The 115,343-nt window shown below is 59.4% G+C and carries 103 protein-coding genes and 2 tRNA genes (2 of these 105 cut by a window edge); 42 read left to right on the forward strand and 63 right to left on the reverse strand.

All coding sequences use genetic code 11. From position 1 onward, the window contains the following. From katG to NQF87_RS03735, 4 genes are all read left to right on the forward strand, one after another. On the forward strand, window positions 1-439 hold the end of the coding sequence (gene katG, locus NQF87_RS03720) for a catalase/peroxidase HPI (protein WP_266127088.1). Its footprint begins 1,802 nt before the window's first position; only the last 439 of its 2,241 coding nucleotides appear in the window; the start codon falls outside the window, past its left edge; its stop codon occupies window positions 437-439. A gap of 85 nt (window positions 440-524) precedes the next feature. Beyond that, window positions 525-968: a pseudoazurin gene (locus NQF87_RS03725; RefSeq protein ID WP_266127089.1), complete on the forward strand. Its 444-nt coding sequence runs from the start codon at window positions 525-527 to the stop codon at window positions 966-968. Between the two features lie 111 nt (window positions 969-1,079). After that, window positions 1,080-1,664: a cytochrome b gene (locus NQF87_RS03730; protein WP_266127090.1), complete on the forward strand. Its 585-nt coding sequence runs from the start codon at window positions 1,080-1,082 to the stop codon at window positions 1,662-1,664. Between the two features lie 259 nt (window positions 1,665-1,923). Continuing rightward, complete coding sequence (locus NQF87_RS03735) at window positions 1,924-3,207, forward strand: cystathionine gamma-synthase family protein (RefSeq protein ID WP_266127091.1); 1,284 nt, start codon at window positions 1,924-1,926, stop codon at window positions 3,205-3,207. A gap of 81 nt (window positions 3,208-3,288) precedes the next feature. Here NQF87_RS03735 and NQF87_RS03740 read toward each other — a convergent pair whose 3' ends face one another. The 6 genes from NQF87_RS03740 to NQF87_RS03765 form a co-directional block, all read right to left on the reverse strand. Beyond that, complete coding sequence (locus NQF87_RS03740) at window positions 3,289-3,939, reverse strand: methionine ABC transporter permease (RefSeq protein ID WP_266127092.1); 651 nt, start codon at window positions 3,937-3,939, stop codon at window positions 3,289-3,291. Continuing rightward, window positions 3,920-4,957, reverse strand: a complete 1,038-nt coding sequence (locus NQF87_RS03745) for a methionine ABC transporter ATP-binding protein (RefSeq protein ID WP_266127093.1) — start codon at window positions 4,955-4,957, stop codon at window positions 3,920-3,922. Before NQF87_RS03745 ends, NQF87_RS03740 begins: the two co-directional genes overlap by 20 nt. Further along, entirely contained in the window at window positions 4,954-5,784 is an 831-nt protein-coding gene (locus NQF87_RS03750) for a MetQ/NlpA family ABC transporter substrate-binding protein (protein ID WP_266127094.1), read from the reverse strand. Before NQF87_RS03750 ends, NQF87_RS03745 begins: the two co-directional genes overlap by 4 nt. Window positions 5,785-6,068: 284 nt before the next feature. Then, entirely contained in the window at window positions 6,069-6,956 is an 888-nt protein-coding gene (locus tag NQF87_RS03755; protein ID WP_266127095.1) for an SMP-30/gluconolactonase/LRE family protein, read from the reverse strand. Continuing rightward, window positions 6,953-7,825 carry a 3-hydroxyacyl-CoA dehydrogenase family protein gene (locus NQF87_RS03760; protein WP_266127096.1) on the reverse strand — a complete coding sequence of 291 codons (873 nt, stop codon included), beginning with the start codon at window positions 7,823-7,825 and terminating at the stop codon, window positions 6,953-6,955. The genes NQF87_RS03755 and NQF87_RS03760 overlap by 4 nt, the downstream gene beginning before the upstream one ends. A 349-nt stretch (window positions 7,826-8,174) precedes the next feature. Continuing rightward, a complete protein-coding gene (locus tag NQF87_RS03765; RefSeq protein ID WP_266127097.1) occupies window positions 8,175-8,576 on the reverse strand; it encodes a YciI family protein in 402 nt (133 codons plus the stop codon). A gap of 99 nt (window positions 8,577-8,675) precedes the next feature. Between NQF87_RS03765 and NQF87_RS03770 the strand changes: the two genes are divergently transcribed. Continuing rightward, entirely contained in the window at window positions 8,676-8,840 is a 165-nt protein-coding gene (locus NQF87_RS03770) for a YqaE/Pmp3 family membrane protein (protein WP_266127349.1), read from the forward strand. A 113-nt stretch (window positions 8,841-8,953) separates the two neighbouring features. On the opposite strand, the gene NQF87_RS03775 is transcribed toward NQF87_RS03770, so the two are convergent. From NQF87_RS03775 to NQF87_RS03810, 8 genes are all read right to left on the reverse strand, one after another. Then, entirely contained in the window at window positions 8,954-11,422 is a 2,469-nt protein-coding gene (locus tag NQF87_RS03775; RefSeq protein ID WP_266127098.1) for a mechanosensitive ion channel family protein, read from the reverse strand. Between the two features lie 219 nt (window positions 11,423-11,641). After that, a complete protein-coding gene (locus NQF87_RS03780; protein ID WP_266127099.1) occupies window positions 11,642-12,919 on the reverse strand; it encodes a hypothetical protein in 1,278 nt (425 codons plus the stop codon). A 3-nt stretch (window positions 12,920-12,922) separates the two neighbouring features. After that, window positions 12,923-13,363 (reverse strand): ExbD/TolR family protein, encoded by a 441-nt coding sequence (locus tag NQF87_RS03785; protein WP_266127100.1) that lies wholly within the window; start codon window positions 13,361-13,363, stop codon window positions 12,923-12,925. Window positions 13,364-13,471: 108 nt separating this feature from the next. Next, the gene (locus NQF87_RS03790) at window positions 13,472-13,894 is read right to left on the reverse strand and encodes an ExbD/TolR family protein (protein WP_266127101.1); all 423 of its coding nucleotides are present in this window, start codon (window positions 13,892-13,894) and stop codon (window positions 13,472-13,474) included. A gap of 4 nt (window positions 13,895-13,898) precedes the next feature. Beyond that, window positions 13,899-14,948: a MotA/TolQ/ExbB proton channel family protein gene (locus tag NQF87_RS03795; RefSeq protein ID WP_266127102.1), complete on the reverse strand. Its 1,050-nt coding sequence runs from the start codon at window positions 14,946-14,948 to the stop codon at window positions 13,899-13,901. Window positions 14,949-15,147: 199 nt separating this feature from the next. Further along, on the reverse strand, window positions 15,148-15,840 hold the full coding sequence (locus tag NQF87_RS03800; RefSeq protein WP_266127103.1) for an energy transducer TonB: 693 nt from the start codon (window positions 15,838-15,840) through the stop codon (window positions 15,148-15,150). 570 nt (window positions 15,841-16,410) lie between these two features. Further along, a protein-coding gene (prfB, locus tag NQF87_RS03805) for a peptide chain release factor 2 (RefSeq protein WP_266127104.1) occupies window positions 16,411-17,542 on the reverse strand; the annotation gives its coding sequence in 2 pieces (ribosomal slippage) (window positions 16,411-17,472 and window positions 17,474-17,542; 1,131 coding nt in all). Between the two features lie 39 nt (window positions 17,543-17,581). Beyond that, a complete protein-coding gene (locus NQF87_RS03810; protein ID WP_266127105.1) occupies window positions 17,582-20,107 on the reverse strand; it encodes a penicillin-binding protein 1A in 2,526 nt (841 codons plus the stop codon). A 173-nt stretch (window positions 20,108-20,280) separates the two neighbouring features. On the opposite strand from NQF87_RS03810, the gene rph reads away from it, so the two are divergent. The 9 genes from rph (at window position 20,281) to NQF87_RS03855 (ending at window position 31,675) form a co-directional block, all read left to right on the forward strand. Further along, on the forward strand, window positions 20,281-20,997 hold the full coding sequence (rph, locus tag NQF87_RS03815; RefSeq protein ID WP_266127106.1) for a ribonuclease PH: 717 nt from the start codon (window positions 20,281-20,283) through the stop codon (window positions 20,995-20,997). 31 nt (window positions 20,998-21,028) lie between these two features. Further along, entirely contained in the window at window positions 21,029-21,649 is a 621-nt protein-coding gene (rdgB, locus tag NQF87_RS03820) for an RdgB/HAM1 family non-canonical purine NTP pyrophosphatase (RefSeq protein WP_266127107.1), read from the forward strand. Window positions 21,650-21,837: 188 nt separating this feature from the next. Next, window positions 21,838-23,529, forward strand: a complete 1,692-nt coding sequence (locus tag NQF87_RS03825; protein WP_266127350.1) for an alginate export family protein — start codon at window positions 21,838-21,840, stop codon at window positions 23,527-23,529. A gap of 239 nt (window positions 23,530-23,768) precedes the next feature. Continuing rightward, on the forward strand, window positions 23,769-24,542 hold the full coding sequence (locus tag NQF87_RS03830; protein WP_266127108.1) for a phosphoadenylyl-sulfate reductase: 774 nt from the start codon (window positions 23,769-23,771) through the stop codon (window positions 24,540-24,542). 65 nt (window positions 24,543-24,607) lie between these two features. Beyond that, window positions 24,608-25,402: a sulfate adenylyltransferase subunit CysD gene (gene cysD, locus NQF87_RS03835; RefSeq protein ID WP_266127351.1), complete on the forward strand. Its 795-nt coding sequence runs from the start codon at window positions 24,608-24,610 to the stop codon at window positions 25,400-25,402. Window positions 25,403-25,415: 13 nt separating this feature from the next. Beyond that, window positions 25,416-27,287 carry an adenylyl-sulfate kinase gene (cysC, locus tag NQF87_RS03840; RefSeq protein WP_266127109.1) on the forward strand — a complete coding sequence of 624 codons (1,872 nt, stop codon included), beginning with the start codon at window positions 25,416-25,418 and terminating at the stop codon, window positions 27,285-27,287. 154 nt (window positions 27,288-27,441) lie between these two features. After that, window positions 27,442-28,206 carry a sulfite exporter TauE/SafE family protein gene (locus NQF87_RS03845; RefSeq protein WP_266127110.1) on the forward strand — a complete coding sequence of 255 codons (765 nt, stop codon included), beginning with the start codon at window positions 27,442-27,444 and terminating at the stop codon, window positions 28,204-28,206. A 124-nt stretch (window positions 28,207-28,330) separates the two neighbouring features. Next, window positions 28,331-30,574, forward strand: a complete 2,244-nt coding sequence (locus tag NQF87_RS03850; protein WP_266127111.1) for a TonB-dependent receptor — start codon at window positions 28,331-28,333, stop codon at window positions 30,572-30,574. Window positions 30,575-30,697: 123 nt separating this feature from the next. Beyond that, window positions 30,698-31,675, forward strand: coding sequence for a DMT family transporter (locus NQF87_RS03855; protein ID WP_266127112.1), 978 nt, complete (start codon window positions 30,698-30,700; stop codon window positions 31,673-31,675). Window positions 31,676-31,687: 12 nt separating this feature from the next. On the opposite strand, the gene NQF87_RS03860 is transcribed toward NQF87_RS03855, so the two are convergent. The 4 genes from NQF87_RS03860 to NQF87_RS03875 all read right to left on the reverse strand — a co-directional run bounded on the left by NQF87_RS03860 (window position 31,688) and on the right by NQF87_RS03875 (window position 36,445). Then, complete coding sequence (locus NQF87_RS03860) at window positions 31,688-33,319, reverse strand: replicative DNA helicase (RefSeq protein WP_266127113.1); 1,632 nt, start codon at window positions 33,317-33,319, stop codon at window positions 31,688-31,690. A 132-nt stretch (window positions 33,320-33,451) separates the two neighbouring features. After that, window positions 33,452-34,789 (reverse strand): bifunctional folylpolyglutamate synthase/dihydrofolate synthase, encoded by a 1,338-nt coding sequence (locus NQF87_RS03865; RefSeq protein WP_266127114.1) that lies wholly within the window; start codon window positions 34,787-34,789, stop codon window positions 33,452-33,454. Window positions 34,790-34,885: 96 nt separating this feature from the next. Next, window positions 34,886-35,773, reverse strand: a complete 888-nt coding sequence (gene accD / locus NQF87_RS03870; RefSeq protein WP_266127352.1) for an acetyl-CoA carboxylase, carboxyltransferase subunit beta — start codon at window positions 35,771-35,773, stop codon at window positions 34,886-34,888. A gap of 210 nt (window positions 35,774-35,983) precedes the next feature. Further along, window positions 35,984-36,445: an Lrp/AsnC family transcriptional regulator gene (locus NQF87_RS03875; protein WP_266127115.1), complete on the reverse strand. Its 462-nt coding sequence runs from the start codon at window positions 36,443-36,445 to the stop codon at window positions 35,984-35,986. A 189-nt stretch (window positions 36,446-36,634) separates the two neighbouring features. On the opposite strand from NQF87_RS03875, the gene NQF87_RS03880 reads away from it, so the two are divergent. Continuing rightward, window positions 36,635-38,332 carry an alpha-keto acid decarboxylase family protein gene (locus NQF87_RS03880; protein WP_266127116.1) on the forward strand — a complete coding sequence of 566 codons (1,698 nt, stop codon included), beginning with the start codon at window positions 36,635-36,637 and terminating at the stop codon, window positions 38,330-38,332. An 8-nt stretch (window positions 38,333-38,340) separates the two neighbouring features. Continuing rightward, on the forward strand, window positions 38,341-39,543 hold the full coding sequence (locus NQF87_RS03885; protein WP_266127117.1) for an amino acid aminotransferase: 1,203 nt from the start codon (window positions 38,341-38,343) through the stop codon (window positions 39,541-39,543). Window positions 39,544-39,595: 52 nt separating this feature from the next. Here the strand turns inward: NQF87_RS03885 and NQF87_RS03890 are convergent, their stop codons facing one another. Then, entirely contained in the window at window positions 39,596-42,070 is a 2,475-nt protein-coding gene (locus tag NQF87_RS03890) for a heavy metal translocating P-type ATPase (protein WP_266127118.1), read from the reverse strand. Between the two features lie 276 nt (window positions 42,071-42,346). On the opposite strand from NQF87_RS03890, the gene NQF87_RS03895 reads away from it, so the two are divergent. Then, on the forward strand, window positions 42,347-42,706 hold the full coding sequence (locus NQF87_RS03895) for a hypothetical protein (protein ID WP_182041572.1): 360 nt from the start codon (window positions 42,347-42,349) through the stop codon (window positions 42,704-42,706). Between the two features lie 99 nt (window positions 42,707-42,805). On the opposite strand, the gene NQF87_RS03900 is transcribed toward NQF87_RS03895, so the two are convergent. From NQF87_RS03900 to NQF87_RS03915, 4 genes are read right to left on the reverse strand one after another with little or no spacing between them, the layout of a single operon-like run. Next, window positions 42,806-45,025, reverse strand: a complete 2,220-nt coding sequence (locus tag NQF87_RS03900; RefSeq protein WP_266127119.1) for an AAA family ATPase — start codon at window positions 45,023-45,025, stop codon at window positions 42,806-42,808. Window positions 45,026-45,079: 54 nt separating this feature from the next. Beyond that, on the reverse strand, window positions 45,080-45,895 hold the full coding sequence (gene trpA / locus NQF87_RS03905) for a tryptophan synthase subunit alpha (protein ID WP_266127120.1): 816 nt from the start codon (window positions 45,893-45,895) through the stop codon (window positions 45,080-45,082). An 11-nt stretch (window positions 45,896-45,906) separates the two neighbouring features. Next, the gene (trpB, locus tag NQF87_RS03910; protein ID WP_266127121.1) at window positions 45,907-47,139 is read right to left on the reverse strand and encodes a tryptophan synthase subunit beta; all 1,233 of its coding nucleotides are present in this window, start codon (window positions 47,137-47,139) and stop codon (window positions 45,907-45,909) included. A gap of 30 nt (window positions 47,140-47,169) precedes the next feature. After that, window positions 47,170-49,872: a 2-oxoglutarate dehydrogenase E1 component gene (locus NQF87_RS03915; RefSeq protein ID WP_266127122.1), complete on the reverse strand. Its 2,703-nt coding sequence runs from the start codon at window positions 49,870-49,872 to the stop codon at window positions 47,170-47,172. A 143-nt stretch (window positions 49,873-50,015) separates the two neighbouring features. Between NQF87_RS03915 and NQF87_RS03920 the strand changes: the two genes are divergently transcribed. The 3 genes from NQF87_RS03920 to hemH all read left to right on the forward strand — a co-directional run bounded on the left by NQF87_RS03920 (window position 50,016) and on the right by hemH (window position 52,960). Then, a complete protein-coding gene (locus NQF87_RS03920) occupies window positions 50,016-50,654 on the forward strand; it encodes a 2OG-Fe(II) oxygenase (protein ID WP_266127353.1) in 639 nt (212 codons plus the stop codon). 82 nt (window positions 50,655-50,736) lie between these two features. Continuing rightward, window positions 50,737-51,801 carry an aspartate-semialdehyde dehydrogenase gene (locus tag NQF87_RS03925; protein ID WP_266127123.1) on the forward strand — a complete coding sequence of 355 codons (1,065 nt, stop codon included), beginning with the start codon at window positions 50,737-50,739 and terminating at the stop codon, window positions 51,799-51,801. A gap of 124 nt (window positions 51,802-51,925) precedes the next feature. Continuing rightward, on the forward strand, window positions 51,926-52,960 hold the full coding sequence (hemH, locus tag NQF87_RS03930; protein ID WP_266127124.1) for a ferrochelatase: 1,035 nt from the start codon (window positions 51,926-51,928) through the stop codon (window positions 52,958-52,960). An 81-nt stretch (window positions 52,961-53,041) separates the two neighbouring features. Here hemH and NQF87_RS03935 read toward each other — a convergent pair whose 3' ends face one another. The 10 genes from NQF87_RS03935 to dnaK all read right to left on the reverse strand — a co-directional run bounded on the left by NQF87_RS03935 (window position 53,042) and on the right by dnaK (window position 63,659). Beyond that, complete coding sequence (locus NQF87_RS03935; protein ID WP_266127125.1) at window positions 53,042-53,407, reverse strand: hypothetical protein; 366 nt, start codon at window positions 53,405-53,407, stop codon at window positions 53,042-53,044. A 328-nt stretch (window positions 53,408-53,735) separates the two neighbouring features. Then, window positions 53,736-53,812, reverse strand: a tRNA-Pro gene (locus tag NQF87_RS03940). A gap of 159 nt (window positions 53,813-53,971) precedes the next feature. Continuing rightward, window positions 53,972-54,886: an electron transfer flavoprotein subunit alpha/FixB family protein gene (locus NQF87_RS03945; protein WP_266127126.1), complete on the reverse strand. Its 915-nt coding sequence runs from the start codon at window positions 54,884-54,886 to the stop codon at window positions 53,972-53,974. Beyond that, entirely contained in the window at window positions 54,886-55,635 is a 750-nt protein-coding gene (locus NQF87_RS03950; RefSeq protein WP_266127127.1) for an electron transfer flavoprotein subunit beta/FixA family protein, read from the reverse strand. The genes NQF87_RS03945 and NQF87_RS03950 overlap by 1 nt, the downstream gene beginning before the upstream one ends. Window positions 55,636-55,704: 69 nt before the next feature. Continuing rightward, the gene (locus NQF87_RS03955; protein ID WP_266127128.1) at window positions 55,705-57,354 is read right to left on the reverse strand and encodes an electron transfer flavoprotein-ubiquinone oxidoreductase; all 1,650 of its coding nucleotides are present in this window, start codon (window positions 57,352-57,354) and stop codon (window positions 55,705-55,707) included. Between the two features lie 52 nt (window positions 57,355-57,406). Further along, complete coding sequence (gene trmB / locus NQF87_RS03960; RefSeq protein ID WP_266127129.1) at window positions 57,407-58,102, reverse strand: tRNA (guanine(46)-N(7))-methyltransferase TrmB; 696 nt, start codon at window positions 58,100-58,102, stop codon at window positions 57,407-57,409. 116 nt (window positions 58,103-58,218) lie between these two features. After that, window positions 58,219-59,403 (reverse strand): methionine adenosyltransferase, encoded by a 1,185-nt coding sequence (metK, locus tag NQF87_RS03965; protein WP_266127130.1) that lies wholly within the window; start codon window positions 59,401-59,403, stop codon window positions 58,219-58,221. 256 nt (window positions 59,404-59,659) lie between these two features. After that, a complete protein-coding gene (gene dapB, locus NQF87_RS03970; protein WP_266127131.1) occupies window positions 59,660-60,412 on the reverse strand; it encodes a 4-hydroxy-tetrahydrodipicolinate reductase in 753 nt (250 codons plus the stop codon). A gap of 12 nt (window positions 60,413-60,424) precedes the next feature. Next, complete coding sequence (dnaJ, locus tag NQF87_RS03975) at window positions 60,425-61,567, reverse strand: molecular chaperone DnaJ (RefSeq protein ID WP_266127132.1); 1,143 nt, start codon at window positions 61,565-61,567, stop codon at window positions 60,425-60,427. A gap of 190 nt (window positions 61,568-61,757) precedes the next feature. Then, window positions 61,758-63,659, reverse strand: coding sequence for a molecular chaperone DnaK (gene dnaK / locus NQF87_RS03980; RefSeq protein WP_266127133.1), 1,902 nt, complete (start codon window positions 63,657-63,659; stop codon window positions 61,758-61,760). 480 nt (window positions 63,660-64,139) lie between these two features. Here dnaK and NQF87_RS03985 point away from each other — a divergent pair, with 480 nt between their 5' ends. The 6 genes from NQF87_RS03985 to murA all read left to right on the forward strand — a co-directional run bounded on the left by NQF87_RS03985 (window position 64,140) and on the right by murA (window position 69,596). Continuing rightward, window positions 64,140-65,153 (forward strand): hypothetical protein, encoded by a 1,014-nt coding sequence (locus tag NQF87_RS03985; RefSeq protein ID WP_407652005.1) that lies wholly within the window; start codon window positions 64,140-64,142, stop codon window positions 65,151-65,153. Between the two features lie 40 nt (window positions 65,154-65,193). Continuing rightward, window positions 65,194-66,393: a glycosyltransferase family 4 protein gene (locus NQF87_RS03990; RefSeq protein WP_266127135.1), complete on the forward strand. Its 1,200-nt coding sequence runs from the start codon at window positions 65,194-65,196 to the stop codon at window positions 66,391-66,393. Continuing rightward, complete coding sequence (locus NQF87_RS03995) at window positions 66,390-66,566, forward strand: hypothetical protein (RefSeq protein WP_266127136.1); 177 nt, start codon at window positions 66,390-66,392, stop codon at window positions 66,564-66,566. The genes NQF87_RS03990 and NQF87_RS03995 overlap by 4 nt, the downstream gene beginning before the upstream one ends. Next, window positions 66,567-67,559 (forward strand): DMT family transporter, encoded by a 993-nt coding sequence (locus NQF87_RS04000; protein WP_266127137.1) that lies wholly within the window; start codon window positions 66,567-66,569, stop codon window positions 67,557-67,559. It abuts the gene before it with no gap. A gap of 140 nt (window positions 67,560-67,699) precedes the next feature. Beyond that, window positions 67,700-68,251: a dCTP deaminase gene (gene dcd, locus NQF87_RS04005; RefSeq protein WP_266127138.1), complete on the forward strand. Its 552-nt coding sequence runs from the start codon at window positions 67,700-67,702 to the stop codon at window positions 68,249-68,251. 70 nt (window positions 68,252-68,321) lie between these two features. After that, the gene (murA, locus tag NQF87_RS04010; protein WP_266127354.1) at window positions 68,322-69,596 is read left to right on the forward strand and encodes a UDP-N-acetylglucosamine 1-carboxyvinyltransferase; all 1,275 of its coding nucleotides are present in this window, start codon (window positions 68,322-68,324) and stop codon (window positions 69,594-69,596) included. On the opposite strand, the gene NQF87_RS04015 is transcribed toward murA, so the two are convergent. Beyond that, window positions 69,562-70,116, reverse strand: a complete 555-nt coding sequence (locus NQF87_RS04015) for an LOG family protein (RefSeq protein ID WP_266127139.1) — start codon at window positions 70,114-70,116, stop codon at window positions 69,562-69,564. The two genes, murA and NQF87_RS04015, sit on opposite strands and share 35 nt — an antisense overlap. 121 nt (window positions 70,117-70,237) lie before the next feature. Beyond that, window positions 70,238-71,479, reverse strand: coding sequence for an MFS transporter (locus NQF87_RS04020; protein WP_266127140.1), 1,242 nt, complete (start codon window positions 71,477-71,479; stop codon window positions 70,238-70,240). 276 nt (window positions 71,480-71,755) lie between these two features. Between NQF87_RS04020 and NQF87_RS04025 the strand changes: the two genes are divergently transcribed. The 5 genes from NQF87_RS04025 to hrpB all read left to right on the forward strand — a co-directional run bounded on the left by NQF87_RS04025 (window position 71,756) and on the right by hrpB (window position 77,422). Continuing rightward, a complete protein-coding gene (locus NQF87_RS04025; RefSeq protein ID WP_266127141.1) occupies window positions 71,756-72,331 on the forward strand; it encodes an NUDIX domain-containing protein in 576 nt (191 codons plus the stop codon). Window positions 72,332-72,483: 152 nt separating this feature from the next. Beyond that, window positions 72,484-73,032, forward strand: a complete 549-nt coding sequence (locus NQF87_RS04030; protein ID WP_266127142.1) for a TVP38/TMEM64 family protein — start codon at window positions 72,484-72,486, stop codon at window positions 73,030-73,032. Continuing rightward, on the forward strand, window positions 73,029-74,291 hold the full coding sequence (locus NQF87_RS04035) for a multidrug effflux MFS transporter (RefSeq protein WP_266127143.1): 1,263 nt from the start codon (window positions 73,029-73,031) through the stop codon (window positions 74,289-74,291). Before NQF87_RS04030 ends, NQF87_RS04035 begins: the two co-directional genes overlap by 4 nt. A gap of 76 nt (window positions 74,292-74,367) precedes the next feature. Then, on the forward strand, window positions 74,368-74,907 hold the full coding sequence (locus tag NQF87_RS04040) for an adenine phosphoribosyltransferase (RefSeq protein WP_266127144.1): 540 nt from the start codon (window positions 74,368-74,370) through the stop codon (window positions 74,905-74,907). Between the two features lie 25 nt (window positions 74,908-74,932). Continuing rightward, on the forward strand, window positions 74,933-77,422 hold the full coding sequence (hrpB, locus tag NQF87_RS04045; RefSeq protein WP_266127145.1) for an ATP-dependent helicase HrpB: 2,490 nt from the start codon (window positions 74,933-74,935) through the stop codon (window positions 77,420-77,422). 23 nt (window positions 77,423-77,445) lie between these two features. Here the strand turns inward: hrpB and NQF87_RS08780 are convergent, their stop codons facing one another. Beyond that, complete coding sequence (locus NQF87_RS08780; protein WP_323670709.1) at window positions 77,446-78,486, reverse strand: glycosyltransferase family 32 protein; 1,041 nt, start codon at window positions 78,484-78,486, stop codon at window positions 77,446-77,448. Window positions 78,487-78,852: 366 nt separating this feature from the next. Here NQF87_RS08780 and NQF87_RS04055 point away from each other — a divergent pair, with 366 nt between their 5' ends. Next, entirely contained in the window at window positions 78,853-80,151 is a 1,299-nt protein-coding gene (locus NQF87_RS04055; protein ID WP_266127146.1) for a S1C family serine protease, read from the forward strand. A gap of 3 nt (window positions 80,152-80,154) precedes the next feature. On the opposite strand, the gene NQF87_RS04060 is transcribed toward NQF87_RS04055, so the two are convergent. From NQF87_RS04060 to NQF87_RS04075, 4 genes are all read right to left on the reverse strand, one after another. Further along, window positions 80,155-80,949 carry an SIMPL domain-containing protein gene (locus NQF87_RS04060; protein WP_266127147.1) on the reverse strand — a complete coding sequence of 265 codons (795 nt, stop codon included), beginning with the start codon at window positions 80,947-80,949 and terminating at the stop codon, window positions 80,155-80,157. Continuing rightward, on the reverse strand, window positions 80,946-81,296 hold the full coding sequence (locus NQF87_RS04065) for a hypothetical protein (RefSeq protein WP_266127148.1): 351 nt from the start codon (window positions 81,294-81,296) through the stop codon (window positions 80,946-80,948). Before NQF87_RS04065 ends, NQF87_RS04060 begins: the two co-directional genes overlap by 4 nt. Window positions 81,297-81,374: 78 nt before the next feature. Next, window positions 81,375-82,889 (reverse strand): sensor histidine kinase, encoded by a 1,515-nt coding sequence (locus tag NQF87_RS04070; RefSeq protein WP_266127149.1) that lies wholly within the window; start codon window positions 82,887-82,889, stop codon window positions 81,375-81,377. A gap of 26 nt (window positions 82,890-82,915) precedes the next feature. Continuing rightward, complete coding sequence (locus tag NQF87_RS04075) at window positions 82,916-83,602, reverse strand: response regulator transcription factor (protein WP_266127150.1); 687 nt, start codon at window positions 83,600-83,602, stop codon at window positions 82,916-82,918. A 167-nt stretch (window positions 83,603-83,769) separates the two neighbouring features. Between NQF87_RS04075 and NQF87_RS04080 the strand changes: the two genes are divergently transcribed. Then, window positions 83,770-84,819, forward strand: coding sequence for an NADP(H)-dependent aldo-keto reductase (locus NQF87_RS04080; RefSeq protein WP_266127151.1), 1,050 nt, complete (start codon window positions 83,770-83,772; stop codon window positions 84,817-84,819). A gap of 64 nt (window positions 84,820-84,883) precedes the next feature. On the opposite strand, the gene NQF87_RS04085 is transcribed toward NQF87_RS04080, so the two are convergent. The 6 genes from NQF87_RS04085 to ybaK form a co-directional block, all read right to left on the reverse strand. After that, a complete protein-coding gene (locus NQF87_RS04085) occupies window positions 84,884-85,615 on the reverse strand; it encodes a cytochrome c1 (protein ID WP_266127152.1) in 732 nt (243 codons plus the stop codon). Further along, entirely contained in the window at window positions 85,612-86,805 is a 1,194-nt protein-coding gene (locus tag NQF87_RS04090) for a cytochrome b (RefSeq protein WP_266127153.1), read from the reverse strand. Before NQF87_RS04090 ends, NQF87_RS04085 begins: the two co-directional genes overlap by 4 nt. Before the next feature lie 15 nt (window positions 86,806-86,820). Next, on the reverse strand, window positions 86,821-87,495 hold the full coding sequence (gene petA / locus NQF87_RS04095; RefSeq protein ID WP_266127154.1) for a ubiquinol-cytochrome c reductase iron-sulfur subunit: 675 nt from the start codon (window positions 87,493-87,495) through the stop codon (window positions 86,821-86,823). A 113-nt stretch (window positions 87,496-87,608) separates the two neighbouring features. Next, window positions 87,609-90,923 carry an efflux RND transporter permease subunit gene (locus NQF87_RS04100; RefSeq protein ID WP_266127155.1) on the reverse strand — a complete coding sequence of 1,105 codons (3,315 nt, stop codon included), beginning with the start codon at window positions 90,921-90,923 and terminating at the stop codon, window positions 87,609-87,611. Between the two features lie 157 nt (window positions 90,924-91,080). After that, a complete protein-coding gene (locus tag NQF87_RS04105; RefSeq protein WP_266127156.1) occupies window positions 91,081-91,530 on the reverse strand; it encodes a hypothetical protein in 450 nt (149 codons plus the stop codon). A gap of 151 nt (window positions 91,531-91,681) precedes the next feature. Beyond that, window positions 91,682-92,164 carry a Cys-tRNA(Pro) deacylase gene (ybaK, locus tag NQF87_RS04110; RefSeq protein ID WP_266127157.1) on the reverse strand — a complete coding sequence of 161 codons (483 nt, stop codon included), beginning with the start codon at window positions 92,162-92,164 and terminating at the stop codon, window positions 91,682-91,684. Window positions 92,165-92,337: 173 nt separating this feature from the next. Here ybaK and NQF87_RS04115 point away from each other — a divergent pair, with 173 nt between their 5' ends. Continuing rightward, entirely contained in the window at window positions 92,338-92,643 is a 306-nt protein-coding gene (locus tag NQF87_RS04115; protein ID WP_266127158.1) for a putative quinol monooxygenase, read from the forward strand. A 12-nt stretch (window positions 92,644-92,655) separates the two neighbouring features. Beyond that, the gene (alkB, locus tag NQF87_RS04120) at window positions 92,656-93,294 is read left to right on the forward strand and encodes a DNA oxidative demethylase AlkB (RefSeq protein WP_266127159.1); all 639 of its coding nucleotides are present in this window, start codon (window positions 92,656-92,658) and stop codon (window positions 93,292-93,294) included. 10 nt (window positions 93,295-93,304) lie between these two features. On the opposite strand, the gene NQF87_RS04125 is transcribed toward alkB, so the two are convergent. The 7 genes from NQF87_RS04125 to phoU all read right to left on the reverse strand — a co-directional run bounded on the left by NQF87_RS04125 (window position 93,305) and on the right by phoU (window position 100,101). Then, window positions 93,305-93,985, reverse strand: coding sequence for a hypothetical protein (locus NQF87_RS04125; RefSeq protein WP_266127160.1), 681 nt, complete (start codon window positions 93,983-93,985; stop codon window positions 93,305-93,307). A 79-nt stretch (window positions 93,986-94,064) separates the two neighbouring features. Then, entirely contained in the window at window positions 94,065-95,441 is a 1,377-nt protein-coding gene (locus tag NQF87_RS04130) for an L-serine ammonia-lyase (protein ID WP_266127161.1), read from the reverse strand. 195 nt (window positions 95,442-95,636) lie between these two features. Next, entirely contained in the window at window positions 95,637-96,494 is an 858-nt protein-coding gene (locus NQF87_RS04135; protein WP_266127162.1) for a sugar phosphate isomerase/epimerase family protein, read from the reverse strand. Then, window positions 96,491-97,312 carry an alpha/beta fold hydrolase gene (locus tag NQF87_RS04140; protein ID WP_266127163.1) on the reverse strand — a complete coding sequence of 274 codons (822 nt, stop codon included), beginning with the start codon at window positions 97,310-97,312 and terminating at the stop codon, window positions 96,491-96,493. The genes NQF87_RS04135 and NQF87_RS04140 overlap by 4 nt, the downstream gene beginning before the upstream one ends. Window positions 97,313-97,403: 91 nt before the next feature. Continuing rightward, on the reverse strand, window positions 97,404-98,636 hold the full coding sequence (locus NQF87_RS04145; protein WP_266127164.1) for a sensor histidine kinase: 1,233 nt from the start codon (window positions 98,634-98,636) through the stop codon (window positions 97,404-97,406). A 29-nt stretch (window positions 98,637-98,665) separates the two neighbouring features. Continuing rightward, a complete protein-coding gene (locus tag NQF87_RS04150) occupies window positions 98,666-99,397 on the reverse strand; it encodes a response regulator (RefSeq protein WP_266127165.1) in 732 nt (243 codons plus the stop codon). After that, on the reverse strand, window positions 99,394-100,101 hold the full coding sequence (gene phoU / locus NQF87_RS04155; RefSeq protein ID WP_266127166.1) for a phosphate signaling complex protein PhoU: 708 nt from the start codon (window positions 100,099-100,101) through the stop codon (window positions 99,394-99,396). The genes NQF87_RS04150 and phoU overlap by 4 nt, the downstream gene beginning before the upstream one ends. Window positions 100,102-100,280: 179 nt before the next feature. Between phoU and NQF87_RS04160 the strand changes: the two genes are divergently transcribed. Further along, complete coding sequence (locus tag NQF87_RS04160; protein ID WP_266127167.1) at window positions 100,281-101,246, forward strand: alpha/beta hydrolase; 966 nt, start codon at window positions 100,281-100,283, stop codon at window positions 101,244-101,246. A 5-nt stretch (window positions 101,247-101,251) separates the two neighbouring features. On the opposite strand, the gene NQF87_RS04165 is transcribed toward NQF87_RS04160, so the two are convergent. Then, window positions 101,252-102,220, reverse strand: a complete 969-nt coding sequence (locus NQF87_RS04165) for a LysR family transcriptional regulator (protein ID WP_323670710.1) — start codon at window positions 102,218-102,220, stop codon at window positions 101,252-101,254. A gap of 71 nt (window positions 102,221-102,291) precedes the next feature. On the opposite strand from NQF87_RS04165, the gene NQF87_RS04170 reads away from it, so the two are divergent. Both NQF87_RS04170 and NQF87_RS04175 read left to right on the forward strand, forming a co-directional pair. Beyond that, window positions 102,292-103,419: a thiamine pyrophosphate-binding protein gene (locus NQF87_RS04170; protein ID WP_266127169.1), complete on the forward strand. Its 1,128-nt coding sequence runs from the start codon at window positions 102,292-102,294 to the stop codon at window positions 103,417-103,419. A 927-nt stretch (window positions 103,420-104,346) separates the two neighbouring features. Beyond that, window positions 104,347-104,937 (forward strand): cysteine hydrolase family protein, encoded by a 591-nt coding sequence (locus NQF87_RS04175; RefSeq protein WP_266127170.1) that lies wholly within the window; start codon window positions 104,347-104,349, stop codon window positions 104,935-104,937. Window positions 104,938-105,054: 117 nt separating this feature from the next. On the opposite strand, the gene NQF87_RS04180 is transcribed toward NQF87_RS04175, so the two are convergent. From NQF87_RS04180 to hisB, 7 genes are all read right to left on the reverse strand, one after another. Then, window positions 105,055-105,130, reverse strand: a tRNA-Glu gene (locus NQF87_RS04180). A gap of 137 nt (window positions 105,131-105,267) precedes the next feature. Then, window positions 105,268-105,648 carry an HIT domain-containing protein gene (locus NQF87_RS04185; protein WP_266127171.1) on the reverse strand — a complete coding sequence of 127 codons (381 nt, stop codon included), beginning with the start codon at window positions 105,646-105,648 and terminating at the stop codon, window positions 105,268-105,270. Between the two features lie 91 nt (window positions 105,649-105,739). Further along, a complete protein-coding gene (locus NQF87_RS04190; protein WP_266127172.1) occupies window positions 105,740-106,099 on the reverse strand; it encodes a phosphoribosyl-ATP diphosphatase in 360 nt (119 codons plus the stop codon). A gap of 29 nt (window positions 106,100-106,128) precedes the next feature. Beyond that, the gene (hisF, locus tag NQF87_RS04195; protein ID WP_266127173.1) at window positions 106,129-106,890 is read right to left on the reverse strand and encodes an imidazole glycerol phosphate synthase subunit HisF; all 762 of its coding nucleotides are present in this window, start codon (window positions 106,888-106,890) and stop codon (window positions 106,129-106,131) included. Continuing rightward, window positions 106,884-108,248, reverse strand: a complete 1,365-nt coding sequence (gene hisA / locus NQF87_RS04200; protein ID WP_266127174.1) for a 1-(5-phosphoribosyl)-5-[(5-phosphoribosylamino)methylideneamino]imidazole-4-carboxamide isomerase — start codon at window positions 108,246-108,248, stop codon at window positions 106,884-106,886. Before hisA ends, hisF begins: the two co-directional genes overlap by 7 nt. Window positions 108,249-108,261: 13 nt before the next feature. Beyond that, entirely contained in the window at window positions 108,262-108,906 is a 645-nt protein-coding gene (gene hisH / locus NQF87_RS04205) for an imidazole glycerol phosphate synthase subunit HisH (RefSeq protein ID WP_266127175.1), read from the reverse strand. A gap of 83 nt (window positions 108,907-108,989) precedes the next feature. Then, window positions 108,990-109,592: an imidazoleglycerol-phosphate dehydratase HisB gene (gene hisB / locus NQF87_RS04210; RefSeq protein WP_266127176.1), complete on the reverse strand. Its 603-nt coding sequence runs from the start codon at window positions 109,590-109,592 to the stop codon at window positions 108,990-108,992. Between the two features lie 112 nt (window positions 109,593-109,704). On the opposite strand from hisB, the gene NQF87_RS04215 reads away from it, so the two are divergent. From NQF87_RS04215 to NQF87_RS04230, 4 genes are all read left to right on the forward strand, one after another. Then, window positions 109,705-110,322, forward strand: coding sequence for a nitroreductase family protein (locus tag NQF87_RS04215; RefSeq protein WP_266127177.1), 618 nt, complete (start codon window positions 109,705-109,707; stop codon window positions 110,320-110,322). A gap of 78 nt (window positions 110,323-110,400) precedes the next feature. Continuing rightward, a complete protein-coding gene (gene ubiM / locus NQF87_RS04220; RefSeq protein ID WP_266127178.1) occupies window positions 110,401-111,663 on the forward strand; it encodes a 5-demethoxyubiquinol-8 5-hydroxylase UbiM in 1,263 nt (420 codons plus the stop codon). Between the two features lie 224 nt (window positions 111,664-111,887). Continuing rightward, window positions 111,888-112,160 (forward strand): hypothetical protein, encoded by a 273-nt coding sequence (locus NQF87_RS04225; RefSeq protein ID WP_266127179.1) that lies wholly within the window; start codon window positions 111,888-111,890, stop codon window positions 112,158-112,160. Window positions 112,161-112,356: 196 nt separating this feature from the next. Beyond that, window positions 112,357-113,505: an NAD(P)/FAD-dependent oxidoreductase gene (locus tag NQF87_RS04230; RefSeq protein WP_266127180.1), complete on the forward strand. Its 1,149-nt coding sequence runs from the start codon at window positions 112,357-112,359 to the stop codon at window positions 113,503-113,505. 6 nt (window positions 113,506-113,511) lie between these two features. Here the strand turns inward: NQF87_RS04230 and NQF87_RS04235 are convergent, their stop codons facing one another. Both NQF87_RS04235 and NQF87_RS04240 read right to left on the reverse strand, forming a co-directional pair. After that, window positions 113,512-114,261: an RluA family pseudouridine synthase gene (locus NQF87_RS04235; RefSeq protein ID WP_266127181.1), complete on the reverse strand. Its 750-nt coding sequence runs from the start codon at window positions 114,259-114,261 to the stop codon at window positions 113,512-113,514. Between the two features lie 3 nt (window positions 114,262-114,264). Continuing rightward, window positions 114,265-115,343: the 3' end of a DNA translocase FtsK gene (locus NQF87_RS04240; RefSeq protein WP_266127182.1), read on the reverse strand. Its footprint extends 1,948 nt past the window's final position; the window shows 1,079 of its 3,027 coding nt (coding positions 1,949-3,027); its start codon lies off the right edge, out of view; the stop codon is at window positions 114,265-114,267.

Below are 115,343 nucleotides of genomic sequence, written 5' to 3' on the forward strand. Positions count from 1 at the left end.
CCGTGCAGATGCGGACAATACACCGCCTTTGAACGCTCTGGTGGACAAGGCTGACACGCTGGGTCTGACCATCCCTGAGATGACAGTCCTGCTAGGCGGTTTGCGTACTCTGGATGTTAACAGCGGTCACTCTGCTGCTGGTGTGCTGACGAAGAACCCGGGCGTCCTGAGCACGGACTTCTTCACCAACGTTCTGACGATGGACACACGCTGGCAGAAGGTTGCCGGTCAGGAAGACCTCTATGAGGGTTATGACCGTGCCTCCGGCCAGAAGCTGTGGACAGCCACGGATGTGGACCTGGTCTTCGGTGCCAATCCGGAACTGCGTGCCGTTGCTGAGGTCTATGCCTCCGACGACTCCAAGGCGAAGTTCTACAGCGACTTCGTGAAGGCCTGGACGAAGGTGATGAACCTCGACCGTTTTGACCTGCAGCGTTAAGACTGTTTTTTCTTAACAGGAAAATCAGGAAAACACATTCCGCCGGGGTTTGTCCCCGGCGGTTTGGTAAGAAGTGGAGGATAGTATGTTGAAATTTGCTGGTGGTGCCCTCGCCCTGTTCATGGCAACAGCCCTGTCCGCCACGGCGGCCACGGTTGACGTGAAGATGCTGAGCCACGGTGCTCATGGCTATTCTTTCGAGCCGGCTGTCGTTTACATCCACTCCGGTGACAGCGTGCGTTTCGTGCCGACAGACCCGGGCCATAACGCCCAATCCATTCCGGGCATGACGCCTGATGGGGCCGCACCCATCAACGTGCCTTTCAGCCAGGAAAAGATTGTCCAGTTCACCAAGCCCGGCCTGTACGGGTACAAGTGCCTGCCGCATTTTGCTCTGGGCATGGTGGGTCTGGTTGTCGTCGATAACGCTAACAACGAGGCTCAGGCCCGTAAGGCTCCGCTTTATGGGGCTGCCAAGCGGCGTTTCAATGAGCTGTTCCAGGAAGTGGACAGCAAGAATGACAAGTAAGAGAGTTCTGGCCTGAGGGCCGGAGACTGCTTATTGTTGGGTCGGCCCTTTTTTCCGTTTCATAGTGGCAGGGGGCCGATTTTTTTATTCCATGATTCATGGAGATAAAGCGTGTCAGAAAAAGTGGAAATGATGACTGGCGAGCCATCACGCCATAATGCGGTAAGCATTTTCCTGCATTGGGTGATCGCTCTGCTGGTCTTCTTTATGATCGGCCTTGGCCTGTATATGGACCATGTTCCCGTCAGTAATTCAGGCTTCCTGCATCAGTTTCACAAGTCCGTTGGCATTGTGACCATGCTGTTGATCGTGGTGCGTGTCATCTGGCGTCTGACGCACAAGGCTCCGGCCCTGCCGAAGGACCTGTCGGCAGCACAGCGTGTGGTGGCTGGCGGGATGGAGGGGCTGCTCTATCTGTACCAGATTTTCGTACCGGCCACGGGCTGGCTGATGGTGTCCTCCATGGCCATGCCGATCGTGCTCTTTGGTTTGGTCTCATGGCCGCTGATTCCCCTGCCGCAGAGCGTGATGGATAGTGGTACTCTGGCTGAAGTCATGCCGGACATCCATAACTGGCTTGCCTGGACCTTCGGGGGCTTCATTGCCCTGCATGTGCTGGCCGCCCTCTATCATCGTTTCATCCGGAAGGATCAGGTGGTGAACCGCATTCTGCCCCGTCATGGGTCCGGACGCTGAAAGTTTGAGCAGGCTGTACCCTCATTGACTGGAATGGGGGGTGCCTTCCGGCAGTGGGGGTTGCCAGCGTATATTCCTTTATCCCTTCAGGGGGATGTGGTATCAATCAGCGGAAATGAGCAGGATATAAGGATGACGGCATATCCTCATCCTGCTTTCCAGACCGGTTGCTGCGGTGCTGGGTGGGACACCATCTGGCAGTCATGGAGCTGGGTGGTGGATCACATACAGGCTAGGTACCTGCTGAAGGAAACTCCCAATGGCGTCAGATCACAAGAAGACCCATATCGGCAGCCATAAGCTGCACCCCGAGACACAGATGCTCAATTACGGCTATGACCCCGCCCTTTCGGAAGGGGCCGTGAAGCCGCCTGTGTTCCTGACATCAACATTCGTCTTTCCGACAGCGGAAGATGGCCGGGATTTCTTCGATTATGTCTCGGGCCGGAAAGAGCCGCCGGAAGGCAAGGGGCAGGGACTTGTCTATTCCCGCTTCAACCATCCGAACAGCGAGATCGTGGAAGACCGTCTGGCCGTCTATGAAGAGACGGAGCGGGGTGTCCTGTTCTCATCCGGTATGTCTGCCATTGCGACCACACTGCTGGCCTATACCCGCCCCGGTGATGTGATCCTTCATTCTCAGCCGCTTTACGGTGGTACGGAAACCCTGCTGACCAAAACGATGGACTCTTTTGGCATCAGGTCCGTGGGGCTGGGAAGCTGCGGCGTGGATGAAGCCATCATGCGTGAGGCTGCGGAGCAGGCTGTGGCGGCAGGCCGTGTGGCCCTGATCCTGATTGAGACGCCTGCCAACCCGACCAACGGTCTGGTGGACCTGAAGCTGGTGCGTCGCATCGCCGAGGAAATCGAGGCGAAGCAGGGCAGCCGCCCCGTCATCGTCTGTGACAATACGCTGCTGGGGCCGCTCTATCAGCACCCGCTGAAACATGGGGCTGATCTCTCCCTGTACTCCCTGACCAAATATGTGGGAGGCCATTCGGACCTCGTGGCCGGGGCCGTGCTGGGCAGTGATGCCATGACCCGCCCGGTGCGTCAGCTCCGTGGGGCCATCGGCACCCATCTGGACCCGCATAGCTGCTGGATGCTGGGCCGGTCTTTGGAGACACTGGGGCTGCGTATGGAGCGTGCCACACTCAGTGCACAGCGTGTGGCAGAGTTGCTGCGGGACCATGCTAAGGTCAGCAAGGTGCATTTCCCACCTTTCTATGAGGCTGATTCAGCGGAAGGGAAAGTCTATGCCCGTCAGTGCAGCGGTGCTGGATCGACGTTCTCCTTTGACATTGAAGGGGGAGAGCCTGCTGCTTTCCGTTTCCTCAATGCCCTGAAGATCATGAAGCTGGCTGTCAGTCTGGGGGGTACGGAGTCTCTGGCTAGTCATCCCGCTACGATGACGCATTCCGGTGTACCGAAGGAGGTGCGGGAACGCTTTGGTGTCACGTCCTCTACTGTGCGTCTTTCCATTGGTGTGGAGCATGTTGATGACCTGCTGGTGGATGTGAAGCAGGCTCTGGATGCCGCCTGAAGATCAGTGACTTCTGACCGATGAAAAAAGCCCGTCTCCTTTCGGGAGGCGGGCTTTTTCAGTGTCTGACGGGTTGAAAGATCAGTGTTTCAGCCAACGGGCCAGACTGTTGCCAATGACCTGCATCAGGCTGACCATGATGATGAGGACGACCACGACCCCGAACATGACGGTCGTGTTGAAACGCTGGTACCCATAGCGGATGGCCAGATCACCCAGCCCACCAGCCCCGATGACGCCCGCCATAGCGGAGGCACCGACCATGGTGATGAGCGTGACCGTCACGCCGGTCACCAGCCCCGGCAGGGCCTCGGCAATCAGGACGGAGCGGATGATGGTCATGCGTGTGCCACCCATGGCCCGGACCGCATCCACAAGGCCGGAATCCACCTCCCGCAGGGCCATCTCGGCAATGCGGGCGAAATAGGGAATCCCGGCAATGGAAAGCGGTACGATGGCGGCTTCCGTCCCCAGGGAGGTTCCGGCGATGAAGCGTGTGACGGGGATGAGCAGCACCAGCAGGATGATGAATGGTACGGCACGGACGGCGTCCACCACCATGCCCATGAGACGGGCGGCGAAAGGCAGGCGGTACAGCCCCTGCGGGCCGGTGGCGATCATGAACAGGGCCAGCGGCAGCCCCAGAATGACGGACAGGGCCGTGGAGGCCACGACCATCTCCAGCGTCTGCCATGCGGAATGGAGAATCAGTTTAAGGATGAGAGGGGACATATCCCAGAATCTCCATGTTCTGCGCTGCCGTTTTCAGGTGATCCAGTGCCTGTTCCGTCCTGTCTCCCTCAAAACTGAGGATCATGTCGCCGCTCAGACGTTCGCTGATTGTGGTGACGCCACCCTGTAGCAGGGCAGTCTGCACACCGAACTTTTCATAGAGTGCACTGAAAAGTGGCTCACTGGCACCATTCCCGCTGAGGACAATCCGGATGATGGCCCGGTGGTGACCCTGCGGAGGCGTGGAGACCAGTGTTTCACCCAGAAAGGCTGGCAGGGAAGGCCGGATGTCTGCCAGAAGGGTCTGGAGTGTCCGGTTATTCTGCCCGTCACGGAGGAAGTCCAGCAGGGTTCCGTCTTCGACAAGACGGCCATGATCGAGCACCAGAATCCGCTGGGCAAAGCGGCGGACCACTTCCATCTCATGGGTGATGAGGACGATGGTCAATCCCAGCTTCCGGTTGATGTCTGCCAGAAGGTTCAGGATGGAGTTGGTGGATTCCGGGTCCAGTGCGGAGGTGGCTTCGTCACAGAGCAGCAGTGTCGGGTTGGCGGCCAGGGCACGGGCAATGCCGACACGCTGTTTCTGCCCGCCAGAAAGCTGGGAGGGGTACTTTTTTTCAAAACCCTTCAGTCCGACAAGTTCAAGCAGCTCGGCGATACGGCCTGCCTGTTCCCTGCGGGGGCATCCGGCGATCTGGAGGGGCAGGGCAATGTTGCCCGCTACGGTACGGGATGTCAGCAGGTTGAAGTGCTGGAAAACCAGACCGATCCTGCGGCGGATGCGGACAAGCTGACGCTCCGGCTGTGTCGTGAGGTCCACGCCATCAAGTAGGATATGGCCCTGCTGGGGGCGTTCCAGGGCACAAAGACACCGGAGCAGGGTGGACTTACCCGCTCCGGAGCGACCGATCAGCCCCACGACTTCCCCCTGTTTTACGGAGAAGGAAATGTCCTGAAGGGCTGTATGCTGACCAAAACTGTGCGTGACGTGCTGGATGTCGAGTATGGGGTTCATGACCACGCAGGTGTGACTGTACCGTGATAGATGTCCAGAATGACCTGACGGACATTCGGCTGGTGATAGCTCTCCACCAGTGGCTTGACCCAGTCAGCCTTGGCATCTCCTTCATTGACAGAGATGAAGTTGACATACGGGTTGTTTGCCAGCCCTTCGACGCCAATGCGTTCCTGCTCCGTGATGCCAGCCTTGCGTGCCCAGTCCATGTTGACGACGGCGGCATCCAGGTCAGGCAGGGAACGCCCGACCACACCGGCATCCAGCTCTTCGATGGCAATGTTACGGGGATTGTCGGTGATATCCAGCACCGTAGGAAAGAGGCCACAATCTAATGGCATACGGATCAGCCCTAGAGTTTCCATTACATGCAGGGCGCGGCCCTCGTTGCTGGGGTCATTGGGGATGCCGATGCGGGCATTCTGCGGAATGTCATTCATGGAATGCCACTTGCGGGAATAGAGGCCGATCGGCTGGAAATATGTGTCGCCAACCGGAACGATCCTGTAGCCGTGAGCCTTGATCTGGGCGTCAAGGAAGGGACGGTGCTGGAAGGCATTGGCGTCCACGTCATGCTCGGACAGGGCCTCATTGGGCGTGTTGTAGTCGGAGAAGGGGATGATCTTCAGTGTCAGGCCACGCTGCGCAGCGTTCTGGCTGACGACACGCCAGATGTCTTCATCCTCGCCGGACATGATGCCGATTTTCAGGGTACGGGGATCAGCATGGGCGATTCCGGGGCGGGTCAGACCAAAGGTAGCGGCACCGACCAGCCCTGTTGAAAGGCTCATGAAACGACGCCGGGAAAGGGAGAAAGACCGGGACATAGGAGTACCTTTCAACATTCAGGAGTGGATCAGTACGGTATCATAAACGCTTCTACAGCCGTAGGAAAGCGCCGCCGGGTGTGCATCATGTCATCCTGACGGGGGATGGCCGTGCGTGGGAAGTGTTTTTAGCGGGTCACCCTGTTCTGTCAAGGTAAAGAGATGATCACATGAACAGTTAATGATAAAGGAATATAACGCCTAATGAATATGGGAGATGTTCCTGATGGCCGTTCTATTGGAACAGTCCGGTAGTGAGCGGCCATGACCTCCGGGAGGGGTGGTTAGTCCCCGGATGTGAAAAGATAGAGGCCCGTTGTCGGGGCCTGTTTCGTGATGAGGCGTGCTTGTCCGGTTTCCAGAATGACCTCTCGGATGGAGCCGCCCAGATCACTGACAAAAGCCCGTGTTCCTCTGGTATCGATAGCCAGCCCGATGGCTTCATCCAGCCCACGCAGGACAACTTCGTGGCTGTGGAGGCCCTGACCGTCCACATGGGCCACGTTCAGGCTGTTGCCATCAGGCGGGGCACCACGGTCCGTCCACCAGAGCTTACCGAGAGCCGGGGATACATGCAGGTCGATCGGTTCCGGCAGGCGGTCGGCCAGCAGCTCTACGTCCGTGCGGCTGGCAGGGTTCATGCCTTCGGGCGGGTCCAGTGGCATACGGAAGATGCGCCCGACACCTCCTTTGGGCGGGCCTTTCTGTGTCCAGTAAAGATGGCCGTTCTGGGGGTCCAGAGTGATGCCCACGCACTGAAGGGACACATTCTTCAGGTCATCCGGATAGACGCCCGTCTGGAGAAGGACCTCGACCTCACTGCCATCACGGCGGCACCGCATGATGCGCATGCCCTCACGGTCGCACCAGTAGAGATGCTCGAGTCCGGGCGCGGATGTCAGCTGCTTCGGGGTGACGACCGCACCCTGCCCGACAAGGACCTTATGGTCGCTGCTATCCAGCAGGGCCGATTCTATGGTGCCATCGGCAGCATTTTCGTCCCTGCCCATGTTGGTCCAGTAGATGCGGCCTTCAACTCCATCAATCCATATCCCGTCCGGTATGCCCCAGCCGATGTCGATGTGGGAGAGGACACGGCCATCCCCGATGGAAAGGGCCGTGATCCGGGGGGGCTTGGTCTCAAGCGTATAGAGAACTGTCTTCTGGCTCATGATTTTTTTTCGTCATAAGTGTAGAAACCGCGGCCTGTCTTCACGCCCAGCCGGTTCTCGGCGATCATCTTGCGCAGCAGCGTACGGGGTGCTTCCGGGAGTTCCGGGAAGACCTGCGCATAATGCTCTTCAATCTGGAGAACGATGTCGAGGCCGACCTGATCCATGAGCCTGAACGGTCCCGCAGGCGTGCCCTGTGTCTCACAGTAGATGCGGTCAATCGTTTCCGGGTCCGAGACACCTTCGGCGGCAACGCAGAGCGATTCACGCTTGATCGCAGCCCAGATGCGGTTCTCGATGAAGCCCACGCTCTCTTTTTGGGCGACATAGGGGGACAGGCCCACTTCCTTGAAATACCGGGCCAGGTCCTCAATGAGGCCCTGATCCGTGGAGCCGCAGGACATGAGTTCCACGACCCGTTTTTCAGGCGGCATCATGAAGTGGGTATTAAGGACACGATTCCTGTGCTTCACCTTGCCGACGATCTGGCTGGACGGGAAGGATGAGGAGTTTGTTGCCAGAATGACATCCTCGGCTGTTAGCTGGTCCAGCTGGCCGAAAATGTCCGTCTTGAGTTCCAGCTTTTCGGGAAGGGCCTCAATGACGAGCCATGCGCCATCCACGGCTTTCTCAAGGGTGCTGGCAGCCTTCACGTGACCGGGAGTTCCGCCCTCAATGGAAGGGGCAACTTCCGGCAGGTGTTTCTCGACGAAGGCGAGGGCCTTGCGGGTCGCTTCTTCCTGCCTGTCGAATATGCGGACTTCGCCACCCCGTGTTGCCAGCATCAGGGCAATACGGGACCCCAGCGTGCCTGCGCCCAGGACTGCTGCGGGCTGTTTCGAGGCTTTTGTTTTCAGAAAATCTGTCATGATGCTTTCCTCATAACAGGGCTGGAAGACACCAGCCCCAAGGATTCTTCCTAATAAGAATAGAATAATAAAGTAATAATTCTATTTATTAGAAACTCTGCCATGAAATGTGGTATTGGCACTTATTATTGTCAACATTAATATTCTGTATTATCTGTTATATTCTGAGAGCTGGAAATCTGTCCGGTTCTATTCTGAAAACTGTGCCTCAGTCAGAATGAAGACAGCCAGCCGGAAGTTGTCCTGAAAAGAGAATACGATCCGTGTGTCCGGACACTGAATCAAGAATGGGTTACCAGCCCTGCCATCAGGGAGTGCCTGAACGGGGCTGGTCATGCCCGTTGGCGACTCAGCGTGACTCTGTCAGTTCCGGGGCGAGCTGGGCGGTTCTGAACTCGGTGAACTCATACTGGCCCACGCCGGACGTGATGAACGGGTCTGCGGCCAGAAGGGTTTCCAGCTCCTGCCGTGTGACGCCATCACGGGCAACCAGAACCCCGCCATCACCGGAAATTTTGGGACCGGAGGCCAGCAGGATGCGTTTCTCGAAGAGCGTGGCCAGGAAGGCCCTGTGGGCAGGACGCTGGGCCTGAACGTCTTCCGGGGAGGCAAGGTAGGAAACTTCGGCGATGATCATGTGGAAATGACTTTCTTCTGACGGGAGAGCCTCTTTCTTAGCAGCCCCCGTGACGGAAGAAACGGACAATCTGGCAGGGGCGGGTAGAAGCGGCGGGCAGAATAACGCTTTCATAATATTGGCATTTTTTTTAAGGATGTAGGGGTGCGTCCTTCCGGACTGGAGGGATGTCGTTTTGCAGTCATCTCCGATTGCATGGAGGAAATAGTCATGATCCGTATTCTGATCGCATTTTTTGTCCCCTGGCTGACCTTTTTCACCATCGGTCGTCCGATTGCGGGCATTATCTGCTTGCTGCTCCAGATCACCATTCTGGGCTGGGTTCCGGCTGCCATCTGGGCACTGTTCGCTCTGCGTGCCTATGATGAAGGTCGCTGACCCTTTCAGTCAGGCATGAAAAAACCCCCTGCCCGCAAGGACAGGGGGTTTTTTCATGTCCGGTCATCTCCCCGACCCTGTCGGGGAAACGGGATGAACCGGCAGGGAGAGGATCAGTCCCGGCCCTGTTCATCGGTGGTTCCGGCAGACGCCCTACCGCTGATGAACTTTTCAAGAGCAGGCCCCTGAATATCCACCACCTCGCGGGGATACTGGATGCCAGCCTTCTCGAACCGTTTCTTCATGCGGCGGTTGAACTCCCATTCCACCGTCCAGCGTCCGGCATTGGTCGTGGGATAGACCCCCTTCACGGAGACGGAAGATTCCCCGATGGCAGACACGCCCCAGAGGTCGAAGTCGGCAAGGATGAGGTCCTTATAGGCGGCCTCATTGCGCATTTCCTTGCCGATCTCCACCAGGATGGCGGCGACCTGGTCCGTGTCGCTGTCAATGTCCACCGTGGCGAGGATCATCGCACGGGAGAAGTCACGGTTATAGTTGGTGACCTGGGTCAGGGAGCTGAAGGAGAAGATGTTCATGGAGCCATCATTGGCCCGGACATGAACGGACCGCAGGGAGAGGCGTTCAATCACGCCATAGGTGCCGTTCAGTGTCACGCAGTCTCCGACGGTCAGGGCATTTTCCAGCAGCAGGAAAATGCCACTGATGAAGTCCTGAACCAACTTCTGCGACCCGAAACCGAGAGCCACGCCGAAGATGGAGGCACTGGCGATCAGCGGCCCGGTATCAATGCCCAGCTGGGAGAGGACTGTCAGCCCGATGATGATGGCTAGAACCAGCAGGAACAGGATGCGGAACATTGGTGTCAGCGTTTGGAGGCGGGCAATGCGGATCTGTACATCCCGGCCCTCCTGAAGACCAAGGCGGCGGATGTGATGCTCGATGGTCACATTGGCCACTTCCCAGGCCAGGACACCGATGAACAGGGCCACCAGAATGGTGACGGCTGCCTGGAGGACACGTGGCCCCAGCATGTCATGGCCGAACAGGAGATGGACCGGGGCACCCCATGCCAGCGCAAGGGCCAGAATGGTCAGCACGATGATGATGAGACGGATGACGGCTGTTGCCGCCGGGTAGTAGCGGCGGATGCGGAACAGCGTCTCTTCATTGAGGTTCCAGCCGTCCAGTGCCCGCATGAAGCGTTCCAGCCCGCCATAGGACAGGATGCTGATGATGCGGACGATGATCAGGGCTACCAGCGTGCGAACGAATATCTGGAGGATGAGCTGATATCCGCCATCAATGTCGGCCGCCCAGACCAGCCACAGGGCAAAGTCGAAGAAGAGGGCCACGATCCACCAGCTTCCGGAGACGAGAGCCATGATGGACTGAAGGCGGCGGCTGTTGGCACTGACGCGCTGGCAGGCATGCTGCACCCGTTTGCGGGAACGGATGATCATGACGGCAAGGAAGATGTGGACCACCAGCATGAGGAGCTTCTGCAGCCCGCTGGAGACCGGCAGGGGCAGCTGCATGGCCCGCAGTACGGCCAGGAAGGAGAAACCCCATGCCAGAATGACGCCAATCTGGCGGAAATAACTGAAAATGAAGGCTGAAGAGCTGTCCCGCAGGATGCTGAGCCGCAGCCACGGTGTCTGTGGAGCCAGGAAGATGCGCAGGAGCAGGGTCCATACGCCCAGACCAATGCCGATCAGCCAGGAAATGCTCCAGATGGCAAAGGAGGTCTCTGAAGAGGGAGCCGGGTCCAGCAGCCCCATGAGCAGGGCGACCAGCGGGAAGGTGCAGATGGTGATGAGTTCCAGCACGGCGCAGGCCAGCGTATAGGGCGCGCGGCGCAGGCAGAGCATGAGCTGTGTTAGGGCACCCTGATGGCGGAGGCTGTCCTCGATGCTGGCCTGTATGGCGGCGGCATCCTCCTTGGAGTTTGTCGTGTGGGCCGTCGTCGCATCCCGATCCCGGGCGGTGTTCTCGGTAGCTTCCGTTACTTCGGCACGGGCACGGCGCAGTTTCTTAGCTTCGTGCTGGAACACCTTGTGGTCATGTTTTTTGGCGAGATTGCTGATGCGCCGGTAGAGCGGCCGCAGGATGAAGCGTACCCCGAAGAACAGCAGGTAGCTGCACACCAGCATGATGATGACACGCAGGGTGATGCGGGCGATGCTGGTCTGCAGGGCCGGATCATGGACAATGGCGTGGACCCACGGGGCAATGGCACCGAAATTGATGATGTTCTGATGCAGAATGTGCATCTGCTGGAGGGCACGCTCACCGAAGGCGGCGAGGTTCTCACGGGCCAGATCAATGACGGAGGTATGGTGCGTGTTCTGCCGAGCCTGCGTCAGGTTTTTGAGCGTTGTCAGGAACTGCTGACGCTGGGCGTCATCACTCAGAACCGTGATGAGCTGGTGGGCCTGATCGGCAGACAGTCCCGTGCTGTTTGCTGCCGGAGCGGCAGGTGCCTCTGCATGGGCCGATGAAGGGCTGAACAGGGTCAGGCAGGCCAGAAGCAGGGCCGCCAGCAGGCGGCGCAGCAGCGGACCGGCAGGGGGCCGGTGCGGGGCAGTATCCTTTCCGGGATACGGGATGGTGCCAGTCATATGGATAAGTCTCTCCAAAGGGGATGGATATGAAATGTTCTGCCGCCCTTCTCTCAGAACATCAGTACGATTTTAAGACGGAGTTTCATGAAAAGGATTTTATTTTCTGCGGGGAGACGCCCGGTAGCCTTTCGGGGCAGGACTGCGTCTTCAGGCGGATGTAACGTACCGGCAGTCGTGATGAGATACACTGCCGGTACTGATCTTTAGGTACTGGAGTTAATGTGCCGGATGGGACGCAAGCCGCACGGCCCAGAGCTGGGCCAGATTGTTGGCGGTTCCGTCACCATCCATGCTGCTGAGCAGCTGCATGGCATCGGCAGGGCGGCCACCATCCATCAGGGCCATCCCAAGCGTGAGCTGGGCAAGCTCAGGCTGGTGAGGGTGCTTCGTCAGCCCCTGCTGCATCAGGGCGATGCCCTGATCGACCTGCCCGTTGAGAACGAGATTGTAACCAGCGGTCAGGGAAGGGCCTGCATCGGCTGATTTCCGGGCAGTGTCTACGGCGGCTGAAAGACTCGTGCGGGTTTCTGCGGCACGTTGGGCCACGAAGGCACGGAAATGGGCTTCGGCTCCCGCTCCCGTGCCGAGAAGATGGCGGGCATAGCCTTCATCCAGCAGATTCAGGGCAAGCTGGGGCAGGCCCATCTGCACGGCCCGTTCGGCCATGTCCTGAAACTCGGCCGGGCTGGTCAGCAGGCCGGTATCCAGGCGCAGGCGTTGCAGGTTGAAGACCATGCGGGGCGTGAGGGAGTGGTCAGCCGTCAGATCGTGAATCAGCATCTGCCAGTATTGCGGGCGGGCATGATACTTCACCAGCTTGACGTAGGTGCTGGTCTTGCCCGCACTGTCATGAAGCTGGTCGTAGGCCGTGGCAATCATCTGGAGCTGGTTTTCTGCCGGAACATGACGGGCCTTCTGATCTGCCGCAAGGATGGCACGACCGGCATTCACGACGCCTGCCCAGTCTTTCTGGAGATAGTGGCACTGGAGCAGAAGGGTCTGCATCTGCTCGCTGGGACCGGCTTCCTGAAGGTACCGGCTGGCGGCCTGTGCGGCGGCGGCATAGTCGTGCGCACCATAGGCCAGACTGGCCTGCGCCATGAGCATCTGCTGGCGGGCCGCCGGTGTGGTGCGGCTGTCCCGGATGAGCGTGTCATAGGCCTCCAAGGCCGCAGGAACATTGCCTGCCTGACTGGCCGCCGCCGCCCGCATCTGGGCGATGACATAGCGTTCATAGTCGCTCCTGCCCGGCACGGCATCCGCCGCATTGACGAATTCCAGAGCTTTTGCGGCATGGTGGCTGGCCAGTGCGGCCTGGGCCTGCTGGAGCTGCCTGCCGACATCAGGCCCCAGCTCGTCCTCCGCCTGTGCCGTGCTGACCAACAGCCGGACAGGGGAAAGGCCGGAGATGGCAGGAACACAGGCAAGGGCGGAAACGCCAAGCATTCCGGCCACGAGCCATTCGTGTGCGTGTTTCAGATGTGGCAGGCTCATGATTTACTGTCCTTCTACATACTGGTCCAGACCGACAATACCGAGTTTGGTCACGCCAAGACGCTGGGCATCGGCCATGACATGAGCAACGGTCTTGTAGGTGGCAAGACGGTCAGGACGGATATGTATTTCCGGCTGCTCGCCCGTCATGGGATGTACGGCCCCGTTCAGGCGGGACTGGAGATCATCCTCGGAGGTGACGGGCGTGTCGTTCCAGCTCAGCGTGTTGTCGTAATTGATGCTGATGGTGACGATCTGCGGCTGCACGGCGGAGGGTGGCGGGTCACCCTGTGGCAGGTCGATCGCCACGGAATGGGTCTGGAGTGGGATGGTGATGATGAGCATGATGAGCAGCACCAGCATCACGTCGATCAGCGGCGTGGTGTTGATGTCGACAATGGCTTCATCTTCGTGGGTGCTTTCCGCGCCAACATTCATGGCCATGAGGAAATCTCCAGAAATTGTCCGCCCCGGGCTGCAAGGCCGGACCGGGAGAAAGGAAGAGGAAATCCCCCTGCCACAGGTGGATGACCCGTGGCGGGGGAGGACAGGTCAGTCGTGCGGCTGCTCCGTGATGAAGTCCACATGCTGGATGCCTGCTTCCTGACAGGCCGCCACGATCTTGCCGATCGGCATGTACTGGGCCGAGCCGTCACCACGGATCTGAATCTGGGGCTGGGGCCGCTGGCGTGCGGTCTCCATCAGACGGTTGACCAGGTCCTTGTGGTCGCTGAGGGGAAGGGTGTTCCAGTAGGTCTGCCCATCCGCCGTCACGGCCAGCACGATATTGCCCGGTTTGGTCTGGGTCGGCTGGTTGCGGTCCACCGGCAGCTTGACCTTCACGGTATGCGTGGCCACCGGAATGGTGATGAGGAAGATGATGAGCAGCACCAGCATGACGTCGACGAGCGGTGTCGTGTTGATGGCTGATACCACCTCGCCATCATCACCCATGTCTCCGGTGTTGAATGCCATGATGTCAGATCCGCTCGCTGGTGGTTGTCGTGGTCGGGCTGTTGTCTCGGGTTCCCTCGCCGAAACCGGCCTCATGACGGTAACCGCCGATCAGGACGGAATGCAGGTCGGACCCGAAATTGCGGACACGGTCCATTGCCCCCTTGTTGCGGCGGACGAGCAGGTTGTAGCCCAGCACGGCCGGAACGGCGGTTGCCAGACCGATGGCCGTCATGATGAGGGATTCACCAACCGGACCGGCGACCTTGTCGATGGATGCCTGACCGGCAATGCCGATGGCTGTCAGGGCGTGATAGATGCCCCAGACCGTACCGAACAGACCGATGAAGGGTGAGGTGGACCCGACCGTTCCAAGGAAGGCCAGACCGCCCTGAAGGCGCGTGTTGATGGTCTCCAGGGCACGCTGGATGGACATGGCCGTCCATGAATGAAGGTCGATGGAATCCCGCATGGAGCCTTCATGATGGCGGGCGGCCACGATGCCCGTCTCGGCGATGTAGCGGAACGGGGAATCGGCCTTCAGTGTCTGTGCGCCATCCTGAATGGTCTTCTGGGTCCAGAAATTCTGGTTGACGGCTCTGGAGGCACGGAAGAGGCGGGCCTGTTCGATGAATTTGCTGATCATGATGATCCATGTCCCCAGGGACATGATGGCCATGATGAGCAGCACGCCACGGGCAATGATGTCGCCATTCTTCCACAGGGCACCCAGCCCGTAGGGGTTGCCCTTAGGGGCCTCATCGGCAGGCCTGTCGCTGACCGGTGTTGCCGTGACGGGTGTTCCGCCTTCAGCCCCGGCGGGGGGAGCCGCAGCGGCGGTGCCAGCCGGTGGAGCGGCAGGCGTCGTTCCGGCCGGGGGGGCAGCCGGTGTTGTCCCGGCGGGGGGCTGGGCTGACATCGTGGCCCCGGCAGGCGGAACAGCGGGTGCGGCATCCTGTGCGAATGCAGCGGAGGCCAGCGGCGTGGCCGCCAGAGTCAGGGCCAGGGCCGTGCCATAGACAGCGCGCGCCCTGGGCGCAGCGGCAGTTACGGGGAGGCGGAACAGTCTGGTCATGAATCCCATATCCTTGTCTAAAAAAGCACCCGTCTGAAGGTGCGCCGGCGGGAGGAGCCTCCCGTGGCTTGTTGTCCTGTCATCCCTGCCGCTCCTGGCAGGGTGGGACAATGTTGAAAAACGGTCTGCTGCCCCGTGTCCCTTCAGGTATGCCCAGGAGGAAGGCAGCATGATGCTGGTCTGTCAGGTCGGCGTGTCCTCACTCATCACCGAGGGTGAAGTCAACATGCAGGACGTGGTTGTGCTCCACGACCGGCTGCCCGCCCACCACGGCTGGCTGATACCGGACTGCCGAATGCTCGAGGAAGTCCAGCGCACTTTCGGCGAAGTCATGGCCGCCTTTAACATTCAGCAGCTTGCAATGCGCCGGCTTGCCATTGGTGAGAATGTCGCAGGAGGCTGTCACGGATCCTTCGCGGTTTTCCTCCTGTGCTTCCTCCGGATATTCCGGACGCACGTTGTTGATGGGCGAAGCCCCGGCGGAATGGTCATTCTCGGAAGAGCTGGCACTGGAGCTGGCTGCCGGTGCGGCCGCTGCTGAAGACTGGGCCGGAGCGGATGGCGCAGGCTGGGGCGCAGCGGCCTTCGGCTTGGGAGACCTCTGGTGGCTGTGCTGGATCGGTGGCTTGGGCGGCGGTGCCACCTTGATCTTTGGCGGAGGAATGTAGGGTGGTGGCGGCTGGACCATCACCGGCTGTGGCGGTGGAGGCGGCGGTGGTGGAGGTGGTGCCTCCGTGATGACCCGTGTCTGGATGGGCGGATGCACGGGCGCGGGCTTTTCCGTCCGTGTGAGTGTCAGGGCATAGACCACCAGACCGATGGCCAGGAAGGCTACGACAACGGCAACGATATAATCTGTCGGCTTGCGTTGCTGGGCGGCATAGCTTTTCATTCTGAAACCTTCTTACCCTTTTCCCTTGCCGTCTGGTCTGGCGTTTCTTTTCGGCAGGACAGTCCTGCCAACATGACTGTTTCCCCACACGGCAGGAGGAAAAACCCCTCGCCCGTCATGACGGTGTGGGTGCGGTGCCAGCCTGAGACTCACGGAGAGACATCTTCCGGGAGAGGGCCAGCAGACCCGTACGGGATGGCTCCCGTATCGGTTCCTTTACCAATGGCCCAAGCTGCCCCTGTGATGCAAGTGGTGTTATGCGACTCTTTCTCATATCACTCTGTGGATGGAATAGGGGAATGATGTGGATATTTCTGGAGGCATTTTCAGGGATGGCAGATTTCTCCCGTTTTTTATGAAGATCAGTCGATGGTGATGGGGGTGGGGCTGTGAATTCTTTTGGCTGGCCCTTCCTATGGAAAGAACAGATTTTTCTGGTCAAATGCCGGGATTGCGCTGCAAGTAACGTATTTCAGTAGTGGAAATTCCAGGAATCAGCCTCTGAAAACAGGAAGGGCATGATCCTTTTTCAGGACCATGCCCGTCTGTCATTCAACCGGACCGTGACCTTTACTGGGCCGTGGCACTGGCCTCCGAGCGTGTGGCACTCACACGCTGTGCCAGAGAGGCGGCCATGAACTCGTCCAGATCACCGTCGAGAACGGCATCAGGGTTGCCTTTCTCGATGTTGGTCCGCAGGTCCTTGACGAGCTGATAGGGAGCCAGAACGTAAGACCGTATCTGATGGCCCCAGCCGATGTCCGTTTTGGCAGCTTCGGCAGCGGAGGCTTCGGCTTCCCGCTTCTGAAGTTCGGCCTCATAGAGGCGGGCTTTCAGCATTTCCATGGCCGTGGCCCGGTTGCGATGCTGGGAGCGGTCCGTCTGGCAGGCCACGACGATGCCGGTCGGGATATGGGTGATGCGGATGGCGGAGTCCGTCTTGTTGACGTGCTGTCCACCCGCTCCGGAGGCCCGGAACGTGTCCACCCGCAGGTCGGAATCGATGATCTCGATTTCGATGGAATCATCCACGACAGGCGAGATGTAGATGGAGGCAAAGGATGTCTGCCGCCGTGCGGCAGAGTCGAAGGGGGAGATACGCACGAGGCGATGCACTCCGGCCTCCGTCTTCAGCCAGCCATAGGCGTTGGGACCGCTGACGAGGATCGTGGCGGATTTCAGTCCCGCCTGTTCCCCCTCGCTGCTTTCCATCATGGACACTTTGTAGCCATGTTTCTCGGACCAGCGCGTGTACATGCGCAGCAGCATTTCAGCCCAGTCCTGCGCTTCCGTTCCACCGGCACCGGCATTGACTTCAAGATAGCAGTCATTGCTGTCGGCCTCACCGGAGAGGAGGCTTTCCGTCTCCCGCTGCTGGGCCTGGGCGGCAAGGTTCCGCAGGGTGGTGAGACCTTCCTGAACGACGGCGTCGTCATTTTCCATCTCGGCCAGTTCGACGAGGTCCAGCGTGTCCTGCACGTCGGCTTCCAGAGCTTCGACCCCCTCAATCTGGTTGGCGAGCATGGTGCGCTCACGCATCAGCTTCTGGGCGGCATCCGGGTTGTTCCAGAGTTCCGGGTCTTCAGAGAGATGATTCAGTTCGGCGAGGCGTGTTTTGGCGACATCCCAGTCAAAGATGCCTCCTCAGCAGTGCCACCGACTGCTTGATCTGTTCGGAGAGGGCTTCGGTCTCAGCCGACATCAGGCGTTCTCCTGTTTCCTTCAGGTTAGTGTTGCTGCCTTAGTACAGACCACCAACGCCAATGTCACCTCCTTCTGCCGAGTTTGCCCTGTCCTGCGACGGGGAGCCAGAGGGTGCCGGGCTGCCGGTCTGGCCCGTCGTGCCGTCAGAGGAGCTGGGCATGTCCGTTTCGGAGTCAGGAATCATGTCCGCACCGGTATCGGCAGCGGTAAGGGCCTGCGTTCCAGCTCCGAAGCCATGCAGTGGCACGGAGGCACCCGGAATCTGGTCCGTCTTGAAGGCATCAGTGGCCCGGATGCGGCCAGTATCATACTCCGCCAGGGTGATGCCATCCGGTGCAGGGAACTCGAGCCGGGGGCGGGTGGCGAAAACGGCTTTCATGATGCCGTTCCAGATCGGTCCGGCCAGATGGCCACCCGTCTCGTTCTTGCCCAGGCTGCGGGGAGCATCATAGCCGATCCACACCACCGTGACAGTATCGGGGGAGAAGCCGGCGAACCAGGCGTCATGGTAATCCTGGCTGGTGCCGGTCTTCCCGGCGATGGGGCGGTCGATCCCGGTTCCGGCCCGGACACCCGTCCCACGGGCGATGACGTCCCGCATCATGGTGGTGATCTGGAAGGCACTCTGGGGCGAGGCCAGAACCGGGCGGCCATCATGGATGACGGGCAGGCCGTTCTCGGTCGTGACCGTGCGCTGGTTGGCCTGATTGCGCCAGATGATGGTGCCATCCGGGTTCTGGATGTAGTCGATCAGGCTGGGGGTGATGCTGTGGCCGCCGTTGGCAATGGCCGCATAGGCCCCGGCTTCCCGCAGGACGGTGGTTTCCACGGCACCGAGGGCGGCAGGAAGGTAGGGAGGCATGCTGTCGACCATGCCGGAGCGGACTGCCATGTCGCTGACAGCCTTCATGCCCAGATGGGCCGCCACACGGATGGTCACGAGGTTGCGGCTTTCCCGCAGGGCATCGTGCAGGGTGGTGGGCCCCCAGTTGTCATGCTCGTAATTCTGCGGCTTCCAGTCCCCGAAGCTGATGGGGGAATCATCGAAGGTCTCGGAAGGGGAAATGTCCCGTTCCATCGCTGCCAGATAGACCAGCGGCTTGAAGGAAGACCCCGGCTGACGCTGGGCCTGTGTGACACGGTTGAACTGGCTCTGCTGGAAGGACCAGCCGCCCACGAGGGCCAGGACACGCCCCGTGTGGGCATCCAGCGTGACGGTTGCCCCTTCCACCTGTGGTACCTGTTCCAGTGCTGCCGAGCCGTCATCCTGCGGCTCGATCATCACGAGGTCACCCTCCTGAAGTGGGTGGGTGGGGTGGCTCCAGGCAACATCCACCTTGCGGATCAGGGCCGTATGGGCCTCACGGGCTTTCACCCAGCCGACACGGGCAGCAGGTTCGGGAGACAGGACAACGGCCAGACGCCATGCGGGCAACATGCCCGCCGGACCTTTCTGCTGGGCCATGCTGGTCTGCCAGTCCATCAGGGCGGCACTGTCCAGATGACCGACCGTGCCGTGCCAGCCCTCATGGGTGCGGGCATAGGCCATCAGCCCTTCCCGCAGCAGTTTCGTGCTGACCTGCTGAAGATGCGGGTCCAGACTGGTATGGACATCCAGCCCGCCTTCGGTCGTTTGTTCCTCGCTATAGAGGGATGTCAGCTGGCGGCGGACTTCCGCAGCAAACCATTCGGAACTGGCAAGCGGGCCGAAGCGCACCTGCCCCTGCGGAACAAGCGGGTCCTGCTTGGCCTGCTGTGCCTCATCTGCCGGGATGGCATGGGTCTCGCCCATCCGGTCCAGCACCCAGTTGCGCCGCCACATGGCGGCCTTGGGGTGGAGGAATGGATTATAGTTGCTGGGTGATTTGGGCATGCTGGCAAGCATGGCCGCCTCGGCATCGTTCAGCTGGTCCAGCGTCTTGTTGAAGTAGGTCTGTGCCGCCGCCTCGACCCCGTAAGCCCCATTCCCCAGATAAATGCCGTTCAGGTAGATTTCCAGAATCCGGTCCTTGGAGAGCGTATGCTCGATCCGCATGGCGAGCAGGGCTTCCCGGACCTTCCGTTCGATGGTCAGGCTGTTGTTGTTCAGCAGCATGACCTTGGCCACCTGCTGGGTGATGGTCGAGGCTCCCAGTGGCCGTTTTCCCTGATGGGTGAGGATGCTGACGATGTCCGTCACGCCTGCCCGCAGCATGGCCAGCGGGTCCACGCCACCATGTGAATAGAAGTTCTGGTCCTCCGCAGCGATGAAGGCGTTGCGGACGAGTGGCGGAATGGCCCGGATGGGCACATAGATGCGCCGCTCGTGGGACAGTTCGGCCATGAGCTGGTCATCAGACGTGTAAAGGCGGCTGACCACGGGGGGCTTGTAATGCTGGAGGGCGTCCACGCTGGGCAGGTTGGCACTGAGATGGGCATACAGTCCCACTCCGGCGAGAAGCGTGCCGGAGACGGCCAGTGTGCCAAGGCCAAGGGCAGCCCCCATCAGAAACCGCCAGCGGCGGAAACGGGGTTTCTGGGATGGCGAGGGCGGGCTGTCTGGCAGCATGGAGGAACGCTTCATGCCCCTCTTATAACATGGCCTGCAAAAGAACGGGAAGAAGCAGCCTGTTGCCTATTTTTTGCGTGTGGGGATGGCCGGTGAGGTGGGGTGTGCCTATGGTAGGGGCCTGTCATGGGAGTCTGGTTCAGTCTGTCCCATGTGGATTTTCAATGAAGATTTAAGGACCATGTTTCATGTTTGAACGTCCCTCAGGCCGTACTGATGATGCCCTCCGCCCGGTCACGATCGAGACCGGTTTTTCCACTCATGCGGAAGGGTCTGCGCTGATTCGTGTCGGGGGGACGGAAGTGCTCTGCACGGCGTCTGTCGAGACACGGGTGCCGCCGTTCCTGCGGGGGCAGGGGCAGGGCTGGGTCACCGCAGAATATGGGATGCTGCCCCGTGCCACCCACACCCGTGGCTCCCGTGAGGCCGCCCGGGGCAAGCAGTCCGGCCGCACGCAGGAGATTCAGCGTCTCATTGGCCGTTCCCTGCGGGCCTGCGTGGACCTCAAGGCTCTGGGTGAGTGCATGATCACGCTGGACTGTGACGTGCTGAATGCGGATGGTGGCACACGCTGCGCCTCCATCACCGGGGCATGGGTGGCTCTGGCCATCGCTCTGGAAGGCATGGGCAAGTCGAAGGCCCTGACCGGACAGGTTGCTGCCGTGTCCTGCGGGCTGACGGATGCTGGCCCGGTACTGGACCTTGATTATGACGAAGACAGCAGCGCACAGGCTGACACCAACTTCGTTCTGACGGCTGATGGCGGTATCGTGGAGATTCAGGGCACGGCGGAAGAGCGTCCTTTCCGTCCTGAAGAATTCCAGATTCTGTTTGATCTGGCACAGAAGGGCACAAAGGAACTGTTCGCCGTACAGAAGGAAGCTCTGGCCCGCAGGAAGGGCTGAGCTTCAGCAAAATGGAAGAAGGAATGGCTGGATGAGTGGACAGGATTGCACCCGCCGTCTTGAGCATGGCAGCGAGATTGTTCTGGCGAGCCATAATAAAGGTAAATTGCGGGAATTTTCTCTCCTGCTGGCAGAGGGCGGCATCACGGTCCGCTCGGCTGCTGAACTGGACCTGCCGGAACCGGAAGAAACGGCAACCGACTTTGAGGGCAATGCGCTCATCAAGGCGGAAGCGGCAGCCAGGGCAACCGGCCTGCCTGCGCTGGCCGATGATTCCGGCTTCTGCGTGGCGGCACTGGATGGCAGTCCGGGTGTCTATTCCGCCCGCTGGGCAGGCCCGCAGCGGGACATGGCACTGGCGATGAACCGTGTTCATGAGGAAATGCAGGCCAGCGGGTCAGTCGACGGAACGGCGTCTTTTGTGGTGGTGCTGTGTCTGGCATGGCCGGATGGTATGCATCGTTTCGTGCGGGGTGAATGTCGGGGACAGGTTTCATGGCCTCCGAGAGGAGAGCATGGGCATGGCTATGACCCGATGTTCACTCCTGAAGGTGAAAGCCGTACCTTCGCTGAGATGGGCGAGATGGAGAAGAACCGTTTCAGCCATCGTGGACAGGCGATGGAGCAGTTTCTGAAGGATTGTGTGGGCTGAGGGAACAGGCAGGCACATGGTACCATGTGCCTGCCTCTCCGTCGGAGAGCCGGATGAAGTGTGACAGTTTTCTGACAAAAACAAATCACGCCTTCACAAGGGAATAGGAGAGTATTTAATAAAAAATACTATTCATAAAAGTGGTAATTGGATGCTTCATGCGGACAGGCGGGCAATTAGGGCGTGTGATGAAGCAGAAGGGACCGGTTCCGGTCCTTTCAGGTGGCGGCACTGTATCGCCTGAGAAAAAGCGGCGGATTCCGTGGGCTTCGATGGCCCTGATGGCATCAGCCTTCCTGATGGGGCAGAAGCGGGCGGAGGCCCAGGTCGCTGACAGGGTGCCGCCTGCCGTGGAAACCATGCCGGGGGCCGGGGTGGTCGGCCAGCCCCGCCGTGTCACGGCAGAACAGAACCGGTCCCGCAAGCGGCATCAGGGTGACTGGGGGGCTTTCAACTGGGGGAATGGTGAGTTCGCCGGGTTCGGCCCGGTCGGTGTCTATGGGGCAGCCCCGTGGGCCGAGGACTGGAGCAGCAAGAAAGACCCAAAGAATTACACGGATTTTCTCGACCCGCTGAAAGCCATCCGCCTGAATGAATCCGGTAGCATATGGCTTTCCCTGTCTGGTGAATCCCGCATCCGCAACTGGTATGAATCCAATCCGCAGCTGGGTACGGCGGGCAGGCGTCATTCCGGCCGTTTCACGGTGCGCAATCTTTTTGGGGCGGACCTTCATTTAGGTCAGCACTGGCGGATATTCGGTCAGCTGAATAATGGTGAGGCAGCAGGCTGGAACTATTACGGCTACAACGCCACATGGCGGCGCAGGCTGGGGGGGCAGCAGCTTTTTGTCGGTTATGAACGCAAGCTGCTTGGTGCCAAGACCGGCGTGATGGTCGGGCGGCAGCAGTTCCTCGATGCACCATCATGGCTGGTCTATATGCGGGAAACGTCCAACGTTCCGCTTTCATGGAATGGTGTCCGTGGCTATGCCATGTGGAACCGGGTGCGGCTGGACCTCTATGATTTTGTGGCTACGCAGGTGACGAGGGACACCATCATGGGGGGCGGCTTTGATGATGGGACCCGCCTTTACGGGGGGAATATCGGCATTGCCCTGCCACCTTTTTCCATTGGCAGGGAGCAGGTCCATTCCTTTCTCGACCTTTTCTGGATGGGCTTCCATTATGGCGGGAAGTCTGCCGCCGTTGCCCTGTATAAAGGGTCCCAGGCGGGGACGCAGACACGCCAGAATGGGGGATTCCGCTGGTATGGGTCGGCACCGTCCTTTGAGTATGAGCTGGGTGGTGTGTATCAGGGGGGACGCTTCCACCCCGGCAGTTCTTCCACTGCCAGCCGTCCCGTGAGTGCGTGGGCGGTACGGGGTGTTCTGGGCTGGCGTCATTCTTCGTCCTTCCTGCATCCCTTTCTGGGCGTGCAGGCCGAGGCCTATAGTGGCGGCGACAACCGCCGGAGTGGGGGTACGATCGGGACATTCTCGGCTCCTTTCTCACCCCGTAACGGGACGTTTGACCTGACCCGTACGATTACGCGGGCCAACATCATCAGTGCGGGGCCAGTCGTGAGCATTGCGCCCCGGCCTTTCATGAATATCCGCATCCGGGTGCCCTATCTCTGGCGGCAGAGCATGAATGACGGGGTGTATGGGTCATCCTCGCCTTTTTCGTTTCTTTCCGGGGCGAAGCTGCGGCAGGCGGGTCGGGCCGTGGGATTGCAGCCACAGGGGCAGGTTCAGTTCCAGCTTCAGCAGCATGTGAACTGGCAGATTGATGGGGGGGCGATTCTGCTGACACACCGCATGAGACGGGCAGGCGGGCAGAATGGGACCTACATGCTCTCGACCATAACGCTCCGTTTCTGAGATCACTGCTGAATTAATACCGTTTTTAATTCGTTAAATATGCGGGGTGTTCCCTGCGTGTGAGTCGTGTGTTTGTCCCTGTTTTCCGGGAATCATGGATTCGTGGGGATTGTCTGTTTATGGCATAAGGATATTCTTATATCTTCAAAAAGTGATTATTTTTCAAAAATCAACATTGAAGCCAGTTAAATATGTAATTAGTTTATGCTTCATCGTATTTTTCCGCGGGAGCAGATCACATGGCGATATCGGACGCTGAGTTCCAGGCCCTGCCCCAGCAGGGAGACGTGGCCGCCTCGGAAGAGGAAACGGGCCGGGTGCTGTCTTCGGTGCTGGCCCGGTTTCCGGGGCGTGTGGCCGTGATCTCCTCTTTCGGTGCAGAATCAGCCGTGCTGCTGGCGCAGGTCGCCGCACAGGACAGGGCCGTGCCTGTCTTTTTCCTCGATACGGAACGGCATTTCCCTGAAACATTGGCCTACCGGGATGAGCTGACCCGCCATCTGGGGCTGGAGGATGTCCGCACCCTGCGGCCTGCCCGTGCCGAGGTGGAATACCGGGACCCGGAGGGCCAGCTTGTGGCTTTCGATCCGGATGCCTGCTGTGCCCTGCGGAAGGTGGAGCCGCTGGAAGTGGTGCTGCCGGAGTTCGACATCTGGGTGACGGGGCGCAAGCGGATGCAGGCAGCCACCCGGGCGGCTCTGCCCGTGGCGGAACGGCAGGAGGATGGCAGCGTGAAGCTGAACCCTCTGGCAGGCTGGAGTGAAGCACAGATCACCCGTTTCATGAAGGACAAGGCCCTGCCACCCCATCCGCTGGTGGCAAAAGGGTATCGTTCCATTGGCTGTGAACCCTGCACGAGGCCGGTCGGTGCGGGAGAAGACAGTCGTGCCGGACGCTGGGCCGGGCTTTCCAAGACGGAATGTGGTCTGCACCGGCCCGTTACCGCACCGCCCGATGCCAATGTGGAAGAAGTTTCAGCCGCTGCCCTGATTGCAGAACGGCCCGCACGATGAGACCGGGCCGCATGGCCCATCAGGAAGGAAAGGGAGCAGTCATGGCTCTGGAAGACGCACGTACCATGGATGGTCTGGACCAGCTCGAGGCCCAGAGCATCTTTATCCTGCGGGAGGCCTATCGCAAGCTGAAGCCCATGGCCCTGCTCTGGTCACTGGGCAAGGACAGCAACGTGATGGTCTGGCTGGCCCGTAAGGCTTTCATGGGGCATGTGCCTTTTCCCGTCATGCATGTGGATACGGGCAAGAAATTCCCGGAGATGTATGATTTCCGGGATGAATACACGAAGAAGTGGAATCTGGACCTTGTCCTTGGGGAGTGTCCTCCGGTCGAGGAAATGGACCCCTCTTTGCCACCGGCGGCCCGCTCTGCAGCCCGCAAGACGGTCGGGCTGGCGAACCTGATCGATAAACACAAGTTTCGGGGTGTCGTGGCCGGTATCCGGCGTGACGAGCAGGCCACCCGTGCCAAGGAGCGTGTCTTCAGCCCCCGTGGAGCAAGCCACCAGTGGGATGTCCGCAACCAGCCACCGGAATTCTGGGACCAGTACGCCACACCTTACGAGGACGGGATGCATGTCCGTGTCCATCCGCTGCTGGCATGGCGGGAGCTGGATATCTGGCGGTATATCGAGCGTGAGAACATTCCGCTTGTGGACCTCTATTTTGCGAAGGATGGCAAACGGTATCGCTCGCTGGGCGATCAGGACATCACCAGCCCGATCGAGAGCAATGCTTCCACCGTGGCCGAAGTGATTGCCGAACTTGAGACGAGCCGCACCTCCGAGCGTGCAGGCCGTGCCATGGATCATGAATCAGAAGATGCATTCGAGCGTCTTCGTGTTGCCGGTTATCTGTGAGGGACCTATTTCGATGACACAGACTCATTCACCATCATCGCAGGTCCGTCACGGCGTCAGCACGCCAATCGTGATTGTCGGCCATGTGGACCACGGCAAATCCACCCTGATCGGCCGCCTTCTGTATGATACGGACAGCCTGCCGGATGGCCGCCTTGTCCAGATCGTGGAAAGCAGCCGCAAGCGTGGTCTGGCCGTGGAGTGGAGCTTCTTGCTTGATTCTCTCCAGATTGAGCGGGATCAGGGCGTGACGGTGGATTCCACCCGCATTCCCTTCCAGTTGAATGGTCGGGATTTCGTCATCGTGGATGCGCCGGGCCATCGGCAGTTCCTGCGTAACATGATCACCGGTGCGGCCGATGCTGAAGCCGCCGTGCTGGTGGTGGATGCTGCCGAGGGTGTGCGGGAGCAGACCCGTCGCCACGCCATGCTGCTGCGACTCATCGGCATCAATCATGTGATCGTCCTGCTGAACAAGGCCGACAGCATCGGGTTTGATGAAGCCAGACTGAAGCAGGTGGAAGGCGACATCCGCCAGCTGCTGGGGCGGCTGGAGATCAACGTCAATCAGGTCATTCCGGCTTCGGCACGGGATGGCGACAACATCGCCACACGCTCTGAAAAGGCTGACTGGTACAAGGGACCGACCCTGCTGGAAGCCCTGTCCCTCATCCAGCCACCGGCGTCCCGTCATGCCCTGCCGTTCCGTATGCCGGTGCAGGATGTGTATCGCTTTGAGGGTGTCCGTTATGTGGCGGGCCGCATCGAGCGTGGCACGGTGCGGGAAGGTGACCGGCTGGTGATCGGCGGGCAGGGGCAGGAAGCCACTGTGGCCGAAGTCTGCCGCTGGCACGCTCCGCATTATCCTGTGGCCGGAGCCGGTGAGTCCATCGCCCTGCGGCTGGAGCCTGATCTGGTGCCGGATCGTGGTGACCTGCTGTGCCCTGCGGGGGATGAAGCTGCTGCCCCGCAGAAAGCTGCCCGCCTGAAAACACGGCTGTTCTGGCTGCGTGGAGAGCCGCTGCGTGTGGGTGAGAGCTTCCGGCTTCGTCTCGCCACGGCAGAATATGATGTCACCGTGGCGGCCATTGATGCCGTGGTGGACCTTGATGATCTCAGCCTCAGCCCGGCGGATGAGGTGCCACCGGATGGCTTTGCCGAGATCACTCTTGCCGTGGCCCGTAACATTCTGTTCGATCCCTTTGCGCCGGGTATGCCGGACGGGCGTGGTGTGCTGGTGGACCGTCACCAGAAGATTGTTGGTGGTGCCCCGCTGATCGGCCCTGCGGCTCTGCCTGAAGGCAGTCATGCCATTCATCCGACAGCCAGCGGCGTGAGCGATGCCGTGCGGGCTGGTCTGCGGGGGCATGGCCGGGCCGTGTTCTGGATGACCGGCCTGCCCGGTGCTGGCAAAAGCACCATTGCCCGCCATGCCGAGGAGGCCCTCAGCCGTGAGGGGCTGCATGTCACCGTGCTGGATGGGGATACGGTCCGTTCCGGCCTGTGCAGCGACCTTGGTTTCTCTCCGGAAGACCGGCGTGAGAATATCCGCCGTGTGGCCCATGTGGCCCGTATTCTGGCGGATGCCGGGCAGATCGTGCTGGTGGCCCTGGTCTCTCCGCTCATCCGGGACCGTGCAATGGCCAGGGCGATCATTGGCGAGGACTGGCACGAGGTGTTCGTGGATACAGCCCCTGAACTGTGCCGCAGCCGTGACCCGAAAGGGCTGTACGCCCAGGCAGAGGATGGCCGCATAGCTGAATTCACGGGCGTGTCTTCTGCTTATGAAGTACCGGAAAAGCCGGATGTTGTCGTGCCCGGTGACGGTGACGTGGCCCGGAGCGTGCGGCACCTGACGGACGCCGTGCACAAGGCCGTACGCTGACAGTCTGCCTGCTGGCTTCCCATGAAGTGAGGCTGGCGGGCTTCGGTTTCTGAAAGAGAATGGAACAGGAACCCGGTTTTTCCAGCAGGAAAATGCCGGTGGGGAGAGTTCTGTCTGAAAAAGGCTCTTTCCGTTCCGGGAGAAGGATAGGGTGATGGGGCATCTGGCTTATGTCATCTCCGGCGCACTGGTCGGGTTTCTGGTAGGGATGACAGGCGTGGGCGGTGGGTCGCTCATGACGCCATTGCTTATCCTGCTCTGCGGCATTCACCCCAAGGCTGCCGTGGGGACGGACCTCGTCTATGCCGCCGTGACGAAGCTGTTCGGCACGGCTCTGCATCGCAGATATGGGCCGGTGCGCTGGTCCATCGTGCTGTGGATGATGGCGGGCAGTCTCCCCGGTGTGGCGGTGGCCCTGCTCTGGCTGCGGCATCTGGGGTCTCCGCAGGAGATGGCTCATGTCATCCGCCTGTCGCTGGGCATCTGCCTGCTGGTGACGGCTCCGGCCATCCTGTTCCGTCCGGCTCTCAAGGACTGGGTTCTGCGTCATCAGCTGGGTGGGCTGGTACGGTCACGGGTGCTGACGGTTGTGCTGGGGTTCGTGCTGGGCTGCATGGTCAGCCTGTCCTCCGTGGGGGCCGGGGCGATCGGCATGGCCGTGCTGGTGATGCTGTATCCGACCCTTCCTTTGCGGGAGCTGGTGGCCATCGACATCGCCCATGCCATCCCCCTGACCCTGATTGCCGGGGCAGGTCACTGGGTGGAAGGTGACGTCATGGTGCCAACCCTGCTGCTTCTGCTGAGTGGTTCCCTGCCGGGTATCTGGCTTGGCACCCACTGCGCTGGACGATGCCCGGAACGCTGGCAGCGGCTCATTCTGGGCAGTCTGCTGCTCTTGATTGGAGTGAAGATGATCTGAAAAAAGGCCGGGTTCTGACCCGGCTTTTTTGTGAGCCATTGATGAAAGCGGCTTCTCAAATGTTATATTATAACATAACATGTGTGAAACATCGGGACAGCACGCATAAGGGACAGGAATCAGCATGGCGGTGAAAGGGCGGGGCAGGGCCGTTTATGTATGTCTGGCACTGGCATCCGGGGGGCTGGTTCAGACGGCACGGGCTGATGACGCCGCAGGCGGGAACACGCCTGCCCTCTCCCCAGAGAATCAGGCCAGTGGTGATGAGGCCGTTCGTCATGAGAACCGCAGGGAAGAGCATATCCATGTTACGGCCCGGCGGCTGGATCAGGCCCGTGCGGCTCTACAGCCTGCCATCGGGGCTACGCAGACGAACTTTTCCCGCAAGGCCATTGAGGCCAATCCCGGTGCCGACAATGCCCCGCTGAACAGCATCCTGTTGCAGGCTCCCGGTGTGACGCAGGACAGTTACGGGCAGATTCACATCCGGGGGGACCATAATAACGTCCAGTTCCGGCTGGATGGTGTGGCCCTGCCGGAAGGGGTGAACGTGTTCGGGCAGGCCCTGATGACCCGCTTTGCCCATTCCATGAGCCTGACAACGGGTGTCCTGCCAGCAGAATATGGGTTCCGGCAGGCGGGTGTGATCGACATTCAGACCAAGAATGGCGTGTCGGATGAAGGGGGAACACTCTCCGGTTATGGGGGCGTGCGGGACTATGTGCAGCCTTCCATCCAGTATGGCGGGCATTGGGGGAAATGGGATGGGTTCATTACCGCTGATGCCGTTCATGACCGGGTGGGCATCGAGAACACCACATCCAGTTACAATGCCATTCATGACCTTTCCAACCAGTATCATGTGCTGGGGCATCTGCGGTACACGCTGAGGCCGGAGACACGCTTCAGCCTGACGGCGGGTCTTTCCAATGCGTGGTATCAGCTGCCCAACAATCCGGGCCAGCAGCATCAGTTCGCTACGCCGCTTTTCAGGGCGGATAACCGGCCCGTGCAGGAGGATGCGCCGGACAGTGCCCATCTGGATGAACACCAGCAGCAGATCACGGATTTTGCTATTCTCTCCTGGCAGGAAGATCATGAGAAAGTCAGTGCCCAGACGTCTGCCATTCTGCGTTACAGTTCCACGCGCTACTCGCCTGACTGGCTGGGCGACCTCGTCTATAACGGCATTGCCCAGCAGGCGGCCCGTTCGGTCTTTTCCAGTGGTGTACAGAGTGACGTGACATGGCGTGTCAGCCGGGCACATACCGTGCGGGGTGGCGTGCAGGCCTATGGTGAGCGGGCCGTGAGCAAGAGCAACTCACAGGTCTATCCGGTCGATGAAGAGGGGACCATCAGTTCCCGAACTGTGACGGTGCATGATTCATCCGGCAGGACGGGGGCCTTATACGGGGTCTATCTTCAGGATGAGTGGCGTCTGACCCGCTCTCTGGTTCTCAATGGCGGGGTGCGGTTTGATGGCGTGGAAGAATATGTCCATGCCCATCAGCTCAGCCCCCGTGTGTCGCTGGTCTGGACACCGTGGCATGGCGGGCGGTTTCATGTGGGCTATGCCCGTTATCTGACACCGCCGCCTTTCGAGACGATCGGCACGACATCGCTGAACCGTTTTGCAGATACCTCTGCTGCTCCGGCCAATTATCAGAATGACCGTGTGAAGGCGGAGCGGGACAATTATTATGATATCGGCTTCATACAGCAGATCACCCGGCACTGGCATGTCGGGCTGGATGCGTACTGGAAGCAGGCGAAGAATCTGATTGATGAAGGACAGTTCGGGGCACCTGTCATTCTGACGGCTTACAATTACCGCCGGGGCCGTGTCCGTGGCGTGGAGCTGACGACAGACTACAGCACGGGGCCGCTGACCCTCTATGGCAACCTGGCCGTTTCACGGGCGATGGGTAAGGACATCAACTCGGCCCAGTGGAATTTTGACACGGATGACCTCCAGTACATGCGCAACCACTGGGTGCATCTGGATCATGACCAGCTGATAACGGCTTCCGCCGGTGGGTCCTATGCGTTTTTTCACAGGACGGACCATCCCCTTCAGCTGTCAGGTACCATGATCTATGGCAGTGGCCTGAGGAAGGACAGGGAGACGGGGGATAAAACCATCCCCAACGGGACGCATGTGCCGCAATATGTCACCTTCAATCTGGGGCTGGTGCAGACCCTGAAGCATGAGGCGTGGCTGGGCGGGCACACCATGCAGCTGCGGCTGGATGTCATCAATCTGTTTGACCGGCGTTACATGCTGCGTGATGGCAGCGGCATTGGGGTCGGTGCGCCACAATATGGCCTGCGGCGCAGCGTGATGGGGGGGGTGGCCCTGTCCCTGTAACACCGGGACACCATCACGGGACTGTCATCCCGTAGAGACAGGATTGGACGGTTTCTTTTTGACAGGTTAACCCTTACCCTTGGCGCAGTGCAGTAGCGGCAATGTATCAGGGACAGGGATTGCATGAAGAAGATACTTTTTACGTCGGGCATCGTGCTGGCCCTCATAGGCTATGCGTTCTTTTCCATCAGTGATGCCTGCTCCAAGGGGCTGGCCGGGCGGCTGGACCCCTTTGAGGTCGCCTTTTTTGGTGGCGTGTTCGGGCTGCTGATCGTCCCGCTGCTGAAGCGTCCGAATGAATCCTACAAGGTTCTGGTCGTTTCCAGCCATCCGTGGCTCTGGCTCGTGCGGGCGGCGGCGGTGTTCGTGGCCACGGCGGGGAGTGTGGAAGCCTTCATGCTCCTGCCCATGCCGGAAGCCCTGTCCCTGATGTTCCTGATGCCGTTCTTTGTCACCATCGTGTCTGTCCTGTTCCTCAAGGAGCAGGTGACGGGCTGGGCTTGGCTGTCTGTCCTGCTGGGCTTTGCTGGTGTGATGATCGTTCTGCGCCCCGGCGTGAAGGCTCTCCAGTTTGGCCATGTCTGTGCCATCGTGGTGGCGATGGCCTCGGCTGTCAGCGTGATTGCCTACCGTTTTGCGGGCAAGGAGACATCCCGCCTGACCCTGTATGGCTCCAGCCTGTTCGGGCCTCTGGTGGGTGACGGCATCCTGATGGTGCAGCATTTTGTCCTTCCACATGGGGTGAGCGAATGGCTGCTGCTGTTCGGTTACGGGTTCCTGGCAGCGGCGGGGCAGCTCCTGCTCATGCTGGCAGCGTCCATTGCTCCGGCAAACCGTGTAGCCCTGCCGCAATACAGCCAGATGGTCTGGATCGTGGCTTTCAGCTATTTCGTCTTCAACCAGCCCGTGGACATGTGGGACGGCATCGGGATTGCGGTCGTCACCCTGTCCGGGATGCTCAACTGGCTGCGTCAGAAGATACGCTTCGAGAAGATGCTGCACCGTGGCTGGTGGTGGCGGCGCAAACCCACACCGGAGGTCATCGCCGCCACCCCTGCCGCCGTCATCACCCCACCTCTGGAGGATAAACCTCACGAGTGAGGGATGGGATAGCTACCTAGGAATTGTCTGGCGTTTTTGTGTTTTGATGGTGGCTGGTTGCGCAGAGGCACTTGGCTGATGTGAAAGTGCTTGTGGGCTGCTGCTTTGAGGGTGTTGGTAATCATCATGGTATAAATCCAGATCACCGAAGCGGGTGAATTCGCCTTCAAAATAGAGATGGACCGTGCCCGTTGGCCCGTGACGCTGTTTTTCCAGAATCAGTTCGGCCTTGTTATGGACGAGGCTCATCTTCCGCTGCCACTCTTCCAGAGCGATCTGGTATTTGTCCGGGCTGGGGAAGGAGGATTCCTTGGGTTTGCGCTGCTGGAGGTAATATTCGTCACGATAGACGAACATGACAGCATCGGCATCTTGCTCGATGGAGCCGGATTCACGCAGGTCGGAGAGCATCGGCCGTTTGTCGTCACGGGATTCCACCTGACGGGAGAGCTGCGACAGGGCGATGACGGGGACTTCCAGTTCCTTGGCGATGGCCTTGAGGCCCTGTGTGATCATGGAGATTTCCAGCACGCGGCTGTCCGGTCTTGTTCCCACGGCGGGGCGCATGAGCTGGAGATAGTCCACCACCACGAGGCTCAGCCCCTGTGTGCGGGACAGACGTCGGCAGCGTGTCCGCATGGCGGAAAGCGAGATGGCGGGTGTGTCATCAATGTGCAGGGGCAGGCGTTGCAGCTCCGTGGCGACACGGACGAAGCGGTCGAATTCCTTCGGTCCGACATCACCCCGGCGGATGCGTTCACCGGACACCTCAGCCTGTTCGGACAGGATACGGGTGGCGAGCTGTTCGGCGGACATTTCCAGTGAGAAAATGGCCACGCTGCCACGGGGCTTGCTGTCTCCCTTTTCTTCCGCTTCCCGCATGATGGACTGGGCGGCGGAGAAAGCGATCTTCGTGGCAAGGGCTGTCTTGCCCATGGCGGGGCGGCCGGCAAGGATCAGCAGGTCGGACGGGTGCAGGCCACCGGTTTTCTTGTCAAAATCCCGCAGGCCGGAGGTCAGGCCGACAATGTCCCCCGTGTTCTGGTAGGCCTGATCGGCAATGTCGAGAGCCTTTTTCAGGGCCTGGGAGAAGACGAGGAACCCGCCTTCCTGTCCCTTGTCCGTTGCCAGACTGAACAGGGCTTCTTCCGAGGCGGAAATCTGTTCTGGCCCGTCCAGATCAGGTCGGGCACCGTGGGCGTTGTTGACGATGTCCGTGCCAATGCCGATCAGCTGGCGACGGACCCAGCAGTCATGGATGACTTTGCCATAATCACGGGCATTGACGATCCCCACCATGGCATTGAGCAGCCTGGCGACATACTCCGTGCCTCCGGCGGCAGCCAGTATGGGGCTGGCCTCAAATTCGCCCCGCATGGTGATGATGTCGATGGTGCCCTTGCCGCCGTTCCGTTCGACACGGTTGGTGATCATCTCATAGATGTGGGCATTGACGGCATCGGCAAAATGGGACGCATGGAGGAAGTCCGAGACGCTCTCAAAGGCCTTGTCGTTGGTCAGGATGGCACCCAGAAGGGCCTGTTCGGCCTGCAGGTTGGCCGGGGGCGTACGCTGGAGAAGGTCCTGAAGCGGGCCGCTTTCCGGTTTCGGGGATGGCTGGGGGGATGCTGTCTGGTCGCTCATGATGGTCTGTCTTACTCCTCCGTCAAGGGGTGTCATGCCAGCACGGGAACAGGGTGCAGGCGGGCATCAGCCGGATATGGCCATCCGGCTCTCATGGTCATCATGCAGCTGACCGGGGGGACAGTCAGCAGGTCAGCAGGGCGTGGCACCATCCAGGGCCAGGGCGCAGCCTGCCAGATAGAGACTGCCGCAGATGAGGATTCGGGCCGGAGCGGGATGGGTCCCGGCTTCATCACGCAGGTGTTTCAGGGCGGTACGGATGTCCGGGCCGGGGCGGGCTGTGCCCCCTGCGGCCTGAGCAGCGTCCAGAATGGTCTGGACAGGCATGGCTAGATGCTGCCCTTCCTCTGCCACGGCCTGTATGGTGGTGGCGTAGGGGATCAGCGGGCGGAGGAAACCCTGCACGTCCTTGCTGTCCTTCAGCCCGACAATGAGATGCAGTGGCTGGTCCTGCCATGTTCTGAGTACCTCGGCCAGAGCGGTGCCCGCACCGGGATTGTGGCCACCATCAAGAATCAGCTCCCAGCCTGAAGGCAGATCATGGGTCAGGGTGCCGTGCAGAGGCTGGAGGCGGGCAGGCCAGCATGTTCTGGCAATGCCTGCAAAGGCGGTGTCTGGCAGGTCCAGTCCGGCATGGCGGAGGGCCGCTATGGCAAGGGCGGAGTTCTGTGCCTGATGGGGGCCATGCAGGGCCGGGGCTGGCAGGGTCAGGGTGCCGGTCTCATCCTGATAGAGCAGGCCATCGCCCTGTGGGGCAATGGTGAATTCATGGCCCAGCCGGTAGAGGGGAGCTTCATGGGCATTGGCACAGTCCCTGATGGCGGTCATGACATCATCAGTCTGGGGCGCAACGAAAACTGGTACGTTCTGTTTGATGATGCCTGCTTTCTCTCTGGCGATGCCCGCCAGATCATCGCCCAGAAAGCCCTGATGATCCAGACTGATGGAGGTGATGACGCAGGCCCGTGCGGTGGGAATCACATTGGTGGCATCAAACCGGCCCCCAAGCCCGACCTCCAGAATCAGCAGATCAGCCGGAACACGGGAAAAGAGCAGGAATCCGGCGGCTGTCAGGACTTCAAAAACGGTGATGGGGGCACCGTCATTAATCTGCTCGATCTCTTCCAGAGTGGCAACAAGCTGGCCCTCGCTGACGAGGTGACCGGCCAGACGGAAACGTTCCGTCACGCTCAGCAGATGCGGGCTGGTCATGACATGGACCTTCAGCCCCGCCGCCTCGCCAATGGCCCGCAGATTGGCGCAGGTGCTGCCCTTGCCGTTGGTCCCGGCCACATGAATGGTCGGGGGGAGGGAGCGTTCCGGGTGGCCAAGGCGGGCCAGCAGGACCTTCAGCCGGTCCAGCGAGAGGTCGATCAGTTTGGGATGAAGTTCCTGCAGGCGGCGCACGACTTCACCCGTCCGCCCGTGGAACTCACCCTGCGGGGTACTGGTCTGCTGGCCTGTTGCCATGATTGCGTAATCCGGTTGTTTCAGAGGGGGAAACAGGAGGGGCTGTCCCACCATCCTGCCCGCCGCCGGAGGGGCGGAGGCAGGATGGAGACAGGCTCAGGATGCGGGGCTTTCTTCCGGGGTGGCATCCTTGTTGCCGGCTGCGGGAGTAAGCATTCCGATGAGCCGACCCAGCAGGGAGGGAAGTTCATCACGGGTGGCGATGAGGTCCACCATGCCGTGTTCCTTCAGATACTCGGACCGCTGGAAGCCTTCCGGCAGCTCCTCACGTACGGTATCCCGGATGACACGGGGACCGGCGAAAGCGATCAGGGCATTAGGCTCGGCGATATGGATGTCACCCAGCATGGCGAAGGAGGCGGACACACCACCCGTCGTCGGGTTGGTGAGGACGACCAGATAGGGCAGGCCTGCTTCACGCAGCATTTCCACGCCGATGGTCGTGCGGGGCATCTGCATCAGGCTGACGACGCCTTCCTGCATGCGGGCACCGCCGGAGGCCGTGAAGATGACGAGCGGAGCCTTCTGGCGGATGGCTTCCTGACATGCGGCCAGAAAAGCCTCACCAAGGGCACCGCCCATCGTCCCGGCCATGAACTCGAAGGCCATGACGGCAACGACGGCGTTCTGCCCGCCAATCCGGCCGTGAGCGACAAGGAGGGAATCATCAAGGCTGGACTTGGAGCGGGCTGCCTTCAGCCGGTCCGTGTAGCGTTTGGAATCCCGGAAATGCAGCGGGTCGGCCGGGGCGGTGGGCAGCTCGATGGTGGTGTACTGGCCGTCATCGAAGGTCCACTGCATACGTTCATGGGCCGAGGCCCGCATGTGATGGCCGCAATGGGGGCAGACCTTCTTCTTGCGGGTCAGCTCCTTGGTGAGCATCATCTGCGAGCAGGATTCACAGTTGGTCCAGAGGTTATCCGGCACGTCCCTCTGTAGCAGGCTCCGCAATTTGGGACGGACATGTTTTGTCAGCCAGCTCATGGTGTTCTGTTTACTCTCCAGCAGTGGTGCATCATCGGTGGGCGTCCCATGCCTGCCGGTCCACCAGAAGGAATGGGCCTCCGCAGGCGGGGGGCACCGTGGCATGGGACCGGAAGGGTATCACAGGTTGGGGGGACTTTATCCGGGCTTGCCTGAAGATGCCAGCTTTCTCTTCGGCTGAAGGTGAGTTCATGCCGGGCAGGCCGGTTTTCAGGGCATGAAAGGTGGCAGGGGGCTGTCCGTCTTCAGTGGCCGGAGGGCGATGTAGGACTTGACGTGGCTGACCATGTCGCTTGCCAGCAGCTGGTCCGTGACGAAGGCGGAAAGGCCGGGCAGGTCTTCCGTCACGACTTTGAGGATGTAATCCGCATCTCCGCTGACGGCATGGGCCTCCTGGATGATGGGAATGCTGTTTATGAGGGTCTGGAACCGCTCGAAGGCTCCGGCAGCATGATCTTTGATGATGACCTGAACGAAGGCCATCACGTTCAGCCCCACGGCCTGTGGAGCCAGCGTGACCCCATAGCCCTGGATGACACCCTTTTTCTCCAGCATGAGGCGGCGACGGGAACATTGGGAGGGGGAGAGGCCGATGGCATCGCCCAGCTCCCGGTTGGTCAGCCGCCCATTGCGGTACAGGGCGGAAAGAATTTTCCAGTCAAAATGATCCATGATGGGCCTGTTTCTGCATGATCCGTGCACAGTCGGTCATGATTCATAGTCCATTTGCACACAGAGCGCATGAAAAACACGATATGGTCACATGTGTTAAAAGGACATTAAGGCGGTATGGGGTTCTGTCTGTCCTGCCCCGAACCGGAAAAGGCTGGTTCGTACTGCCCTGTCGGAGAATTTCAGATCATGTCCAGGCGCATGCAGATCGGGGCCTATCTGGTCCGCCGTCTTGCCGAGGCGGGAATCAGCCATCTTTTTGGTGTTCCGGGGGATTTCAACCTGTCGTTTCTGGAGCAGGTGGAAGCTGATCCGTCCCTGACATTCGTGGGGAACTGTAACGAGCTGAATGCCGCCTATGCGGCGGACGGGTATGCCCGTACCTCCGGCCTGTGCGGCCTGCTGACAACTTTTGGCGTGGGTGACCTCGGGGCCATCAGCGGCATTGCCGGGGCCTATGCCGAGCGTGTTCCTTTCGTCCACATTACCGGGATTCCGCCGCTTCATGCGGTTGAGGGGCGTGCCCTGCTGCATCACACGCTGGGTGATGGTGGCTATGGCAATATCGGGCGGTGCATGGCGGAATATACGGTCGCCCAGTCCCGCCTGACGCCGGAGAATGCCGTGGAAGAGATTGACCGGGTACTCCGGACCTGCTGGCGGGAGCGGCGTCCCGTCCATCTCCAGCTGCCTTCCGACATTACCCATCTGAGCATTGACGTACCTGATGAACCGTTTGTCTTTGCAGAGCCGCAGGGTGATGCCGAGCAGGCGGCTCTGGCGGCCAGCCATATTGCCACACGTCTGGCAGCGGCCCGGTCGCCGGTCATGATTCTCGATTCTGATGCGGACCGCTTCGGTGTGGCCGGAAAGATTGCCGCACTGGCAGAGCGTTGTGCCATTCCCTGTCTGGCAACGGCCCCAGCCAAGGCCGTGCTGGATGAGACGGCTCCTTATTATCTGGGTGGCTATGTCGGGGGTGCCAGCCGCCCGGACATACGGGAGCTGGTCAGCCAGTCCGATTGCGTGATTGGCGTCGGCCTGCGTTTTACGGAGATCAATACGGGATTCTTCACGCATGATATCCGGTCCGATTCGTTCATCAATCTGCTGGCCCATGAGGTCAATCTTGCGGGCCGCTCCATTCCGGCAGCCCCGCTCGGGGCGGTGCTGGAGGCCCTGCTTGAACGGGTGAAGCCGTCGTCCCGCACGCTGCCTGCCCGTCCGGCAGCATCCGGCACGGTCCTGCCCGGTGGTGCGGAAGAGCGGCTGACCCATGACATGTTCTGGCCCCGTGTGGCCCGGTTCCTGAAGGAAGGAGATGTCGTGATCGGCGAGGCCGGGACCAGCAACACGGCCCTGCTGGGCACGCCTTTCCCCAAAGGGACGCATTACATCTCCCAGCCGATCTGGGGGGCGATCGGCTATACCCTGCCGGCCCTTTTCGGGTCCCAGCTTGGCAGCCCGGACAGGCGTCACCTGCTTTTCATCGGGGATGGGTCTTTCCAGCTCACGGTGCAGGAACTTTCCACCATTCTGCGGCATGACCAGAAACCTGTCATCTTTCTGCTCAATAACAGGGGCTATACGATTGAACGTCTGATTCTGGGCGAGCGGTCGCAGTATAATGACATTGCCAACTGGCGTTATGCTGATCTGCCCCGTGTGTTTGACCGTGACGACAGGGCACTCTCCCTTGTGGTGGAGACCGTCAGTGAACTGGAAGATGCGCTGAAGCAGGCGGAAAAGGCGGATCGTGCCGTGTTCATCGAGGTTCGTCTGCCCGAGATGGATGCTCCGGAGGCCCTGAAGGTGTTCGGCATGGTCGTGGCGGATTATGACTATGGCCCGCAGGGGCCACGCAATGGCAGCGTGAAGAAAGGATGAAGGGGCTTATGTTCCAGTCTGTTGAACTGTCTCCCGGAGACCCGATTCTTTCCCTGGTGGAAGATTTCAGGCGGGATGACCGGGCCAGCAAGGTCAATCTCAGCATCGGGCTGTATTATGACGGGGCAGGCCATGTGCCCCAGCTGGCCTGCATCCGCCGGGCCTATGAAAAACTGGCAGGCCAGCAGGACAGGCCGGACCTGTACCTGCCGATGGAAGGGCTGGCGTCCTACCGGCAGGCTGTCCAGCATCTGCTGTTCGGGCGTGGGAGCGAGCCGGTGCAGGCTGCCCGCATCGCCACGGTCCAGACTCTTGGCGGGTCCGGTGCGCTGAAGGTCGGGGCGGATTTCCTTCACCGTTATTTTCCGCGGGCCGAACTGTGGGTCAGCAACCCGACATGGGAAAATCATATTTCCATTTTTGAAGGGGCCGGTTTCAGAACGCACGCTTATCCCTATTTCGACCCGGCGACGGGCGGTGTGGATTTTGAGGCCATGATGGCCTGCATCCGCCAGATTCCGGAAGGGCATGTCGTGCTGCTGCACCCTTGCTGCCACAACCCGACGGGGGCAGACCTGACGGATGAGCAGTGGGATGCGCTGGTGCCTGTCCTGAAGGAGCGGAAGCTGATTCCGTTTCTGGACCTTGCCTATCAGGGGCTGGGGAATGGGCTGGAAGAGGACATTCATGCCGTCCGGGCGATGGTTGAGGCGGGGCTGGAATTTCTGCTCAGCAATTCATTCTCCAAGATATTCTCCCTGTATGGGGACCGTATCGGGGCACTGTCGGTCGTCTGTCGGGATGAGAACACGGCGGAACGGGTGCTGAGCCAGCTCAAGGTCACGGTACGACGGAACTATTCCAGCCCGCCGGTCCGTGGGGCGCAGCTCGTGGATGCCGTGCTGGGGGATGAAACCTTGGCGCAGCTCTGGCGGGAAGAGGTGGCAGGCATGGGGGCACGCATCCGGGAGATGCGTCAGAAGCTGCATGAGCAGCTTTCCGCCCGCCTGCCGGGTCAGGATTTTCGCTATCTGCTGAAGCAGCGTGGCATGTTCAGCATGATGAAGCTCTCTCCTGCTCAGGTGGACCGCCTGCGGGAGGAACATGGCGTCTATGTCCTGCGGAGTGGCCGTGTCTGCATGGCGGGACTGAATGACCGGAACCTGCCTCCTGTCGTGGAGGCTCTGGCGGCAGTTCTGGCCAGTTCCTGATGGAAGCCTGCGTCGGCCGGGGGCGGCACCAGACCTGTCCCCGGCCGTGAGGTCATGACGCCGGGGCGGTTTCTGCCCTTATGACGGTACGGAGACGCCGCAGCCTGAGCGTGTTGCTCAGGACGAAGACGCTGGAAAGGGCCATGGCCCCTGCTGCGAAGGAGGGGGACAGCAGCGTTCCGGTGAACGGATAGAGCGCACCGGCAGCAATCGGGATGAGGACGATGTTATAGGCGAAGGCCCAGAAGAGGTTCTGCCGGATGATGGTCATGGTCGCATGGGAGAGGGCGATGGCGTGAGGCACACCCATCAGGTTCTCTCCTGTCAGGACGAGGTCGGCGGCTTCTATGGCAATGTCGGTCCCGTGGCTGATGGCCAGCCCCGTGTCAGCCTGTACCAGGGCGGGAGCGTCATTGATGCCATCCCCTACGAAGGCCACGGAACCATGTGTCTCCTGCAGTCTCTGTACGGCCTGACTCTTCTCATGAGGCAGGACATGGGCGATGACCTCCTCGATTCCTGCCAGATTGGCAACATGCCGTGCCGTGGCGTCGATGTCGCCGGTAATCATGGCCGTGCGGATGTTCTGCGCCCTCAGGGCTGCCACGGCTTTCACGGCAGAGGGGCGGATGGGGTCGGCAACGCCCATGAGGGCCACGAGCCGTCCCCTGTGGGCCATGAAGAGGGGCGACGTTCCCTTCTGGCTGAAGGAGGCGGCAAGCCGTTTGGCAGCTGCATCATACAGGCCCAGTGTTTTCATGTAGGCGTTGTTGCCGATATGGATGTCATGTCCCGCCTCGTCCTGCGCCTCGATGCCCAGCCCTGCAACGATGCGGGCATGGCTTGTTCTGGCTGCGGGCAGGTTCCGGTCTTCGGCTGCCTTGATGACGGCACGGGAAATGGGATGGTCTGACTGCCGTTCGACGGCGGCAGCAAGGGCCAGAAGATGCTCTTCAGCCATCTCCGGGTCGGGAACGGTTGTGTCGGCCAGCAGGTAGAATTCTGTCAGGCGGGGCTGCCCGCATGTCAGGGTGCCGGTCTTGTCGAAAGCGACAAGGCGGGTTTTTTCCAGAGTCTGAAGCACCTCGCCCCTGCGGAAGAGGAGGCCCATTTCTGCCGCCGTGCCCGTGCCGACCATGATGGCGGTCGGTGTCGCCAGCCCCATGGCGCAGGGGCAGGCGGCGATCAGTACGGCAATGGCGTTGACGGTGGCATAGCCCAGTGTGGGCACAGGCCCCAGCCAGAACCAGAGGATGAATGTCAGCACGGCCAGCACGATGATGGCGGGAACGAACCAGAGCGTCACCCTGTTGACGAGGGACTGGATGGGCAGCCTGCTCCCCTGGGCCTGTGCCACCATGCTGACGATGCGGGCCAGCATGGTGTCGGCCCCGGTGGCCGTGGCCCGGATGGTCAGCGCACCTTCCTGATTGATCGTGCCACCCATGACCGTATCGCCTGTCATGCGCCGGACGGGCAGGGGTTCGCCTGTCAGCAGGGATTCATCCAGATGGCTTTCCCCTTCCAGGATCAGGCCATCCAGAGGAACCCGCTCGCCGGGGCGGACGAGCAGGGTGTCCCCCGGCTTCACGTCAGAAACCGGCACGATCCGGTCTCCGTCTCCGGTGAGGAGATGCGCCTTCTGGGGCTGTAGATGGACCAGCTTTTCCAGTGCCGTGGAGGTCCGTCCCTTCGCCCGGGCTTCCATGAGGCGGCCCAGCAGGACCAGCGTGAGGATGCCCAGGACCGTGTCGAAATAGAGGTTCCGTGTGCCTTCAGGCAGCAGGGAGGGGAAAAAGACGGCGAGGCTGGAATAGAGATAGGCCGCCCCGGTACCGAGGGCGACGAGGGAATTCATGTTGGGGGCACCACGCAGCAGGGCCGGAATCCCGTTCCGGAAGAAGCGGCGTCCCGGCCCCAGGAGGGCCACGCTGGCGCAGCCCCACTGGATGAAGGGCTGTAGCCGGGGAGGAACAAGGCCAAGCCCGTGCCCCATCGTCATGAGCATGATGATGAACCAGAGCAGGGCGGCGATTTTCAGGTCACGCCATTGAAGACTCATGCTCTGCCTGAGACGCTCCTGACGGTCCCGCATGGCCTCCGGCCCGTTTTCCTGCTCCAGCAGGGTTGCTGCAAAGCCGATCCGTTCAATGGCCTCGATGAGGGTCTGATGGGCGGCCGTGCCCGTGACGTGGGCCGTGCCGGTTGCCAGATTGACGCTGGCGGTCCTGACGCCCATGACGTCCTGAAGGGTCTTTTCCACCCGGGTGGAGCAGGAGGCGCAGCTCATCCCGTCAATGCGGAGCTGGACGGGAGACGGGGGAACGGTGAAGCCTGTCTGCTCCACGGCGGTGATGAGGGCGGCATGAGATGCCGTTCCTGTGACATGGGCCGTGCCGGTGGTCAGACTGACGCTGGCCGTCTCCACTCCCGGGACGGCCAGCAGGGCTTTTTCCACCCGGGCGGAGCAGGAGGCGCAGCTCATCCCGTCAATGGGGAAGGTCTGGGATGATGGCGTGGCAGGCATGGTCGTCTTTCCATGGTGGTGTCTGTAACGTGATGCAGGAAGAAAATAGCATCCCGCCGAGGTTACGGAGACAGAAAACTGTGCTCCGGGACTATAAAAAGGGCCGACATATGCAGAGAAAGGGACTCTCCCATGAAGGAAATTTGCTGATCGGCCAAATAATCAGTGTTATGTTTACCGTCAGTCAGTATTTTTCTGATGGAAACACAAGATTCGGCCTGCCGGACTGACTGTCTTATTGAAATGACGGCGGCGGGCAGGTCCAGGGAGGATATCATGGCGGACGCTGTCAACATTGATAAGCTCAAGTCCAAGGCTGAAGAGGCCATCAACCCGGATGAGCTGAAAGCAAAGGCCGAGAAGTTCGTCGATACCGACGGGCTGAAAGCCAAGGCTGAGAGTGTCCTCAACACGGATGAACTGAAGGCCAAGGCTGAGAAGTACGTCAACACGGACGAGCTGAAGGAGAAGGCTGGTCAGTGCGCCAAGCACGCTCAGTCCGCCGTCGATTCCATCGGCAAGGGGCTGAACTCCAAGAGCCGCTGCCAGTGTGTCGGCCAGACCCTGCTGTGGGGCGGCGTCATCGTGGCTGCCCTTGCTGGTCTCTGCGCTATCGGCCGCTGGCTGAAGAAGTAAGCCTTCATCGGCACGGTCCCCGTAGGGGGATAGGTAATCGGGTGAGAACCCCCGGCCGCAGGGTCGGGGGTTCTCTTTTGGATGCAAAAGCAGGGAGATTTAGTCTTCCATCATCTTATCGTAATGTTTTTTGTGATCCATTTTTATGAAAATTTGTTCGAATATGTTTAAATATGACTCAACATTGTTGTTACTAATGTCAGTGATAATACTATCTTGAATATTGTGTGAGCCATCATGTGCCCAGTTTATTAATGATAGGCATATTAATCTGTCATCATCTTGGAATTTGTTAGGAAGGTCTTTAAGATCAATGTCTCCTACAAAATAGAAATAATTTTCTAGTATTCTTCTGCATATGTTTTGTATGCCGATAGAGTGTTCGTTAGGATGCTTTTTTGCACTGCGAATTTCATCCCAGAGTAAATCATAGGATTTTTTGACAGGGTTTTTTTTACAGCGTCTTATAGATGAAATATTTTCTTTTTTTGTTATGAGCCAGAAAGATGTGCCCTTGGTATGTTTCTGGTATGTAACTTCGTTAAAGAAATAAGCATTATGAGATAAAAGGAAAATCTGCCTTATTTTTTGTGGATTGTTTCCGGTTTTATCGTGGGTTTTTTCAATAATTTCCTTTATAAGTGCGCTGATAATGAATAATGTATTAAAATCCATGCTTGAGACAGGATCATCTATTACGATGACTTTTTCTTGGTTTATATCATTTTCACTGATTCCACCATGTATTAAGAAATAAAAGTATAAAAATGATATAAATGATTTTTCACCTTCACTCAGGGTGTTGATGGCGTCATTTCCATTAGGGCGAACAATGGTATACTGGTCTGTTTTGTTAATATTTTTTATGTAAAAATTTTTAAATCCATATGTTTTTAGGAGGTTATTTATTCTTTCGATGGTTGGTTGTACACTGACTAGAGATTTTTCTAAATCATTTATTTTTCTATTTTTAGATTCTATTATCCTGTTTATTTCTGAATGTTTATTATTTTTTTCTTTTATAAGTTCTTGATTTTTTCTTCTCTCGGAGAGATGATCTTTTATGTCTTTCATATTTTTATTGATGAATAATGACCATATTTTTTTGTCTAATTCACTTTCAAGAGAGTCTTTTTTTGTTACTAGTGCATTATGTTTTATTATTAGAGCGTTGATATCAGAGACATCTCTTTCAATTAAACGTAAAATTTCAGCTGTGTGTTTTATCTCGTTTTCATTTATTACAATGCTCGGGTTGTTCATCTTTTTTTCGAAGACATGAGAATTTTCATTGAATTTTTCTGATATTTTTGGCTTTATGTTCTTTATTCTTTCGTATTTATCTTGAATTCCCTCTACGTCCAATGAAGATTGGATTTTATTTATTATGCTGTCTATGAAGGAAATTACATATCTTTGAGCCTTCATGTATTTTGTATTTATATCTTTAATTTCCTCAAGTGATTTCTCGTATGTTGTATCAAAAAATTTTTCTAACTGAGATTTTATATTATCATTGATGGTTTGTTGACAAAAAGGGCACTTGCTTGCCCCTTCGTCGAGAAAGTTAAGTCCTTGGTGTACCCAATCGGAATTGCCCATTGCGTTGATAAATTGGGATACGATTGTATCATTTCGTCCTACAATACTTCTCCCTAAAAGGGGGGAGTTTTCACATGTGAACAAAATTTCTTTATTGTAAACTGTTGTGTCAAATCTTATTTCAGTATAAGTTTTCGTTTCTTTTGAAAAAACTATATTATAATTTTTTCTAAATTCTTCTTCATCAATATTTTCTATATTTTTATTATTGTATTCTTCTATGACTTTTTTGGCAAACTTCTCTTTACTTCCATTGTATCCTTTGAATGATTTTTCGTATTTATTGAAATTTTTCTTTTCATCCCACATCTTTTCATGGAATTTTTTATTATTATTCTCTAATTCACGGGATATTTCCTTTATATAGTCTTTTATGCATGTAGAATCACGTTCTAGGCAATCTATTTTTTCTTTTATGGAATCTATATTATTTTTAGCATCTATATTGTTTTCTCCGATAGTAAATATTCCTGCGATCCTTTCAGAAATATTTTTGTTTATGAAGTCTGCATTATACACAAGAGTTTGTAATTTTTTATTATTTGTCCATTTTATTTTGCATGCACCATACGGGTCTATGTTTTCTATGATGCGTGATATGGTTGTTTTTCCACATCCATTATATCCAAAAAAGTAATTCACTGTTTCCAAATTATCTATATTTATTCTTTCTTTAGGATATGTTGCTACGTCTGCGATTGTTATGTTTCTAATCATGACAAGGTTCCTTGTGCATTTAGCAGCTCGATATGGAAAAAATAGACTAGAAGATTATTCTCGCACCGCCTTGGCAAGGGAGCGGATTTTCTCCAGTGCCGTGGGGATGCTTCTGGCCGTGGCGTGGCCGTGTTCATCATAGGTGGCGGCCATCTCCTTGATGATGGCGGATGCCACGACGGCCCCGTCACTGATGCGGGAGGCCGTGCGGGCCTGCTCCGGCGTGCTGATGCCAAAACCGGCCACGACGGGAAGGTCCGTGGCGGTCCGCAGGCGGGTCATGGCGGCTTTCAGCTGCTCTTCCGTGGCACTGCGTGTGCCCGTGATGCCCGTGATGCTCACATGATAGACGAATCCGCTGGCCTTCCTGAGGATGGTCTTCAGCCGGTCATCCGGTGTGGTGGGGGCGGTCAGGGTGATCATGTCCAGCCCTTCCGCTCTGGCGTGGGGGGCCAGCTCCTCGGATTCCTCAGGCGGCAGGTCCACCACGATCAGTCCATCCACACCGGCGGAGCGGGCATCCTTGCAGAATCGCTCCGCACCGTAGCTGTCGATCGGATTGTAATAGCCCATCAGGATGATTGGCGTATGGTCATTTTCCTTGCGGAAGTCCTGGATGAGTTCCAGCGTTCCCTTCAGGGTGGCTCCGGCTTTCAGGCCACGCCGGGCGGCAAGCTGGATGGTCGGGCCATCGGCGGAGGGGTCGGAGAAGGGCACGCCGACCTCGATGAGATCGGCCCCGGCTTCGGGCATCTGGCGCAGCAGGGCCAGAGAGGTCTCCCGGTCCGGGTCGAAGGCTTCCAGATAGGGGAGCAGGGCACCACGGCCCTCTTCTTTCAGGCGGTCAAAATAGGCTTTGATGCGGCTCATGATGGCTCTCCTTACAGTTTCACGCCCAGATGGGCCGCAACGGTGGGAACATCCTTGTCCCCCCGGCCGGACAGATTGACGATGATGGTCTGGTCTTTTGTCATGGTCGGGGCCAGCACGATGGCATGGGCCACGGCATGGGCACTTTCCAGTGCCGGGATGATGCCTTCCAGTCTCGTGAGGGTCTGGAAGGCTTCAAGGGCCTGATCGTCCGTGGCACTGACGTAGTTCACCCGGCCAATGTCCTTGAGCCATGAATGTTCCGGCCCGATGCCGGGATAGTCCAGCCCGGCACTGATGGAATGGGCTTCCGTGATCTGCCCGTGTTCATCCTGAAGCAGATAGGTGCGGTTGCCATGCAGGACACCGGGCCTGCCACGGGCGATGGAGGCCGCCGTCTTGCCACTGTCCAGGCCCAGACCGGCGGCTTCCACGCCGTAAAGCGGGACATCGGCATCATCAAGGAAGGGGTGGAAAATCCCCATGGCGTTGGACCCGCCCCCGATGGCTGCCACAACGGCATCCGGCAGGCGGCCTGTCTGTTCCTGTATCTGCTCACGGGCTTCCGTCCCGATGATGGACTGGAAGTCCCTCACCATGGCCGGGTAAGGATGTGGCCCCGCCACCGTGCCGACGAGGAAGTAGGTGTTCTCCACATTGGCCACCCAGTCCCGCATGGCTTCATTCATGGCATCTTTCAGCGTGCCGGCCCCCGCCGTGACAGGATGGACCTTGGCTCCCAGAAGGTGCATGCGGAAGACGTTGGGCTTCTGCCGCTCCACATCGGTGGCCCCCATGTAGATTTCACAGTCCAGCCCGAAGAGAGCGCAGACGGTGGCGGTGGCCACGCCATGCTGTCCGGCTCCGGTTTCGGCCACGATGCGGGTCTTGCCCATGCGGCGGGCCAGAAGAATCTGGCCCATCACGTTATTGAGCTTATGGGACCCCGTATGGTTCAGCTCTTCCCGCTTGAGGTAAATCTGTGCTCCGCCGAGCGTTTCGCTCAGCCGTCTGGCGTGCCAGAGCGGGCTGGGGCGGCCCACATAGTGGCGGAGGTAATAATCCAGCTCTTCCTGAAACTGCGGGTCTGTCCTGGTCTCGTTATAGGCCTGTTCCAGCTCCAGCATCAGGGGCATGAGGGTCTCGGCTACGAAGCGGCCCCCGTGAACCCCGAAATGCCCTCGTTCATCCGGCCCGGTGCGGAGGGAATTGAGTTGGCTGGTGATGGATGTATCTGCTGGCATGATGTGTGTCTTTACGTCTTGAATGAAGGATCAGTCGATGGGTTTGGGTGTAACGTCCAGCCCCAGAGCCTGCCGGACGAGGGTGTTCTGTTCGGCCTGATGGATGCCGGGCAGCCCGGTAGCGGGGGAGGCGGAGGCTTTGCGTCCGGCATAATGCGGGCGGGTGCAGGCATGGCCTGTTTCACGCAGGCAGGCTTCAATGCGCCGGTCCACGAACTGCCAGGCTCCGCCATTTTCCGGCTCTTCCTGGCACCAGATGATGTCTTCTGCCTGCGGGTGATGGCCCAGCTCTTCGGCAAGGGCGTGATGGGGGAAGGGGTAGAGCTGCTCCAGCCGGATGAGGGCGCAGTGTTTCAGTCCGGCTTCATCCCGCTGCTGGAGGAGGTCGTAATAGACCTTTCCGCTGCACAGCACGATCCGTTTTGCTCCACCGGCACAGGTGGCATCGGCAATGACGGGGACGAAGCGTGTCTGTGGTCCCATCTCGCCCAGCAGGGAGACGGCCTGCTTGTGCCGCAGGAGTGATTTGGGACTGAAGACGATGAGCGGCTTGCGGCAGCGGCGGGCAATCTGCCGCCGGAGCAGATGGAAGAAGCTCGCCGGGCTGGAAGGCATGCAGACCCGCATGTTGTTCTCGGCGCAGAGCTGGAGGAAGCGTTCCGGCCGGGCAGAGGAATGTTCCGGTCCGGCTCCTTCGTAACCGTGGGGCAGGAGCAGGGTCAGGCCGGATGTCCGCAGCCATTTTGTTTCCCCGGCAGCGAGGAACTGGTCAATGATGATCTGTGCCCCATTGGCGAAATCACCAAACTGCCCTTCCCACAGCACCAGCGCATCCGGATTGCCCAGTGAGTAGCCATACTCGAACCCCATCACGCCATATTCGGAGAGGGGAGAATTCCACACATTCACGGGGGCCTGACGGGGGGCGATATGGGCCAGCGGCGTATAATGATGGCCTGTATGCTGGTCCGTCAGCACGGCATGACGCTGGCTGAAGGTTCCCCGGCCACAGTCCTGCCCGGAGAGGCGGATGGCGTGGCCATCAAGGGCCAGCGTGCCGAAGGCGAGGGCTTCTGCCGTGGCCCAGTCCACAGGGCCACCGGCGGCCAGTGTGGCCTGTTTCGCCTTGAGCAGCCGTGCCAGACGGGGATGGACCGTGAAATCTGCCGGAATGGCCGTCATGGCCTCGCCAACCTGCTGGAGCCGGGGCAGGGGCACGCCCGTCATGGGCTGGATGCGCTCTGGCGTGTCCAGCAGACGGGTGGGGTCCTGCGGGCTGTAATCCAGCCAGTCGGTCGGGTCGGGCTGGTAGGTGCTGGCGTCCTCGAAGGCACGGTGGAGCTGGGACTGGACGTCATCCCACAGCGCATCGACTTCGGCAGGATGGATGTCGGTCTCGGCCAGAATCTTCTCTGCGTAGAGGTGCCGCAGTGTCGGATGCTGGCTGATGGTCTGCACCATTGCAGGCTGCGTGAAGGCGGGGTCGTCCGTCTCATTATGGCCGTGGCGGCGATAGCTGATGATGTCCACCACGATGTCGCTGGCGAAGGTCTTCCGCCATTCATGGGCCAGAGCGGCACAGCGGGCCACGGCTTCCGGGTTGTCACCATTCACATGCAGGATGGGGGCCTGCACCGTTTTGGCAACATCGGTGTTCCAGATGCCGGAATGGGCAGCGTCCGGGCTGGTGGTGAAGCCGACCTGATTGTTGATGATGAGATGTACCGTTCCGCCCGTGCGGTAGCCTTCAAGTCTGGAAAGCTGGAGCGTCTCATACACCACGCCCTGACCGGCAAAGGCGGCATCGCCATGAACGAGAATCCCCAGATGGTTCTGGCGGTCTTCTTCCCTGTCCTTGTCCTGATCGGCCCGGACACGGCCCAGCACGACCGGGTCCACGGCCTCCAGATGGGAGGGGTTGGGCAGGAGGGAGATGCGGATTTCGTGGCGGCCCTGCCGGATGGTGGTCGTGGTGCCGAGGTGATATTTCACGTCACCGGAAACCCGGATGCCCTCCGGGTAGAACGCCTTGCCTGCAAATTCGCTGAAGATGGCCGCGTAGGGCTTGCGCAGGATGTTGGCCATGACATTCAGCCGCCCCCGATGGGGCATACCGAGCGAGATGGAGCGTACGCCATCCCGTGCCGCTTCGTTCAGCAGGGCCTGAAGGGCAACGATGAGGCTTTCCCCCCCTTCAAGGCCGAAACGGCGCATCCCGGTGAAACGCTGCTGGCAGAAGGTCTCGAAGCCTTCCGCACGGGTCAGCAGGCTCAGGATGCGTTCCTGTGAGAGGGGCAGGGCCGTTGTAGGTGCTTCTTCCAGCCGGTCGATCCACCACTGCCGCTGCTGGCTGTCCTGAAGATGCATGAATTCCGCCCCGATTGGCCCGCAATAGGCCCGTTTCAGGCGGGCCAGCAGGGCGGGGTCTGTCCGGCTGTCGGGGGTGAGAGTATCAATCTGGCGGGCAGGGCGCAGGCCCAGCGGGTCCAGTTCCGCCTGGAGGTGGCCGCAGAGGCGGAAGGCTTCTTTCAGCCGTTCATCCCGCAGGTCCGCTTCTGAAGCAGGGGCGTGTGAGCCAGTTTCATGCCCGGCGAGGTCGCCCAAGGTGGCAAAGAGGGTGTCATATTCAGGAAGGACAGAAGCAGGGTCTTCCAGCCACCGGGTGTACAGCTCACCGAGATAGGCAGTGTTCTCGCCATTGATCGCATTCTGATGGTTCGGTGAGACCGTCATGCTGGCTTCTTTCCTTCTTGCCTCGTTGGGGCCGCATTTTTAACCGATCGGGCCGTGAAGGCAAAATCTTCTCTCATTATGTCTTCTGGCTGTATCAGGGTGGCTTGCCTGCCCTGCTGGGGAGCGGTAGCGTGTTGGCCATCATGAGTGCAATTTCTCTCAATCATGGGGCGGTCAGGCAGGCTGCGGTCAGGCAGGAACCATGCCCCCATATCGTGGTGCCGGATTTTCTCTCGGGGCCGTCCCTTGATCGGGTGGTGTCGCTGCTGCCGGAGATACGGGCGGGCGGGTCTTTTCCCCTCGGGGCACTGAAGCTGCATCCGGAGCTGAAGGCCATGATGGAGGAATTCGCCGGACCGCAGCTGAAAGAGATCGTCTCGGAGAAATTCGGGCTGGATGTCCGCTCTGCGCCCAGCATGGTGACCATGCGGGGGCAGACACGGGCTAAAGATGGCCGCATCCACAGGGACAGTGCCTCCAAGCGTGTGACCATCCTGCTCTATCTGAATGATCCGGCAAAGGACTGGGATCATAAGGGGGGGTGTCTGCGCTTTCTCAACGGGCCGGATGATGTGGAGGACTATGCCAGCGAGATTCCGCCTGTCGGGGGGACGCTGGTCATTTTCCCGAACGGGCCGGATACATGGCATGGGCATCGCCCCTATGTGGGGCCACGTCATACCGTCCAGCTCAATTACATGGCGCAGGATGGCCGTGCCCGCCGTGAGCTGCTGCGTCACCGTTTTTCCGCCTTTTGCAAGCGGCTGCCCTTCATCGGGTGAAGACAGTCCTTATAATGAGACCCGGATGGGTTTCTGAATGTAACAGGGCGGGGATGGACCCTGCCTGAGGGAGAATGAGAGAATGGGTTACAGGGTTGCCGTTGTTGGTGCGACAGGGGCTGTCGGGCGTGAAATTCTGAAGACGCTGGCGGAGCGTCAGTTCCCGGTGGATGAGATCGTGGCACTGGCCTCTGCCCGGTCTGCCGGGCGGGAAGTGTCCTTCGGGGAAAAGAAGGTCCTGAAAGTCCAGAATCTGGAGACGTTCGACTTCACGGGCTGGGATATTGCCCTGTTCTCTCCCGGCGGGGCCGTGTCTGCCAAGTATGCCCCCAAGGCTGCGGCAGCGAAATGTCTGGTGGTGGACAATACCTCCCATTTCCGCATGGAGCCGGGCATCCCGCTCGTGGTGCCGGAGGTGAATGCCGCTGCCCTGAAGAAGGCCCGCAAGGGCATCATTGCCAACCCCAACTGTTCCACCGCCCAGATGATGGTGGCCCTGAAGCCGCTGCATGATCTGTTCACGATCCGGCGTGTGGTGGTGTCCACCTATCAGGCGGTTTCCGGGGCCGGGAAGTCCGGCATGGACGAGCTGTTCAGCCAGACGAAGGGCAGCTTCGTGAATGATCCGCCGACTGTTGCCCAGTTCACCAAGCAGATCGCTTTCAACCTGATTCCGCATATCGACCGGTTCATGGAGGATGGCTCCACCAAGGAAGAATGGAAGATGGCGGTCGAGACCCGCAAGATTCTGGACCCGGACATCAAGGTTCTGGCCACCTGCGTGCGTGTGCCGGTCTTTATCGGTCATTCCGAGGCCATCAGCATTGAGTGTGAGAAACCGGTTGATCTGGAGAAGGCCCGTGCGGCCCTGCGGAAGGCTCCGGGTGTCGTGCTGCGGGACGAGCGGGAAGATGGCGGTTACGTCACCCCGATCGAGTGCGTGGGAGAGGATGACACCTATGTATCCCGTCTGCGTATTGACCCGACCGTGGAGAATGGTCTGGCCTTCTGGTGCGTGTCGGACAATCTCCGCAAGGGGGCTGCTCTCAATGCCGTGCAGATTGCCGAGAGTCTTGATGAACAGCATCTGATTGGTAAGGACTCACCGCTCTGGCAGCCAGTACCCCGTGCGGAAGAACCGTCATAAGCAGCGTTACGTTATGTAAAGGTTCTACCTTCCTGGTGGAGCCTTTTCATAAATGATGCCTGTAAAAGAGTGTAAGTGAAATCCTCTTCCCAAAAGGCGGGGTTGTCTCCATAGTGGATGAGCTATGTCTTATTTCACTTACACGCCTCCTCGCACGCCTGTTCCCTCCGGGGGGCGGGTTGGTGTTCTGCTCGTCAATCTTGGTACACCAGATGACACGGGCTATTTTTCCGTTCGCCGCTATCTGAAGGAATTTCTTTCAGACCGCCGGGTGATTGAGTCCCATCCGCTCATCTGGCAGCCGATCCTCAACACGCTGGTGCTGGCCCGCAGGCCCGCTGCCAGCGGGGCCAATTATGCCCGCATCTGGGACAAGGAAGAGAATGCCTCCCCTCTGCGTGTCTTTACCCGCAGGCAGGCAGAAGGGCTGGCGGAACGTCTGGCCCCGGACGAGGTTCCGGTGGCCTGGGGGATGCGCTATGGCAGGCCCTCCATAAAGCAGGCCCTGATGGAGCTGATGGATCAGGGCTGTGACCGCATCATCCATATTCCGCTCTATCCGCAATATTCGGCCACGACGACAGCGACAGCCAATGACCAGCTGTTCCGTGCGCTGATGCGCCTGCGGCGTCAGCCTTCCGTGCTGACGGTACCGTCATTCCCGGATCATCCGCAGTTCATCGAGGCTCTGGCGGTGTCTGTCCGTCGGGCCTATGAAGAGCTGCCCTTCAGGCCGCAGCGGCTTGTGACGTCCTATCATGGCCTGCCGAAGGAATTCGTGGAGAAGGGCGATTCCTATCAGGATGAGTGTGTCCGCACGACCAAGGCACTGGCGGCGGCTCTGGGGATGAAAGAAGAGGAGGTTCCTCTGACCTTCCAGTCCCGCTTTGGGCCGATGGAATGGCTGCAGCCCTATACGGCCCCCTATATTGCGTCTCTGCCGAAGCAGGGAGTCACGAAGATTGCTGTCATCATGCCCGGTTTCATGGCGGACTGCATTGAGACGCTGGATGAAATCGGCCGTGAAGTCCGTGAGGAATTCATGGAAGCGGGTGGTGAGGAGTTCGCCTTCATACCCTGCCTGAATGATGCGCCGGAGGCGGTCACGCTTCTGGAGACCCTGTCCCGGCAGGCGATGAAGGGGTTTCAGTTCGGTTAAAGGGATGGTTCCTGTCCGTGCATGAAAAAACCCGGCCAGACCTGGCCGGGTTTTCTGCATCCAGCGGAGGCTGGTCAGTTCTCAGCGGGGAGCCTGGGCCGTGCCGTTTGCCGGATGCTCGGCATCATACCACTGGGCCTTCTGGCTGTTGGCGACGGGGGAGCGGTTGTTCCACCAGCCGGAACCAGCATTCTGCTTGCCCTGCATGGGGTGTTCCTTGTCCCACAGGGCGGCCTTCTCGGCGATGCTCTTGCGGTACTTGTGACGCTGATACATGCCAACGGCACAGCCACCAATGGCACCGATCACGCCGTGTTTGGCGGCAACATGGCCAGCAACAGCACCGGCAGCACCATATTTCAGGCAGCCACCCGGCTCGGCGATGGCGGGAGCGGCTGTACCGACCAGCATGGCAGCGGCGATGAGGGAGTAAATCTTGCGGGTCATGATATGATCCTTGCAGAAGAGAGACTGGAAACAGGTTCTGGCTCTGTGAAGCGCACATGACACGGACATCATGGCGGAAGACATGGCCTGTCGTTCCCTATGACGGAGAGAACGGTCACCGTCTCTCATGCTATAGGGTATGGGACGCCGGGTGACAGCCGGCAGAAGCGTGACAGCTATTCTGTCGATGGGGTCACGTCATGTATGAGAAGGCTGCAATCTTCATGAAAGATCAGGTCCATTGGCGTCGGCCTGACTGCGAGACATGATTTTCTGTCAGAATTCAGAAGGGTAATCCTTGAATGGTGACGGATTTCCTAGGGAACAATGGTCGGAGTGAGAGGATTCGAACCTCCGGCCCCTGCGTCCCGAACACAGTGCTCTACCAGGCTGAGCTACACTCCGACTTTCCAGGGTTCTTCCTACCCCTCCTGAAGGAAAGGTGCAAGGGGCAAATGGACTGTTTTATAGAAAAATGAAGCCTTCTTTACGGGCCGGGTCTGCCAGATACGGAAAGCCCGCCCCCGAAAAGAGGGACGGGCTTCCGGAAGAACCAGAAAGACGTCAGAGAGCCTTGGCCAGAGCGGGGAGAATCTCGAAGAGATCACCCACCATGCCATAATCAGCCACCTTGAAGATCGGGGCTTCAGGGTCAAGATTGATGGCCACGATCACACGGCTGTCCTTCATCCCGGCGAGATGCTGGATGGCCCCGGACAGACCGGTGGCAATGTAGAGTTCAGGAGCCACGACCTTGCCGGTCTGTCCGACCTGCATTTCGTTCGGCGCAAAACCGGAATCAACGGCGGCACGGGAGGCCCCGATGGCGGCCCCCAGCTTGTCGGCAACTGGCTCCAGCAGGGTGTGGAAGTTGCTGGCATCCTTGAGGCCCTTGCCACCGGAGATGACCACACGGGCGACTTCCAGTTCCGGGCGGTCGGACTGGCTCTGGTCCAGCTTCACGAAGCTGCTTTTCCCTTCATTAGCCGGAGCGTCCAGAACCTCGACGGAGGCACTGCCGCCGTCTTCAGCCACAGGGTCGAAGCTGGAAGAACGGATGGTCATGATCCTGACGCTGTCGCTGGACTGCACGGTGGCCAGAGCGTTCCCGGCATAGATGGGCCGCACGAAAGTGGATTCATCCTGGATGGTCACGACATCGGAGATCGGCTGGGCATCCAGAAGACCGGCCAGACGGGGCAGGATGTTCTTGCCGGTGGACGATGCCGCAGACAGGATGTGGCTGTAGGAGCCAGCCAGACCAGCCAGCAGGGCGGCGGCTGGTTCGGCCAGAGCGTGCTTCAGGGCCGGGACATGCAGCACTTTGCGGATGCCGGACAGCCTGGCAGCGACTTCGGCACCGGCCTCACCCAGCAGCAGGGCATCGACTTCACCAAAGCGGGATGCCGCAGCAATGGCGGAACGGGAAGCCTGACGGACCCTGCCATTTTCAATTTCGATCAGAACAAGTGCGGTCATCAGATCACCTTCGCTTCCGTCTTGAGCTTCTCGACCAGCTCTTCCACCGTTTCCACAATGACACCGGCCTTGCGTTCCGGCGGTTCGGCCACGCTGACGATCTTCAGGCGGGGCGTCAGGTCCACGCCGAGGGAGTCGGCTGCGATCGTCTCCAGTGGCTTCTTGCGGGCCTTCATGATGTTGGGCAGGGACGCATAGCGTGGTTCATTGAGACGCAGGTCCGCCGTGATGACGGCTGGCAGGGTGAGGGAAACGGTTTCCGTCCCGCCATCGACCTCACGGGCGACCTCAACCCTGCCATTAGCGATCTCCACCCTGCTGGCGAAGGTTCCCTGCGGCCAGCCCAGACGGGCAGCCAGCATCTGGCCGGTGGCGTTCATGTCATCATCAATGGCCTGTTTGCCCATGGAGACAAGACCCGGCTGCTCCTTCTCCACAACGGCCTTGAGAAGGCTGGAGACGACACGGGGTTCAATCTCGGCATCCGTGTGGATGAGGATGGCCCGGTCTGCCCCCATGGCCATGGCCGTGCGCAGAACATCCTGAGCCACCTGCGGACCGATGGAGACGGCCACGACCTCGTCCGCCTGACCTTTTTCACGAAGGCGCAGAGCTTCTTCCAGTGCAATTTCGTCGAACGGATTCATGGACATTTTCACGCCCTGCGTTTCGACACCATTACCATCAGCCGCGACACGCGGCTTGATGTTGTAATCAACAACCCGTTTGACGGGGACAAGAACCTTCATGGTCATCCTTTGTTGCTGGCGCGGCTCAACGTAAAACTGGAGTCAGACTATCCGCTTTTATTCCAAAAGTCACATCCCGGAAGGATAGTTCGGCCCGCTGCTGCCCTCCGGTGTACACCAGTTGATGTTCTGTTCCGGGTCCTTGATGTCGCAGCTTTTGCAATGCACGCAGTTCTGGGCATTGATGACCAGCTCATCCGTCTCGCTGGTCTCATAGACCCCGGCGGGGCAGTAGCGGCTCTCCGGCGCAGCAAAGCGGTCAAGGTTGATACTTTTCCATGCTGCCATGTCCTGCACCTTCAGGTGGACAGGCTGGTCTTCATCATGGCTGAGATTGCTGAGGAAGACGGACTCGGCCCGGTTGAAGGTCAGTTTTCCATCCGCCTTGGGGTAGCTGATCTTCGGTGCCCTGTCGGCGGGGAGCAGGGTCTGGTTGTCGGCATGGCGATGGCGCAGTGTCCACGGGGCCTGCCCACGGAAGATCATGCTGTCGATCCCGCTATAGAGGGCACCTCCCAGCATCCCCCAGTGCGAGAAAGCCGGACGGATGTTGCGGGCAGCGTGCAGTTCCTTCCAGAGCCAGGAGCTTCTGAGCCGTTCCATGTAGGACGCGGCTTCATCCTGCCCGTTCTGGAGGGCATCCATCACGGCCTCGGCAGCGATGATGCCGGATTTCATGGAGGTATGGATGCCCTTGATCTTGGGCATGTTGAGGAAGCCGGCACAGTCGCCCGTCAGCACCCCGCCGGGGAAGACCGGATGGGGCAGGGACTGTACGCCGCCTTCGGAGATGGCCCGTGCCCCGTAAATGATGCGCCGTCCCCCTTCAAAATGCTCCCGGAAGGCCGGATGCTGCTTGGTGCGCTGCATTTCCTCGAAAGGAGAGAGCCACGGATTGCGGTAATCCAGAGCAGTGATGAAACCGTAAGAAACGAGATTCTTCCCGAAATGGTAGAGGAAGGCCCCGCCATAAGTGTGCGTATCCAGCGGCCAACCGAAGCTGTGTTGTACGAAACCGGGGCGGTGTTTCTCTGCCGGAATTTCCCAGACTTCCTTGATGCCGAGGCCGAAGGTCTGCGGGTCTGCATCCTTGCGGAGATCAAAGGCGGTCATGGCCTTCTTGCTGAGGGAACCTCGTGCGCCTTCGGCAAGAATGGTCTGCCTGGCCCGCAGGATCATGCCCGGCATGTAGTCCGGTTTTTCCTCGCCCTTGCGGTTCACGCCCATGTCACCCGTGATGACACCGCAGACTTTGCCATCTTCCATGAAGAGGTCAGCCCCGGCAAAACCGGGATAGATTTCCACGCCCAGAGCTTCGGCCTGCTCACCCAGCCAGCGGCAGAAGGCCCCGAGGGAAATGACATAATTGCCCCGGTTGTCCATCTGCGGCATGAGCAGATGCAGGGCCGGGACGGGAAGAGCGGATTTTTCAGTCAGGAAAAGCAGTTTCTCACTGCTGACGGGCGTATCCAGCGGGGCACCCCGTGCTTTCCAGTCCGGGAAGAGTTCGGCCAGTGTCGTGGGTTCCAGCACGGCTCCGGAGACGATATGGGCACCGACCTCACTGCCCTTCTCCAGAAGACAGACGGAGAGTTCCGGGTTTTTCTGGCGCAGCCGGATGGCAGCGGTCAGACCCGCAGGCCCCCCACCCACGATGACAACATCAAAGGCCATTTCTTCCCGTTCAATGGCGGTGTTATCGCTCTGTGGCTGTGTCATGGCGTACTCCTGCGGGCTACCTGAAACATGAAGCTGTACGGGGGGACGTATCTCACCCTTTCCGTGTGAAGGTCCAGTAAAAAGGCTGCCGCCCTTCGCGGAAGGCCTTGGCCTCGTAACGGGTGGAAGACCAGCCTTCGGGCCGCTCCAGTGCAGGGGCCGGGGCCTCGAAGAGGTCCTGCTGGCCCATCACCTCCGTGACCCATTCCTGATAGACAGGATGATCGCTGGCGACACGCCAGTGGGCACCGGGTTTCAGGAGTCGGGCCATCTGCCGGATGTTTTCAGGATGGATGAAACGCCGCTTGGCATGGCGGGCCTTCGGCCACGGGTCCGGGAACATGAGATAGGCCCTGTCCAGACAGCCATCAGGAAGGCCTTTCAGCAGCTGGCGGCCATCTTCTGCCCAGAGGCGGAGGTTGTCCGGACCGGTGGCGGTGGCTTCCTCACCTTCCGGAATGATGCGGGAGAGCAGGGAACAGACGCCGTTATCGAACACTTCCGAGGCGATATAGCCGGTATCCGGGTTCCGGGCGGCCTGATCGAAGGCATGTTCACCACCGCCGAAGCCGATTTCTAGAAAGAGCCGGGAAATGGGTCTGCCAAAGCCTTTCAGCGGTTCGGCCATGCCGCGGAAATGCACGCGGGGCAGGGCTTCATCCAGAAGACGCTGCTGGCGGGGGCGGAGCGGGTGGCCACGCTGGCGGCCATAGAGACGTTCGGGCTGGGGTTTGATGTCGTCAGGCAATGGTCGGTACACAGTCTGAAGATGGCAAAAAGCCCCGCCTTTCACGCATGGTCATGCGCACAGGGAAGGGGCTTGCAGGCTGGAGGGGATCAGGACTCCCCTCCACGGAGAGACTCTCAGCGGTTGAGCGCGCTTTTCAGCTGCTCGGCCAGATCGGTGTTCTCCCATGTGAAGTTGTCCAGAGCCGGGTCCGGGATACGGCCGAAATGCCCGTAAGCGGCCGTCTTGGCATAGATGGGACGGTTCAGGCGCAGACGCTGACGGATGCCACGGGGGGAGAGGTCCACTAGTTCGTTCAGCAGGGAGCCGAGGCGCACTTCATCCACATCCTTGCCGGAACCATCCAGATCAACATAGACGGACAGCGGACGGGACACGCCGATAGCGTAGCTGAGCTGGATGGTGCAGCGGTCGGCCAGACCGGCAGCCACCACGTTCTTGGCGAGGTAGCGGGCTGCATAGGCGGCGGAACGGTCCACCTTGGTCGGGTCCTTGCCGGAGAAGGCCCCGCCACCATGAGGGGCGGCACCGCCGTAAGTGTCCACGATGATCTTGCGGCCTGTCAGGCCGGCGTCACCATCCGGCCCGCCAATGACGAAGTTGCCCGTCGGGTTGACGTAGAATTCATGCTCCGGGCACATCCAGCCTTCCGGCAGGACTTCACGCACGGTCTCACGCACCATTTCACGGATGGTGTTCTGGCGCATTCCTTCGGCGTGCTGCGTGGAGACGACGACAGAGGTGGCTCCCACCGGCTTGCCATCCACATAGCGCAGGGTCACCTGGCTCTTGGCATCCGGCAGCAGGCCAACGCCACGGGCATCGCCCTGCTTGCGGTAGTCACGGATGCGTTCAAGAATGTTCTGGGCATAGAACAGGGGAGCCGGCATCAGCTCTTCTGTTTCACGTGTAGCGAAACCGAACATGATGCCCTGGTCGCCGGCACCTTCGTCCTTGTCCCCTGCGCTGTCCACGCCGACGGCAATGTCGGCGGACTGGGCGTGCAGGAAGGAGGTGATTTCGGCCTTTTTCCAGGAGAAGCCTTCCTGGTCGTAACCGATGTCCTTGATGGCCTGACGGGCACGGTCAATCAGGGTGTCTTCCACAGCCTTGGGGCCACGGACCTCACCGGCAAGAATGACCCGATTGGTGGTAACCAGCGTTTCACAGGCTACACGGGCTTCTGGGTCAGCTTCGAGATAGGCGTCGAGAACGGTATCGGAGATACGGTCCGCCACCTTGTCGGGATGACCTTCGGAAACGGATTCAGAAGTAAAAAGAAAGTCGCCGTGATTGCGCACTCAGGGACCTCGCAGGGAATGAGTGGTGAAAAGAGGCTGCCCCTGCCCCCCGAAAGGCACAAGTGACAGGAATGAGAATATTATCGCTTGGCTGAAAATGCCTCTGAGGTCAAGAGCAAGCTGGTGACGGGCAGGGTCCAGACAGGTGCCGGAGAGGCAGGAGATCAGGCCGGTACCGGACAGCAGAAAAGGGGAGGCACGGCCGGTACTGCCGTGTCTTCCCTTTCCGGAATTACCGTCCGCTGGATACGTGCCGTCAGGGCGTGTTCAGGACATCCTGCATACCGTAAAGGCCGGGTGTGCGGTGGGCATCTGTCAGCCACAGGGCAGCCTTCAGGGCACCACGGGCGAAGACCCGGCGGTCCAGTGCCCGGTGGGAGAGGGAGATTTCTTCATCGGCAGCGAAGAAACGCAGGTCATGTTCCCCGACGACCTGACCACCCCGCAGGGAGGCGAAGCCGATGGCACCATTGGGCCGTTTCCCGTTCTGGTCCAGCCGTCTGATAGCGTCGAACTCATCCTCCCGTCCTGCGGCAACGGCCCGGCCGATGGCCAGGGCAGTGCCGGAAGGAGCGTCCAGTTTCTGGCGGTGATGAACCTCCAGAATCTCGGCATCATAATCCGGCAGGGCAGCACCAAGCTGACGGGCCAGGGAGAGCAGCATCGTCAGGGCTGGAGAGAAGTTGGCTGCCTGCAGCACGGCGATCCGGCTGGCGGCTTCGTTCACGGCCTGCTGTGCGGCTTTGTCCAGTCCTGTCGTGCCCAGAACCCATGCACAGCCTGCTTCTGCAAAGGCTCTGGCATGGGCCGGAACGAGGCTGGCATGGCTGACATCAATGATGACATCGCATGTTCCGGCCAGTTCAGTGGCCTCCGTGACGATGTTGCGGGCCGGGTCTGCCGTGCGGGACAGGCCACCGGCCAGAAGAGGTCCGGCCTCTTCGGCACAGAGATGGCCGAGGCGGCCCGTGATGCCCGCAATGCCGATGCGGGGAGAGGTGCGGCTCATGTCTGGTATCCTTTACCGATCAAGGAACTTCTTGACGCGGGCAAAGAAGCCGTCATGCTCCGGGCTGCCCTTGCTGTGGTCACCACTTTCCGCCTCGAACTCTTCCAGAAGTTCACGCTGGCGTTTGGTCAGATGGCTGGGGGTTTCCACGGTGATGCGGATATACATGTCGCCCCGTGCCTTGGAATGCAGGACGGAGAAGCCCTTGCCACGCAGGCGGAAATTGTCGCCTGTCTGTGTTCCGGCAGGGATTTTCACCATCGTCCGGCCACCATCGATGAGCGGCACCTCAATTTCATCTCCCAGGGCGGCCTGCGTCATGCGGAGGGGGACACGGCAGTGGATGTTGGCCCCTTCACGCTCGAAGATGCTGTGGCTGTCCACCGTGACCAGAACATACAGGTCACCCGGCTGGACACCTTCGCCACCAGCCTCGCCTTTGCCCGGCACACGGATGCGGGTGCCATCGTCAATACCGGCCGGAATGTCGATTTTGACGGTCTCTCGGGCGGCTTCGGTACCGCTGCCGTGGCAGCTGCGGCATGGGTTGCTGACAGTCTGGCCAGCACCATTACAGGTCGGGCAGGGGCGTTCCACCACGAAGAAGCCCTGCTGGACCCGGACGGCCCCCTGGCCATGACAGGTCTGGCAGGTCTGTCTGCTGCCATTGGGGTCAGCCGAGCCGGATCCCTGACAGCTGGAACAGCTCTTGCGGGTGGCGACCTCGACTTCCTTGCTGACACCGGAGAAGGCTTCCGTCAGGCTGATGTCGACCTGGACCTGCACGTCTTCGGCCTGCCGCCGCTGGCGGCCACGACGTCCTCCCATGTTGAACATCTGTTCGAAAATGTCGCCCAGGCCACCGGCATCGAATCCGCCAAAGCCGCCACCGAACCCACCGGCTCCACCGCCGCCGCCCATGCCGTTCTGGAAGGCTTCGTGACCGAAGCGGTCATAGGCGGCCCGTTTCTGGTCGTCTTTCAGCACTTCATAGGCGGCATTGACTTCCTTGAACTTCAGTTCAGCCTCTTCATCACCCGGGTTGCGGTCGGGGTGATAGCGCATGGCCAGTTTGCGGTAGGCCTTCTTGATCTCTTCACCGCTCGCCGAGCGGGAGACACTCAGTGTCTCGTAATAATCCATCTGTGTAGCCATAGTGATCCTCAGTCACGCGAGAGAGCGGACACCCGGACGAGGCGGGCGGCGTGTATGGCCTGCCACGGGAGCAGGCGTAAGGCCCTCAATGTAAAAAGGGCGTCTGTTTCCCCGCAGGAAGGGAAACAAGACGCCGGTCGCAGGGGGGAATCCGGCCATGCAGATGCCGGATTCCATCCCGTTTCAGCGATTATTTCTTTTTCTTGTCGTCAACGTCTTCAAACTCGGCATCAACGACGTCTTCGTCAGCCTTGCTGCCAGCGTGATGCTCCTCACCAGCAGTGGCACCACCACTCTGGTGGACAGCCTGACCGACCTTCATGGCCACCTGTGTCAGATGCTCGCTGGCACTCTTGATGGTTTCGGCATTGTCGCCTTCCAGAGCTTCACGGGCCTTCTTGATGGCGTCTTCGGCTTCGGTCTTGTCGGCGGCCGGGACCTTGTCACCATTCTCGGAGAGGGTCTTCTCCGTCTGATGAATCATGGCTTCCGTGCTGTTGCGCAGGTCGACCAGTTCACGGCGAGCCTTGTCGGCAGAGGCGTTTTCTTCAGCTTCCTTGACCATGCGGTCGATGTCGGCATCGGAGAGACCACCATCGCTCTTGATGGAGATGTTCTGTTCCTTGCCGGTGGCCTTGTCCTTGGCGGAGACGTTCACGATGCCGTTGGCGTCAATGTCGAAGGTCACCTCAATCTGCGGTACGCCACGGGGAGCCGGAGCAATGCCTGTCAGGTCGAAGTTGCCGAGCAGCTTGTTGTCCGCAGCCATCTCACGCTCACCCTGGAAGACCTTGATGGTCACGGCAGGCTGGTTGTCTTCGGCTGTGGAGAAGGTCTGGCTCTTCTTGGTCGGGATCGTCGTGTTGCGGTCGATCAGACGTGTGAAGACGCCCCCCAGTGTTTCGATGCCGAGGGACAGCGGGGTCACGTCCAGCAGCAGGACGTCCTTCACGTCACCCTGAAGTACGCCACCCTGCACGGCGGCACCGATAGCGACCACTTCGTCCGGGTTCACGTTGCGGGCGGGTTCCTTGCCAAAGAACTCCTTCACGCTTTCCACGACCTTCGGCATGCGGGTCTGACCACCGACAAGGATGACCTCCTTGATGTCGGCCGGTGTCAGGTCAGCATCCTTGAGGGCCTTGCGGCAGGGTTCCAGGGACCGTTTGATGAGGTCTTCAACGAGGCTTTCCAGCTTCGCACGGGTCACCTTGACGACCAGATGCTTCGGACCGGAGGCATCCGCCGTGATAAAGGGCAGGTTGACTTCCGTCTCCTTGGCGGAGGACAGCTCGATCTTGGCCTTCTCGGCAGCTTCCTTCAGACGCTGGAGAGCCATCTTGTCGGTGCGCAGGTCCAGACCCTGCTCACGCTTGAACTCGTCAGCCAGATAGTTGATCAGCTTGTTGTCGAAGTCCTCACCACCGAGGAAGGTGTCACCGTTGGTGGATTTCACTTCGATCACGCCATCGGAGATTTCCAGAATGGAGATGTCGAACGTACCGCCACCAAGGTCATACACGGCCACATTGCCGGAATCACTTTTTTCAAGCCCGTAGGCGAGGGCGGCGGCGGTCGGCTCGTTGATGATGCGCTTGACGTCCAGACCGGCGATGCGGCCAGCATCACGTGTTGCCTGACGCTGTGCGTCATTGAAGTAGGCTGGAACGGTGATGACGGCTTCGGTCACCTTCTCGCCCAGATAGGCCTCGGCCGTTTCCTTCATCTTGCCTAGCACGAAGGCGGAAATCTGGGAGGGGGCGTAGTTTTCGCCACGGGCACGCACCCATGCGTCGCCATTGTCACCCTTCACGATCTCGTAAGGGACGGTCTTCTGGTCCTTGGCGACGGTCGGGTCGTCAAAACGGCGGCCGATCAGACGCTTGACGGCATAGAGCGTGTTGGTGGGGTTGGTGACGGCCTGACGCTTGGCGGCCTGACCGACCAGACGCTCACCACTGTCGGTGAAGGCAACGACGGACGGCGTGGTGCGGGCACCTTCGCTGTTCTCGATGACCTTGTTTTCGTTACCCTCGCGGACTGCAACGCAGGAGTTGGTCGTCCCGAGGTCAATACCAATAATCTTTCCCATGGATATCTGTCCTTCTCAGCGGCGTCCCCCGACCCCTCAAGGCATCAGGAGGAAACCCTATTGTGACGTTATCAGGTCTGGGGCAGGCAAGGCCTGCGGTACCCTCGCCCCCCGATCTGGGGAGAGAGAATTATGGTTTCAAGAGGGCCGGGACGGAAAAGATTTAGGATGCTCCATCGAGGACGGATGGAGTTTCCCTTTGGAGAAGCCTCCCGTTTAAGGTAAGATTTCCAGAACGTTCTGCAACTGGCTGTTTCCATGGGAGTCCATCTTCTGTCCTGCCTGTTCTGCAAGCTGGGCCATTTTCTGCTGCTTGTTCCTGAACCGGGGCGGGTGGGGGACAGGCTCCGGCTTCTGGTGCCTGCCCTGTTTCCTGTCATGTCCTTGTTTCTTGGTGGATGCCAGCCGATCGGTCCAGCGCATCTGCAGCATGACCAGCTGGCCTATTCCCGTGCGCTGGGTGAGGTGCAGAAGCGGGAAATGCTGCTGAACATCGTGAGGCTGCGCTATGGGGAGCCACCGGCCTTTCTGGACACGACACAGGTGATTGCGGGCTATAATTTCTCCCGCAGTTTCTCCGGTGGCTATTACGGTTATCCGGCATCCGCTGTGAGCAACTATCTGTTTGGCAGCGGCACGCTGTCTCAGGCCGAAACCCCGACCATCACCTACCAGCCCCTGACGGGGGAGCAGTATGCCGAGAATGTGGTCCGGCCCATTTCGCCCACGGCCATCATGCCCCTCAGTCTTGGCGGCATGGCGATTGATACCCTGCTGCGGCTGACGGCGCAGTCCATTGACGGCCTTTCCAACGTGCGGGGTGTCGGGCCTTTCGGGGGGGGGTCCGTGCGGTTCTACCTTTTGCTGCATGATCTCCGTCAGCTCCAGCTGGCTGGGGCGATGACGGTGCGTATTTCCACGGATGACCCGGCCTCTTCCACTCCAGGGAAAGGCAGTAAACAGGGTGGTGGTATTGGCCAAGGGAATGGTGGAAACAGTGGTGACAGTGGTTCAGCCGGGTCTGGCGAGCATATCTATCTGGTGCTGACCACCACGGCGGACAGCAACCTTCAGGCCATCCAGGGTGAGGTGCGCCGTCTGCTGCATCTGGAGCCGAACACGGCCGAGGCGGAGATCGTCTATGGGCCGTACCCCAAGAAGCAGGGGCAGGTTGCCGTCCTGACCCGGTCCATGCTCGCCATGCTGACCCAGCTTTCTTATGAAATGGAAGTGCCGGAGCAGGATGTCCGTTCCGGCAGGACGCTGCCGACAATCGGGCAGGTCGGGATTGAGAGCCGCCCTGAAGTTGCCATCCATTCCGGCAAGAATCCGCCGTCAGAAAGTTATGTCTCCGTTTTTTACAAGAAATGCTGGTACTGGATTTCTGACACGGATTTCCGCAGTAAGGAGGCGTTTACCATGGTACAGGTTCTAAGCACCCTTGCGGCGACCAGTCACAGTGGTGGGGCTGTCGTAACAATTCCGGCGGGATGACCGGGAGCTGAGTGGGTATGGGCATAACGGAAAAATGGTGATGAAGCAGAAACCGGTCATTCTTCAGGTTCTACCGGCTCTTGGTATCGGCGGTCTGGAACGTGGGGCGATTGATATGGCCGAGGCCATCAGTCAGGCTGGAGGGCGTGCCCTCGTGGCGGCAGGGAGTGGTGCCCTTGTGGCCCGTCTGCGTTATGTCGGGGGCGAGTTTGTGGAGATGGAATTCCGCAAGCGGGCGTCCCTCCTGTACTTTTTCAGCCGGGTGAGAGCCTTGCGGGAGCTGATCCGGCGGGAAGGGGTCAGCCTTGTCCATGCCCGGTCCCGCTATCCGGCTCTTGTCGCTGCCGTGGCCTGCCGCAAGGAGCGCGTGCCGCTGGTGACGACATGGCATGGCGACCATCAGGCCCGGTTCTGGTTCAAGAAGTTCTATAATTCCGGTCTGGTGCGGGGGCAGCGTGTCATTGCCGTTTCCGAACATATCGGGGAGCGGCTGCGCCGGGAGTACAGGATCGGGGATGACCGGCTGCGCATCATTCCCCGTGGCAGTGACCCGGAGGTGTTTTCTCCGGATGCCGTGCGGGGCATCCAGATGCAGGGCCTTCTGGAACGCTGGCGCATCAGTGAGGAAAGCCGCATCATTCTCATGCCAGGACGGATGACCCGCTGGAAAGGACAGGAATGCCTGATCGAAGCTCTGGGCTATCTGGCAACCCATCATCCGGAGCAGGACTGGGTCTGTGTGATGGTCGGCCCGGGCGAGGATAACAGCTATACCCAGATGCTGAACAAGATGGCGGAAGAACGTGGCATAGCGAATCGTCTGCGTTTTGCCGGTCCCTGCAACGACATGGCGGCGGCCTACCGGCTGGCCCATGTCGTGACGGTACCGTCCCTGAGGCCGGAGCCTTTCGGGCGTGTGCCGGTGGAAGCACAGATGATGGGCTGCTGGGTCATCGGGTCGGCACGGGGCGGGCTGAAAGAGACCATCCAGCACGGCGAGAGCGGCACGCTCGTTCCGGCAGGGGATTATCGGGCACTGGCCGGTGCCCTGAGGGAAGTGCTGGACGTGCCACCGGAACTTATGGCAGAGCGGCAGGATGAAATCCGTGCCCATGCTCTGGCCCGTTATACCAAGCAGCATATGCAGAAGGCGACACTGGGCGTGTATGACGAGCTGCTTTCCGTCGGGCTGCGGGATGCGTTCACACGCTTTCATGAGGAAAAGGACGCAGGTTCATGAAACCTGACCAGAACGGGACACCCGGCGGAACAGCCATGACAGCACGGCAGGAACGCCAGATGCGGGAAGCACAGGCGTTGCGGGCCAATCTCCTGCGGCGCAAGCAGCAACAGAGGAACCGTCCGGCACAGTCTGACCGCTCCATGTCGTCCACACGCCAAGAGGAACGTTGAGTGAGCGAGACACGTCTGCCTTTGCCATCACGGCAGGAGATCGCCCTGGGCATCATCACGGTGCTGTGGGGTGGGACCTATTACATCATCCAGATGGCACTGAAGACCAGTGGGCCGCTCTTCTTCATCGGGGTCCGTTTTCTCATAGCCGCCCTTTTCGTGATCTGCTTTGTCGGGCGCAGACATATCATGAAGGGGATTCCCCGTTCGGAGATATGGCGTGGCGGGCTGATCGGTGTGGTGCTGGCCTTTGGCTATATCTGCCAGACGGTTGGTCTTATGACCATCACCAGCAGCCGTTCCGCCTTTCTGACAGCTCTTTATGTGCCTCTGGTGCCTCTGCTCCAGTGGATCATCCTGCGCAAGGCTCCCAGTAAGAGCGGCATTGCGGGTATTTTCCTTGCCTTTGTCGGGCTTGTCCTTCTGGCGGAGCCGTGGAAGACCGGCCTGACCATGAGTACGGGCGATGGCCTGACCCTGCTGGGAACATTCTCCTACGCTTTCGAGATCATCTGCGTGGGGCTGTTCGCCCTTCAGACGGACAGCCGCCGCATGGCCTTCGTGCAGCTTGTGGCGGGGGGCCTCTTTGCCTTCTGTGCCATGCCGGTCATGGGGGAACATGTTCCTCCGTTCAGCTGGGGCTGGCTTGGCTGTGCACTGGTGATGGGTGTCGTGAGTGCTGCCACCCAGCTGGTGCTCAACTGGGCACAGAAGACGGTTTCGCCCACCAAGGCGACCATCATCTATTCCAGTGAACCCATATGGGGCGGGCTTGTTGGCTGGTTCACGGGTGATGTCCTGACGATGACGACCCTAGTCGGTGCCGGTTTCATCGTGGCGGGTGTGCTGGCCAGTGAGGTGAAGCCACGCTGGCCCCGTTTCCGCCGGACACTGCGTGGTGGTGCGGTGCGTGAACCGCTGCCGGAGCAGAAACGTCGCCGCCGTCGGCCCAGCATGTCCGATCTGGTGATCCATAGCGCAGCGGATGACTGATGCCTTCCGGCTGGGGCGGACAGATGATATGACGGGGGCAGGTCCGGCGGGTCGGGCCTCCCCTGTAGGCGGGTGAGCCTGTCCGCAGCGGGTCTGTTGTGAGGTCGGAGCGACCACATCATCCATGAGGGAGAACGGCCATGTCCATCATGCCCGATCACTGGATACGCCGCATGGCGCAGGAACACGGCATGATCGAGCCGTTTGTTGAAGCGCAGAAGCGTGAAAAGGTCATTTCTTACGGGCTGTCTTCCTACGGATATGATGCCCGTGTGGCTGATGAGTTCCATATCTTCACGGATGTGGACAGTGCGGTGGTGGACCCCAAGAATTTCTCTGCCGACAGTTTCGTGACCCGCCGTGGGGACATCATCATCCCGCCCAACAGCTTTGCGCTGGCCCATACGGTGGAATATTTCCGCATTCCCCGTGACACGCTGGTCGTGTGCCTTGGTAAGTCCACCTATGCCCGCTGTGGAATCATCGTCAATGTCACGCCGCTGGAACCGGAATGGGAAGGGCAGGTGACCATCGAGATCAGCAACACCACGCCGCTGCCTGCCCGCATCTATGCCAATGAAGGTATCTGCCAGTTTCTGTTCTTCAGGGGGGACAGCCCCTGTGAGGTCAGCTATGCCGACCGTGCCGGGAAATATATGCGCCAGTCTGGCGTGACCCCTCCACGGCTGTAACCGCCAGAACGTAAAAGGGTCTCCGGGCCATGTCATGGCTGGAGGAGAGGATGAAGAGGAAGGGAGGCAGATGGATTATTTCCTGATTGAGGGTGGTCGCCGTCTTGAAGGGCGCATCCCCGTTGGCGGGGCCAAGAATTCCGGCCTGAAACTGATGGTGGCAGCCCTGCTTTCTGAAGGGCCTCTCATTCTCTCCAATGTTCCGGACATTGCCGACATCCGCACCATGCGGAGCCTTCTGGGGCAGCTGGGTTATGATGTCACGGAGATTGATGGTCCCCGGAAGCTCAGCCTTGGTGGATGCATCCAGTCCGTGGAGGCTCCCTATGACATCGTGTCCCGGATGCGGGCCTCCATCCTGGTTCTGGGGCCGCTGCTGGCCCGCATGGGCGAGGCCTGTGTTTCTCTGCCGGGCGGCTGTGCCATCGGCACCCGCCCGGTGGACCTTCACCTCAAGGGGCTGGAAGCCCTCGGGGCGGAGATCAGGCTGGAGGGGGGCTATATCAATGCCCGTGCGCCCGGTGGCCTGAAGGGTGGCCGTGTGGTTCTGCCGTTCCCCAGCGTGGGTGCGACGGAGAATGTTCTCATGGCTGCCACGCTGGCCCGTGGGACGACGGAGATCGTCAATGCAGCACGGGAGCCGGAGATTCTGGACCTCGCCAACTGCCTCAACGCCATGGGGGCACGGATTACCGGTGCCCATTCCGGCACCATCATGGTGAAAGGTGTGGAGCAGCTTCATGGTGCCCATTATGCCGTCATGCCGGACCGGATCGAATGTGGCACCTATGCCTGTGCCGTGGGCATGGCCGGTGGGGATGTCCTGCTGGAAGGTGGTCGCATGGCCGATCAGGAGGCCGTCATCTATGCCCTTCAGCAGGCGGGTGTTGCGGTCACGGAGGAGGCAGGCGGCCTGCGGGTACGGAGTGAAGGCAGGCTGCGTGGGCTGGACCTGACGACCGAGCCTTACCCCGGTTTCCCGACGGACATGCAGGCGCAGTTCATGGCCATGCTCTCCGTTGCGGATGGAGCGTCCATGATTACGGAAACGATCTTTGAGAACCGTTTCATGCATGTGCCGGAACTGAATCGCATGGGAGCCAACATCACCATTCAGGGACGGTCCGCCGTGATCCGTGGTGTGAGGCAGCTTTCCGGTGCCAAGGTGATGGCGACAGACCTGAGAGCGTCTTTCTCCCTCATTCTGGCCGGGCTTGTGGCCGAAGGTGAGACAGAACTCAGCCGTGTCTACCATCTCGACCGCGGCTATGAACATGTGGAGAAGAAGCTCTCCGCCTGCGGGGCAAAGATCAGGCGTGTGAAGGTGCCTTCAAACGCCGGATGACCCCGGAGACGTCACCCACGACGTCATAGAGCCTCTGTGCCCCTTCATCGGCGAAGCCCTGCTCCACTGTGGCGTTCAGCATGGCGATGAGGGGGTTGGCCCAGCCGCCGATATTGAGAATGATGATGGGCCGCTGGCTCAGTGCGAGCTGGCGGTTCACGAGAACTTCCGAAAATTCATCGAACGTGCCGAAGCCCCCGGGCAGGATGACGTAAGCATCGGCGGCTTCAAAGAGTCTGGCCTTGCGGCTCGGCATGTCCTCGGTGACTTCAAGGTCCGTGACGCCTTCATGCAGGATTTCCCGTGCTTCCAGAAAGCGGGGAATGATGCCTTTCACGGTACCCCCGGCCTGTAATGTGGCGTCAGCCACGGCTCCCATCAGCCCTGCCCTGCCTCCGCCATAAATCAGCGTGATGCCGGCATGTCCCAGTGCCATTCCCAGTGTACGGGCTGCCTCCATGTAGGCAGGGTCATGTCCCGGTCGGGAGCCACAGAAAACGGAACAGTAACGGATGGTCACGGCAGGAGGTCTCCTTATGAACAAAAAAATGCCGGGCAGAAAGAATGCCCGGCATTTCAGAGAGATGATAGTCCCGCAATGGGGAACCTGTGTAGTTGGTTCCCCATCGTCGAGGATGCTGTCAGGCGGTGCTTTTCGGCACGCCGCAGCCCGGAATGCGGGAGAAGGCGGCACTGAAGGCAATCCCGCTGACGCAGAGGACACCGGCAACGGCAAACATGGTACCCCAGCCCATATGGTCACGCAGGCCACCCATGAACCAGCTGGACACCACAATGGTCAGGTCCGTGAAGATGGAATAGGCTGCAATCAGGATGCCATTATATTCCGGCCCATCGGTCTTGACGGCCATGGTGCCCATAGCGGGGAAGAGCAGGGAGAAGCCGGCACCTGTCAGGGCTGCACCAATGAGACCACCCATGTTGTTATGCACCAGGCAGAAGACGAGCATGGCCACGGCTTCCGTCACCAGGGACATGTAGGCGATCGGCACACCGCCGTGCTTGTCGATCTGGCCGGAAACGAAGATACGCATGAAGATGAAGCAGGCAGCGAAGACACCGAAAGCAATGCCCAGACCCGTCCAGTGATTTTCCGTGTAGTACAGGGCAAGGAAGCTGTTCACCGTACCGAAGCCGACCGAACCGGCAGCCAGAGCGGCACCGTAGGGCAGCACTTTCTTGACGGCGAGACCGAAGGACATCGGCTTGCCTTTGCCAGCCAGCGGCTTGATGGCTTTATAGAAGGTCAGCAGGATGAAGCCGCCGACACCCAGAGCCACCTCCACAAAACCGACAGGCAGAAGCGGGATGGTCGGCAGGAGCGTGCTGAGGAACTGACCGACGGTCACGCCAACGGCGATGCCACCGTAGGATGTGACACCATTCCAGGAAATGGCCACGGAGGAGTGCGCCTGACCGACACGACGCAGGTTCCATGCCGTCACGGACGTGGAGGTGCAGCTCTCCGACCAGCCGATGAAGAGACGGCTGATGAGGGCGATGCCCAGGGCAATATAGCGGGACGTGTCATTCAGGCCCATGAAGGTGGGAATCAGGGCGGCAAGACACACGAGCAGGCCGGAAATGGCGCAGAAAATGAGGCCGTAACGCAGCACGGCCTTGGGGCCAAAGACGTCAATGCGGTGACCGACGATCATGCGCCCCATGGCCGTGCCGATATACTGCAGGGAGATGGTGCTGGCGGCGATGGCCGTCGTGAAGCCCAGGGTATTATGGACAAACTGGGCCCCGATGACAGCATTGGGCAGCCCGATGACGAAATAGACGAGAAGATTGAATAGGACCACAGGCATGACCCGCATGGTCGGCGAGCATGTGTAGGTTGCGTCTTCATCAGACATGGAGCGTCCCCTTGTGCAGTTTTCCGCAGCCGTGCCTGCTTGTTTCTGTAACTGGCACAGCCTGTTATGACTCCTGACCATAGGTGAGAAAAACTGTTCCGTCACGGGGCAATGGTTTGCCCAGCTTCTATAGTTGTGTATGGCTGCCATGCAGCAGTTTATTATGATGACATGAAGTAGGCGGGGGCAAAGCATTTCCCTTCTGTCCGGCCTTCATGATAGAGGGCGGAATGACCATCATGACTGACCCAGCCGACAATTATGGGGGCCTGTGCGATGACTGACGACGAGATCAGAAAAGCCTGTGAAGAGGCGGGCTATCAGATTCTTTCTTCCGAGACGGTGTACCGCAATCCGTGGACGGCCGTGCGGGAGGACAGGATCATCCATCCCGGTGGTCGGAAAGGGCTGTATGGTGTGGTGGAGCGTGGGACATTCGCCGTCATCATGCCCATGCATGAGGATGGGCGCATCACTCTGGTCCAGCAGTTCCGTTATCCGGTGGGCAGGCGGCTCTGGGAGTTCCCGATGGGCATGTGGGAGACACGGCCTGATGCTGATGCCAGAGAGCTGGCCATGGGCGAGCTGCGGGAAGAAACGGGCTTGCGGGCTGGTGAGCTGATTCATGCAGGGACTCTCTATCAGGGGGCCGGTTATTCCACCCAGATGGGCCATGTCTTCCTTGCCCGGAATCTCGTCCGTGGTGAGGCCGAGCGGGAAGCCACGGAGGCTGACATGACGGTGAAAGACATGTCACTGGCCGAGTTTGACCGCATGATCGTGGAGGGTGAGATGACCTGCATGGTCACCTTGGCCGCCTATGCCCAGATACGGGCACGGGGTCTGCTCTGACCTGTCCTTCGCCGCTCGGGGACTCTGATGGGGCAGGAGGGCCGTCTTTTCTGCGCCGTTTTTCGTGGCGTCCGGCTGTCCTGATCCTGCTGCTGGCGGGGGGGCCGCTGCTGCTCTGGCAGGTTCCGGCTGTCCAGTATGGGCTGGGGCAGGTGAAACAGTGGGCGGGGCAGCCTCATGCGGCCCTGCATGTATTGCCGCTGGCCGTGCTGTACTGCGCTTTCGGTCTGCCACGGCAGGCTCTCTGTTTTGTTCTGGGGGCCGGGTTTGGTGTCGGCATGGGGCTTGTGGAGGTCAGTCTGGCCTATGGGGCCGGTGCCCTTCTCGGATATGGCTGGGGCCGTTTCTGGCAGCGGCGGAAACCGGTGGAAAGGGAGCCTCTGCGGTGGCTCGTTCGGGTGGGACGGCAGGCCCCGTTCCGCACGGTTCTGTGTGTCAGGCTGCTGCCTGTCGGTTCCGCCCTGCTGGTGTCCGTGGCATCGGGAATGGCGGGCCTGGCGGCAGGGCGGTTCGTGCTGGCCACCATGCTGGGTGGACTGCCCCAGAATCTGATTTTTCTTCTGGCAGGCAGCGGTGTAGAACTGCGCCACGGATGGGCACTGGTGGCAGCAGCCGTGCTGGTGCTTGTTTCCGCAGGGCTGGGAGGCTGGGTATTGCGTGGTTTTCGTAAAGAGATGAGGAAGCGGGATAGCAGAGCATGAAAACGTCACAGCGTGGTTTTTTTGAACATGCCCTGATTGGCAGGCCTCTGATCAAGGGTGGGAAGATGCCTTTCTGGCTGCCGCTCCTTCTGGGGACGCTGACGGCCGTTGGCCCTGTTTCGACGGATATTTACCTGCCTGCCCTGCCGGAGATGGAACATCAGCTTGGTTCGGCACCGGGGACGGGCAGCCTGACAATGGCGGCATGGGTCGCCGGTCTGGCCATCGGGCAGATCATTGTCGGGCCACTGACGGACCGTTTCGGCCGCCGTCGCCCCCTGCTTGTGGGAACACTGTTTTATGCGCTGGCGGCAGCGGGCTGTGCGCTGTCCACCTCCATGCCCATGCTCTGCTTCTTCCGTGCTTTTGCAGCCCTGATGGGGGCTGCCAGCCTCGTGGTGCCCAATGCGTGCGTCAGGGATGTGACGGTTGGTGATGCGACGGCGAAGATGATGTCCCGGCTCATCCTGATCCAGGGGGTGGTGCCCATTCTGGCTCCGGCTCTGGGAGGATTTGCTCTTCAGTTCATCACATGGCGGGACATTTTCTGGGCAACGTCCCTCTATGGTGCGATCGGCCTGTTGGCTGTCTTTCTCTTTCTGCCGGAAACGCTGGATGGTGAAGACCGTCACCCCATGCGACTCTGGGCTATCATGACCCGCTATGGGCAGACACTGAAGGACAGGAATTACCGCTTCAATGCGCTGATCTGGATGGTGCAGGGCTTTGCCGTGTTCACCTATCTGACGGCGGCCCCGTTCCTGTTCGAGAGTGTCTATGCCTTCACGCCCTTCCAGTATGGCGTGTTGTTCGGGGTGATGGCGGTGTGCATGATCGGGTCTTCCCAGATCAATGCGTGGCTGCTGAATTACTACCGCAGCCGGACCCTGCTGCGGGTCGGGCTGGGGATCAGCTGTGTCGGGGCGGCCATTCTTCTGGGGCTGGCTGTCTGGTCTGCGCTGGATGTTGATGCAGCAGGGCATCTGAAGTATCTCTATCTCTGGCCACTCTTCGGGGCGATGCTCTGTGCGCTGGGGCCGGGGGGCTGTATCGGCCCGAACGCCATGGCTGGTGCCTTGCTGACGCAGGGGCGCAATGCCGGCGTGGCAACGGCTCTGGCCGGGACGGGGCAGTATGTGTTCGGCATTCTGGCCAGTGTCATGTTCTCATGGCTGCCGGTTGGTACGGCCATCCCGATGGGGGGAATGCTGCTGGCGGCTTTCCTTGTCATGGCGGTTTTTGCCCGTATGGCTCCGTGAGGCTCCCTTTTAAAACAGGCGCATAAGGGCCTATAAGGGGCCTTGGTGTGACTTATGACCCGAATGAAGGCTTGCCATGTCCTTTAAAGACCCTGCCCCGCTGGATCTGAAACAGTATATCCGTGAGGTTCCCGATTTCCCGAAGCCGGGTATTCTGTTTTACGATATTTCCACCCTGATCCGGAATCCGGAGGCGTGGCAGGTGGCGACGGGGCGTCTGGCACAGGATGTGGCCCGTTTTCAGCCGGACATTCTGGCAGGGATCGAGAGCCGTGGCTTCCTGACGGCTGCACCGCTGGCAACCCGTCTGGGCTGTGGTTTCACCATGCTGCGCAAGCCGGGCAAGCTGCCGGGCAAGACCATCGCCCATAAATACAGCCTCGAATATGGCGAGGACGAACTGCATATTCAGGCCGATGCCGTCCGCCCCGGGCAGCGTGTGGTGGTGCTGGATGATCTTCTGGCAACGGGCGGCACGCTGGCAGCGTCCATTGATCTTCTGCGCAAGGCGGGGGCCGAGGTTGTCGGGGCCTCCGTGATGATTGAGCTTCTGGCTCTGGGTGGCCGCAAGAAGGTTGATGTTCCCGTCACGTCTCTGTTGACCTACGAAGACTGAAGCCGATAGAGCGCATGGGGGCGGCATGACGGTGGAATCCCTTCCTGTAACGGTGGTTCTGCCTGTCCTTCATGAGGCTCTGGCCACGGGGCCGAATGCCGTTCTTGTGGCTCCGCCGGGTGCAGGTAAGACGACGGCTGTTCCGCTATCGCTTCTGGAGGCCGCTCCGGACTGGCTGGGGAATGGCCGCATCCTGCTTGTGGAGCCGCGGCGTGTGGCCGTGCGGGCTGCGGCCCAGCGCATGGCGGCCCTGAGAGGTGAAAAACCCGGCGGGGTGATCGGCTATCGCACCCGCATTGACAGTGCCGTTTCAGCCCGGACACGCATTGAGGTCGTGACGGAAGGGTTGCTTGTCCGCCGTCTGCTCGCTGATCCGCTGCTGGAGGGCGTGTCAGCCGTCCTGTTTGATGAAGTGCATGAGCGGTCCCTTGATGGGGATACGGCTCTGGGGTTCTGCCGTGACGTACAGCAGAGCCTGCGGCCTGAGCTGCGGCTCGTTGCCATGTCTGCCACGCTGGATGCCGGGATTTTCACGACCGCCCTGAAGGCTCCATTGATCGAGAGTGATGGCCGTCAGTATCCGGTGGAGGTCCGTTACAGGCGGGATATTGCCCATCTGCGTGATCTGCCGGAAAGCTGTGCTCAGGCCCTGGCGCAGGCATGGCGGGAGGAAAACGGGTCCATTCTGGCATTTCTGCCCGGTGTGGGGGAAATCCGCAGGGCGCAGGCCAGTCTCCAGGCCCTGCTTGGTGAGCAGGCCCCCATCTATCCGCTTTATGGCGAACAGTCGGTTGAGGATCAGGCCCGTGCGCTGGACCATGCCTCCGGGCGGCGTATCGTGCTGGCGACCTCCATTGCCGAGACATCCGTGACGGTGCCCGGTGTGCGGGTTGTGGTGGATGGTGGCTGGCGGCGTCTGCCCCAGCGTGATGCCAGCACGGGTCTGCCCCGCCTGCATACACGGCGTATTTCCCGGGCTACGGCGGAACAGCGCGCAGGCCGTGCGGGGCGTCAGATGCCCGGTATTGCCATCCGTCTCTGGTCGGAGATGACCCAGCGCAGTCTGATCGTGCAGGAGGTCCCGGCCATCCGGGAGGCGGATCTGTGCGATTTTGCCCTTGTCACGGCGGCATGGAAGCAGGCGATGGGAACGGCCCCTGCGGCACTTCCCCTGATTGAACCCGCTCCAGAGGGCGGGCTGGCGGCGGCGCAGGCCCTTCTTCAGCTTCTCGGGGCACTGGACAGCCAGCAGGGTCTGACGGCTCTGGGGCGGAGAATGGTGGGTTTTGGCACGCACCCCCGGCTGGCAGCGATGCTCTGTGCGGCCCGGATAGAGGAAGAACTGGCCGTGGCGGCCTGTCTGGCGGCCCTCCTGGAAGAGCGTGACCCGCTGGGCGGGCGTGGCGGCAAAGGTGGGGAGGCATCGGCTGATCTCCGGCTGCGCCTGAAGCTCTTCATGCAGGATGATGCCCGTGTGCCCCGTCATGTAGTGCGGCAGCTCCGTCGGGCAGCAGTGCGGTTTCTTCGCCGGGCCGGGCAGGCTGTGCAGCAGGATGATCTGGCTGACCTCATGAGTGAAGGACTGGCAGGGTACAGTGCCGGGATGCTGGTTGCGGCAGGTTTCCCTGATCGTCTGGCGCAGCGGACCAGTGCGGATGGGCGTTACCGTCTGGCGGGTGGTGGCAGTGCCCGCATAGGGGCGACGGACCCGCTGGTGCAGGAAGGGCTTCTGGCAGGGGCAGCCTTTCACATCCGCAAGGGCACGGACATGACCCTTGCGGCTCCGGTCACGCTGGAGACTCTGCCGGATTCCGTGCAGGCCAGCCTGACGGAGCAGCGGGAACCAGCTCTTGATGGCACATCAGGCAAGGTGATTGTCCGGCAGAGACTGCGGCTGGGCAATCTGGTGCTGAAGGACCGGAATGTACCGGCGGAGCCGGAAGATGTTACGGCGGCCCTGCTGGCAAAGGTGCAGTCTGATCTGCCCCGGCATCTGGACTGGTCCGTGCCGGCCCGGCAGCTTCAGGCCCGTGTGGCACTGGCCCGGACGCATTATGCGCTCCATCTGCCAGACATGTCTGACGAGGCACTGGCCCGGAACATGGACTGGCTGGAACCGTGGCTGGCTGGGCTGGACAGGCTGGCCCAGCTCAGGGAGCTGGATGTGGCAGCCATTCTGGCCAGTCTTCTGTCTTATGAGGACCGGCAGGAGCTGGACCGGCAGCTGCCAACCCATGTCACGCTGAAGGTGGGGCGCAGGCGCATTGATTACACGACTGTCGTACCGTCACTTTCCGCTCGGGCGCAGGATTTTTACGGGACGACGGCCCTGCCGAAACTGGCGGGTGGCAGGGTGCCGCTCCATGCGACCCTGCTATCTCCAGCCGGACGGCCGCAGGCAGTGACGGCGGACCTGGAACAGTTCTGGACATCCGGCTGGCTGGACATGCGGCGGGACATGCGGGGCCGGTACCCCAGGCACAAATGGCCTGAAAATCCCGCCAGTGAGGCATGAAGCGGGGCCTGTCCTTCAGAAGGTTATTCCGTATCGCCGATGCGGGAGGACTGTATGACAAGGGGCAGGACCTGTTCATGGTACTGCACCTCGCGGAGGACGTTCTTCACCATGTGGGGATTGAGGCCTTTTTCCAGAATGTTCTTCTTCCTGATGTCGTACTTGCTCAGATTGTTGAAGACGACTCTCGTGAACACGATGGGACCGGTCACTTTCAGCGTTGCCACACTGCCGATGCCATGAAGGTCAGGTGTGTAGAAGAAGATGTTGGCAATCATCTGGTTGATGACCTTGGCCATCAGAGGGTGACCCGGTGCACAGATGAGGCACCATATGGGGTATTCCCCACCTTCAATATGGGAGATTTCAGCCTTTTTGCCCCATTCAAAATATTCGGGGATGCTCCAGTCCCATTGTGAAATGACGAAGTGGTCATCATCCTGCAGGACAGATGAGAGTGGCTCAGTGCTTCCTGATTTCATGTCCAGATAGACGCCGCCATGCTGATACAGGCAGAGATAGCGGAAAAAATCAGCCTGTGCGGCACCATACAGGCGGTTCAGTCTCAGATAGGCACTCAGGGCATCCCAGCCAAAATAGGCATAAATGAAATCGAGACGGTCCTTCTCGGAATAATATTTGTATTCCCAGTCTTTATTCAGGGTCTGTAGTGACTTGATGTTCTCAAGATAGCATTCCTGCGGGCGGAGTGCATTGTCGGTCTGGTGGATGATATGGGGGATGCGTGGCGAATAGGTTTTTTCCTGAATGAATTTGAACGGGACGGTCGAGATTCGCCTGAACTCTTCCCACCAGTTGGCTTTCGTGGCCAGCTCGAACGTGCCGTCAGGCCGGGCAGACAGGAACCTGTCATGCTGTAGCAGAAGAAAGGTGTCATCACGTGGGTTCAGGACGGTAATGCCATGCTTGCTCAGCTGTTCGTACGTGGGAAGACAGGCTCCGTATTCCTTGATGTCACAGAAATCGACATGCCTGATCCTGTCATCCTGGATTATGAGAACCGTAAAAAAATATGTCAGAAAAATCGGGTGATCCAGATCAATGTATTATTTTCGCCGTAATGATGCATCATGATACCTTTTTGAATGTGATAGACGTATTGATCCTGTGGATTCACTATAAAAATTCAGGAATTGACTTCATTATGATGCACCCCATTCATTAAATTAAGTAATATTACTGTTTCTTATCTCTTCATGACAGCTACAGGCGGACAGACTGCTACGGTGGATGAATTTGTGCAAGTATCCTGCCTAATGGAAGCAAGGGTGTGTCTTGCCGGACAGGGTAGATATGAGTCATATTATGGAGATCAGGAAGGTGCTTTCAAACGGGATGGAGTGTGGTAGGGGAGGACAGAGGTCAAAACATTGCGACATGCCTGTCGTAATGAAGGGAGCGCACTATTCATGCAGCCGGTTGTGAGGCATCTGATCTGGTCTGTCCTTTTACCGGCAGCCGTGGGGGGAACGATGGCCGCAGGCATCTGCCTGTGGTGGGTGCCCGGTGGTGAGAAGCTGCCCGAGCCGATAAGGAATACCAGCCTGTACAGGGCGGTGCATCGTCCGTCCGTTCCGGTATCGTCTCCGCTCGTGCTGCCGCCTGTGCCAACCCCCGTGACATCCAGCCCGCCAGCGGGGCAGTCCCATGAGGTGGTGGCGGTGCGTGATACGCTGAATCTGCCCAGTTTTGCGCCACTGGTGCATCAAGTCATTCCGGCGGTGGTCAATATTTCGATCTCTCACGGTTCCGCAGCAGCGGACAGTGATGACGACGATGATGACGCCACGAACCCGTCCAGCAGGGAGCCGTCATCAGCTTCGGCGCAGTCCAGACGGAAGAAGCATGTCCGGCGTCATACCAGTAACGGGGGCAAGCCACATCATGTCCTGCATCCGGCGGATGATGAGCTGACGGGAGCTGGGTCCGGTTTTGTGGTGGATGCATCGGGAATCATCGTGACCAACCGGCATGTCATCGGTCATGCCACGAGGATCATGGTGTCACTGTCAGATGGCCGGTCGCTGCCAGCTCACAGTCTGGGAGATGACCCGATGACGGATATTGCCGTCATCAAGGTGGACAGTGCGACACCACTGCCCTGTGTGGCATGGGGGGACAGCCGGCAGGTGGAAATCGGTGACTGGATTCTTGTGGCCGGGAATCCTTTCGGTTTCGGGTCATCCGTTACGGCCGGTATTGTCTCTGCCGTGGGGCGTGATCTGGGCAGTGGCGCACTGGATGACTTCATGCAGCTGGATGCGCCCATCAATCCGGGAAATTCCGGCGGGCCGGCCTTCAATCTTCAGGGGCAGGTCGTGGCGATGAATGCTGCCATTGCCTCACCCAGTGATGGTTCTGTTGGGATCGGGTTCGGCATTCCGTCCGAGATCGTTGCACCAGTCGTGGAATCCATTCGCAAGACGGGTCATGTTGAACATGGCTGGCTGGGTGTGACGCTCAATGATGCCAGCTCTCCCATGTGGGTTGAGGATGTGGACCCGCACGGGGCTGCATGGCGGGGCGGACTGCGGAAAAGGGACGCCATTCTGGCCATCGGTGATGTCCCCGTCCATGATGCCCGGACGGTGCTGCGCAGCGTGGCAGCAGCCCATCCGGGGACCATCTTCAATTTCACCATACGCCGGGAAGGCAAGGTCATGACCCTCCCGGTCGCACTGGGCAAACGCCCGATGGCTGATTTCTGATCCTCAGGGTGTAGGCGGTTCCCGGTCTGCCAGGCGGGCTTGTGCATGGACGGTCACGCGGACGGTCTGCATTTCTGCCGTGCTCTCAGGGGGTGCGGAAGCACTGCGGGCCATCATGAGCATGGGCGGGGTACCAAAAGGCGGATGTGGCTCGAAGCCATCAGGGCCATGCCCGCCGATGCGCACCCGTTCCAGACCAAGGAGAGTCTGGCCCAGTGCCGTGGCATCTTCCTCAGCCTGCTGGCGAAGTTTCTTGAGGGCACCGAGACGGGCCTGCTGTTCCAGCTTCTCCCGTGTTTCCGGGTTGAGGGTCCACTGCATGTCCTCGATGCCCAGTCCCATCTTCTGGAGTTTTTCGGCCAGGGCAAGCAGGCCGTCACGATTCTGGCTGCTCAGGGTCAGGCTCTGGCGGGCAACCCAGTTTTTCCTGTTATGGGGGCCATAGTCTTCATTGACGGTGTAGTTGTCTGCCGTGGTCTTCACGTCAGGCTGGTCTTTCAGCACGGCCATGGCACTGCTGATGAGCTGGTTGAGCTGCTGCTGTGTGCTGGTGGGTGAGGGGCCTTCCATCCTGGCAGAAAAATGGATGGAGAGGGTATCGGCCTTTGCCTGTTCCTCGTCAGAGACGGAGAAGGACAGCAGGGTGCCGTGAGGATGTGGCGGCGGGGGTGTCGTGACGACAGCACCGCCATCCGGTACGGCAAGAGCCGGGGATGCAGAGACGGTGGCTCCGCCCAGCAGGCAGCCTGTGGCCAGGGCTGTCAGACAGAGACGGTGCAGGGGATGACGTAGGCTCATTGATGAGGCTCTTCCTGATGTTTCAGTAAAACGAGTGCACGCCGTAGACGACCGATGCCCGCCCTTATGTGATTCTGCTGGCAGAGTTCCCGCCCCTGTTCCTGCAGATGCTGTGCGTCTTCCATGGCTCCGACGGGAACGTCATGGGGCAGGCGCATTTTTTCGGCCAGATGATTGCTCAGCTGGGCGCAGTAGGCCTGACTGTCACTGGTGATGACGAGGTCCTGCGAGGCGGCAGGAGGCGGGGCATCTTCATGCAGCAGTGATCCCCAGGCAAGTCCGGGCCGTGATGGCATCTGGACCAGCAGAAGGATGACAGTGAGGAAGAATACGGTGCGCATGGTCATGGGGATATCACAGCCAACATGCCCTGAAGATGGGCGGGATATGAATATTCAGTAACGGGGATGGGGAGCAGTGGGAGGTCATGACGGTCCTTCCGTGAGAGGGGCCTTTCGGGTGGTCTGCTCCGCATCCTGCGTGAGGGGCAGGAAGAGCGTGACCTTCAGGCCCGGATTGGCCTTCGTGAGGGTCAGGCGGCCATGATGCAGGCTGGTGACGGCCTGCACCAGAGACAGGCCCAGCCCGGAACCGGGCGTGTTGCGGGCACTTTCAGCCCGGAAGAACCGCTCATGGGCACGGAGTATGTCGGCATCATTCATGCCCGGCCCCTGATCCTGCACGCTGATTTCCAGCCCTGCCGGGCTGCATTCCGACGGTGAGTGGCCCGGTGGGGCGATGGCAGGGACAGGGCGGGCACGGAGGGTCAGCGCACTGTCCGGCGGAGAGAACTTGATGGCATTGTCCAGCAGATTGGCCAGAGCCTGCTGGAGCATCCGTTCATCGCCGAACAGGGGCGGGAGGGGAACGATATCAAGGTGGAGGTTCAGTCCGGCTTCTTCGGCAGAAGCCTCATACAGCTCTGCCATGTTGGCCAGAAGCTGGTTGAGGTCCATCATCGTGAAGGCTGAACGGCGGGACCCCGCCTCAATCTGGGCAATGCGGAGCAGGGCTTCGAAAATGCCGGTAATGTGGTCCAGATCGCCGATGGCCCTGTCTACCGCCGTGCGGAGTTCCTCCGGAGAGGTGGCGGAGAAGAGGGCTTCCTCAAGCTGGTTGCGGGCACGGGTGATGGGCGTCCGCAGGTCATGGGCAATGGCATTGGAGACCTGCCGGACACCTTCCATCAGCCGGTTGATCCTGTCCAGCATGGTGTTGACCGTCTCGGCCACGAGGTCCGTCTCGCTGCCGGTCAGGGCGATGCGGTGATTGAGGTCGCCACTGGCCACGGCGGAGGCCGTGCGGGCGATGGAACCGACCATGCGGCGGAAGAGGTCCCGCACCACCAGCGCACCGCCTACGGCCAGCAGGGCGATCATGACGGCACACCAGATGACCGTGCGGGTGATGACGGTGCTGAGCAGCGTGCGGCCCCGTATGTCATGCCCGACAATCAGCCTGAAGCCATGAGGCAGATCATAGGCCTTGAATTCCGCCGGGGTGGTGAAAGTATAGCGGCGGATGGTCAGCTCGTAGAAATGGTCCATCCGCTTGATGGCGACCGGCCAGCCCGGCAGGTTCCCGGCCAGCCTGCGGCCATGACGGTCCGTCAGCAGATAGAGGGCGTCATCATCGATGTTCTGTTCCAGGCGGTCCGTGATGGCGTCGCCAAGAGCCGGTGCCCCGCCATAGGTCCAGCGTTTCTGGAGTTCCTGTGCATCCGTCTCGATGAAAGCCCGAACATGCCGGTTGAGCAGGTTGGTGCTGCTCCACCAGATGAAGGACAGGAACAGCGTGGCGGAGATGAGGAACAGGACGCCATAGCCCAGGGCAAAATTGATGCCCGCCGACCGGATGGGCCAGTGTCTGCGCCGGCCTTCCCCCTGTTTCCTGCGCCACGGGGGGAATCGGCGTCGTGAGGGAGGCCTGTCCTCTGCCATGATGTGACCCTCCGCTGCTTCCGCTTTCAGTCCTGCGTGGGGCGGAGAATGTAGCCCGCATTGCGCACGGTGTGGATGATGGCTGTCTCGAAGGGTTTGTCCACTTTCTGGCGCAGCCGGGAGACATGCACGTCAATCACGTTTGTCTGTGGGTCGAAATGGTAGTCCCAGACTTTTTCCAGCAGCATGGTCCGGGTGACGACCTGTCCGGCATGACGGACGAGGAATTCCAGCAGGCGGAATTCACGGGGCTGGAGGTCGATCTTCTGGCCGCCACGACGGACCTCACGGGAGAGGAGATCAAGCGAGAGGTCGCCCACCGTCAGGGATGTTTCCGGAGCGGATTCGTTATGGCCCCGGCGTCCCAGGGCTTCCACACGGGCCAGTAGCTCGGAGAAGGCGAACGGCTTCGTGACGTAATCATCCCCGCCAGCCCGCAGGCCGTCCACCCGGTCATCGACTTCGGAGAGGGCGGACAGCAGAAGCACGGGCGTGTTGTTCTTCTGGCCGCGCAGGGTTTCAAGAATGTTCAGGCCGTCAATGCCACCGGGAAGCATCCGGTCAAGGATGATGATGTCATATTTTTCCCCGATGGCCAGATACAGCCCGTCCTTGCCGTTATCGGCCTGGTCCACGTTATGTCCGGCTTCTTTCAGCCCCTTGAGGACGAAGGAGCGGACAGTCGGGTCATCCTCAACCAGTAGAATACGCATTGGTCCTGCCTGTTTTCCTGATATGCTGCATCGTGCATCTTGTGGGGCAAGGATAGCGGCAAGCCGGGGTAAAAGGGAAGCATCGCCCTTTCCGCTCCCCGGTTCCTCACATTACGGATATGTAAGAATATCCGGCCGCTGGAAATCATTGGCAGGGAGAGATAGCCATGCAGTACAGGAAACTGGGGCGGACTGGCCTGAAGGTGAGTGAACTATGCCTTGGGACCATGACATACGGCCAGCAGAATACTGAGGCTGAGGGCCATGCCCAGCTCGATATGGCTCTTGAACATGGCGTAAATTTCATTGACACGGCAGAGCTGTATTCCATTCCCCCACGGGCGGAAACGCAGGGGGCCACTGAGCGGATCGTGGGGAGCTGGCTGAAGGCCCGTGGCAACCGGGAGAAGGTCATTCTGGCCAGCAAGGTGGTCGGGCGCAGCCAGAATGACTGGTTCCGACCGGATGGTGAAAAGCCACGCCTGACACCGGCGCAGATACGCTATGCCATTGAAGGGTCTCTCCGGCGGCTGAATACGGATTATCTGGACCTTTACCAGCTTCACTGGCCGGATCGTGACATCAACATTTTCGGGGAGGGTGGCACGACGTTCCGCACGCTTTCCGATGCGGACGAGGTGCCGATTGCCGAGACTCTCGGTGCTCTGGGGGAGCTGGTGAAGGAAGGCAAGGTCCGTCATGTGGGCCTGTCCAACGAGACGGCCTGGGGCGTGTCGGAATTCCTGCGTGTTTCACGGGAGGAAAAGCAGCCCCGCATTGCGTCCATCCAGAACGCCTACAATCTGCTGAACCGGACCTATGAGATCGGTCTGGCGGAAATGGGCCTGCGGGAAGATGTCGGCCTGCTGGCCTATTCCCCTCTGGCGCAGGGCTATCTGACAGGCAAATATCTGGATGGTGCCCGCCCGCCGGGGGCACGCACGACCCTGTTCAATCGGGGCCAGCGTTATGAGAAACCCGGCGTGGATGAGGCCATCCGGGCCTATCAGGCACTGGCGAAGGAATCCGGGCTTGACTTTGCCCAGATGGCCATTGCCTTCGTCACGTCCCGCCCGTTCGTGACCTCCAACATCATCGGTGCCACGACGATGGAGCAGCTCGAAACGGCCCTGATCTCCATTCAGGTGGAGATCGCGCCGGAGCTGGAGGAAAAGATCAACGCCATCCACCAGCTGAATGCCAATCCGGCCCCCTGACGCCGCAGGCATATTTTCCTCTGGTGAAAACCCCGCTTCACTTCTGAGGCGGGGTTTTTCGTTTTCAGGCTTCTTTTTTCAGCAGCTGCCAGAGAGCGAGCAGCACCCCGCCGAGCAGGGCGAGATAGAGCAGCACCGCCGTGCCGATGAAGTGACGGGTGCTGCGGTGGGAATCATCAGCCCACTGGAGGAACGCCGTCACGTCGCTGGCCATCTGGGGAATGGTGGCTTTTGTTCCATCCGGGAAGGTGATCATCCCCTCATGCAGGGGAGGACGCATCTTGAACTTGTGGTGATGCGTCAGGGCGATGGGGTTGTAATAGGTATGCGGGGCCAGCGTGACACCGGGCGGGATAGGGCGATAGCCTGCCAGCATCTGGCGGATATAGTCCGGGCCACCCCGGATGGTGCGGGCAATGTGGGACAGATCGGGCGGATAGTCTCCGCCATTATTGGCTTTGCCCACGGCTACGCTGGGATAGGGGGAGGCGATGGGGCTTTCCAGCCCGGCATGACGCTGCTGCGCCCAGTGCTGAAGGGCCGTGACGGAGGGCTGAAGGCCGATCATGTCTCCGTAATGGGCACGTTCCATGCTGTGGCAGGAGCTGCATACCTGCTGGAAGATCATCAGTCCCCGTTCTTCCGGACGCATGGGGGGCGGAGGCTCTGTCGGTGGGGGAGCTTTCTGTATGGGAACGATGGGGTCATCCGCCGTGTCGGCCAGAGCGGGCAGGCTGGTCAGGGAGACAGAGACGAGAAGGGCTGTGCCTGTCAGGACGGTACGTAGAAGCCTCATGGTGTCTCTCCCTGTGTGGATGAACCCGTGATTTTTCGTTCTCTGTATGCGCTGACGGGCAGCAGGACCAGAAAAACGAGGAACCAGACCAGCATGGCAGCCCGGCTGAGCCAGACCCAGAGGGGCGTGGCCCCGTTCATGCCTGCCAGAATGAGGGTGATGAAGGCGATGAAGAACAGTCCCATGCCCAGCCGTACCAGCGGGCGGTATGTGGCGTTATGGCGGGGGGAACGATCCAGCCACGGCAGGGCGAAGAGAACCAGTAGGCTGGCGGAGGCAGCGATCAGCCCACCGAGACGGGAAGGAACGGCCCGCAGCATGGCAAACCACGGGGCGAGGTACCATTCCGGTGTGATGTCCGCCGGTGTCTTGAGCGAATTGGCCGGGATGACATTATCCAGCTTGCCCAGCAGATCAGGCAGGAAGAAGATCAGGATGGCGAAGAGAGCCAGAAACACGCAGACAGCCAGACAGTCCTTCACCACATAGAATGGGGCGAAGGGGCGTGTCGTCCGGTCCGGGCGGGGGCCATCCAGCGTGGGGTTGCTGGAGCCGGTTCCATGCAGGCAGAGAACATGCAGCCCGATCACGGTGGCGATGATGAAGCCAAGCGTGAAATGCAGGATGAAGAAGCGGTGCAGGGCGATGCCCCCCAGCGTATCCTCACCAAGCAGATAGACAAGCAGCCCGTGGCCGATGCCCGGTATGGCCTCCACGGCATGGGTGATGACAGTGGCCCCCCAGTAGGACATCTGCCCCCACGGCAGGACATAGCCTGCAAAAGCCGTTGTCATGAACAGGAGCATCATGACCAGGCCGGAGAGCCAGACCAGTTCCCGTAGGGCCTTGTAGGACCCGTACCAGAGGCCCCGCCCGACATGGAGATAGAGCGCAGCGAACAGCATGCTGACACCACCCGTATGGATGCTGCGGATGAGCCAGCCGGAGGGGACCCGCCGTTCAATGGCTTCCACGCTGTCGAAGGCCCGGGACAGGTCCGGCTGGTAATGCAGTGACAGGAACAGCCCGCTGACGAACATCAGCCCGAAGGCGACCATCAGACAGGCTCCCAGTGTCCAGAACAGATTGACCGGCGGCATGGGGAAGCGGGCCATGTGCCGGCAGAGAGGTTTCAGGAACGGCAGACGGGAGGAAAGCCAGCCTCTGGATGGGGGAATCGTGTCATTCATCGTGTGGGCCGTTCCTCAGAGCTGCTGGATGCTGTTCATGCTGAAATGTGGCGAGAGCGTGCTTTCACCCAGCCGGATCGTGTGGTCATCCACGAAATGCAGTGGCGGGACAGGGAGGTTGTAGGGTGCCGGCATGTTGCGGAGGACCCGTCCGGCACCGTCAAACTGTGACCCGTGGCAGGGGCAGAAGAACCCGCCGGAGGCGGGCAGGCTGGAAATGTCCTTATAGTCCGGTACGCAGCCCAGATGGGTGCAGATGGTGACATAGATGCCGTATTCCGGCCGGAGGGACCGGTGGGCATTTTCAGCTTCGTGAGGCTGCTGTTTCATGCGGGACTGCGGGTCGGCCAGCTGGGCAAGCAGGGCCGGGTCTTCCAGCGCACGGATCATGTCCGCTGTGCGGTGCTGGATGGCCACGGGCATACCCTGCCAGACCACGACCTTGTGCGCTCCGGGTTCAAGGTCCTGTACGGAAATGTCCATGACGGCCTGTTCCTGCGTGCTGGCAGCGGAACTGGCCTCCGTACGGCGGAGACTGTCCAGAAACGGTACGGCCAACGTGCAGGCTCCCGCTCCGCCCAGAGCGATGGACCCGGCTGTTAGGACCGTGCGGCGTGTGGGGCGGGGCAGAAGGGAGGCGTCTTCATCTGGAAAGGGATGAGGGATGCTGGCATCGTGTTTCTGAGTCATGGGCGGCTTTCCTTGTCAGGAGGCCATTTATAGAAACAGCGGCGGGGTGGTGCAATCAGCATGCCGGAAGGGACTGACCGTTTTTCCCTGTCGGGAGTATGGCCTACTGCCGGTTACAGGGCGGCCCGTATCCGGCCACCAAGGTTCAGGCAGCGGCGTTTCAGCCCCTCCATCAGCAGATAGACTGCCGGTGTGGTGTAGAAGGTCAGAAGCTGGCTGACAGCCATGCCTCCCAGGATGGCAATGCCAAGTGGGTGACGCAGCTCACAGCCATAGCCTCGACTGGTCAGCAGGGGGATACTACCAAGGGCTGCAGCCAGTGTTGTCATGAGGATGGGGCGGAAACGTGTGACGGATGCGTGATGGATGGCGTCTTCTGCTGTCATATCTGGATGGTGGTGGTGGATGTGGAGAGCGAAGTCGATTACAAGAATGGCGTTTTTCTTTACGAGGCCTGTCAGTAGGATAACGCCAATGATGGCGACAAGGCTAAATTCTTCTCCAGTAGTCCAGAGACCTAAAATGCCACCGACTCCGGCTGAAGGTAGGGTGGATAGGATGGTGACCGGGTGGATAAGGCTTTCGTAGAGGATACCAAGGGTGATGTACATGACAGTAATGGCTGCCAGAAATGCCAGCAGCGCATTGACCATGAGCGCATTCGTTTCCCCGGCTGTCCCGGTGAATTCACCGTGGATGCTGTCCGAAGCGTGAAGGCTGGCAAGGGCGTTGTTGATCAGGGCAATGGCATCATCATAATTTGTTCCATCGGCTAAGTCGAAAGATAGAGTTGTAGCGTAATAGCCATTGTGGTGGGAAATACGAAGTGGCAAAGGTGTATTGACGACATTGGCGACGTTATCCAACGGAATCATCGTTTCTTGTGATGACGAGACTGCGGCTCCGTTGGAATTGTTGCCAGATAGTTGGTTGGCTAATGAGTTCGTAACGGAATCTCTGGAAAGGGATGCCTGTGAGCTGAGTGTCGTATTGGTACGGACACGGATGAGGTTGGAGGCGATGCCGCCTGCTGCTGTTCCAGCTGATGTAGAGAGCCACAGATGGTGCAACGTGTTGGGGTATTCACGGAATGGCTCGGCCACCACCATGACGACCCGGTGTTCAGTCAAGGGGAGATGGATAATGGAGACAATGCTCTGGCCATAAGCATCGAACAGAGCATTCTGTACCAGCTGGGGGGTGATGTTGTAGCGGGCCTCAAGGTCACGACGGATAACAATGTTAGCGGCGACGCTCAGCTCTTCGGCATCGGTGGAGAGATTAAGAAATTTTCCGCTAGCCCGTAATTTGGTTAGAAGTTGGGGCATGGTTGTGTAGAGGGGCGTACTGTCGTCGCTCTGGAGGACGTAACGGTAATTACCGGTTGTGTTACTGTCATCACCTCCCTTGCGGGTATGGTCCAGGGCCCAGAAGAAGGTCTCTCCTCCAGCCTGTTGTGGAATAGCTTTACGTAGACGATTTAAGACGGTCGAAATATCACTGCGAATGCTTTTATCTTTTAATGTAATAAAAAAGCGTCCTTTATGATTGTCGCGATTGAAAGTTATGACCGTTTGTACAGCTGGGTCATGTTGGACAATATCTCCTACTTGATGGATTCTACGAGTGAGTGCTTTGAAGGAAAGATTTGGCTCTCCACTTATACTGCCTTGTAAAATGGCTAAATCCATTTCTGGTATAGCGGTCTTAGGCATGAGTATAAGGCCTCCAACCATAAGTACGAAACTGCTAGGAAGGGTCAACCCAATGAGAATGGGATGACGTAAGCTCCAGCGCAGGGAGCGTTCATAAGTAATTGTAAGTTGGGATAGACCATCTTCTATAAATCGGACAATTTCTTTTAAACTAAAAAAAAGCCAGTGGAGGGGGGCGGTGGCGAAAGATTTGTGTGGAGGGGTAAGTTTTTTTTGTGTGTGATTTTTTGGTTTAATCGTAAGAAAACGTGCACAGAGTGCAGGTGTCAGAGTGAGTGATAAAATCATGGAAATTGCGATAGTAGCCGTCATTGTTAGTGCAAATTCTTGTAAGGCGGAGCCGAGCGTCCCAGGGATGTATAAGAGCGGTATGAAAACAGCGATGAGGGATAGGCTGATCGAAACGATGGTAAAAGCAATCTCAGACGTGCCTACGATGCTGGCCTGATGGCGGTCCATTCCTTCCTCTATATGACGAGCGATATTCTCCAGTACCACGATGGCATCATCGATGACGAAGCCGACCGCAATGGTCAATGCCATGAGAGAGAGGATATCTAATGAAAAATTGAACCAAGCCATTGCTGTTAATGTACCGGATAGGGCGACAGGAATAGTGATGGTTGGAATAAGTGTACTGGTAAAATGGCGGAAGAAGATTGCTACGACCATTACGACTAAGATAATAGATATAACTAGTGTTGCTTTAGCGTCTACTAATGAAGCACGGATCGTCATGGATAGATCTAGTCCGGTGCGGAGTTCGACGCTGGTAGGGATTGCCTGTCGAATTTGAGGAATACGTTTTATAATGTCATCGACGATGTGTACGGCATTGGCGTGTGGTTGGGGAATGACGGCAAGAGTGATAGCTGCTTGTCCATTTAGTGTACTATTTTGATAGACGTCTTGTACATCGTCTCGTACGGTGGCAACGTCTTTCAGAAAGATAGGATTCCCGCCGTTGCGATAAGCAACGATGAGATCTCTGTAATGGGCGGCATCTACGGCCTGATCGTTGGTTTGAAGCTGGATACGCTGGTTGCCCGTGCTGATGAAACCCTTGGGTGTGAAGGCATTCGCCGAGGCAAGGGCGGAGCGGATATCCTCGGGGTTTAGGCCCCAGCGATAAAGTGGGTAGGGATTCAGCTCCACTCTGACAGCAGGGTTAGACGAACCGAATATTTCGATGCGACCTACACCTGGGATTTGGGCAAGCGCAGGACGGACGCGGATGGCGGCGAGGTCATAAAGTTTAGGGCGAAGAATTTGGTCTGATGTTAGGTGCAGAAGGTAGATAGGTCTATCCCCATCTAGCTTGAAAGCTTGTGGATCGGAGGTCAGGGTACCGGCGGGGAGATCACTTCGAGCAGCACGTAGAGCGGCTTGTACGTCCCGTAGTGCACCGTCAATGTCTCGGGACGAGGAGAAATCCATGAAGATGGATGTTTGTCCGCTGCTTGTGACGGATTCCAATGACTGCACGTCCGCAATGGATGCCAGACGCCGCTCCAGCGGTGTGGAAACGGAGGTTGCCATTTGCTGTGGGTCTGCACCTGGCTGGTTGGCGACCACCATGATGGAGGTTGCCGTCATGTCTGGCATGGTGGAGATGGGAAGAAAAGGCAGAGCGATTAGCCCAGACAGGAAAATGGCGAGAGCTAGTAGCGTTGTTGCTACGGGGCGGTCAATGAAAAGACGACAGAAGATCATCCCTAAGTATTAACTCTTTTGTGTCGTGTTATTAAGAAACCTTCGCCTGCATTAAAGAGAATCCCTCACCTGAATCAACCTGTTTTTACTGATTGTTCAGCCTGTATGACGGCTGGAGGAATAGGGGGCTGACAGGGCAGCCCTCAGTTCATGCTGCTCAGGGGGTGATGGGCTGTGCCGGGACGTAACCATAGCCCTGAACGTAAGTGGTCGTCTGGGACACATATCCCTGCCCGGGCTGGTAATGGGTGTAACCGGGAACCGGATAGGGGTAACCGGGGACAGGCGGGGGAGCGGCAGGCTGCTGGATGACGACGACATTCGTCTGGGGCGGTGGCGGGGGTGGTGCATAGCTCGGGGCCATGAAGGGCGTGGCATAGCCCCCGCCATAATAGCCGCCATCACCATAGCCATACCCGTTGAAGACACGGTCAACCACGTTGTAGCCGATGCCGGTTCCCACGCCATAGCCCAGCCCCCTGGCGAAGCTGTGGCCAAAGCTGTGATGATGGTGCGCTTCTGCCGGGCTGCCGGCAAGTCCGCAGGCCAGAACGGCCAGAGCAGCACCGGCAGTCATCTGTTTCAGCATCGTGGGGACATGGATCATCTCGTTCTCCCTTGTTCCGGCATCATCAGGCTCGAGCCTGTCTTCTCCCAATGTGGGGATGTCATGGCGACAGGATATAGGGGGCGGGCTGATAAAATGTTAGTGAAATTAACGTCACGAAACGGCTATGTTCCGGATCGGGAGAGTGGGTTCAGGCGGCGATGCTGGCAAAAATGCCCCGTGTCACCGTCTGCACGTCCTGTGGTGCCAGACAGGCCAGCAGTCCCCGTGCCCCGGCATTGATCCATATGGTGTCATGTGTCTCTGCACTGCGGTCAATCACGGTTGGCAGGTCTTCCCGGGAGCCGAACGGAGTCGTCCCGCCGGAGACGAACCCTGTGCGTTCATGGGCTTCATCGGGCTGCATCATCTTGGCGTTCTTTCCTCCCAGAGCCGCAGCCAGTGCCTTGAAGTTGACTCGTCTGTCCACGGGAATGACGGCAAAAGCCGCCTGTTTCCGGTCGATCTTGACTGCCAGCGTCTTGAAGACGGCGGAGGGTTCCGCCCCGATGGCACTGGCCGCCTGCTCGCCAATATGCCCTTTCCGGGGCGCATACTCATACTGGCGTATTTCATAAGGGACGCCCGTACTGTCCAGAAAGAGGGTGGCAGCTGTGTCGGGATGATCGGTCATCAGAGGGGACCCCCTGTCTTCATGAAGGTGAAAGACATGCTTCCATAAGACCGTGCCTGTTCCGGTCTGGCAAGGGGTACGAGGAATGGTTGCATCTGCGGCTTCCGGGGATCATCTTATGGGGGAGGCTGGTGGCATGTCGGCTGCCAGAGTCCGTAATGCAGGGAGAAGGCATGATGTCCGGACCACTTGTCGTTCTGGCAGAATTTGAGGCCAGAGAGGATACGGTTGAGGCTTTCCTGAAAGCCTGTTACCAGGATGCCGTCCGTTCCGTGGCGGATGAGCCGGGCTGTTTGGAATTTACTGTCCAGCGTGGCGAAGATGATCCCAATTTTGTCGTGCTGCATGAGGTCTATGAGGACCGTGCCGCCTTTCGGGCGCATGAGACGGCTCCTCATTTTGCCACCTTTTCCAATGCGCTGAAGGAGCTGGGCATTGTCACGAAGCAGATCCGCTTTTTTCACAGGCAGAAGGGGTGATGCTGCGTCCTGATGGATGATCTCTTCCCGGAGACCAGAGAGCGGCTGGTGCTGGCTCCCGGTGCGGTTCTGCTTGGCGGGTTTGCGAAAGCGGAGGCTCCGGCCCTGCTGCGGGCTGTGGAAAGCGTGGCGGAGCAGGCTCCGTTCCGTCAGTACAGGACAGGCGGTGGCAGGCTGATGGCGGCCGCCATGACATCCTGCGGGTCCTATGGCTGGATAAGTGATGGACATGGCTATCGCTATGTGCGGACCGACCCTCTGACAGGCCGTCTGTGGCCGGTCATGCCAGCCGTGTTTTCCATACTGGCAGAACGGGCGGCGCGGGTAGCAGGTTATGCGGGCTTTGTACCACAATGCGGGTTGATCAACCGTTATGAAGCTGGTGCAGGCATGGGGCTGCATCAGGACCGTGATGAGCGTAACATGAAAGCCCCGGTTGTCTCGGTGTCTCTGGGGCTGTCGGCCATCTTTCAGTGGGGTGGTGCCAGACGTCAGGATGCCCGCCGGAACGTGCCGTTACATCATGGGGACGTGGTTGTCTGGGGTGGCTCCAGCCGACGTAACTTTCATGGCATCCTGCCCGTCAGGTCAGCACCGGCTGTGGAAGGGCTGGGCTGCCGTTATAATCTGACCTTCCGGGTGGTGGACTGATCTTCCGTCGTCAGGGCGAGGAGACGGAATCCAGATTGATGAGGCTGGTGGCGGGCTGGAAACGTGCGGGTGAGTGGGCGGCCCTGTCTTGATCATTCTCTTCCGCCGTGACTGGCGGGACATGGGTGAAACTCAGCGTCACCCTGACGGTCCTGCCATGCAGGAAGACGTTGCCGATCGTGTCGTCCTGTGCAGGGCTGATGCCGTGGGCCAGCTGCGTATCCCGCCACGGCGTGATGAGGCGTGACGACCATGCATCTTCGCTGGAGACGGCATCGGGCTGGTCCGTCTGTTCATCGGAGATATAGGGCGTCAGCTGCCCATCGGTGAAGCAGGCATGGCTCATGTAGTTTTCCACGGCATCCCTGTAAGGGTGGGATTTGTGGAGGCGTGGCATGTAGAGGCCATTCCATCTGCCATCATACGTGCAGGCCTTCGCCCGCCACAGCTGGTCCTGCCCTTTTTCCATTGAGCATTTCACACGGACATGCAGCGAGTCGTCACTCTTTTTCGAGGCAAAGGTGAGGGGCGTGCTGGCCAGTTTCTGGCAGGGCAGGGTGGGGACGAGCAGCTCCGGTGCTCGTGGACGCCGGGCAGCCGGAAGAGGGTCGCCCGGTTCAGCCCGGGCGGCGGAGGCCACGGTCAGCATGGATGCGGCGAGCAGGAAGGCGGACAGATGATGGCAGGTCATGAGGCGAGACTATCGCAGCATACTGTGAAAAAGGATTCACAATATCGTATGGGCTGCGGCGTCAGGCAAGCGGTTCCCGTCAGCAGGCCGGAACATTGACGGCGAGGCCACCCAGAGCTGTTTCCTTGTAGCGGTGATTCATGTCCCGCCCGGTCTCGGCCATTGTCTTGATGACATGGTCCAGCGAGACATAATGCGCGCTGTTGTCATCGCTCATGGCCAGAGAAGAGGCATTGATGGCCTTGACGGCTCCGAAGGCGTTCCGCTCGATGCAGGGAATCTGCACAAGGCCAGCCACCGGGTCACAGGTCATGCCCAGATGGTGTTCCATGGCGATTTCTGCGGCATGTTCGCACTGTTCCGGTGTGCCGCCCAGGGCTGCCGTCAGCCCTGCTGCGGCCATGGAGGAAGCCACGCCGACCTCTCCCTGACAGCCTACCTCCGCCCCGGAGATGGAAGCGTTGAGCTTGAACAGTCCCCCGATGGCGGCGGCCGTCAGCAGGAAGGTCCGCAGGCCGTCTTCTGAATATTCGGGGCAGAAATCCCGGTAATAGCGCATGACAGCCGGAATGACGCCCGCTGCACCGTTCGTCGGGGCGGTCACGACCCGTCCGCCTGCGGCATTTTCTTCATTCACGGCAATGGCGAAGAGGCTGATCCAGTTCATTACGCCATGAGGCGAAGGAGCGGCGTTGGTTCTGGCCTGAAGGCGGGCATACAGCTTAGCAGCCCGTCTCTGCACCTTCAGCGGGCCGGGAAGGGTATCCGTATTGCGCAGTCCGGCCTCGATACAGGCCAGCATGGTCTCGGCAATGCGGTCCATGCCCCGTTCCACATCCCAGAGGGGGCGGGTGGCCGTTTCGTTGCGCATCATGATGGAGGCGATGTCGGTATTCTGCCGTTTCGTATGGGCCAGCAGTTCTTCCCCGCTGTGGAAGGGGAAGGGCACGTCGGGCAGGGAGTAGGACATTGTTCGGGCTTGGTCTTCTGGCGTGATGAAGCCCCCACCGACGGAGCAGAAACGCTGGCGTGTGATGAGGGTTCCATCCCGCCCGAAGGCTTCAAACTGCATGGTGTTGGGATGGATGGGGGGAATGGTGGCCGTGTCCAGGCAGATGTCGTTCTGGTAGTCGAAGGAGAAGCTTGTGCCGTTCAGGTTCAGCAGGTGTGTGCTTTCGATGTGCTGGACCAGCTTTCTGGCGGTGTCCGGGTTCACATGCTCCGGTGTTTCTCCGGCCAGCCCGAGGAGGACGGCCTTTATGGTGCCATGCCCTTCGGCTGTCAGGGCCAGCGAGCCGTAGAGGGTGACGACAATGCGGGCAGGGTCCTTCTCCAGCGGGCCATCTGGCAGGTCCGCCAGCACGTCGGCAAAACGCTGGGCGGCCCGCATGGGGCCAACCGTATGGGAGGATGATGGGCCAATCCCTATCTTGAACAGGTCAAACAGGCTGAGCATGGAAAAATAAGGCCCTTGTTGCGTGAATCTCCTTATCTTTATGGGATAAAATCTGCCCTGTTATAAGACTTAAAAAATAAATTATTCTGATTATGAAACGAAGAAACAGTCCTGCTATGCAGGATGCTGCCCGGTTTGCCCTTGTCATGAAAAAGGCCATGAAGGGGAGTTCCTCATGGCCTTTTCAGGACCGGTTCAGCGGGGGGACGGATGTTCCCAGATATGGTCCAGCATGTCCCGGCACTGCGTGATGAGGGCGGAGAGATCGCCGTCATAAAGGCTGTCCGGTACGTCGGAGGAGAATATCTCCACGGCGCAGGCCCCCCGGAAACCGGCATCCCATGTGGCATGGAGCATGTCATGGAGAGGGATGCTGCCCTTGCCGGGAACACGCCTGTCTCCTGCGGAGCGGGGCGTACGCCAGTCGCTGATCTGCACGACATTGATGAGCGGCCCGGCCCGATGGATGGCCTCGCAGACATCCGGCTGCTGCCAGATGTTCCAGTAATCCAGGCAGAGGCCCAGAGCGGGATGATCCACCGCCCTGATGACATCCAGAGCCTGATCGATCGTCCAGATGGCGGTCTCGTAATTGATGGAGGTTGGGTTTAATGGTTCCAGGGAGAGGGTGATGCCCAGCTCCTGGGCAAGAGGGCAGAGATGGCGCAGGGCCTCGACCGTGCGGGTGATGCAGCCCATGATGTCCCCATTTTCCGGCGCACCGGTATTGACGACAAAAGGCACATCCTGCGCATGGGGAGCGTAGCGGCGCATGCTCTCTTCCAGCCGGGCAAGGCGGCGTTCCGGCTCCTGCGGATAGGGCATCATCTTGCTGGCCCCGAAGGTACGCACGGCAGGCTGGAAGGAGCTGACCTTCAGACCGCTTTCTTTCAGCAGGGCCATCTGTTCATCAAGCCGGTGCGGGTCCAGCTTGCTTTCACAGAGTTCAATCGTCTCCACTCCCAGAGCCGCATAATGCTTCAGGTCTTCCTCGAAGGACCAGGGCTGGGTGGTGAATTCATTCATGCCGAAGGCAAAGGGGAAACCGCTCATGCCGCAGCTCCTTCTTCCATGAAGGTGAGGACCGTCTGGTTGAACTTCTCCGTTTCATCAAGGAAGACCATGTGGGAGCTGTCCTCAAATTCCACGGCACGGCAGTCCGGCATGTGTTCGGCTACCCAGCGGGGGCCTGCGGCGGGGAGAACCTTGTCCCTGCCTGCAACCATCATCAGTGAGGGCAGGGTGAGATGGGGCAGCACGTCCCGCCAGTCCTGCGTCGTGTGGTCAGCCATCATGAGGGAAGCGGCAGAGCTGGGGCATTTGGCCATCTCGCCCAGCAGCATGGTTTTCTCATCATCAGCCAGGCTGGTGCTGAGACAGTCGGAGAGATTCTGCCGGTCGAAGGCGGAGCGGTTGAAGGCCAGCTGCTGCTGGAGGAATGTCAGGCCTGCCTCATCGTAACAGGTGGCGTGCCCCAGTTTCCAGTCCGGGGAGAAGAACTGCTTTGGTGTCTGCTGCACGAAGATGGCACTGCGGAGTCTGTCCTGACCGAACAGCTCCAGATAGGACCAGATGATGGGGGAGCCGATGGACCAGCCCAGTACGGTGACATCTTCCAGCTTCAGCGTCTCGATCAGGTCCCGGAGGTCTGCGGCCAGACGGGCGATGCGGTAGCCGTGTTCCGGCTTGTCTGATTCGCCATGTCCCCGCAGGTCCAGCGTGATGACACGGTATTTTTGCGAGAAGGCGTCAATATTGCGGTGGAAGAACCGGCTGGAGAATGTCCAGCCATGAATCATGATCAGGGGCCGCCCCTGGCCATAGTCTTCGTAATGAAGTTTCACATGGTCGCTGGTGGTGATGAAGGGCATATGCGTATTTCCCGTGTCTGAAGAGGCATGGCAGGCCGTGCCTGCCCCCATGTGACTATGGGTATCTGTCCCGCCCTTCCGCAAGGGGGAATCAGTTTTCCTCATCTCCGGTCCGGTCCGGGGCGGGTGGTGCGGTGGGCAGCCAGACCAGGAACGTCGTGCCGTGGCCGACCGTACTGTCGACATGCAGGCGGCCACCATGCCGCTCCAGTATCTGGCGGACGATGGCGAGGCCCAGCCCCGTTCCCTGTCCGGTTCCGGCAGTGTCGTCCGGCCTGTCCGTGACACGGTAGAAACGTTCGGTCAGGCGGGGGAGATGGTGGGATTCAATGCCTGGTCCGTCATCCGTGACGGAAAGGAGAATGCCGCCTGCATCGGAGGCAGGGTGATTGTCCGCTGTTGCCCGCCGTGCATTAAGCTGGACATGCAGCGTATGGTCAGGCCGTGTGCCGTAACGGATGGCGTTTTCGATGAGGTTGAGGAAGAGCTGCACCATTTCATCTTCGTCGGCCAGCAGGGTCAGGCCTTCTTCATGCGTGACGCTCAGCTGACGGCTCTCATCCTGAAAGCGGGGTGTGACTTCTCCCAGGATAAGAGCGAACAGCTCTTCGACATCCAGCCGTTCATGGGGGCGGTGATGGGTTTTCAGTTCAAGCCGGGAGAGATAGAGCAGCCGGTCGATCAGCCGCTGCATCCGGGTGGCCTGCTGTTTCATGATGTCCAGATACAGGGTGCGGGAGGCCGGGTCTGTCTGGTCATTTCCTTCCCGGAGCAGGTCGATGAAGCCGCTGAGGGAGGCGAGGGGCGTACGGAGTTCATGGCTGGCATGGGCTACGAAATCGGCCCTCATGCGGTCAACGGCCTGCATGGTGCTGCGGTCATCCAGAAGGGTCAGGACGAGGCTGTCCCGTCCTGAAGCTCCGGCCAGTCTGCGCATGGACAGGCGGACCGAGCGTTTTACCGGCACATCCAGGCTGACGGTTGCCGTACAGGCGGTAGGCAGTCCGGTTCCGGCGGCTGACGGGGCATGAAGGGCCGTGTTCAGGGCATTCCGTGCGTTGGGGTGGCGGAGCAGGGCACTCAGGCTGTCCCCGTAGCGGGCTTGTGCTTCGGTATTGCAGGCCAGAATCTGTCCCACGGAACCGAGGATGAGGGCCATGCCGGGGATGGTGTCAGCCAGCTGGGTAGCATCGGTGAGAGAGGGGGCGTGTGGGGGTGGCTGTGCGGTGGTGACAGGGAGAATGTCCGGGCGTGCAGTGCGGCGGGACAGACGTCCTGCCACGCTCCAGCCCGCAAGGGCGAGGAGGGCGCATCCTGCCATCATCAACGCCAGCAAAAAGACTGATGATGTCATCAGTCTGCGCTGGGCTGTCTGGCCATCCGGCCATCCTCCAGAGCGTAACCGGCGGCACGGATGGTCCGTATGAGGTCCGGCTCCCCCTCATGGTTCAGGGCTTTGCGGAGGCGGCGGATATGCACGTCTATGGTGCGTATTTCCACATGCACGTTCGGCCCCCAGATGCGCTCCAGCAGGTCCTCACGGGAGAAGACCCTGCGGGGATGGCGCATGAACAGCTCCAGCAGGCGATATTCGGTTGGTCCCAGGGGAACGGGGCGGCCGTTGCGTGTGACCTGATGGTGTTCCGGTTCCAGCGTCAGGGGGCCGAAGGTGATGATGTCCTGCACGGGGCGGGTCCGGCGCAGCAGGGCACGCAGGCGGGCATCCAGCCTGTCGGCACTGCATGGTTTCGTCAGGTAGTCATCCGCACCATTATCCAGCCCGGCTATGACATCTTGCTCATCCATCCGGGCCGTGAGGAAGAGGATGGGAAGGTCCTTCAGGCCCGGTTTCTGCCGGATGATGCGGCAGAGGTCCAGCCCGGAAAGGCCGGGCATCATCCAGTCCAGCAGGGCCACGTCCGGGCGGGTGGTTTCAAGGAAGGACAGGGCCTGTTCGCCATCCGGGACGGCACTGACCCGATAGCCACGCTGGCGCAGGCTGTGTTCCAGCAGGAGGCGCAGGGCCGGTTCATCCTCCACGACGAGGATGAAGCCTTTGCAGGCAGGCTGCATGGGGGCTGTCATGGGTAGGCCGTGTCCTGTCCGGCATGGCCGTGGGGACGGGATGGTGGCAGCATGGACCCCGTGACCATGAAGACCACACGTTCGGCCATGTTGGTGGTGTGGTCGCCGATCCGTTCCAGATTTCTGATGATGAAGAGCAGGGCGATATGCAGGCGGATGGTGTGGGGATTCAGGGTCATCTGTTCCAGTGAATCTGCCGTCATGGCCTCGCAGTACTGGTCCACAAGCTGGTCGGCTTCCCAGATGGCATGGGCGGCACTGGCATCCTTGCGTTCCAGAGCATCCATGACACGGCGGAGGTGTTCCAGCACCAGCCGTCCCATTTCGCCCAGGGCAAGACGGGCGGGCCGGGGAATGGGCTGTTCCATCTCGCTGAGGCGGCGGGCGATGGAACTGGCATAGTCGCCCATGCGCTCCAGCGCACCGGTCATGGGGATGCAGGCGACGATTTCACGCAGGTCTGCCGCCATCGGGCCACGCAGGGCGAGAAGGCGGATGGCCAGTGTCTCGATTTCATGCTCCAGAGCATCCACCATGTCATCCTGACGGGCCGCCTGAAGGGCGGTGGCCGCATCATTCTCGGTAATGCCGGTCAGTATGAGGGAGAGCTGATGTTCCACCAGTCCACCCATCCGTTCCATCAGGGACCGCAGATGGAGCAGTTCATCCTCGTAGCGTTGCACAATATGCTGCCTCTGGCGCATGATGCTTCTGTCCCCCTATGGGAGGGCACTCTATCCTAATTCCGCAGGGGCGGAAACAGCATCGGGAACCTGGACGGGGGCGGGGTGGAACAGGCAGGTTTCTGCCATCCCCGTCATGGTACGGGGTGTATTCCTTGGGATGTAACAAATATTTCATGCCGGCATCAGGGCCTGCCATCATGGGTGATGCGCTCCGTGAAGGGCTGACAGGCACAGGAATTGTCATGACAGGAAGCCGCCGTTCTTTTCTGCAGCAGTGTTCCGCCTTTTCTGCTGTGGGTCTTGCTGGCGGAATGGGGCTGGGTGAGGCCCGTGGAGCCTCCCATGTGCGGGAGCTGCTACTGGATGAGGCCAGTTTTTACCCGCTCTGGCCTGATGCGGCGGAAGCCGTGGAACGGTTTCGTGTCCTGCATGGGGGGCGTGTTTCGGGCGTCCGGGTGCCCGGTCTCCATGTCATGCGCCCTGCCAGCCCCAGTGGAGCGGCTGTCATCATCGCAGCGGGAGGAGGGTATGGGCATATTGCCGTGGGGCATGAGGCCCTGCCGGCGGCCCGCTGGCTCGTGTCGCTGGGGATCACGGTTGCCATCCTGCTTTACCGTCTGCCGGGGGAAGGATGGGCTGAAGGCATGGAAGCCCCGCTGGCCGATGCCAGACAGGCCCTGCATCTGTTACGGTCCGGGCGGACTGGCCGGGACATTGATGCACGGCGTGTGGCTCTCATGGGATTTTCTGCCGGTGGGCATCTGATGGGTCTGACGGCCCTTCGGGAGCAGGACAGGCCACCAGCCCTTTTGATGCTGCTTTATCCGGTCGTCAGTGTTGCACCGCCTTTTACCGGCAGCCGTACCAGCCGGGTATGTCTTGGCAATGACCCTGCACCGGAGCGGGCGGCTTACTGGTCCCTGCCACCTCATGTGCGGGATGATGCACCGCCCCTGTTCATGGTCCATGCGTCAGATGATCCGATCGTGTCGCCAGAACAGGAGGCGCTGCTGGTGCAGGCCTATCAGAGGCATCACCGGCCCTGTGAAGAGCACTGCTTTCCGGTTGGTGGTCACGGGTTTGGCGTGGGGCGCAGGGATGGACCGACGGCGCAGTGGCCTGTTCTGGCGGAAGAGTGGATGAAACGGTGGGGTTTCATCTGAGAAACTCAGGACAGGTCCGGGAGTGACCGCTGCTGGTAGGGGCGGACGCTGAGGCTCGTCTGCAGCCATGCGTCCTCAGTCTTGCTCAGGGGGCTGTTGTGACGGACGGCCAGAGAAATGGTGACATGGATGGTCGGGTTACGCAGCGGGCAGCAGTGAAGCCCGTCATTCTGTGCCGGACTGTGGAAAGAGGCGGGAATGATGGTGAGGCCGATACCGGCCTGAACCATGGTCAGCAGCAGGGTCGTGTCGCTTGTGCGCCCGGTGACCTGGGGTGTCACGCCATGATGGGCGAAGGCTTCTGCAATGAACCGGTTGATTTTGAAATCCTCGTTCATGAGGACCAGTTTTTCTTCCAGAATCTCGGTGAAGGAACAGGAGGTCCGGCCAGCCAGTGGGTGTGAATCCGCCATCAGCAGGCAGAGTTCTTCCTCTGCGAAAGGAAAGGTGCGCAGCTGCCTGTTCTGGACAGGCCCCACGAGGGCGGCAATGTTCGTATGGTGTCCCAGGAGCTGTGTGATCAGCCGGTCAGACGGGTATTCCTCTATGTCCAGTACGACATCGGGATACAGGCTACAGAACTGCCGGATGATGGGACGGAAATAGATGGCCCCCAGTATGGGAGGGAGTGCCAGATGGACGGTGCCTTTCAGCGGTCCCGTTTCATCCGTCATGGCCCGGTGCAGGTTCTGTTCCGCTTCAAGCAGGCGTTCGGCGTGGTGGAAGAAGGTTTTCCCTTTTTCCGTCAGGGTGATGGTTTTGTGCGTCCGCTCGAAGAGGCGGACAGCCAGTTTGTTTTCCAGAGAGCGGATGCCCATGCTCAGGGAAGGCTGGCTGATATGCAGCAGGTCACTGGTGCGGCTGAAGCTGCCCTGTGTGGCAACGGCCATGAAATAGTGAAGTTCCCGGAGGGTCAGCTGAGGATAAAGCATCAGTAAAAGCCTATGATCTGTATAGAACCATAATATTATCATATCGTAGAATGGCACGGTAGGATTTCTCCCATGATCACGAAATGACGTGAAGAAAAGGGAAGGTCAATCTTATGGTAAAGGTTGTTGATTACCTGCTGGAGCAGCTGTCCCGGATTGGCATAGAGCATGTATTCGGCGTGCCGGGTGACTATGCATTTCCGATCAATGATGCCATCACGGCCCGGGAGGACATGCGCTGGATCGGATGTTCCAACGAGCTGAACGCCGCCTATGCGGCTGACGGCTATGCCCGTGTGCGTGGGGTTGCGGCCCTGAACACGACGTATGGTGTCGGTGAGCTGAGTGCCATGAACGGGGTGGCCGGTGCTTATGCAGAGCATCTGCCCATCATCCATCTTGTGGGGATGCCCAGGCGGGCGATTCTGGAAGAGAAAAGGCTGGTGCATCATACGCTGGCTAACGGTCAGCTTATGGCCTTTTACGAGGCAGCCGGTCATGTCGTCTGCGCCCGGACGGTGCTGGATGGCCTGAACTGTGTCCGGGAGGTGGAACGTGTTCTGACGGCACTGCGTAAGGAGCGGCAGCCTGTCTATATCGGCATTCCTGCCGATGCTGCGCATGATGATGTGGTGATGCCTGAGAACCACGCATCTCCGCAGCCTGAAGGGAACCGGAAACAGGCCGAAACCGTGGCACATCGTATCATCTCCGAGCTGGCACGGAGCACAAACCCGTGCGTTCTGCCCGGCATCCTGACGGCCCGTTTTGGATGCCGGGAAGCCGTGAGGCTGTTCCTGGCCCGTTCCGGCCTGCCCTATGCCACCATGTATATGGACAAGGGCGTGGCGGTGAAGGTGGCGCCGTTTTTGTTGATGACATCGCCGGTGGTGCTGTTGAGGAGCGTGGCGGTGCCGGCCTCATTGGTGAGGGTGCCGATTTTGGCGGCTTCAGAGAGGTTCAGGATATTACTATTGGTTGTAGTGACTTTGATAGTACTACCTACAATGTCCGCCCTGCCTTTATTAAGGAGTATATTGGAAATTGTGCTTCCCTTGGAGGAAGAATCTTTAAAGACTCTGAGGGTTGCCCCTTTGTCATTTATGACGTTGAATAACGTGGTTCCGTGTAGTGTGAACGTGCCTTCGTTCTCAATTGTTCCACCGATACTTCCGCCTGTAAGATTGGCTGTTCCACTGTATATGGATGGATTATCTGTGATGGAATTGGACGATGCCTGACTTCCATTTGTCGTATCATCAGCCTGTGCTTCAGTAGAGATGATGGACAGCGGAGAAACGCTGGCCAGAAGCATGGCAATGCCGACAGAGACTTTGCGATATGTCGAGTGAGTGCGTTTTCTGTTCAGACCGGTGGTGTGGTTGAGATCGTGAAAGGCGGTCGTGCTGGCGTTGGTGGGCAGAGAAGACAAAACCGCATCATGTGATGTGCGTTTTTTTCACAGTTCGCGCCTTTCAGAGAAGAAAAATCGTGAGCGGTACAGGAGTATTGAACAGAGCTGAGGGATGCTGATGTCACACCCATCCCAAGATATCCGATGATTAAAAAATAAATAAATTACGGTCAAGAAGTAATTATCAAGAGATAAATTAAAGGTGTATTTATTAAATTTACGTAAAATTCTTATTCGAGGGAATCGGGGCTTATAAGGTGGATTTTCAAGTGTTTTTATGTAAATATTTTTTCTTAGAAGTATAATTCATGTTATTGTACAGTATTATTCGAATTTAACTGAAATAAACTATGATTTTAGGGAAATTTCCTGATTTATCATTTTGGTTTATGGATATTTCCCTATTAGAGATTCATATGGATGTTTCTGCTATTCTGACGCGGGCAATCAAGAGAAAACAGATTATCTATGGCTGTCCTGTCGATTCTGATGGGGCGGTCATTTTTTTCCTGAGAACATCAGGCCTTTTTTCTATGGGATATTTCTTTTTGGTTTCATAAGAAAATAAATATCAAACTATTTTATCCAAGGTGATTTTAATGGGTGGATATGATATTTTCTGCATGAGAGTAAAAGTGATAAAGGTGTTACATGTTCTCTGTATAGAGAGATGGTACATATTCACAGATATGGTACAGTCATTCCATGTTTGTTTTGTCCCCGGTCTGTATGGGGTCAATGTAGGAGGATATTCATGGTAGATGCGCTATCCGAGAAATCCAGAACAGCTTTCATTTTCATGGATTTCCAGAATTACATCCTGAAAAATTTTCTGCCTCCCGAACGGGCACAGCAGGTGGTGGAGAAAGCCCATGCCGTGCTTGAGGCCGCCCGTCAGTCTGGCTGTCTCGTCATTCATGTGATGGTCTGTTTCCGCCCTGGTTATCCAGAGATCAATGGGCGCAACAGGATGTTTTCATGGATAAGGGAGAGTGGCATGGCGATTCCCGAGAGTCATGAAATCGCCATTGATGACAGGATGGCTCCGAGGCCGGAAGAACCTGTGGTGCAGAAGCGGCGTGTCGGAGCCTTTGGCAGTACGGACCTCGACATGATTCTGCGGGCACAGGGAATTGAAAAGATTTTTCTGTCAGGGGTCGCAACATCTCACGTCGTGCTGACAACCTTCAGTCAGGCCTGCGATCTGGATTATGATCTTGCCGTCATCAGCGATGCCTGTGCGGATGGTGATGAGACCGCCCATACATTCCTGACAGAAACGTTTTTCTCCAAGGCGGGGGATGTCCATACGTCTCAGGCTGTCGTGGACGCCCTGAAAAAATGATTCCCTGAACAGGGTTGCCCGTTTCGATCCGGAGACGGGCAGCGGATCGGAGCATTCCGAAATGCCGAAGATTCTTTCTGGCGTCAGCCTGCTGGTACTGTCACATTGTGGAGTGAATGGCGTCCCGTACGGGATTCGAACCCGTGTTGCCGCCGTGAGAGGGCGGTGTCCTAGGCCTCTAGACGAACGGGACTAAAGGCGTGAGGCCTTCTCTAGAGGGATTGCCGGGGAAGCGCAAGGGGGAAAAGCAGGGCGTCCGGAAAAAACATTCCCGATCCCCTGACCGGCAAAGCCTCCATTACGGGAGCGTTGCCAGTCAAGAATGGTCTCTTACCGTCCAGAAGACAGGATGGGGCCGAGAGGATGGCCACCAAGAAGGTGAACGTGGAAATGCGGTACTTCCTGCCCGCTGTCACGGCCCACATTGCTGATGAGGCGGAAACCGCTGGGAATGAGAGACTGTTCGGCGGAAATCTTGTCCACCAGCTTCCAGAAATCCAGAATCTCTTCATCGCTGGCACGGGAGATGAAGTCGTGCAGGTCCGTATAGGCCCCACGGGGAATCACCAGAACATGGATCGGTGCGAGGGGTGAAATGTCATAGAAGGCAAAAGAATGCTTGCTGTCGCACACACGCTCGGCAGGAATCTCCCCCCTCAGGATTTTGGCGAAGACATTGTTGGGATCATAGGCGGGGCTGGATGTCGGCATAAGATGGGTTCCTTCTCTTCTCCTCATGATTGGGGAGTGGGGCAGGGGGAAGTCAAGGGGAGAGGGCGGCAACCCACCTATGAGCCGCGCCTCAGAAGGTGGGTTTCGGGCGGGAGGCTTTTTCCTCAATCCCGCTCGTGCCTTCACGGCGTTCCAGCTCGGCCCAGACATCTGTCGGATCAATGCCTGCATCGACCCACATGACGATCAGATGGTAGAGAACATCCGCACTTTCGCTGATGAGGCCCTGCCGGTCACCCTTGATGGCCTCGATGACGCATTCGACAGCTTCTTCACCAAATTTCTGGGCGATCTTGCTCCGCCCTCTGGCCATGAGGCGGGCTGAATGGCTGACGGATGGTGAGGCCCCTTTGCGGGCCATGACCGTGTGATAGAGCCGCTCCAGAACATCCTTGCGGGTTTCGGGTGATGAAGCGTTATTCTGAGACATATGTTTTCTGTCCTTTTTCATGTCGTTCCCTAGCGGTCCAGCCTGACGGGAAGCCGGGCATCATGCAGGGCCTGTTTGACATCACTGATTTTGAACTGGCCGAAATGGAACACGCTGGCCGCCAGGAGGCCGCTGGCTCCCGCCTGCGCTCCTTCCACGAAATGGGCCAGCTCGCCCACCCCGCCTGATGCGATGACGGGAACAGAGACACGGTTGCAGACAGTTTTCAGCAGGTCGAGGTCGAAGCCGGAGCGGGTGCCGTCACGGTCCATGCTGGTGAGCAGGATTTCTCCAGCACCCCGTGTGGCCATCTGTTCTGCCCAGTCCACGGCGTCCAGCCCGGTCGGTTCCCGCCCGCCTTTGGCATGGACCTCCCATCCGCCATGCCCGTTGGAGCGGGCATCGATGGCCACCACGATGCACTGGCTGCCGAAACGCTCCGCCGCCTCATTGATGAGGTCCGGCGTGCGGATGGCGGCGGAGTTGATGGCGCATTTGTCGGCACCGCTCAGCAGGAGCTTGCGGATGTCCGCACAGCTGCGCACGCCACCGCCAACGGTCAGTGGCAGGCGGACTTCGGCAGCGGTCCGCTCCACGACGTCAAAGATGGTGTCACGATTGTCCGAGCTGGCCGTGATGTCCAGAAAGGTGAGTTCGTCCGCCCCGGCAGCGTCATAGAGGCGGGCCTGTTCCACCGGGTCGCCCGCATCCCGCAGGGAAACGAAATTGACCCCTTTGACGACCCGTCCGTCACGGACATCAAGACAGGGGATGACACGCAGTTTCAGCATGATCCCTCCAGCACGTCGAGGGCTTCGGGCAGGCTGATGCGGCCATCATACAGGGCACGGCCCACGATCACGCCAGTGATGCCGGGTGTTTCATCCGCCGCCTGACGGAGGGCACGGAGATGGTCCAGTGTCCCCACGCCGCCGCTGGCAATGACGGGAATGGAGACATTCCGGGCCAGCTCGACCGTCTGGTCAATGTCCAGCCCTTCCAGCATTCCGTCACGGGTGATTTCTGTGAAGATGATGCCTGCCACGCCTGCATCCTCCATCCGGCGGGCAAGGTCCGTCGTGGTCAGCTCGGAGACTTCAGCCCAGCCCTCGGTGGCGACACGGCCCTGCCGGGCATCAATCCCGGCGATCACACGGCCCGGCCAGGCACGGGCTGCCTGACGGACGAGGTCGGGGTCCTTCACGGCGGCGGAGCCGAGAATGACACGGCTGACACCGGCCTCCAGCCAGCGTTCGATGGCCTTCATGTCCCGCAGGCCACCCCCGAGCTGAATGGGGAGGGACGTGTTGGCAATGATGCCTTCCACGGCCTTCACGTTGGCAGACTGGCCTGCAAAGGCTCCGTCCAGATCAACGATGTGGAGGTGGCGGCACCCGGCCTGTTCAAAGAGTTTTGCCTGTGCCGGTGGGTTGTCGGAGTAATGGGTGGCCCTGCTCATCTCTCCCTGTTGCAGGCGTACGCAGGCACCGCCCTTGAGGTCGATGGCCGGGTAGAGGGTCAGCGGCTTTTCGACAGGGCCACCCGGTTCCGGGCCATGATGGGGCGCGGAAAGGGACGTGCTGACGGGTTGCCACTGCATGGCTTTTTCTTCAGGGACGAGGAGTTTTGAGAAGAACAATCCGCGCACTGTCCGGTCTCCGATTCGTGCAAAATAGGGGTGAGTGCCCCAGTGGGTGAAGCCAAGTGAATTGAGCAGGGCAATGGCATCGGGCAGTGTTTCCCGGACACGGCAGTCCAGCACCTTGGCACCACGGGACTGTGCCCGTGTGATGATGGCCTCCATGAGCAGGTTGCCCAGCCCCTTGCCCCGTTCATAGGGAACGATGAAAAAAGCGGTGATTGTGGCACTCGTACCGTATATCTCGGAACGGGTGGCTGCATGGGCTAGGACCGCTGCGCCGCAGATGCTGCCATCCGGTGCCCGGACGATGAAGACATCACGTTCCGGCACCAGCAGGAGGCCTTCAAAGAAGCGGCGCAGGACGGCACTTTCAGGCGGCGTGTGCCAGTCGAACACGCCCTCGGCCAGAATGGCGGCCACGGTGCTTTCCATCAGGCTTTCGAGATCATCCTCGCAGATGGTGTTCTCCAGCCGCTCGGCCCGGTAACTGTCAGAAGACTGGTTCATGGCTGTGCCTGCATCAGCCCGGCTGCCATGTCAGGAAGTTGCCGAGGATGGTCAGCCCCACGTCCTGACTTTTTTCCACGTGAAACTGTGTGCCGCACCGGTTGCCCTTCGCCACGATGGCGGGGACCGCCATGCCATACTCGGCCGTGGCGACGGTTTCCTCCGCACGAGCTTCCATCAGGGCGTAGGAATGGACGAAATAGCCATGATTGCCCGGCTCCAGCCCGTTGGTCAGGGGGTGGGCACCGGGTGTGAAGGACAGGGTGTTCCAGCCCATGTGGGGCAGGCGGAGACCCTGTTCGGAACTGCCCGTCATGGGGGCGATGTGACCGTCGATCCAGCCCAGCCCTTCGGTGCGGCCATGCTCCAGCCCATAGCGGGCCATGAGCTGCATCCCCACGCAGATGCCCAGGAAGGGCGTGCCGTCATGCGTGGCTTTTTCCAGAAGCGGGCGGAGGCCGCCATCATCAAGGCCTTTTGCACAGTCGGCAAAGGCCCCCTGACCGGGCAGGATGAGGCGGTCTGCGGTCAGGATGTCATGTTCGTTCCGGGAGATGATGATGTCCGCATCCAGCTCCCGGAGGGCGGCGGCCCTCCGGGCTGCCTGTGCAGCAGAAGCCAGGTTGCCGCCATTGTAGTCGATTACGACAACACGCATAAACACTCTCCATACTGCAAGATGTCCGGTCCTGTTTCAGGCAGGAATGGGAGACAAATCAAGGAAAAATCGTGAAAGGAGCCTCATAATACCCCTTTGGTGGACGGAATCTGCCCTGCACTGCGGGGGTCACGGGAGAGAGCCATGCGCAGGGCACGGGCGAAGGATTTGAAGGCACTTTCGGCAATGTGATGGGCGTTGGTACCGGCACGGCCATTCATGTGCACGGTGATGCGGGCGGACATGCAGAGGGCACGGAAGAATTCCTCCACCATCTCCGTGGCCATGGAGCCGATCATTTCACGGGGGAACGTGATGTTCCAGGCCAGAAAGGGGCGGCCTGAAATATCCACGACGGCCTCGCAGAGAGCCTCATCCAGCGGGACGAGAGCGGAGCCGAAGCGTTCGATTCCCCGTTTGTCCCCGATGGCTCTGTGGAGGGCGTCTCCCAGCGTGATGCCCACATCCTCGATGGTGTGGTGGTCATCAATGTGGAGATCGCCTTTCACCTGAACGGTGAGGTCCAGCCCGCCATGGCGGGCCAGGGCATCGAGCATGTGATCGAAAAAACCGATGCCGGTCTGGATGTCGCTTTTTCCGTGTCCGTCAATGGCGAGGGAAAGAGTGATGTCGGTTTCACCTGTCTGGCGGGTGAGCGTGGCGGTGCGTGAAGTCTGAGCAGTCATGTCTTCCTGCTATACCAATCCGCGCCGCTTTCCAAACTTGCTTATTGTGACCGTGTGGGTGAGACTGTCGGCAGTAGAGTTCACGACAGGGATTGTGAGGGGACCCGCCACCATGACGCAGGCTTCATCCACTTCGCCGCTTGCCGCCTTGCTGGGGCGGTCTTCAACGGGCGATCTTGTCGCTCCGGCTCCGCAGGGGGACGTGCTGGCCCGCATTCTGTCTGCCGGTCTGCGGGCACCGGATCACGGCCATCTCTGCCCGTGGCGTTACGTGGTGATCACGGGGGAGGCCCGTCCGGCTTTTGCCGAGCATGTGGTGGCGGCCGTAGCCCGGCAGGAGCCTGATGCCCCGGAGAAGAAGCGTGAGAAACGGCGCAGGCGTTTCTCCGAGACACCGATGATCATTGCACTGGGGATGCATCTCCGGCCGGAGCATAAGGTGCCGGTCATGGAACAGGAAATGGCCGTGGCTGCCGGGGCCATGAACGTTCTCAACGCCCTGCATATGGAGGGGTTCGGAGGCGTCTGGATCAGTGGGGGATTCTGTGAGGACCGGTCCCTGCTCAGCCAGCTTGGTCTGGATGCGCCGCACCGTCTTGCCGGGTTCCTGCTTGTCGGAACGCCGGAAAAGCCGGAACGGACCTCGAATCGTCCTGAGATTGATGAGTATGTGGCTGTTTGGGATGGCTGGAGTCCTGTCACTTTCGGGGCGGATGACAGGCGACGCTGAGACCGGGAGCCGGCTGCTTGCCGGGTCATGATGGTTGCGTTAAAGCCGTGGCCGGATGTGAAGTGAAGGGTGCAGGGCATGACAGGACACGGTGACGTTCATCAGGCGGATGGGATGCAGTCGGATTCCCTGACCAGTGATGTGGTGATTGCCGGTGGGGGACCTGCCGGTCTGGCGGCGGCCCTGTCCTTTGCCCGTGAAGGCTGGCGTGTCAGCGTGGTGGAGAAGGCTCCCCATGCCGTGCTGGAAACGCCTTCCTTCGATGGGCGGGAAATCGCCCTGACCCATCATACGGTCCACTGGCTGAAGCAGCATGGCGTGTGGGACGAGATTCCGGCCGATGCTGTCTGTCCGCTGGATGTTGCCCGAGTGGAGAGTGGCCGTCTGGGGGGACCGCCCCTGATTTTTCATGCACCGGGTGCCGTGCCGGCGTCAGCCTCCCATGATGGGCCGGAGGGGGAGCCTCTGGGCTATCTGGTGGCCAACCACCTCATCCGCCGTGCCCTTCATCGGGTCGTGAGCCGGACGGAGGGCATTGCCCTGCTGTGCCGGACGGGCGTGACGGGGTATCAGGCCAGCCGGGATGGTGTGCTGGTTCAGCTCTCGGATGGCAGGGCCATGCAGGCCCGTCTTCTGGTCGGGGCGGATGGCCGCTTTTCCCAGATACGGGAGATGGCAGGGATCGGGGCCATCGTGCATGATTTTGGCATGAGCATTCTTGTCTGCCGGATGCGTCATCTGACGCCGCATGACAACACGGCCCTGCAATGGTTTGACGAACGCCAGACGATCGCTCTTCTGCCGGTCGCTCCGGATGGTGGGGTGGGAGATGTGTCCTCTCTGGTGCTGACCCTGCCGCCGGATGACATTGCCCGCCTGCGGGTGGCAGAGCCTGATGACTTCAATGCCGAAATTACCCGCCGTACGGATGGGCGGCTTGGCCTTCTGCGGGTGATGAGTGACCGCATCACCTATCCGCTCAAGGCCGTTTATGCTCATCGTTTTCACGCACCCCGTGTGGCTCTGATCGGAGATGCGGCGGTGGGGATGCACCCCATTACGGCGCATGGCTTCAATTTTGGTATCCGTGGTCAGGAAACTCTGGTGCAGGAGCTGAGTGCGGGACCGGGTGATCCGGGAGATGCAGCGTCTCTTCAGCGTTTCGAGAACCGGCACCGCAGGGCAACGTTCCCGCTCTTTACGGCGACCAATGCCATTGCCGTGGCCTATACCCGTGATGACGGGCCGTTCCCGCTTGCCCGTCGGGCAGGGCTGATGCTGGCCAACCGTCTGGCCCCTTTCAAGAAGGCCGTGACACGGATGCTGATGGACCCCGTGTGACCTCTGCCCTGAGGCAGATGGCAGGTCAGACCAGAGGTTTATTTTTTATTACGCAGATGGCTTGCCTGTCATGGCTCTTCACGGTGATACTGGCTGTGGGAGTAATTTCGGTATGGGGAACGTCTTTTCCTGGGGGCGTCGGAATGATTGTGCCGGGATGGCTCGCTTTATTTCACTGTCAGGGCAGAGGCTGATAGCTACATCGTGAGCTAAGTACAGGGTGTATGATGACATATGATGTCATCATTATTGGTGCAGGTTTCGCCAGACTGACACTGGCCTATCAGCTGAAGAAAAAGAATGGCGACCTTCATATTGCCGTCGTTCATGATTCCTCATTCCCCCTTGATGACATATCGGGCAAGGTCGGCGAGTCCTTCAATGAGGTGGCCGCCATCTATTTCGACCAGATGCTTGGTCTGAAAGATTTCATGAAGGCACGTCATCCCCGCAAGATGGGAATGCGTTTTTTCAGGATCAATGAATCGTTCTATTAGGAGCGGGATATAATAATTTCTCTCCCAATTATGCATTTTATTTTGAGCGTGGAAAGCTGGGAAATGATCTGTTTGATCTGGTGAAGGATGAAGCTGATTTTACCTGAATCACAAATATATTGATTTCGAGACCATTGATGGTGAGCAGCATGAATATGTTCATGTTCTGGATCGGAAAGGGAACAGTTCTAGAACATTGAAGGCGCACTGGCTCGTTGATGCTGCCGGGATGAAGAAGCTGCTCGCCCGCAAATTCGGCATCACGCACAAGCTGCCTATCGAGCATTCTTCCGTCTGGTTCCGGGTCGGGGGCGGGGTCAATGTGGATGAATTCCTGCCACGGACCAGTGACAACCCTTTCACGACGGAGCATCGGTCATGGAGTTCCATCCATCTGGAGGGGGCAGGGTACTGGATATGGATTCTGCGCCTTTCCGAGAACAGGACCAGTGTTGGCGTCATCTTTGATGAGAGCATGTATGCGTTTCAGGACTTCGCAACATGGGAGAAGACCACGCTCTGGCTGAAGCAGAATGTCAGGGTGCTGATTGACTATATTGAAGACAGACAGTTCCCCATCATGGATTTCAGGATACTGAGGCGGTTCGCCAGCCAGTCCGACTACTGGGTAAGTGATGACCGCTGGGCACTGGTCGGGGATTCCTACGGGATATGGGACCCCTATTACTCCAATGGCTTTGACATAATCGGGATGCAGAACACGATCCTGACGGAACTGATCCATGCGGACCGTACTGGCGGGGTCATTGAGCAGCGCATTCCTGCGGCCAACCGCTATCTTTATGAAATCATGAGGGCTTTCTCTGTCACCTTTACGGATTTTTACCCCAGAAAAGGCCGGTGGTATTATGTCTGTGCAAAATACAATGTTGACATGGCCATCTATTTCCCAATTCTGGCGACCGTGATGCATAATGCGCTTCAGTCCATGTTCATGGATGAAGACCCGACATTCCGGGAAAAGGTGCCGCACTTCATCAGTGAGGCGGGAAAGACCCATTTCAGGGCCGTCGGGTTCCTGGCGTCTGATGAATTCAGGGATAATGGCGTGGAAGGGTATGATTACATGCCCCTCAATGCCGACACCTATAATGTCTTCGTTTCAGAACGTGGCATTCCCTACCATGAAAAGGACCGGGTCCTGTCCATCCTGAAGAAGAACTGCAACCTGATACTGTGTGTCCTGTATTATCTGCAGTCAGGCCGCAACTACATGGATTTCATAAAAAGAGGGGCCTATTCCGCCATAACGGAACAGACAGACCCGGAGCGTTACAGGGACAATCCTGACCAGCTTGAGGCTGATCTGTTCCGCCCCGTGTAAGGGGGCTTACGAGCCGATGGCGTGAGACTGGAGGAACTGCTCCAGCTTCGCGTCTTCTGCCGTGGCCGTGATGAGGAAGGAGCGGGCCTCCTGTTCGGCGGCTCTGCCCGGGTCAGCAGCCACCATCCTGATGGGAACTTCCAGAGAGCGTGCCAGCAGGTGGAGTCTGTCGGTGGTACGGCCGCTGCCACCATAAAGCCGGTCACCAATGATGGGTGTGCTCAGCATGGCGCAGTGGACACGGGCCTGGTGGGTCTTTCCGGTATGCAGGGTCAGTTCCAGCAGACTGGATGTGCCATCGCTCGCCAGAACCCGCCATGAAGTGCGGGCCAGACTGCCGTGATTGGATGATGCTGTCGTGTCGGGTGCAGGCTCGGAGATCATCTTCCATCCCTGCCGGGCGGAGGAGACACGCCGCAGCAGGGTAGCCAGTGTTCCTTCCCGTTCGGCAGGCTGGCCTTCAACCAGTGCCCAGTAGCGTTTGATGGTCCTGTGTTCAGCAAAGGCCTGCTGGGCGGCGATGAGGGCGGATTTGCGGCGGGCCACGAGCAGGCAGCCTGCCGTATCCGTGTCCAGCCTGTGCACCAGCCAGGGGCCGCCCCGCTTCTGAGAAGTCAGGCGGGTTTCAACACTGTCTTTCGTTTGGGGGCCGGGATGGGCGGCCAGACCTGCCGGTTTGTTGATGACAGCAAAATGCCGGTCTTCCCACAGGATGGGGAGGGCCATCCCGGCATGGAAGAGGGGAGGAGGGGCCATGTGTCAGTCTTCATCCTCATGGTCGTCACGATCCAGCCCCAGGGAGGCTTTCGTTGCCAGAACGTCGCGCCTGCCCACATGGTTGGCGGCACTGATGATGCCCTCACGCTCCATCTGGTCGATGATGTTGGCAGCCCTGTTATAGCCTATGCGGAGATGACGCTGCACGAAGCTGGTTGAAGCTCTCTGCGCACGGACGACCAGTTCCGTGGCCTGTTCATAGAGGACGCTGTCCTGATCATCGTCGGAAGCACGACTGCTGCTCTTGCTGCTGGAGGTGTCTTCTTCCTCCTGCTCGTCGGCAAGAACCTCGGTATTGTAGACGGGAGAGCCTTTGGAGCGCAGGTCCGCCACCACGGCCTCGACTTCTTCATCGCTGATGAATGGGCCATGCACACGGGTGATGCGGGCACCCCCCTGCATGAAGAGCATGTCACCCCGGCCAAGGAGCTGCTCGGCCCCCTGTTCACCCAGAATGGTCCGGCTGTCATATTTGTTGGTGACCTGGAAGGAGATGCGGGTCGGGAAGTTGGCCTTGATCGTTCCGGTAATCACATCAACGGACGGACGCTGTGTGGCCATGATGACATGAACACCGGCGGCACGGGCCTTCTGTGCCAGACGCAGCACGGAGGCTTCGATTTCCTTGCCCGCCACCATCATGAGGTCGGCCATTTCGTCAATGACGATGACGATGTAGGGGAGATGTTCAAGAGGCAGACGGTGTTCATCAAAGACCGGGCGGCCCGTCTCCGGGTCATAGCCGGTCTGGATGCGGCGGGTCGGGGTTTCCCCGGAGGCCTTGAGGTGGCGTATCCGGTCATTATAGCTGCTGATGTTTCGCACGCCATGATCGGCCATCAGGCGGTAGCGGCGGTCCATTTCCTGTACGGCCCATTTCAGGGCACTGACGGCCTTTGGTGGTTCAGTCACCACTGGGGTCATCAGATGGGGAATGCCATCATAGATGGACAGTTCCAGAATTTTCGGGTCGATCATGATGAGGCGGCAGTCTTCCGGGCTGAGCCGGTAGAGCAGGGAGAGGATCATCGCATTGATCCCCACTGATTTGCCCGACCCTG

It is taken from the genome of Bombella dulcis (genome assembly GCF_026385505.1).
Classification (GTDB): domain Bacteria; phylum Pseudomonadota; class Alphaproteobacteria; order Acetobacterales; family Acetobacteraceae; genus Bombella; species Bombella dulcis.

Coding starts and splice junctions, on each gene's coding strand:
- NQF87_RS03725 (WP_266127089.1), top strand. CDS start 525: ATGTTGAAATTTGCTGGTGGTGCCCTCGCCCTGTTCATGGCAACAGCC.
- NQF87_RS03735 (WP_266127091.1), top strand. CDS start 1,924: ATGGCGTCAGATCACAAGAAGACCCATATCGGCAGCCATAAGCTGCAC.
- NQF87_RS03740 (WP_266127092.1), bottom strand. CDS start 3,939: ATGTCCCCTCTCATCCTTAAACTGATTCTCCATTCCGCATGGCAGACG.
- NQF87_RS03745 (WP_266127093.1), bottom strand. CDS start 4,957: ATGAACCCCATACTCGACATCCAGCACGTCACGCACAGTTTTGGTCAG.
- NQF87_RS03750 (WP_266127094.1), bottom strand. CDS start 5,784: ATGTCCCGGTCTTTCTCCCTTTCCCGGCGTCGTTTCATGAGCCTTTCA.
- NQF87_RS03755 (WP_266127095.1), bottom strand. CDS start 6,956: ATGAGCCAGAAGACAGTTCTCTATACGCTTGAGACCAAGCCCCCCCGG.
- NQF87_RS03760 (WP_266127096.1), bottom strand. CDS start 7,825: ATGACAGATTTTCTGAAAACAAAAGCCTCGAAACAGCCCGCAGCAGTC.
- NQF87_RS03765 (WP_266127097.1), bottom strand. CDS start 8,576: ATGAAAGCGTTATTCTGCCCGCCGCTTCTACCCGCCCCTGCCAGATTG.
- NQF87_RS03775 (WP_266127098.1), bottom strand. CDS start 11,422: ATGACTGGCACCATCCCGTATCCCGGAAAGGATACTGCCCCGCACCGG.
- NQF87_RS03780 (WP_266127099.1), bottom strand. CDS start 12,919: ATGAGCCTGCCACATCTGAAACACGCACACGAATGGCTCGTGGCCGGA.
- NQF87_RS03785 (WP_266127100.1), bottom strand. CDS start 13,363: ATGGCCATGAATGTTGGCGCGGAAAGCACCCACGAAGATGAAGCCATT.
- NQF87_RS03790 (WP_266127101.1), bottom strand. CDS start 13,894: ATGGCATTCAACACCGGAGACATGGGTGATGATGGCGAGGTGGTATCA.
- NQF87_RS03795 (WP_266127102.1), bottom strand. CDS start 14,948: ATGACCAGACTGTTCCGCCTCCCCGTAACTGCCGCTGCGCCCAGGGCG.
- NQF87_RS03800 (WP_266127103.1), bottom strand. CDS start 15,840: ATGAAAAGCTATGCCGCCCAGCAACGCAAGCCGACAGATTATATCGTT.
- NQF87_RS03810 (WP_266127105.1), bottom strand. CDS start 20,107: ATGAAGCGTTCCTCCATGCTGCCAGACAGCCCGCCCTCGCCATCCCAG.
- rph (WP_266127106.1), top strand. CDS start 20,281: ATGTTTGAACGTCCCTCAGGCCGTACTGATGATGCCCTCCGCCCGGTC.
- rdgB (WP_266127107.1), top strand. CDS start 21,029: ATGAGTGGACAGGATTGCACCCGCCGTCTTGAGCATGGCAGCGAGATT.
- NQF87_RS03825 (WP_266127350.1), top strand. CDS start 21,838: ATGAAGCAGAAGGGACCGGTTCCGGTCCTTTCAGGTGGCGGCACTGTA.
- NQF87_RS03830 (WP_266127108.1), top strand. CDS start 23,769: ATGGCGATATCGGACGCTGAGTTCCAGGCCCTGCCCCAGCAGGGAGAC.
- cysD (WP_266127351.1), top strand. CDS start 24,608: ATGGATGGTCTGGACCAGCTCGAGGCCCAGAGCATCTTTATCCTGCGG.
- cysC (WP_266127109.1), top strand. CDS start 25,416: ATGACACAGACTCATTCACCATCATCGCAGGTCCGTCACGGCGTCAGC.
- NQF87_RS03845 (WP_266127110.1), top strand. CDS start 27,442: ATGGGGCATCTGGCTTATGTCATCTCCGGCGCACTGGTCGGGTTTCTG.
- NQF87_RS03850 (WP_266127111.1), top strand. CDS start 28,331: ATGGCGGTGAAAGGGCGGGGCAGGGCCGTTTATGTATGTCTGGCACTG.
- NQF87_RS03855 (WP_266127112.1), top strand. CDS start 30,698: ATGAAGAAGATACTTTTTACGTCGGGCATCGTGCTGGCCCTCATAGGC.
- NQF87_RS03860 (WP_266127113.1), bottom strand. CDS start 33,319: ATGAGCGACCAGACAGCATCCCCCCAGCCATCCCCGAAACCGGAAAGC.
- NQF87_RS03865 (WP_266127114.1), bottom strand. CDS start 34,789: ATGGCAACAGGCCAGCAGACCAGTACCCCGCAGGGTGAGTTCCACGGG.
- accD (WP_266127352.1), bottom strand. CDS start 35,773: ATGAGCTGGCTGACAAAACATGTCCGTCCCAAATTGCGGAGCCTGCTA.
- NQF87_RS03875 (WP_266127115.1), bottom strand. CDS start 36,445: ATGGATCATTTTGACTGGAAAATTCTTTCCGCCCTGTACCGCAATGGG.
- NQF87_RS03880 (WP_266127116.1), top strand. CDS start 36,635: ATGTCCAGGCGCATGCAGATCGGGGCCTATCTGGTCCGCCGTCTTGCC.
- NQF87_RS03885 (WP_266127117.1), top strand. CDS start 38,341: ATGTTCCAGTCTGTTGAACTGTCTCCCGGAGACCCGATTCTTTCCCTG.
- NQF87_RS03890 (WP_266127118.1), bottom strand. CDS start 42,070: ATGCCTGCCACGCCATCATCCCAGACCTTCCCCATTGACGGGATGAGC.
- NQF87_RS03895 (WP_182041572.1), top strand. CDS start 42,347: ATGGCGGACGCTGTCAACATTGATAAGCTCAAGTCCAAGGCTGAAGAG.
- NQF87_RS03900 (WP_266127119.1), bottom strand. CDS start 45,025: ATGATTAGAAACATAACAATCGCAGACGTAGCAACATATCCTAAAGAA.
- trpA (WP_266127120.1), bottom strand. CDS start 45,895: ATGAGCCGCATCAAAGCCTATTTTGACCGCCTGAAAGAAGAGGGCCGT.
- trpB (WP_266127121.1), bottom strand. CDS start 47,139: ATGCCAGCAGATACATCCATCACCAGCCAACTCAATTCCCTCCGCACC.
- NQF87_RS03915 (WP_266127122.1), bottom strand. CDS start 49,872: ATGACGGTCTCACCGAACCATCAGAATGCGATCAATGGCGAGAACACT.
- NQF87_RS03920 (WP_266127353.1), top strand. CDS start 50,016: ATGAGTGCAATTTCTCTCAATCATGGGGCGGTCAGGCAGGCTGCGGTC.
- NQF87_RS03925 (WP_266127123.1), top strand. CDS start 50,737: ATGGGTTACAGGGTTGCCGTTGTTGGTGCGACAGGGGCTGTCGGGCGT.
- hemH (WP_266127124.1), top strand. CDS start 51,926: ATGTCTTATTTCACTTACACGCCTCCTCGCACGCCTGTTCCCTCCGGG.
- NQF87_RS03935 (WP_266127125.1), bottom strand. CDS start 53,407: ATGACCCGCAAGATTTACTCCCTCATCGCCGCTGCCATGCTGGTCGGT.
- NQF87_RS03945 (WP_266127126.1), bottom strand. CDS start 54,886: ATGACCGCACTTGTTCTGATCGAAATTGAAAATGGCAGGGTCCGTCAG.
- NQF87_RS03950 (WP_266127127.1), bottom strand. CDS start 55,635: ATGAAGGTTCTTGTCCCCGTCAAACGGGTTGTTGATTACAACATCAAG.
- NQF87_RS03955 (WP_266127128.1), bottom strand. CDS start 57,354: ATGACACAGCCACAGAGCGATAACACCGCCATTGAACGGGAAGAAATG.
- dapB (WP_266127131.1), bottom strand. CDS start 60,412: ATGAGCCGCACCTCTCCCCGCATCGGCATTGCGGGCATCACGGGCCGC.
- dnaJ (WP_266127132.1), bottom strand. CDS start 61,567: ATGGCTACACAGATGGATTATTACGAGACACTGAGTGTCTCCCGCTCG.
- dnaK (WP_266127133.1), bottom strand. CDS start 63,659: ATGGGAAAGATTATTGGTATTGACCTCGGGACGACCAACTCCTGCGTT.
- NQF87_RS03985 (WP_407652005.1), top strand. CDS start 64,140: ATGCTGCTGAACATCGTGAGGCTGCGCTATGGGGAGCCACCGGCCTTT.
- NQF87_RS03990 (WP_266127135.1), top strand. CDS start 65,194: ATGAAGCAGAAACCGGTCATTCTTCAGGTTCTACCGGCTCTTGGTATC.
- NQF87_RS03995 (WP_266127136.1), top strand. CDS start 66,390: ATGAAACCTGACCAGAACGGGACACCCGGCGGAACAGCCATGACAGCA.
- dcd (WP_266127138.1), top strand. CDS start 67,700: ATGTCCATCATGCCCGATCACTGGATACGCCGCATGGCGCAGGAACAC.
- murA (WP_266127354.1), top strand. CDS start 68,322: ATGGATTATTTCCTGATTGAGGGTGGTCGCCGTCTTGAAGGGCGCATC.
- NQF87_RS04020 (WP_266127140.1), bottom strand. CDS start 71,479: ATGTCTGATGAAGACGCAACCTACACATGCTCGCCGACCATGCGGGTC.
- NQF87_RS04025 (WP_266127141.1), top strand. CDS start 71,756: ATGACTGACGACGAGATCAGAAAAGCCTGTGAAGAGGCGGGCTATCAG.
- NQF87_RS04035 (WP_266127143.1), top strand. CDS start 73,029: ATGAAAACGTCACAGCGTGGTTTTTTTGAACATGCCCTGATTGGCAGG.
- NQF87_RS04040 (WP_266127144.1), top strand. CDS start 74,368: ATGTCCTTTAAAGACCCTGCCCCGCTGGATCTGAAACAGTATATCCGT.
- hrpB (WP_266127145.1), top strand. CDS start 74,933: ATGACGGTGGAATCCCTTCCTGTAACGGTGGTTCTGCCTGTCCTTCAT.
- NQF87_RS04055 (WP_266127146.1), top strand. CDS start 78,853: ATGCAGCCGGTTGTGAGGCATCTGATCTGGTCTGTCCTTTTACCGGCA.
- NQF87_RS04060 (WP_266127147.1), bottom strand. CDS start 80,949: ATGAGCCTACGTCATCCCCTGCACCGTCTCTGTCTGACAGCCCTGGCC.
- NQF87_RS04065 (WP_266127148.1), bottom strand. CDS start 81,296: ATGACCATGCGCACCGTATTCTTCCTCACTGTCATCCTTCTGCTGGTC.
- NQF87_RS04070 (WP_266127149.1), bottom strand. CDS start 82,889: ATGGCAGAGGACAGGCCTCCCTCACGACGCCGATTCCCCCCGTGGCGC.
- NQF87_RS04075 (WP_266127150.1), bottom strand. CDS start 83,602: ATGCGTATTCTACTGGTTGAGGATGACCCGACTGTCCGCTCCTTCGTC.
- NQF87_RS04080 (WP_266127151.1), top strand. CDS start 83,770: ATGCAGTACAGGAAACTGGGGCGGACTGGCCTGAAGGTGAGTGAACTA.
- NQF87_RS04085 (WP_266127152.1), bottom strand. CDS start 85,615: ATGAGGCTTCTACGTACCGTCCTGACAGGCACAGCCCTTCTCGTCTCT.
- NQF87_RS04090 (WP_266127153.1), bottom strand. CDS start 86,805: ATGAATGACACGATTCCCCCATCCAGAGGCTGGCTTTCCTCCCGTCTG.
- petA (WP_266127154.1), bottom strand. CDS start 87,495: ATGACTCAGAAACACGATGCCAGCATCCCTCATCCCTTTCCAGATGAA.
- NQF87_RS04100 (WP_266127155.1), bottom strand. CDS start 90,923: ATGATCTTCTGTCGTCTTTTCATTGACCGCCCCGTAGCAACAACGCTA.
- NQF87_RS04105 (WP_266127156.1), bottom strand. CDS start 91,530: ATGATCCATGTCCCCACGATGCTGAAACAGATGACTGCCGGTGCTGCT.
- ybaK (WP_266127157.1), bottom strand. CDS start 92,164: ATGACCGATCATCCCGACACAGCTGCCACCCTCTTTCTGGACAGTACG.
- NQF87_RS04115 (WP_266127158.1), top strand. CDS start 92,338: ATGATGTCCGGACCACTTGTCGTTCTGGCAGAATTTGAGGCCAGAGAG.
- alkB (WP_266127159.1), top strand. CDS start 92,656: ATGGATGATCTCTTCCCGGAGACCAGAGAGCGGCTGGTGCTGGCTCCC.
- NQF87_RS04125 (WP_266127160.1), bottom strand. CDS start 93,985: ATGACCTGCCATCATCTGTCCGCCTTCCTGCTCGCCGCATCCATGCTG.
- NQF87_RS04130 (WP_266127161.1), bottom strand. CDS start 95,441: ATGCTCAGCCTGTTTGACCTGTTCAAGATAGGGATTGGCCCATCATCC.
- NQF87_RS04135 (WP_266127162.1), bottom strand. CDS start 96,494: ATGAGCGGTTTCCCCTTTGCCTTCGGCATGAATGAATTCACCACCCAG.
- NQF87_RS04140 (WP_266127163.1), bottom strand. CDS start 97,312: ATGCCCTTCATCACCACCAGCGACCATGTGAAACTTCATTACGAAGAC.
- NQF87_RS04145 (WP_266127164.1), bottom strand. CDS start 98,636: ATGATGGCAGGATGCGCCCTCCTCGCCCTTGCGGGCTGGAGCGTGGCA.
- NQF87_RS04150 (WP_266127165.1), bottom strand. CDS start 99,397: ATGACAGCCCCCATGCAGCCTGCCTGCAAAGGCTTCATCCTCGTCGTG.
- phoU (WP_266127166.1), bottom strand. CDS start 100,101: ATGCGCCAGAGGCAGCATATTGTGCAACGCTACGAGGATGAACTGCTC.
- NQF87_RS04160 (WP_266127167.1), top strand. CDS start 100,281: ATGGGTGATGCGCTCCGTGAAGGGCTGACAGGCACAGGAATTGTCATG.
- NQF87_RS04165 (WP_323670710.1), bottom strand. CDS start 102,220: ATGATAATATTATGGTTCTATACAGATCATAGGCTTTTACTGATGCTT.
- NQF87_RS04170 (WP_266127169.1), top strand. CDS start 102,292: ATGGTAAAGGTTGTTGATTACCTGCTGGAGCAGCTGTCCCGGATTGGC.
- NQF87_RS04175 (WP_266127170.1), top strand. CDS start 104,347: ATGGTAGATGCGCTATCCGAGAAATCCAGAACAGCTTTCATTTTCATG.
- NQF87_RS04185 (WP_266127171.1), bottom strand. CDS start 105,648: ATGCCGACATCCAGCCCCGCCTATGATCCCAACAATGTCTTCGCCAAA.
- NQF87_RS04190 (WP_266127172.1), bottom strand. CDS start 106,099: ATGTCTCAGAATAACGCTTCATCACCCGAAACCCGCAAGGATGTTCTG.
- hisF (WP_266127173.1), bottom strand. CDS start 106,890: ATGCTGAAACTGCGTGTCATCCCCTGTCTTGATGTCCGTGACGGACGG.
- hisA (WP_266127174.1), bottom strand. CDS start 108,248: ATGAACCAGTCTTCTGACAGTTACCGGGCCGAGCGGCTGGAGAACACC.
- hisH (WP_266127175.1), bottom strand. CDS start 108,906: ATGCGTGTTGTCGTAATCGACTACAATGGCGGCAACCTGGCTTCTGCT.
- hisB (WP_266127176.1), bottom strand. CDS start 109,592: ATGACTGCTCAGACTTCACGCACCGCCACGCTCACCCGCCAGACAGGT.
- NQF87_RS04215 (WP_266127177.1), top strand. CDS start 109,705: ATGACGCAGGCTTCATCCACTTCGCCGCTTGCCGCCTTGCTGGGGCGG.
- ubiM (WP_266127178.1), top strand. CDS start 110,401: ATGACAGGACACGGTGACGTTCATCAGGCGGATGGGATGCAGTCGGAT.
- NQF87_RS04225 (WP_266127179.1), top strand. CDS start 111,888: ATGATGACATATGATGTCATCATTATTGGTGCAGGTTTCGCCAGACTG.
- NQF87_RS04235 (WP_266127181.1), bottom strand. CDS start 114,261: ATGGCCCCTCCTCCCCTCTTCCATGCCGGGATGGCCCTCCCCATCCTG.